The 110,647-nt window shown below is 69.8% G+C and carries 109 protein-coding genes, 1 tRNA gene and 9 pseudogenes (1 of these 119 cut by a window edge); 50 read left to right on the top strand and 69 right to left on the bottom strand.

Annotated elements, in window-relative coordinates:
• Positions 1-374, bottom strand: the 5' portion of a protein-coding gene (locus ACIP63_RS19460; RefSeq protein WP_401517133.1) for an SRPBCC family protein. Its footprint begins 172 nt before the window's first position; the window shows 374 of its 546 coding nt (coding positions 1-374); the start codon lies at positions 372-374; the stop codon falls past the left edge of the window.
• A 144-nt stretch (positions 375-518) separates the two neighbouring features.
• On the opposite strand from ACIP63_RS19460, the gene ACIP63_RS19455 reads away from it, so the two are divergent.
• Positions 519-1,868 carry a radical SAM protein gene (locus ACIP63_RS19455; protein ID WP_401517131.1) on the top strand — a complete coding sequence of 450 codons (1,350 nt, stop codon included), beginning with the start codon at positions 519-521 and terminating at the stop codon, positions 1,866-1,868.
• A gap of 67 nt (positions 1,869-1,935) precedes the next feature.
• Here ACIP63_RS19455 and ACIP63_RS19450 read toward each other — a convergent pair whose 3' ends face one another.
• Positions 1,936-2,595: an NADPH-dependent F420 reductase gene (locus tag ACIP63_RS19450; RefSeq protein WP_401517130.1), complete on the bottom strand. Its 660-nt coding sequence runs from the start codon at positions 2,593-2,595 to the stop codon at positions 1,936-1,938.
• A gap of 191 nt (positions 2,596-2,786) precedes the next feature.
• On the opposite strand from ACIP63_RS19450, the gene ACIP63_RS19445 reads away from it, so the two are divergent.
• The 3 genes from ACIP63_RS19445 (at position 2,787) to ACIP63_RS19435 (ending at position 5,631) form a co-directional block, all read left to right on the top strand.
• The gene (locus tag ACIP63_RS19445) at positions 2,787-3,338 is read left to right on the top strand and encodes a glycoside hydrolase family 25 protein (protein ID WP_401518248.1); all 552 of its coding nucleotides are present in this window, start codon (positions 2,787-2,789) and stop codon (positions 3,336-3,338) included.
• A 184-nt stretch (positions 3,339-3,522) separates the two neighbouring features.
• The gene (ctaD, locus tag ACIP63_RS19440) at positions 3,523-5,253 is read left to right on the top strand and encodes a cytochrome c oxidase subunit I (protein ID WP_401517128.1); all 1,731 of its coding nucleotides are present in this window, start codon (positions 3,523-3,525) and stop codon (positions 5,251-5,253) included.
• A gap of 36 nt (positions 5,254-5,289) precedes the next feature.
• The gene (locus ACIP63_RS19435) at positions 5,290-5,631 is read left to right on the top strand and encodes a hypothetical protein (RefSeq protein ID WP_401517127.1); all 342 of its coding nucleotides are present in this window, start codon (positions 5,290-5,292) and stop codon (positions 5,629-5,631) included.
• A 42-nt stretch (positions 5,632-5,673) separates the two neighbouring features.
• Here ACIP63_RS19435 and ACIP63_RS19430 read toward each other — a convergent pair whose 3' ends face one another.
• The 4 genes from ACIP63_RS19430 to ACIP63_RS19415 form a co-directional block, all read right to left on the bottom strand.
• Positions 5,674-6,051: a VOC family protein gene (locus tag ACIP63_RS19430; RefSeq protein ID WP_401517125.1), complete on the bottom strand. Its 378-nt coding sequence runs from the start codon at positions 6,049-6,051 to the stop codon at positions 5,674-5,676.
• 24 nt (positions 6,052-6,075) lie between these two features.
• A complete protein-coding gene (locus ACIP63_RS19425) occupies positions 6,076-7,908 on the bottom strand; it encodes an FUSC family protein (RefSeq protein ID WP_401517123.1) in 1,833 nt (610 codons plus the stop codon).
• Between the two features lie 138 nt (positions 7,909-8,046).
• Positions 8,047-9,633: a sigma-70 family RNA polymerase sigma factor gene (locus ACIP63_RS19420; protein WP_401517121.1), complete on the bottom strand. Its 1,587-nt coding sequence runs from the start codon at positions 9,631-9,633 to the stop codon at positions 8,047-8,049.
• A gap of 206 nt (positions 9,634-9,839) precedes the next feature.
• A complete protein-coding gene (locus tag ACIP63_RS19415; protein WP_401517119.1) occupies positions 9,840-10,034 on the bottom strand; it encodes an antitoxin in 195 nt (64 codons plus the stop codon).
• A 329-nt stretch (positions 10,035-10,363) separates the two neighbouring features.
• Between ACIP63_RS19415 and ACIP63_RS19410 the strand changes: the two genes are divergently transcribed.
• A complete protein-coding gene (locus ACIP63_RS19410) occupies positions 10,364-11,653 on the top strand; it encodes an FAD-binding protein (RefSeq protein ID WP_401517117.1) in 1,290 nt (429 codons plus the stop codon).
• 39 nt (positions 11,654-11,692) lie between these two features.
• Here ACIP63_RS19410 and ACIP63_RS19405 read toward each other — a convergent pair whose 3' ends face one another.
• From ACIP63_RS19405 to ACIP63_RS19395, 3 genes are all read right to left on the bottom strand, one after another.
• Positions 11,693-12,682 (bottom strand): MASE1 domain-containing protein, encoded by a 990-nt coding sequence (locus ACIP63_RS19405; RefSeq protein ID WP_401517116.1) that lies wholly within the window; start codon positions 12,680-12,682, stop codon positions 11,693-11,695.
• Positions 12,683-12,745: 63 nt separating this feature from the next.
• Positions 12,746-13,579 (bottom strand): PP2C family protein-serine/threonine phosphatase, encoded by an 834-nt coding sequence (locus ACIP63_RS19400; protein WP_401517114.1) that lies wholly within the window; start codon positions 13,577-13,579, stop codon positions 12,746-12,748.
• Between the two features lie 97 nt (positions 13,580-13,676).
• A complete protein-coding gene (locus ACIP63_RS19395; RefSeq protein ID WP_401517112.1) occupies positions 13,677-14,156 on the bottom strand; it encodes a MarR family winged helix-turn-helix transcriptional regulator in 480 nt (159 codons plus the stop codon).
• Positions 14,157-14,265: 109 nt separating this feature from the next.
• Here ACIP63_RS19395 and ACIP63_RS19390 point away from each other — a divergent pair, with 109 nt between their 5' ends.
• Positions 14,266-14,676: an organic hydroperoxide resistance protein gene (locus tag ACIP63_RS19390; protein ID WP_104782565.1), complete on the top strand. Its 411-nt coding sequence runs from the start codon at positions 14,266-14,268 to the stop codon at positions 14,674-14,676.
• A 46-nt stretch (positions 14,677-14,722) separates the two neighbouring features.
• Here the strand turns inward: ACIP63_RS19390 and ACIP63_RS19385 are convergent.
• Positions 14,723-14,795, bottom strand: a tRNA-Trp gene (locus tag ACIP63_RS19385).
• A gap of 161 nt (positions 14,796-14,956) precedes the next feature.
• Between ACIP63_RS19385 and ACIP63_RS19380 the strand changes: the two genes are divergently transcribed.
• A complete protein-coding gene (locus ACIP63_RS19380; RefSeq protein ID WP_383562831.1) occupies positions 14,957-15,118 on the top strand; it encodes a hypothetical protein in 162 nt (53 codons plus the stop codon).
• Between the two features lie 110 nt (positions 15,119-15,228).
• Positions 15,229-15,861, top strand: a complete 633-nt coding sequence (locus tag ACIP63_RS19375; protein ID WP_401517111.1) for a GDSL-type esterase/lipase family protein — start codon at positions 15,229-15,231, stop codon at positions 15,859-15,861.
• Between the two features lie 38 nt (positions 15,862-15,899).
• Here ACIP63_RS19375 and ACIP63_RS19370 read toward each other — a convergent pair.
• Positions 15,900-16,373 (bottom strand): annotated as a pseudogene (locus ACIP63_RS19370) (ATP-binding protein); the annotation flags it as partial.
• 201 nt (positions 16,374-16,574) lie between these two features.
• Between ACIP63_RS19370 and ACIP63_RS19365 the strand changes: the two are divergent.
• Together ACIP63_RS19365 and ACIP63_RS19360 are read left to right on the top strand one after the other, a co-directional pair.
• Positions 16,575-16,811: a DUF397 domain-containing protein gene (locus ACIP63_RS19365; RefSeq protein WP_401517110.1), complete on the top strand. Its 237-nt coding sequence runs from the start codon at positions 16,575-16,577 to the stop codon at positions 16,809-16,811.
• A gap of 108 nt (positions 16,812-16,919) precedes the next feature.
• Entirely contained in the window at positions 16,920-17,843 is a 924-nt protein-coding gene (locus ACIP63_RS19360) for a helix-turn-helix domain-containing protein (RefSeq protein WP_401517109.1), read from the top strand.
• A gap of 165 nt (positions 17,844-18,008) precedes the next feature.
• Here ACIP63_RS19360 and ACIP63_RS19355 read toward each other — a convergent pair whose 3' ends face one another.
• A complete protein-coding gene (locus ACIP63_RS19355) occupies positions 18,009-18,824 on the bottom strand; it encodes an SAM-dependent methyltransferase (protein WP_401517107.1) in 816 nt (271 codons plus the stop codon).
• Between the two features lie 397 nt (positions 18,825-19,221).
• Here ACIP63_RS19355 and hemC point away from each other — a divergent pair, with 397 nt between their 5' ends.
• Positions 19,222-20,157, top strand: a complete 936-nt coding sequence (gene hemC, locus ACIP63_RS19350; RefSeq protein ID WP_401517105.1) for a hydroxymethylbilane synthase — start codon at positions 19,222-19,224, stop codon at positions 20,155-20,157.
• Between the two features lie 133 nt (positions 20,158-20,290).
• On the top strand, positions 20,291-20,677 hold the full coding sequence (locus ACIP63_RS19345; protein ID WP_401517104.1) for a VOC family protein: 387 nt from the start codon (positions 20,291-20,293) through the stop codon (positions 20,675-20,677).
• A gap of 29 nt (positions 20,678-20,706) precedes the next feature.
• Here ACIP63_RS19345 and bla read toward each other — a convergent pair whose 3' ends face one another.
• Both bla and ACIP63_RS19335 read right to left on the bottom strand, forming a co-directional pair.
• Positions 20,707-21,636 carry a class A beta-lactamase gene (bla, locus tag ACIP63_RS19340; protein ID WP_401517102.1) on the bottom strand — a complete coding sequence of 310 codons (930 nt, stop codon included), beginning with the start codon at positions 21,634-21,636 and terminating at the stop codon, positions 20,707-20,709.
• 179 nt (positions 21,637-21,815) lie between these two features.
• A complete protein-coding gene (locus ACIP63_RS19335; RefSeq protein ID WP_401517100.1) occupies positions 21,816-22,742 on the bottom strand; it encodes a YncE family protein in 927 nt (308 codons plus the stop codon).
• Between the two features lie 62 nt (positions 22,743-22,804).
• Between ACIP63_RS19335 and ACIP63_RS19330 the strand changes: the two genes are divergently transcribed.
• Together ACIP63_RS19330 and ACIP63_RS19325 are read left to right on the top strand one after the other, a co-directional pair.
• Positions 22,805-23,572, top strand: coding sequence for a class I SAM-dependent methyltransferase (locus ACIP63_RS19330; protein ID WP_401517098.1), 768 nt, complete (start codon positions 22,805-22,807; stop codon positions 23,570-23,572).
• Positions 23,573-23,620: 48 nt separating this feature from the next.
• Complete coding sequence (locus ACIP63_RS19325) at positions 23,621-24,037, top strand: thiol-disulfide oxidoreductase DCC family protein (protein ID WP_401517096.1); 417 nt, start codon at positions 23,621-23,623, stop codon at positions 24,035-24,037.
• A gap of 122 nt (positions 24,038-24,159) precedes the next feature.
• Here ACIP63_RS19325 and ACIP63_RS19320 read toward each other — a convergent pair whose 3' ends face one another.
• Entirely contained in the window at positions 24,160-24,708 is a 549-nt protein-coding gene (locus tag ACIP63_RS19320; protein ID WP_401517095.1) for a tellurite resistance TerB family protein, read from the bottom strand.
• A gap of 124 nt (positions 24,709-24,832) precedes the next feature.
• On the opposite strand from ACIP63_RS19320, the pseudogene ACIP63_RS19315 reads away from it, so the two are divergent.
• From ACIP63_RS19315 to ACIP63_RS19305, 3 genes and pseudogenes are all read left to right on the top strand, one after another.
• A pseudogene (locus ACIP63_RS19315) lies at positions 24,833-25,030 on the top strand (hypothetical protein); the annotation flags it as partial.
• Positions 25,031-25,058: 28 nt separating this feature from the next.
• Complete coding sequence (locus tag ACIP63_RS19310) at positions 25,059-25,508, top strand: spore-associated protein (RefSeq protein WP_401517093.1); 450 nt, start codon at positions 25,059-25,061, stop codon at positions 25,506-25,508.
• Between the two features lie 489 nt (positions 25,509-25,997).
• Positions 25,998-26,774: a DUF427 domain-containing protein gene (locus tag ACIP63_RS19305; RefSeq protein ID WP_401517092.1), complete on the top strand. Its 777-nt coding sequence runs from the start codon at positions 25,998-26,000 to the stop codon at positions 26,772-26,774.
• 72 nt (positions 26,775-26,846) lie between these two features.
• Here ACIP63_RS19305 and ACIP63_RS19300 read toward each other — a convergent pair whose 3' ends face one another.
• The 4 genes from ACIP63_RS19300 to ACIP63_RS19285 all read right to left on the bottom strand — a co-directional run bounded on the left by ACIP63_RS19300 (position 26,847) and on the right by ACIP63_RS19285 (position 33,018).
• Positions 26,847-28,409, bottom strand: coding sequence for a mucoidy inhibitor MuiA family protein (locus ACIP63_RS19300; RefSeq protein WP_401517090.1), 1,563 nt, complete (start codon positions 28,407-28,409; stop codon positions 26,847-26,849).
• A gap of 8 nt (positions 28,410-28,417) precedes the next feature.
• Positions 28,418-30,460, bottom strand: a complete 2,043-nt coding sequence (locus ACIP63_RS19295; RefSeq protein WP_401517088.1) for a DUF4139 domain-containing protein — start codon at positions 30,458-30,460, stop codon at positions 28,418-28,420.
• Between the two features lie 576 nt (positions 30,461-31,036).
• A complete protein-coding gene (gene thpR / locus ACIP63_RS19290) occupies positions 31,037-31,633 on the bottom strand; it encodes an RNA 2',3'-cyclic phosphodiesterase (protein WP_401517087.1) in 597 nt (198 codons plus the stop codon).
• 164 nt (positions 31,634-31,797) lie between these two features.
• On the bottom strand, positions 31,798-33,018 hold the full coding sequence (locus ACIP63_RS19285; RefSeq protein WP_401517085.1) for an alginate lyase family protein: 1,221 nt from the start codon (positions 33,016-33,018) through the stop codon (positions 31,798-31,800).
• 272 nt (positions 33,019-33,290) lie between these two features.
• Between ACIP63_RS19285 and ACIP63_RS19280 the strand changes: the two genes are divergently transcribed.
• Entirely contained in the window at positions 33,291-33,935 is a 645-nt protein-coding gene (locus ACIP63_RS19280; RefSeq protein WP_401517084.1) for a secreted protein/lipoprotein, read from the top strand.
• Between the two features lie 144 nt (positions 33,936-34,079).
• Positions 34,080-34,268 carry a hypothetical protein gene (locus ACIP63_RS19275; protein ID WP_401517082.1) on the top strand — a complete coding sequence of 63 codons (189 nt, stop codon included), beginning with the start codon at positions 34,080-34,082 and terminating at the stop codon, positions 34,266-34,268.
• Positions 34,269-34,307: 39 nt separating this feature from the next.
• Here ACIP63_RS19275 and ACIP63_RS19270 read toward each other — a convergent pair whose 3' ends face one another.
• The gene (locus ACIP63_RS19270; RefSeq protein ID WP_401517080.1) at positions 34,308-36,569 is read right to left on the bottom strand and encodes an FUSC family protein; all 2,262 of its coding nucleotides are present in this window, start codon (positions 36,567-36,569) and stop codon (positions 34,308-34,310) included.
• Between the two features lie 260 nt (positions 36,570-36,829).
• Here ACIP63_RS19270 and ACIP63_RS19265 point away from each other — a divergent pair, with 260 nt between their 5' ends.
• The 3 genes and pseudogenes from ACIP63_RS19265 (at position 36,830) to ACIP63_RS19255 (ending at position 38,628) form a co-directional block, all read left to right on the top strand.
• Positions 36,830-37,426 carry a dihydrofolate reductase family protein gene (locus tag ACIP63_RS19265; RefSeq protein ID WP_401517078.1) on the top strand — a complete coding sequence of 199 codons (597 nt, stop codon included), beginning with the start codon at positions 36,830-36,832 and terminating at the stop codon, positions 37,424-37,426.
• A gap of 304 nt (positions 37,427-37,730) precedes the next feature.
• Positions 37,731-37,981: pseudogene (tpg, locus tag ACIP63_RS19260) on the top strand (telomere-protecting terminal protein Tpg); the annotation flags it as partial.
• Between the two features lie 98 nt (positions 37,982-38,079).
• Entirely contained in the window at positions 38,080-38,628 is a 549-nt protein-coding gene (locus ACIP63_RS19255; protein ID WP_401517076.1) for a GNAT family N-acetyltransferase, read from the top strand.
• A gap of 54 nt (positions 38,629-38,682) precedes the next feature.
• Here the strand turns inward: ACIP63_RS19255 and ACIP63_RS19250 are convergent, their stop codons facing one another.
• The 3 genes from ACIP63_RS19250 to eno form a co-directional block, all read right to left on the bottom strand.
• Complete coding sequence (locus ACIP63_RS19250) at positions 38,683-38,934, bottom strand: hypothetical protein (protein ID WP_401517074.1); 252 nt, start codon at positions 38,932-38,934, stop codon at positions 38,683-38,685.
• Positions 38,934-39,209: a hypothetical protein gene (locus ACIP63_RS19245; protein ID WP_401517072.1), complete on the bottom strand. Its 276-nt coding sequence runs from the start codon at positions 39,207-39,209 to the stop codon at positions 38,934-38,936. Before ACIP63_RS19245 ends, ACIP63_RS19250 begins: the two co-directional genes overlap by 1 nt.
• Before the next feature lie 179 nt (positions 39,210-39,388).
• Entirely contained in the window at positions 39,389-40,705 is a 1,317-nt protein-coding gene (gene eno, locus ACIP63_RS19240) for a phosphopyruvate hydratase (protein ID WP_401517071.1), read from the bottom strand.
• A gap of 162 nt (positions 40,706-40,867) precedes the next feature.
• On the opposite strand from eno, the gene ACIP63_RS19235 reads away from it, so the two are divergent.
• Positions 40,868-41,290, top strand: coding sequence for a MarR family transcriptional regulator (locus tag ACIP63_RS19235; protein WP_362934410.1), 423 nt, complete (start codon positions 40,868-40,870; stop codon positions 41,288-41,290).
• Between the two features lie 147 nt (positions 41,291-41,437).
• Here ACIP63_RS19235 and ACIP63_RS19230 read toward each other — a convergent pair whose 3' ends face one another.
• The 9 genes from ACIP63_RS19230 to ACIP63_RS19190 form a co-directional block, all read right to left on the bottom strand.
• The gene (locus tag ACIP63_RS19230; RefSeq protein WP_401517069.1) at positions 41,438-42,895 is read right to left on the bottom strand and encodes an amino acid permease; all 1,458 of its coding nucleotides are present in this window, start codon (positions 42,893-42,895) and stop codon (positions 41,438-41,440) included.
• Between the two features lie 258 nt (positions 42,896-43,153).
• Complete coding sequence (locus ACIP63_RS19225; protein WP_401517067.1) at positions 43,154-44,059, bottom strand: NAD-dependent protein deacetylase; 906 nt, start codon at positions 44,057-44,059, stop codon at positions 43,154-43,156.
• Between the two features lie 345 nt (positions 44,060-44,404).
• Positions 44,405-45,409 carry a M48 family metalloprotease gene (locus ACIP63_RS19220; protein ID WP_401517065.1) on the bottom strand — a complete coding sequence of 335 codons (1,005 nt, stop codon included), beginning with the start codon at positions 45,407-45,409 and terminating at the stop codon, positions 44,405-44,407.
• Between the two features lie 462 nt (positions 45,410-45,871).
• Positions 45,872-46,372 (bottom strand): metallophosphoesterase family protein, encoded by a 501-nt coding sequence (locus ACIP63_RS19215; RefSeq protein ID WP_401518245.1) that lies wholly within the window; start codon positions 46,370-46,372, stop codon positions 45,872-45,874.
• A gap of 74 nt (positions 46,373-46,446) precedes the next feature.
• The gene (locus tag ACIP63_RS19210) at positions 46,447-46,632 is read right to left on the bottom strand and encodes a hypothetical protein (protein ID WP_401517063.1); all 186 of its coding nucleotides are present in this window, start codon (positions 46,630-46,632) and stop codon (positions 46,447-46,449) included.
• Between the two features lie 138 nt (positions 46,633-46,770).
• On the bottom strand, positions 46,771-47,334 hold the full coding sequence (locus tag ACIP63_RS19205) for a hypothetical protein (RefSeq protein ID WP_401517061.1): 564 nt from the start codon (positions 47,332-47,334) through the stop codon (positions 46,771-46,773).
• Between the two features lie 79 nt (positions 47,335-47,413).
• Entirely contained in the window at positions 47,414-48,679 is a 1,266-nt protein-coding gene (locus ACIP63_RS19200) for a DUF6357 family protein (RefSeq protein ID WP_401517059.1), read from the bottom strand.
• Positions 48,680-48,855: 176 nt separating this feature from the next.
• A complete protein-coding gene (locus ACIP63_RS19195) occupies positions 48,856-50,079 on the bottom strand; it encodes a hypothetical protein (protein WP_401517057.1) in 1,224 nt (407 codons plus the stop codon).
• A gap of 90 nt (positions 50,080-50,169) precedes the next feature.
• Entirely contained in the window at positions 50,170-51,534 is a 1,365-nt protein-coding gene (locus tag ACIP63_RS19190; protein ID WP_401517055.1) for a hypothetical protein, read from the bottom strand.
• Positions 51,535-51,764: 230 nt separating this feature from the next.
• Between ACIP63_RS19190 and ACIP63_RS19185 the strand changes: the two genes are divergently transcribed.
• On the top strand, positions 51,765-52,565 hold the full coding sequence (locus tag ACIP63_RS19185) for a peptidoglycan DD-metalloendopeptidase family protein (RefSeq protein ID WP_401517054.1): 801 nt from the start codon (positions 51,765-51,767) through the stop codon (positions 52,563-52,565).
• Between the two features lie 360 nt (positions 52,566-52,925).
• Positions 52,926-53,744 carry an ArsR/SmtB family transcription factor gene (locus tag ACIP63_RS19180; RefSeq protein WP_401517052.1) on the top strand — a complete coding sequence of 273 codons (819 nt, stop codon included), beginning with the start codon at positions 52,926-52,928 and terminating at the stop codon, positions 53,742-53,744.
• Positions 53,745-53,828: 84 nt separating this feature from the next.
• On the opposite strand, the gene ACIP63_RS19175 is transcribed toward ACIP63_RS19180, so the two are convergent.
• The 6 genes from ACIP63_RS19175 to ACIP63_RS19150 all read right to left on the bottom strand — a co-directional run bounded on the left by ACIP63_RS19175 (position 53,829) and on the right by ACIP63_RS19150 (position 59,098).
• Positions 53,829-54,365 carry an NUDIX hydrolase family protein gene (locus tag ACIP63_RS19175; protein WP_401517051.1) on the bottom strand — a complete coding sequence of 179 codons (537 nt, stop codon included), beginning with the start codon at positions 54,363-54,365 and terminating at the stop codon, positions 53,829-53,831.
• A 147-nt stretch (positions 54,366-54,512) separates the two neighbouring features.
• Positions 54,513-55,157, bottom strand: a complete 645-nt coding sequence (locus tag ACIP63_RS19170; RefSeq protein WP_401517049.1) for a dihydrofolate reductase family protein — start codon at positions 55,155-55,157, stop codon at positions 54,513-54,515.
• A 180-nt stretch (positions 55,158-55,337) separates the two neighbouring features.
• Positions 55,338-55,826, bottom strand: coding sequence for a hypothetical protein (locus ACIP63_RS19165; RefSeq protein WP_401518243.1), 489 nt, complete (start codon positions 55,824-55,826; stop codon positions 55,338-55,340).
• A gap of 76 nt (positions 55,827-55,902) precedes the next feature.
• Positions 55,903-56,967 (bottom strand): hypothetical protein, encoded by a 1,065-nt coding sequence (locus tag ACIP63_RS19160; protein ID WP_401517047.1) that lies wholly within the window; start codon positions 56,965-56,967, stop codon positions 55,903-55,905.
• Between the two features lie 513 nt (positions 56,968-57,480).
• Positions 57,481-58,128, bottom strand: coding sequence for an NADPH-dependent F420 reductase (locus ACIP63_RS19155; protein WP_401517046.1), 648 nt, complete (start codon positions 58,126-58,128; stop codon positions 57,481-57,483).
• 223 nt (positions 58,129-58,351) lie between these two features.
• Positions 58,352-59,098, bottom strand: coding sequence for an SDR family oxidoreductase (locus ACIP63_RS19150; protein WP_401517045.1), 747 nt, complete (start codon positions 59,096-59,098; stop codon positions 58,352-58,354).
• Between the two features lie 92 nt (positions 59,099-59,190).
• On the opposite strand from ACIP63_RS19150, the gene ACIP63_RS19145 reads away from it, so the two are divergent.
• Complete coding sequence (locus ACIP63_RS19145; protein ID WP_401517044.1) at positions 59,191-59,799, top strand: TetR/AcrR family transcriptional regulator; 609 nt, start codon at positions 59,191-59,193, stop codon at positions 59,797-59,799.
• Between the two features lie 280 nt (positions 59,800-60,079).
• Here the strand turns inward: ACIP63_RS19145 and ACIP63_RS19140 are convergent, their stop codons facing one another.
• Complete coding sequence (locus ACIP63_RS19140) at positions 60,080-61,186, bottom strand: galactosyldiacylglycerol synthase (RefSeq protein ID WP_401517042.1); 1,107 nt, start codon at positions 61,184-61,186, stop codon at positions 60,080-60,082.
• A 181-nt stretch (positions 61,187-61,367) separates the two neighbouring features.
• Here ACIP63_RS19140 and ACIP63_RS19135 point away from each other — a divergent pair, with 181 nt between their 5' ends.
• Genes ACIP63_RS19135 through ACIP63_RS19125 form a run of 3 tightly spaced genes read left to right on the top strand, consistent with a single transcriptional unit; the run spans position 61,368 to position 63,893 of the window.
• Positions 61,368-62,201: an SDR family NAD(P)-dependent oxidoreductase gene (locus ACIP63_RS19135; protein WP_401517040.1), complete on the top strand. Its 834-nt coding sequence runs from the start codon at positions 61,368-61,370 to the stop codon at positions 62,199-62,201.
• A 40-nt stretch (positions 62,202-62,241) separates the two neighbouring features.
• A complete protein-coding gene (locus ACIP63_RS19130; protein ID WP_401517038.1) occupies positions 62,242-63,108 on the top strand; it encodes a DMT family transporter in 867 nt (288 codons plus the stop codon).
• Positions 63,102-63,893 carry a polysaccharide deacetylase family protein gene (locus tag ACIP63_RS19125; protein ID WP_401517036.1) on the top strand — a complete coding sequence of 264 codons (792 nt, stop codon included), beginning with the start codon at positions 63,102-63,104 and terminating at the stop codon, positions 63,891-63,893. Before ACIP63_RS19130 ends, ACIP63_RS19125 begins: the two co-directional genes overlap by 7 nt.
• A 313-nt stretch (positions 63,894-64,206) precedes the next feature.
• On the opposite strand, the gene ACIP63_RS19120 is transcribed toward ACIP63_RS19125, so the two are convergent.
• Positions 64,207-64,989: a sulfite exporter TauE/SafE family protein gene (locus ACIP63_RS19120; RefSeq protein WP_401517034.1), complete on the bottom strand. Its 783-nt coding sequence runs from the start codon at positions 64,987-64,989 to the stop codon at positions 64,207-64,209.
• Between the two features lie 541 nt (positions 64,990-65,530).
• Complete coding sequence (locus ACIP63_RS19115; protein ID WP_401517032.1) at positions 65,531-66,340, bottom strand: alpha/beta fold hydrolase; 810 nt, start codon at positions 66,338-66,340, stop codon at positions 65,531-65,533.
• 79 nt (positions 66,341-66,419) lie between these two features.
• Here ACIP63_RS19115 and ACIP63_RS19110 point away from each other — a divergent pair, with 79 nt between their 5' ends.
• A complete protein-coding gene (locus ACIP63_RS19110; RefSeq protein WP_401517030.1) occupies positions 66,420-66,770 on the top strand; it encodes a MerR family transcriptional regulator in 351 nt (116 codons plus the stop codon).
• 47 nt (positions 66,771-66,817) lie between these two features.
• Here the strand turns inward: ACIP63_RS19110 and ACIP63_RS19105 are convergent.
• Together ACIP63_RS19105 and ACIP63_RS19100 are read right to left on the bottom strand one after the other, a co-directional pair.
• Positions 66,818-66,975 (bottom strand): annotated as a pseudogene (locus ACIP63_RS19105) (IS5/IS1182 family transposase); the annotation flags it as partial.
• Between the two features lie 299 nt (positions 66,976-67,274).
• Entirely contained in the window at positions 67,275-68,702 is a 1,428-nt protein-coding gene (locus ACIP63_RS19100; RefSeq protein ID WP_401517028.1) for an MFS transporter, read from the bottom strand.
• Positions 68,703-68,923: 221 nt separating this feature from the next.
• Here ACIP63_RS19100 and ACIP63_RS19095 point away from each other — a divergent pair, with 221 nt between their 5' ends.
• Positions 68,924-69,265 carry a hypothetical protein gene (locus ACIP63_RS19095; RefSeq protein WP_401517026.1) on the top strand — a complete coding sequence of 114 codons (342 nt, stop codon included), beginning with the start codon at positions 68,924-68,926 and terminating at the stop codon, positions 69,263-69,265.
• A 252-nt stretch (positions 69,266-69,517) separates the two neighbouring features.
• Here the strand turns inward: ACIP63_RS19095 and ACIP63_RS19090 are convergent, their stop codons facing one another.
• The 4 genes from ACIP63_RS19090 to ACIP63_RS19075 all read right to left on the bottom strand — a co-directional run bounded on the left by ACIP63_RS19090 (position 69,518) and on the right by ACIP63_RS19075 (position 72,219).
• Positions 69,518-70,261 (bottom strand): DUF899 family protein, encoded by a 744-nt coding sequence (locus ACIP63_RS19090; RefSeq protein WP_401517024.1) that lies wholly within the window; start codon positions 70,259-70,261, stop codon positions 69,518-69,520.
• 561 nt (positions 70,262-70,822) lie between these two features.
• The gene (locus ACIP63_RS19085; protein WP_401517022.1) at positions 70,823-70,951 is read right to left on the bottom strand and encodes a hypothetical protein; all 129 of its coding nucleotides are present in this window, start codon (positions 70,949-70,951) and stop codon (positions 70,823-70,825) included.
• Between the two features lie 6 nt (positions 70,952-70,957).
• Positions 70,958-71,797: an NmrA family NAD(P)-binding protein gene (locus ACIP63_RS19080; protein ID WP_401517020.1), complete on the bottom strand. Its 840-nt coding sequence runs from the start codon at positions 71,795-71,797 to the stop codon at positions 70,958-70,960.
• Positions 71,794-72,219: a nuclear transport factor 2 family protein gene (locus ACIP63_RS19075; protein ID WP_401517018.1), complete on the bottom strand. Its 426-nt coding sequence runs from the start codon at positions 72,217-72,219 to the stop codon at positions 71,794-71,796. The genes ACIP63_RS19080 and ACIP63_RS19075 overlap by 4 nt, the downstream gene beginning before the upstream one ends.
• 86 nt (positions 72,220-72,305) lie before the next feature.
• On the opposite strand from ACIP63_RS19075, the gene ACIP63_RS19070 reads away from it, so the two are divergent.
• From ACIP63_RS19070 to ACIP63_RS19060, 3 genes are all read left to right on the top strand, one after another.
• Positions 72,306-72,914: a TetR/AcrR family transcriptional regulator gene (locus tag ACIP63_RS19070; RefSeq protein WP_401517016.1), complete on the top strand. Its 609-nt coding sequence runs from the start codon at positions 72,306-72,308 to the stop codon at positions 72,912-72,914.
• Between the two features lie 428 nt (positions 72,915-73,342).
• On the top strand, positions 73,343-73,540 hold the full coding sequence (locus tag ACIP63_RS19065) for a hypothetical protein (RefSeq protein WP_401517014.1): 198 nt from the start codon (positions 73,343-73,345) through the stop codon (positions 73,538-73,540).
• 295 nt (positions 73,541-73,835) lie between these two features.
• A complete protein-coding gene (locus ACIP63_RS19060; protein WP_401517012.1) occupies positions 73,836-74,306 on the top strand; it encodes a hypothetical protein in 471 nt (156 codons plus the stop codon).
• A gap of 451 nt (positions 74,307-74,757) precedes the next feature.
• On the opposite strand, the gene ACIP63_RS19055 is transcribed toward ACIP63_RS19060, so the two are convergent.
• Positions 74,758-75,225 (bottom strand): hypothetical protein, encoded by a 468-nt coding sequence (locus tag ACIP63_RS19055; RefSeq protein ID WP_401517011.1) that lies wholly within the window; start codon positions 75,223-75,225, stop codon positions 74,758-74,760.
• A 115-nt stretch (positions 75,226-75,340) separates the two neighbouring features.
• Complete coding sequence (locus ACIP63_RS19050; protein ID WP_401517010.1) at positions 75,341-75,667, bottom strand: DUF1524 domain-containing protein; 327 nt, start codon at positions 75,665-75,667, stop codon at positions 75,341-75,343.
• 28 nt (positions 75,668-75,695) lie between these two features.
• Here ACIP63_RS19050 and ACIP63_RS19045 point away from each other — a divergent pair, with 28 nt between their 5' ends.
• Positions 75,696-75,890, top strand: a complete 195-nt coding sequence (locus ACIP63_RS19045; protein WP_401517008.1) for a hypothetical protein — start codon at positions 75,696-75,698, stop codon at positions 75,888-75,890.
• A 260-nt stretch (positions 75,891-76,150) separates the two neighbouring features.
• On the opposite strand, the pseudogene ACIP63_RS19040 reads toward ACIP63_RS19045, so the two are convergent.
• The 11 genes and pseudogenes from ACIP63_RS19040 to ACIP63_RS18990 form a co-directional block, all read right to left on the bottom strand.
• Positions 76,151-76,252, bottom strand: a pseudogene (locus ACIP63_RS19040) (recombinase family protein); the annotation flags it as partial.
• Between the two features lie 170 nt (positions 76,253-76,422).
• On the bottom strand, positions 76,423-77,124 hold the full coding sequence (locus ACIP63_RS19035; protein ID WP_401517006.1) for a DUF6338 family protein: 702 nt from the start codon (positions 77,122-77,124) through the stop codon (positions 76,423-76,425).
• A complete protein-coding gene (locus ACIP63_RS19030) occupies positions 77,114-77,323 on the bottom strand; it encodes a hypothetical protein (protein WP_401517005.1) in 210 nt (69 codons plus the stop codon). The genes ACIP63_RS19035 and ACIP63_RS19030 overlap by 11 nt, the downstream gene beginning before the upstream one ends.
• Before the next feature lie 42 nt (positions 77,324-77,365).
• Positions 77,366-79,747: a CHAT domain-containing protein gene (locus ACIP63_RS19025; protein ID WP_401517004.1), complete on the bottom strand. Its 2,382-nt coding sequence runs from the start codon at positions 79,745-79,747 to the stop codon at positions 77,366-77,368.
• A gap of 1,095 nt (positions 79,748-80,842) precedes the next feature.
• The gene (locus tag ACIP63_RS19020; protein ID WP_401517002.1) at positions 80,843-81,097 is read right to left on the bottom strand and encodes a hypothetical protein; all 255 of its coding nucleotides are present in this window, start codon (positions 81,095-81,097) and stop codon (positions 80,843-80,845) included.
• Positions 81,098-81,379: 282 nt separating this feature from the next.
• Positions 81,380-81,616 (bottom strand): recombinase family protein, encoded by a 237-nt coding sequence (locus tag ACIP63_RS19015; RefSeq protein ID WP_401517000.1) that lies wholly within the window; start codon positions 81,614-81,616, stop codon positions 81,380-81,382.
• Between the two features lie 568 nt (positions 81,617-82,184).
• Positions 82,185-82,646: a GNAT family N-acetyltransferase gene (locus ACIP63_RS19010; RefSeq protein ID WP_401516998.1), complete on the bottom strand. Its 462-nt coding sequence runs from the start codon at positions 82,644-82,646 to the stop codon at positions 82,185-82,187.
• A gap of 186 nt (positions 82,647-82,832) precedes the next feature.
• A pseudogene (locus tag ACIP63_RS19005) lies at positions 82,833-83,672 on the bottom strand (IS5 family transposase).
• Between the two features lie 43 nt (positions 83,673-83,715).
• Positions 83,716-83,910, bottom strand: a complete 195-nt coding sequence (locus ACIP63_RS19000) for a hypothetical protein (RefSeq protein ID WP_401516996.1) — start codon at positions 83,908-83,910, stop codon at positions 83,716-83,718.
• Between the two features lie 94 nt (positions 83,911-84,004).
• A pseudogene (locus ACIP63_RS18995) lies at positions 84,005-84,487 on the bottom strand (transposase); the annotation flags it as partial.
• Between the two features lie 553 nt (positions 84,488-85,040).
• Positions 85,041-85,967: a DUF3048 domain-containing protein gene (locus ACIP63_RS18990; protein ID WP_401516995.1), complete on the bottom strand. Its 927-nt coding sequence runs from the start codon at positions 85,965-85,967 to the stop codon at positions 85,041-85,043.
• 314 nt (positions 85,968-86,281) lie between these two features.
• Between ACIP63_RS18990 and ACIP63_RS18985 the strand changes: the two are divergent.
• Positions 86,282-86,723 (top strand): annotated as a pseudogene (locus ACIP63_RS18985) (IS5 family transposase); the annotation flags it as partial.
• A gap of 9 nt (positions 86,724-86,732) precedes the next feature.
• On the opposite strand, the gene ACIP63_RS18980 reads toward ACIP63_RS18985, so the two are convergent.
• The 5 genes from ACIP63_RS18980 to ACIP63_RS18960 form a co-directional block, all read right to left on the bottom strand.
• Positions 86,733-87,713, bottom strand: coding sequence for a CehA/McbA family metallohydrolase (locus ACIP63_RS18980; protein WP_401518240.1), 981 nt, complete (start codon positions 87,711-87,713; stop codon positions 86,733-86,735).
• A gap of 126 nt (positions 87,714-87,839) precedes the next feature.
• Positions 87,840-88,442, bottom strand: a complete 603-nt coding sequence (locus ACIP63_RS18975) for an HD domain-containing protein (RefSeq protein ID WP_401516993.1) — start codon at positions 88,440-88,442, stop codon at positions 87,840-87,842.
• 5 nt (positions 88,443-88,447) lie between these two features.
• Positions 88,448-89,401, bottom strand: coding sequence for an NADP-dependent oxidoreductase (locus ACIP63_RS18970; RefSeq protein ID WP_401518237.1), 954 nt, complete (start codon positions 89,399-89,401; stop codon positions 88,448-88,450).
• A gap of 399 nt (positions 89,402-89,800) precedes the next feature.
• Positions 89,801-90,004 (bottom strand): hypothetical protein, encoded by a 204-nt coding sequence (locus ACIP63_RS18965; RefSeq protein WP_401516991.1) that lies wholly within the window; start codon positions 90,002-90,004, stop codon positions 89,801-89,803.
• Between the two features lie 82 nt (positions 90,005-90,086).
• On the bottom strand, positions 90,087-90,425 hold the full coding sequence (locus ACIP63_RS18960; RefSeq protein ID WP_401516989.1) for a thioredoxin family protein: 339 nt from the start codon (positions 90,423-90,425) through the stop codon (positions 90,087-90,089).
• A gap of 383 nt (positions 90,426-90,808) precedes the next feature.
• Between ACIP63_RS18960 and ACIP63_RS18955 the strand changes: the two genes are divergently transcribed.
• Both ACIP63_RS18955 and ACIP63_RS18950 read left to right on the top strand, forming a co-directional pair.
• Positions 90,809-91,048 carry a hypothetical protein gene (locus ACIP63_RS18955; RefSeq protein WP_401516987.1) on the top strand — a complete coding sequence of 80 codons (240 nt, stop codon included), beginning with the start codon at positions 90,809-90,811 and terminating at the stop codon, positions 91,046-91,048.
• A complete protein-coding gene (locus tag ACIP63_RS18950; protein ID WP_401516986.1) occupies positions 91,048-91,422 on the top strand; it encodes a toxin Doc in 375 nt (124 codons plus the stop codon). The genes ACIP63_RS18955 and ACIP63_RS18950 overlap by 1 nt, the downstream gene beginning before the upstream one ends.
• 508 nt (positions 91,423-91,930) lie before the next feature.
• Here the strand turns inward: ACIP63_RS18950 and ACIP63_RS18945 are convergent.
• Positions 91,931-92,650, bottom strand: coding sequence for a GntR family transcriptional regulator (locus tag ACIP63_RS18945; protein WP_401516984.1), 720 nt, complete (start codon positions 92,648-92,650; stop codon positions 91,931-91,933).
• 121 nt (positions 92,651-92,771) lie between these two features.
• Here ACIP63_RS18945 and ACIP63_RS18940 point away from each other — a divergent pair, with 121 nt between their 5' ends.
• From ACIP63_RS18940 to ACIP63_RS18890, 11 genes are all read left to right on the top strand, one after another.
• The gene (locus tag ACIP63_RS18940) at positions 92,772-95,051 is read left to right on the top strand and encodes an MMPL family transporter (RefSeq protein WP_401516983.1); all 2,280 of its coding nucleotides are present in this window, start codon (positions 92,772-92,774) and stop codon (positions 95,049-95,051) included.
• A gap of 102 nt (positions 95,052-95,153) precedes the next feature.
• Complete coding sequence (locus ACIP63_RS18935; RefSeq protein WP_401516982.1) at positions 95,154-95,879, top strand: response regulator transcription factor; 726 nt, start codon at positions 95,154-95,156, stop codon at positions 95,877-95,879.
• Positions 95,876-97,321, top strand: coding sequence for an ATP-binding protein (locus ACIP63_RS18930; RefSeq protein WP_401516981.1), 1,446 nt, complete (start codon positions 95,876-95,878; stop codon positions 97,319-97,321). The genes ACIP63_RS18935 and ACIP63_RS18930 overlap by 4 nt, the downstream gene beginning before the upstream one ends.
• Positions 97,322-97,434: 113 nt before the next feature.
• Complete coding sequence (locus tag ACIP63_RS18925; RefSeq protein ID WP_401516979.1) at positions 97,435-98,118, top strand: LuxR C-terminal-related transcriptional regulator; 684 nt, start codon at positions 97,435-97,437, stop codon at positions 98,116-98,118.
• 525 nt (positions 98,119-98,643) lie between these two features.
• Positions 98,644-99,762 carry an ABC transporter substrate-binding protein gene (locus ACIP63_RS18920; protein ID WP_401516978.1) on the top strand — a complete coding sequence of 373 codons (1,119 nt, stop codon included), beginning with the start codon at positions 98,644-98,646 and terminating at the stop codon, positions 99,760-99,762.
• Complete coding sequence (locus ACIP63_RS18915) at positions 99,759-101,501, top strand: ABC transporter permease (protein ID WP_401516976.1); 1,743 nt, start codon at positions 99,759-99,761, stop codon at positions 101,499-101,501. The genes ACIP63_RS18920 and ACIP63_RS18915 overlap by 4 nt, the downstream gene beginning before the upstream one ends.
• Positions 101,494-102,609, top strand: coding sequence for an ABC transporter ATP-binding protein (locus ACIP63_RS18910; RefSeq protein WP_401516974.1), 1,116 nt, complete (start codon positions 101,494-101,496; stop codon positions 102,607-102,609). Before ACIP63_RS18915 ends, ACIP63_RS18910 begins: the two co-directional genes overlap by 8 nt.
• A complete protein-coding gene (locus ACIP63_RS18905; RefSeq protein ID WP_401516973.1) occupies positions 102,593-103,984 on the top strand; it encodes an acyclic terpene utilization AtuA family protein in 1,392 nt (463 codons plus the stop codon). The genes ACIP63_RS18910 and ACIP63_RS18905 overlap by 17 nt, the downstream gene beginning before the upstream one ends.
• Positions 103,977-104,348, top strand: coding sequence for a DUF4387 domain-containing protein (locus ACIP63_RS18900; protein WP_401516971.1), 372 nt, complete (start codon positions 103,977-103,979; stop codon positions 104,346-104,348). The genes ACIP63_RS18905 and ACIP63_RS18900 overlap by 8 nt, the downstream gene beginning before the upstream one ends.
• 228 nt (positions 104,349-104,576) lie before the next feature.
• Positions 104,577-105,350 carry a class II aldolase/adducin family protein gene (locus ACIP63_RS18895; protein ID WP_401518234.1) on the top strand — a complete coding sequence of 258 codons (774 nt, stop codon included), beginning with the start codon at positions 104,577-104,579 and terminating at the stop codon, positions 105,348-105,350.
• Positions 105,351-106,003: 653 nt separating this feature from the next.
• Entirely contained in the window at positions 106,004-106,303 is a 300-nt protein-coding gene (locus tag ACIP63_RS18890) for a hypothetical protein (RefSeq protein WP_401516969.1), read from the top strand.
• A 14-nt stretch (positions 106,304-106,317) separates the two neighbouring features.
• On the opposite strand, the pseudogene ACIP63_RS18885 reads toward ACIP63_RS18890, so the two are convergent.
• The 3 genes and pseudogenes from ACIP63_RS18885 to ACIP63_RS18875 form a co-directional block, all read right to left on the bottom strand.
• Positions 106,318-107,263: pseudogene (locus ACIP63_RS18885) on the bottom strand (IS5 family transposase).
• Positions 107,264-107,316: 53 nt separating this feature from the next.
• Positions 107,317-108,267: a phosphoglycerate dehydrogenase gene (locus ACIP63_RS18880; RefSeq protein ID WP_401516967.1), complete on the bottom strand. Its 951-nt coding sequence runs from the start codon at positions 108,265-108,267 to the stop codon at positions 107,317-107,319.
• Positions 108,242-109,384: a tartrate dehydrogenase gene (locus ACIP63_RS18875; protein ID WP_401516965.1), complete on the bottom strand. Its 1,143-nt coding sequence runs from the start codon at positions 109,382-109,384 to the stop codon at positions 108,242-108,244. The genes ACIP63_RS18880 and ACIP63_RS18875 overlap by 26 nt, the downstream gene beginning before the upstream one ends.
• Positions 109,385-109,548: 164 nt before the next feature.
• On the opposite strand from ACIP63_RS18875, the gene ACIP63_RS18870 reads away from it, so the two are divergent.
• On the top strand, positions 109,549-110,460 hold the full coding sequence (locus ACIP63_RS18870; protein WP_401516963.1) for a LysR family transcriptional regulator: 912 nt from the start codon (positions 109,549-109,551) through the stop codon (positions 110,458-110,460).
• Positions 110,461-110,647 lie beyond the last annotated feature (187 nt).

Raw genomic sequence — 110,647 nt, 5'->3', positions numbered from 1 at the left:
GCCCGCCGGTTGTCGGTCCAGGTCTCCGTGACCCGGGTGGAGCCGTCGACCGCTTCGAAGCGGTACTCCCACAGCGCGATCGCACCCGGCAGCCGCGGACGCCGCACCCCGATCGCGTGCACGCGGAACGCGAACCGCTCGCCCGGGTCGGCGGCCGTCACCGTGCACCTGGTGGTCCAGCGGAAGGACCCGCGCTTGTTGCGGCCCTCGAAGACCATGCCGACGTGAGCCCCCCGGCGGCCCCCGAGCACCTGTGCGCCCCGGTTCTCCGGACTCCACCGCCCCATCGCCGTGGGATCGCTCAACTGTTCGTACACGGCCGACGGTGCCGCCCGGATCAGGATGCTGTCCGATACGGACATGGTGCGGGGCATGAGGGGTACTCCTAGTCCTCGGCCGGCCGGGTCGTCTCGCACCGGCCGGGCGGATCATCTGCGAACGCTTGAAGGCGCTGCTTCGTTGGACAGTGTGGCGTACACGCAACAGCGTCCAGGACACCGGACCCGAGGAGCCCGCACATGCCAAGCCCCAGCGAACCCGGCACCACCCGCACCGCCGTCACCGGCGACAGGACGCGTCTGGTGGAGCAGCTCATGGAGCGGTTCCCCCATGTGCCGAGAGAGGCCGTGCTCAAGGAGGATCTGCTGCGCGGCGGCATGGCGTTCGACGACTCCGCACTCAGCGACAACGAGCACGGGGACATCAAACCCAAGTCGTATTTCATCTTCTCCTTCGACCACAGCACCCTCCCAGAACTGGGAGCCGCCGCACTGCGCCGACCGCCGGAGGAGATCGTGCTCACCGGCGGCCCCTACGACCTCCGCCGCACGGTGGTGTCGGTGCGGGTCAACCCCGCCTCTCCGTACCGGGTGGCAGCCGGGTCCGACGGGGTCCTGGGGCTCTATCTCGACGGGGTCCGCATCTCCGACGTGGGCCTGCCCCCGATGCCGGACTACTACCGCCACACCCTGGCCAACGGGAAGTCCGTGATGGAGGTGGCGCCCACCATCCAGTGGGGTTATCTGATCTACCTCACGGTCTTCCGGGTCTGCCAGTACTTCGGCGCCAAGGAGGAGTGCCAGTACTGCGACATCAACCACAACTGGCGGCAGCACAAGGCGGCGGGCCGCCCCTACACCGGGGTGAAGGACGTCGAGGAGGTGCTGGAGGCCCTGGCGATCATCGACCGCCACGACACCGCGCGGACGACCACCGCCTACACGCTCACCGGTGGGGCCATCACCTCCCACATCCAGGGCCGCGACGAGGCCGACTTCTACGGGCAGTACGCCAAGGCCATCGAGGAGCGCTTCCCCGGCCGCTGGACCGGCAAGGTCGTGGCCCAGGCGCTGCCCAAGGCCGACGTCCAGCGCTTCCACGACTACGGCGTGCAGATCTACCACCCGAACTACGAGGTGTGGGACCGGCGGCTCTTCGAGCTGTACTGCCCGGGCAAGGAGCGCTACGTGGGCCGGGACGAGTGGCACCGGCGCATTCTCGACTCGGCCGATGTCTTCGGCGCACGCAACGTGATTCCGAACTTCGTCGCAGGCGTGGAGATGGCCGAGCCCTTCGGCTTCACGACCGTCGACGAGGCCATCGCCTCGACCACCGAGGGTCTTCGCTTCTTCATGGCGCACGGCATCACCCCGCGCTTCACCACCTGGTGCCCGGAGCCCACCACACCCCTGGGGAAGACCAACCCCGACGGTGCGCCGCTCGAGTACCACATCAGGCTGCTCGACGCCTACCGCTCGACCATGGAGGAGTACGGCCTGTCCTCACCGCCCGGATACGGTCCCGCCGGCGCCGGCCGGGCCGTGTTCTCGGTCAGCTCGTTCATGGACAGTCTCCCTCCTGAGAGTTGAGTCCGCCTTCGGTGTCCGCGCCGCGCCGCCGCCCCGGCAGGCGGGCGGCGCGGCCGCCTCGCGGCGGTCAGGCCCGCCACTCGGCGGTGCGTTCCGGGGAGGCGTCGGCCAGCGCCTTCTTGATGGCGTCGGCGTCGCCCTGATTCCCGTAGACGGGCGTTCCCGGCTGCTGGCGCCACGATTCGTCGATGCCGCCCGCGTCCACGGTGTCGAAGCCCAACTGGTCGATCAGGTCCCGGACCGCCTGCTTGGCCGCAGGGTCGTCGCCCGCCACGGGAAGGGCCTGCCGGCCAGGCGTGCCCTGGGGCCGCCCCTTGTCGAGGATGTCCTGGGCGTATGTGCCGTTGAACGCCTTGATCACCGGGTGGCCGATCTGCTTCTCGGTCCAACGGCTCTCCGTCAGCCCGTCCTCGATGGCCGCGATACGTCCGTCACGCTGCTGCGGGTAGTAGTTGCCCGTGTCGATAACGGCGACGTCGTCGGTCGCTCCGTCGAGGATGCCCGAGGGCAGGTCGGGTACCGACTTGAGCGGAACGGTCACCACGACGATCCGTGCTCCCCGCGCCGCCTCCGCCGCCGTGACAGCTGTTGCACCCGTCTCCTGGGCGAGGTCCTTGAGCGTCTCGGGCCCCCGGGAATTCGCGACGGACACGTCGTGTCCCAGCGCGGTGAGACGCCGGGTGAGGTTGCCGCCGATGTTGCCCGCCCCGATGATGCCGATCTTCATGAAAATCCGACCTTCCGATGCCGAGTGCCTGGAGTGAAAGGGTCTCGACGGATCACCAACCCGGGGGGTGCGGAGGCTATTCCGGGAGTGCCGAATCGGTTCAGCACCCGGGTGACGGATGGGAGGACCCCGGGTGGGCACGTATGGGGGAGAGAAACGGAACCGCAATGCCCCACTTGGAGGTGGCGCCCGTGCTGCACGGCGTAGATGTCAGCGCCTTTCAGACGGACTACGACACGGACGGCTCGGACTTCGTCTTCGTCAAGTCGACCGAAGGCCGCTCCTATGTGAATCCGAGACTGAAGAGCCAGGTGAAGCGCGCGAGGGACGCCGACTGCATCGTCGGCTTCTACCACTTCCTCTGGCCCGGAAACGCGAAGGAGCAGGCGGACTACTTCCTCGGCAAGACGCCGGAGAAGGAGGGCGACCTCCTCGCCGTCGACTGGGAACAGACGGGCGAGGGCACGCACGCGAGCAGCGCGGACAAGGACCGCTTCATCCGGGAGGTGAAGAGGCTGAGGCCCCACCACCGAGTGCTGCTGTACTGCAACCGCTCCTTCTGGCTCAACCACGACACGAGCTCGTACGCCGGCGACGGACTCTGGATCGCCGACTACGGCAAGGCCGCCGCACCACGGATCGAAGCGGAGTGGCGCATCCATCAGTACACAGACGACCCGCTCGACAAGAACGTGGCCGACTTCCCCACACGGAAGGCGATGCGGGACTGGGCCTCGGCTTGAGAGCGGACCGCGCTCCCGTGGACCCCGGCGCGATCGTCAACACACCGTTCCCGGCCATCGGCCAGTGGAGTGTCCTTTGCCAGCCACTGGTGCAGTGTGCGCGGAGATGACCTGCGGCGTCCCCGCGGGGAGTCCATCCTGGTCGCCGAGTCCGCAATCGGCCGTCGACCGAAGGAGTGCCGCAGTGACGACGAGGGGTCCCTCAGTATCGGCGGAAGCCGATGCCGCCTACCAGGACGAACTGTCTGTACGGCGTCGGCAGCCGGGGAAGGTGGTCATCAACTGGCTGACCACCACCGACCACAAGACGATCGGCACGCTGTACCTGATCACCTCGTTCGCCTTCTTCCTCGTCGGTGGTGTCCTGGCGCTCGTCATGCGCGCCGAGCTGGCCCGTCCGGGTACGCAGATCGTCTCGAACGAGCAGTTCAACCAGGCGTTCACGATGCACGGCACGATCATGCTGCTGATGTTCGCGACGCCGCTGTTCGCAGGGTTCGCGAACTGGATCATGCCGCTGCAGATCGGCGCGCCCGACGTGGCGTTCCCGCGGCTGAACATGCTGGCCTACTGGCTGTATCTTTTCGGCTCGCTGATCGCCGTGGCCGGCTTCCTCACCCCGCAGGGTGCGGCCGACTTCGGCTGGTTCGCCTACACGCCGCTCACGGACTCCGTCCGCTCCCCGGGCGTCGGCGCGGACCTCTGGATCATGGGTCTGGCCTTCTCCGGCTTCGGCACGATCGTCGGGTCGGTCAACTTCATCACCACGATCATCTGCATGCGCGCCCCCGGCATGACGATGTTCCGCATGCCGATCTTCACCTGGAACGTCCTGCTGACCGGTGTCCTGGTCCTGCTGGCCTTCCCGGTCCTGGCCGCCGCGCTGCTCGCGCTGGAGGCCGACCGTAAATTCGGCGCACATATCTTCGACGCGGCCAACGGTGGTGCGCTGCTCTGGCAGCACCTCTTCTGGTTCTTCGGCCATCCGGAGGTGTACATCATCGCGCTGCCGTTCTTCGGCATCGTCTCCGAGATCATTCCGGTCTTCAGCCGCAAGCCGATCTTCGGCTACGTAGGCCTGATCGCTGCGACGATCGCCATCGCCGGCCTCTCCGCGACGGTGTGGGCGCACCACATGTATGTGACGGGCGGTGTGCTCCTGCCGTTCTTCTCCTTCATGACATTCCTCATCGCGGTGCCGACCGGTGTGAAGTTCTTCAACTGGATCGGCACGATGTGGAAGGGGTCTTTGTCCTTCGAGACACCGATGCTCTGGTCGGTCGGCTTCCTGGTCACCTTCCTCTTCGGTGGTCTGACCGGCGTGATCCTGGCCTCGCCGCCGCTGGACTTCGAGGTCTCCGACTCGTACTTCGTCGTCGCGCACTTCCACTACGTCGTCTTCGGCACCGTGGTCTTCGCGATGTTCGCCGGGTTCCACTTCTGGTGGCCGAAGTTCACCGGCAAGATGCTCGACGAGCGGCTCGGGAAGATGACCTTCTGGACGCTGTTCATCGGCTTCCACGGCACCTTCCTGGTGCAGCACTGGCTCGGTGCCGAGGGCATGCCGCGTCGCTACGCGGACTACCTCGCCGCCGACGGCTTCACCGCCCTGAACACGGTCTCCTCGATCTCCTCGTTCCTGCTGGGACTGTCGATGCTTCCGTTCCTGTACAACGTCTGGAAGACCGCCAAGTACGGCAAGAGGATCGCGGTCGACGACCCCTGGGGCTACGGCCGTTCGCTCGAATGGGCGACGTCCTGCCCGCCCCCGCGGCACAACTTCCTGACGCTTCCACGGATCCGCTCCGAGTCGCCGGCGTTCGACCTGCACTACCCCTCGATCCGAGCGCTCGAGGACGCGGCGAACCGGCCGCACGAATCGGTCACCGTGGCTCCCGGGGACAAGCAGGCGTAGACCCCCGGAGTGACGGGCCGAGGAGAGGAGGACCGCGTGAAGCCGGACAAGGAGAGCACCCGGGGCCTGGCTCAGGTGGAGGGCTACCTGCTCTGGAACGCCGAGGTCGAGGAGGCCCGCCGACAGGCCCGCCGCTTCACCGACGCGCTGCCCTGGCTCACCACCGCCCAGCGTGAGGACGTCGAGCGCGTCTACGTGGCCGACAGGATCGAGGCCTGCCGGGACACGCTCACCAGGATCGCAGGCCGTGCCCACGAACTCCGGGGTGAGTACACCGCGCGCTACGACCGGCTCAGGGCCCGCTGCGTGGCGTTGTCCGTCCTGGCCGTCGGCACGGTGGGCGGCACCTGCGCCGCTCTGACGCTGATCGGCCGCTGACCCCGGCCTCGGGTGCCTGCCTCATGATCCAGGCACCCGAGGTCAGTGGCGCAGCAGACAGAACGGATGCCCCGCCGGATCCGCGAACACACGCCAGCCACGTGCGCCGTCCCCGCGGTCCAGCAGCGTCGCCCCGAGCGCGAGCACCTGCTCCTGGGCACGGTCCAGATCCGGGACACCGAAGTCCAGGTGGGACTGCTGAGGGTGAGCGGGGTCCGGCCACCTCGGCGGCAGATACCCCTCGACCCGCTGGAAGCAGAACACGAGCCCGGCCGGAGTGTGCACCGTCGCCCAGTCCTCACCCAGGGCCCACCGTTCGTCGGGACGGTCGGCCTCCCCTCCGGACAAGGCCGCGTAGAACCGGGCCAGGCGCGCCGGATCGGGACAGTCCAACACCACACACTGCAATTCAGCGATCATGCGCAGCATCCTAGGAACCCGCGCTCACCGGGCGGGGACCGCCCATGCCCGGTCCAGCTCGGAGAGGTGCGCGGCGAGCAGTTCGGAGTGGGGCGAGGGCAATTCGTCAGCCGGGTGCTCCAACTGCACCGCACACGCCGTCGTGGTGTCGATGAGCCTTTCCAGTACGCCGGCCACACTCTCCGAGCCGGCCGAGTGCCGGGCCACCGGAGGGAGTTCGGCCGCCGACAGCTCGATCGCCGCGCGGGCGGCCGCCAGCGACCGGTAGGCGTCCCGGCGCAGCGCCGCCCTTCCGGTGTGGTCCTCCCGGGCTTCCAGGACATGCCCGAGATAGCGGTGCGCCGCTCCCACCGCCGTATCGAGAGCGACCCGCACGGCGTTGCCCCGCCGGCCCGGCAGCGGGAGGTGCCCGACGAGCAGCACCGTCGCGCAGGCGAGGAGGGACTCCACCACCCGCCCCCACGAGGCGGGCGGTTCACCGCCCAGCACGACGAGGGACAGCACGAGGACGGTGACCACCGCCGTCTGCACGGCGAAGTGACGGGTGGCCACAGGAAGAAGCGCGCCGCAGAGCGCGATCGCCGCGACCAGAGGGTACGGGCCCGACGCCAGCAGGGCCGCGCCACCGAAGACCGCGGCGCCCACGACCGTACCTACGGCCCGGCACACCACGCGCGAGACAAGCGGTCCGAGATCGGGCTTGACGAGGAACACGGTGGTGGCGGGCAGCCAGTACCAGTGGTCATGGTGCAGCCACTGCGCCACGACCGTACTGGTCGCGCAGCACACCGCGACCCGAAGGCCGTACTCACGCCCCGCCGCACTCCACGCGCGGCGCAGGACGCACGCGTACGAGCGTGCTCCGCGCCTGCCCGGCGGCGCGGAGACGGGGCGGTCGAAGGCCGCCGCGGCCCGCAGAAGGGCGTCGTCCAGGGCCCGCAGCCCGGCATCCGTACGGGCCGGAGCCGCCAACGGCCCGCACGGGCCGCCGGTCCGCACCGCGGCCGCCAGGCTGCGGGGGCCCTCCACGATCCTGTCCGGCAGCGTGGCCCCGGCCCACGCCAGCGCGGTCGCCGCCTCGGCCAGCGGAAACGCCGCCGCGTACTGGGCGTGCAGCCGACGCTCCGCCGCGGAGCTCGCGTAACGCCGCAGCCGTGGCCCGGACAGAGCGTCCTGCGCCTGGTCGAGCGCGGCACTCAGCGCTGCGCGCCCCGCGCGCGCCCCCGGGCCGCCTGTGGTCCTCAGGAGCCCGGCCACCGCCTCGTACACCGCGGCGACCGCCTCCCGCTCCCCGTCGAGCCGGTACGGCCCGCTGCCGATGCTGCCCGGCGAGGGAAGGACCAGCCGCAGCAGGAGGAGCCATCCCGCACCGGCGAGGAACAGCAGCGCGCGCACCGGGCCGGGCTCGGGCAACGGCATGCCGGCCCCGATCACGACCGTGACCAGCACCTGTGTGCCGCACGCGGACGCGACGGGCCCCGTGGAACTGACCGCCCCCGCCACCAGACCCAGCAGCCCGAACAGGAGCGGCAGGACGACCAGGGACCGGCCACCGCCGACGGCCGCCGTGATCACCGTGCCGAGCAGCAGACCCGCCGCCCCCGCCAGTGCGGGGAACCCCAGGCGGGCAACGGAGGAGCGGCGGCTGCCGGGCCGGTCGTTGATGCCGGCCAGCATCGCGCCGAGGGCGGCGGGGACGCCGGCGGTCGGCCGCTCGGCGAGGACCGTCACGAACAACGGCAGGGTGGCCAGCGCCCCGCGCAGTACCGCGTTCCACGGCACCGGTCCGCGCTGGGCGCGCAGCACATGGGCGAGCCAAGGGGGAAGCCGGCCGGCAAGAAGAGAAGGCGTGGGCACCGTGCTCCTGTCCGCGTGGAAGGACGAGATCGCCTGCGGACACCTTCGGCCTGGGCTCCTGCCCAGCGTAGATCCCTTACGTGGAGGCTGTGCTACCTGCCCGTTTCCGTGACATGACGGTGTTCCGGACCGGGGATGTCAGAGAGCGGCGCCGAAGTTCTGGGTCCACACGGGGCCGCCGGACGAGTCCTCCCTGCCGATCCCGATCTCCTTGAAGGCGCAGTTGAGGATGTTCGCCCGGTGGCCGGAGCTGTTCATCCAGGAGTCCATCACCGCCGCGGCGGTCGGCTGGCCCTTCGCGATGTTCTCGCCGTACGTACTCCACCGGTACCCGGCGGCGGTGATGCGTGCCCCGGGGTCCGTGCCGTCCGGAGAGGTGTGGGAGAAGTAGTCCCGCGCGACCATGTCCGCCGAATGACGTGAAGCGGCCTTCGCCAGCAGGCTGTTGTCGCTCACCGGTGCGCACCCCTCCTTCGCCCGCTCGCTGTTGACCAGGGCGATGACCTCTTCGGCCGCCGACGGCGCCGACGAAGCCTTCGGGGCAGGGGCCGGAGCCGGCTCGGAGGAGGGCGTGCGCGGCCTCTGCGTCTTCACCGGAGTGGGGGTGGCGCTCCGGCTCCTGGACGCGGATGGAGACGTGGTCGCCGAAGGCGACGGGGACACCGAGGAGGGCGAGGGCGCGGGGGAGGAGGGCGACGACGGGGGCGTGGTCACGGGTGTGGAGGGGCCGGTGAGCGGAGCCACGGCGGTCGCCGGGTCCTCGCCCTCGTCGTCCGTGTAGAGGTGGACGGCGGCCCCGCCGCCTCCCAGTACCGCGACCGCGGCCAGGCCGGCGACGACCGTGGTGCGCCGGCGCCGTCTCACGCCGTCCCTCCGGCGCTCGGCGCGCCCGGGGCCGGACACGGCGGCCGCGGCGGGCAGGAACGCCGCCGGCAGGAGCTCCGCCGCCGGTCCGCCCACGGACGCCGCCACGGGGACCAGGGCCAGGCCCACCAGCAGACCCTCCGGCGGGACAAGCCCCGACCGGTGCCCGGCGCACACCGTGCACTCCCGCGCGTGGCGCGCCAGACGCTTACGCCAGAGAGCGGACGGGACCCCGTCCCAGTGGGCCGTCAGATCATCGAGCAGGACGCAGCGCGGGTCCGCCGCCAGAGCGCGTACCACCACGCGGGAGGCCTCCAGGCGCTCCTTCATCCGCTGGACACGCACCGCGGTGTGCTGGGGGGACAGGTCGAGGGCGCTCGCGACCTCCGCCCTGGACAGTTCTCCCGCCGTCTCCAGCCACCAGAGCGACACCAGCTCGCGGTCCTCTTCGTCGAGCCACCGCGTGGCCTCGGCGGCCTCCCGGCGCTGGCCCGTCAGACCGAGCCGGACGATCGTCAGCCCGACGAAGTCAGCGGCGGGATCGACGACGTCGTACGCGTCGTCCATCCGGTCCGCGGATATCTCCCCGCTCCTGCGCTCACGCCAGTGCCCGCGTATCTCGTTCATGGTGATGGCCACGAACCAGGACCGGAAGCTCTTCGGGGTACGCAGGGAGGGCAGGCCGCGGAGCATACGCAGCACGCTGTCCTGGACCACGTCGTCGACGTCCGCGTGCCCGTTGAGCGCCCGTCCGACGATGTTGTAGACCAGCGGCAGGTAGGACGCGACGAGCCGGTCCTGCGCCTCGGGTTCGCCCTTCTGCGCGGCCTTGATCAGCGCCGTCTCGCGTGTCTCGCCCATGCTGTGCTCACTCTTCCGGGATCCTGATCCGTCACTTCCCACACTCGGGAGACGCCGTGCGGCGGGGACGATAACAGGAATCCGGTCAGGTGCTCGATATCCGCTCCGGAATCCGTACACGCCACGTGCCCGGCCCGGTGACGGAGTGAACCGTCACCGGGCCGGGCACCGGGATGGGGTCGGACGACGAGCCCGACGCGCTGCCGTCAGGAGCGGGGCGGGTTGTCCTGGTCGCGGTCCGCGCCGAACTGCTGCTTCAGCTTGTCCTGGCCTGTGTCGACATGCTTGCCGTACTTGCCCTGCGTCCGGTCGTCGATCATGTCTCCGGCCCTGTCGACGCCCTTTCCGGCCTGGTCCTCGTGGCCCTTCAGCATCTTCTTGATCTTGTCCAGCGCGGACATGGCGGATCCTCCTCGTGTCGGCTTCCCCCACTCGTCAAGGGTCACCGCACATCGCCCGGTCCGCATCCGCGAGCGCCGCCGGACGGGCCTGAGGGCCGTCCGACGTGTGAAGGGCGGCTGGGTGGGCAGATACCGGGTTACCAGGAGGAGGTGGTGGCCGTGGGCCGCATCCAGATCGTCCGCCGTCCGCAGCCCCCCACGGGGCCGCCCCCGCTGGACCTGCGAACACCGTCCGGACGGCCCCTGCCGTACTGAGCCCGAGCCCCGCCGTCAGCGGGGTGGGACGCAAACCCTGAGCCAGAGGCGGACGGAGCGTAAGCTCCGGAGGCATGATCGATCATTCGGTGTACGCCCCGTCCGCCCGCCGGACGAACTGGGCGGGCAACATCACCTTCGGTGCGGAGCAGCTGCACACCCCCTCCTCCGTAGCCGAACTCCAGGACATCGTGTCCGCGGGGACGGCTGTCCGGGTGCTGGGCACCGGGCACTCCTTCAACGCCGTCGCCGACACGGACGGCGCCCTGATATCCGTCGCGGGCCTGCCTCGCTCCATCGAGATCGACCGGGAGGCGCGTACCGCGACGGTGAGCGCCGGTCTGCGTTTCGGGGAGCTGACCGGCACCCTGCACCGAGGCGGGTTCGCCCTGCACAACCTCGGCTCGCTGCCCCATATCTCCGTAGCGGGAGCGTGCGCCACGGGCACGCACGGTTCGGGCGTGGGAAACCGCTCCCTGCCCGGTGCCGTCAGGGCGCTGGAGCTCGTCACCGCCGACGGCGAGATCCTGTCGCTGGAGCGGGGCGACGCGGGCTTCGACGGCGCGGTGGTCTCCCTGGGCGCACTCGGGGTGGTGACGCGGCTGACCCTGGACCTCGTGCCCGCGTTCGAGATCCAGCAGTGGGTGTACGAGGGGCTCCCGCAGGAGCAGTTGCTCGGCCGGTTCGACGAGGTGATGTCCGAGGCCTACAGCGTGAGCCTCTTCACCGGCTGGCACGGCGGTCCGATCGACCAGGTGTGGCTCAAGCGGCGTGTCGGCGGCGACGGCCCCCGCACCGCTCCGCACCGGTGGCTCGGCGCGACGCTCGCGGAAGGCGCGAGGCACCCGGTCCCCGGGGTGGCGGCGGAACACTGCACACAGCAGCAAGGTGTCCCGGGCCCCTGGCACGCCAGGCTCCCTCACTTCCGCCTGGAGTTCACGCCGAGCAACGGGGAGGAACTCCAGTCGGAGTACTTCGTCGCCCGGCACGACGCGGTGGCGGCCTACGAGGCCCTCGACCGGATCCGGCAGCAGTTCGCGCCGCTCCTCCAGATAGGTGAGATCCGCACGGTGGCCGCCGACGACCTGTGGCTGAGCCCGGCACAGGGGAGGGACTCCGTGGCGTTCCATTTCACCTGGGTGCCCGACACGGCCGCTGTCACGCCGGTCCTCGGGGCCATCGAGGAGGCGCTCGCCCCTTTCGGGGCCAGGCCGCACTGGGGCAAGGTCTTCAGCACCCCGCCGGGTGCGCTCCGCGAGCTCTACGGGCACTACGCCGACTTCGAGCAGCTGACCGAGCGGCTCGACCCCGCCGGCACGTTCCGCAACGACTTCCTGGTGGACCACTTCCCCCGTAACGGCTGACGCCCGGGGCTCCCGTCCGGCCTGGTCCGGACGGGGGACCTACCTCCAGCCGGGCGGCGGTCCGCCGGGCCGGCGTCCCTGTGACGGTCCCGGCGCGAGCTCCTCCACGAGAGCGGCCAGCTCATCGCACGCGAGCTCCGTCTCACGGCGGATGTTGTTGTGCTCGGTCACGATCGCCGCGAGCAGCAGCGCCGTGAGCGCCACGCAGCCGTTGAGGATGGACAGGTTGAGCATGATCTCGAGCACGGAGTGGCCGGTGAACGGTCCGACCCCCTCGGTGCCGGCGATGATCGCCATGACGGATATCAGAAGAGCGCAGGGGGCGCTGCCGGCCAGCTGGAAGCGGAGCGCCGCCCAGACGAGCACCGGGAAGACGAGGTAGATCATGGACAGCGAGCTTCTCGTCGCGACAGTCGCCGCCACCACCGCGACCACGCCGAGCGCCACCGCCTCCGCCCACCGGTCGTCCGTCCTGGGCAGGCGCGCCTTGCGCAGGACGAGCAGCAGCGGCGTGACCATGAGCACGCCCATCGCGTCTCCCGCCCACCAGGCCGACCAGACCGGCCAGAACTGGGAGGCGGACAGCCCCCCGCTCAGCAGCTGGACCCCGCTGCCGGCGGTGGCGCTGATGATCATGCCGCCCAGAGCACCCAGAAAGACCAGGGCGAGTCCGTCGCGCAGACGGTCCAGCTCCGTCCGGAACCCCACCACGCGCAGAGCCAGGAAGGAACACAGCGGGGCCAGGGAGCTGCCAACCGCGACGGCGAGCCCCCAGAAGGTGAACCCGTCGCTCATGGAGATGACGGTGAGGAGCGCCCCGACGGCGATCGCCGGCCAGATCCGTGGTCCCAGGTACAGCAGGGCGGCGAGGGCGATTCCGGAGGGCGGCCACAGCGGGCTGACGATCGAGCCCTGTACCTCGACCTGTCTGAGGAGACCGAGCTGTCCGGACGCGTAATAGGCGGCGACGATGCCCAGCATCTGCAGAACGATCACGGCTCGGCGTCGGGTTTCCTCGCTGCGGATCACGCATCTCATAAGACACCGCCGGTGACGGCGAGCCGTTGTGACACGCGCGGGGGTGGGACCGGCTTACCCGGGGTCCTGGGACAGGCGATCGTGGCGCAGTACGAGCACGGCCGCGTCGTCCTCATGACCTGTGAACACCGCGGCCTGGAGCACCCGGTCCGCCAGCTCCTCGGCGTCGGCGCCGACGTGGGCGCTCACCAGGCGCCTGATCCGGTCCAGCCCGTCGTCGATGGAGAGCGAGGGCCCTTCGATGACCCCGTCGGTGAGAAGGACGAACGCACCGGCCACGTCCAGATCACGCCGGGTGACGGGGTAGTGCTGGCGCATCGAGATACCGAGGGGGAGCCCGCCGGCGTCGGCGGTGATGCCCGAGCGCCCGTCGGCCGTCGCCCATACGGACGCGACATGGCCCGCGCGGGCACTTCGGAGCTCCCGCGTCCTCGGGTCGAGCCGGAGGAACGAGCAGGTGGCGAAGAGCGTCGAATCCATCGAAAGGACCAGATCGTTCGTACGGCCCATCACCTCACCGGGATCGGCCGCCGAACTGGCGATGGCGCGCATGGCTATGCGGATCTGCCCCATGAAGGCGGCTGCTTCCACGTCGTGTCCCTGGACATCGCCGATGGCGAGGCCGAGCGCCCCGTCCGGCAGCACGAAGCCGTCGTACCAGTCGCCGCCGATGTCCAGGCCGTCCCGGGCGGGTGCGTAGCGAGCCGCCGTCTGCAGACCCGGGAAGACCGGCAGCGTCGCGGGCAGCATCTTGCGCTGCAGGGCCTGGGCCAGCTCGACGCGGGCCTGATGCAGCTCCACCTCTTCCCTGGCACGGGCGGTCAGATGCTGCAAGGTGCTGAGCAGGTCCTCGGCGCTCGCCGACCGGGGAGTTCGACGCCGGTTCATGGGCCGCTCCGCGTTGCGATAGTCCCTGCATCCTATTTCGGCTCCGGAACTCCGGCGAGCGCTGGCACGGCCCCCGGTAGCTGACGCCCGGGGCCCGTCAGCCGGCCCGGCCGAGCGAGGCGGTGAGCCGCCACAGGGTCTCCTGCAGGCCCAGAACCTCCTGTACGGACAGGCCCGTGGCCTTGAGGATCGAGCGGGGGACGGGCAGCGCGCGCTCGCGCAGGTCCGTCCCGGCACCGGTGAGGTGGACCGTGACCGACCGCTCGTCCTCCGGGCTGCGCTCACGCCTGACGAGGCCGGCCGATTCCAGCCTCTTCAGCAGGGGCGACAGCGTGCCGGAGTCCAGGTGCAGCCGCTCGCCGATGGTCTTGACCGGGAGCGGGCCGTGCTCCCAGAGAACCATCATGGCGAGGTACTGCGGGTAGGTGAGCCCGAGGTCCTTGAGCGCTTCCCGGTAGACGCCACCGAAGGCGCGGGAGGCCGCCTGCAGCGAGAAGCAGACCTGGTGGTCCAGCTTGAGCAGTTCCGTGTCCGGCAGATCGGTCAGCCCGGGTGCGGGGGTCGATGGTGGCCTCATGGGACCAGGGTAGCTTGTCGGCGCCATTGAGTTGTGCACAATTGAATTGTGTGTCACTCTTATGGGGTGGCCGGGCCGCGGTCACCGTCGTACGAGAGAAGGTCACCCCATGGACGCGCTGTACACCGCTGCCGCCACCGCCAACGGCCGTGAAGGCCGGGCGGTGAGCTCCGACGGACAGATCGACCTCGCGCTCGCCCTGCCGCCGGCTCTCGGGGGCAACGGGGCGGGCACCAACCCCGAGCAGCTCTTCGCCGCCGGATATGCCGCGTGCTTCGCCAGTGCGATGAGTTCGGTCGCCCGTGAGATGAAGGTCGACACCAAGGACGTCTCCGTGACGGCCGAGGTCTCGATCGGCAAGGACGATTCGGGTTTCGGCCTCGCGGTCGTCATGCGCGTCGAACTGCCTGAGGCGCTCGAAGGGGAGACCGGTCGGCGCCTGGTCGAGGCGACGCACGCGTACTGCCCCTACTCCAAGGCCACCCGGGGGAACATCGACGTCGAGCTCGTCATCGAATAGCGGACCAGGTCTCCCCGCCCGTCATCGGGCGGGGAGACCGGTCCGGCAGGGGAGGCAGGAGTCGAACCTGCGGCATCCGGTTTTGGAGACCGGCGCTCTGGCCTCTGAGCTACACCCCTTCGGTGTGATCAGCCTCGCAGCCGTACCCGTCGGCGACAACCGGTTTTACGGGGACCAGGTCCGTTCCCGGGGTCCGCCCCCCGAGGGCCGGAGGCGAACGCGTACACTCGGCTCCCGTTTCCGCTGATTGGCGGGCATAACCGATCGATAGGCAGTTCACGTGAGTTTCACAGAGGCATCCGACGCGCCGATCTACGCCGGTCTGGTGGAGGAACAGGGCGACGTTCCGGCCGAGGTCCGGCGGGTGGCCGAGGAGACGCTGCTCGAGGTGGAGAGCGCGCTCGACTTCAGCGCGGTGCGTGCCCCGGCCGCCGCCCGTTGAGTCCGGTCCGGACCACGCCGGATTCCCGCGGGCCCGGTCCGGATCAAGCTGGATCTCCTGGGGCAGGATCATCTCCGTCGACCCCTGGATCCTTACCCACCGGAGCCCGCGTGACCATCAGCCTGCACCGCTCGGCAACCGTCCTGTTCCAGGGCGACAGCATCACCGATGCGGGACGGCTGCTGGAACGGGACTGCCCCCTGGGCAACGGCTACGCCCGGATGGCCGCCGAACACGTGCGGTCCGCCCTTCCGGGCAGTGACATCACGTTCTTCAACCGGGGCGTCGCCGGCGACGGCGTCTCGGATCTGCGCGCTCGGTGGCGTGAGGACGCCCTGGACCTCGAGCCGAGCGTGGTGTCGGTCCTGATCGGCGTGAACGAGACCTATCACCGTTACTTCTACGGGACCGTCACCCCGGTGGGCGCGTACGAGAACGACTACCGCGCCATCCTCACCCAGGTCCGGGAGAAGTCGGACGCCCAGCTGATCCTCGTCGAGCCCTTCCTCGTGCCGGTACAGCACGAGCAGTGGGCCTGGCGCGAGGATCTCGACCCGAGGATTCAGACGGTCCGCAGGCTGGCCGAGGAGTTCGACGCCGCGCTGCTGGCGGCGGACGGGCTGCTCAACCAGGCGGCGCGCGCCGCCGGCGGTGCCGCGTACATCGCCGGTGACGGAGTCCACCCGACCCCGCTCGGGCATTCCGTCCTGGCGGAGGCCTGGACGGCTCTGGCGGGGCTGTAGCTCGCCGGGGGCCGGAGGACCGGAACCCTGGCCCAGACCGTCTTGCCCGCCCCGGTGGGCCGTGACCAGCCCCAGGAACTGCTCAGCGCGTCGATGATGCGCAGACCCCGGCCGCGCTCGAAGGACTCGTCCGCCGGGCGCAGTACGGGCACCTCGGGGCTGGGGTCGTTGACCGCGCAGACCAGCGCACCGTCCTGGCGCGCGAGGCCGAGCCGGGCCGTCGACCGCTCGGCGGGCAGCAGCCCATGGCAGACGGCGTTGCTCACCAACTCGCCCGCGACGAGAGCGACATCGTCCGCACAGGAGCCCAGGCCCCAGCGTTCGAGTGCGTCGCGGACGAACGCACGCGCCTGCCGCAGGCTCTCCGGATCCGCCCCCAGGCCCCGTGTGGTGAAGCCCGGGGCCTCGATACCGAGGTCCCGGGCCAGCTCCTCGTGCGGATCCGCGCCGCTCGCGGCAGGACCGGGCACGGGCGCTGCCGCTCCGTGACGTCGCGTGTTCTCCGCGTGCATGAGCGCTGACAACCCTCCGTCGAAGCCCGGCGCAATGGTGCCGTGGGGGCCGGATGACCACTAGTATCCTCGCCGTCCGCACCCGCGGTGCAATTGCATCCGGAATTGCACCCGGTGGTGTGAGCCAGGGACACCTGTTCACCCTGCGCGGGCCCTGGTGGCACACCAGGAAGTGTCAGCGCAACGAGAAGGACGGACCGCATGCAGCACATCGACAACGGCGTTCCCGCCAACACCCTGACCGGCGTGGAGTGGAAGAAGAGCCATCACAGCAATCCCAGCGGGAACTGCGTCGAGATGGCACTCCTGCCCGGTGGAGCGGTGGCCGTACGCAACTCCCGGCACCCAGAAGGGCCCGCCCTCGTGTACACGGGAGACGAAGTACGCGCGTTCCTCGCGGGCGTCAGGGACGGCGACTTCGACACCATGACGGGCTGAACTCGCGGCAGGGCGGGCTGAAAAGTCGCGGCACTCTCGCATCGGCCGGGCCATGGCGGGGCTCCTGATGGCACACTGGCATCACGACGCCCGTCCTCAGGAGTCCGCATGCCCGGCATCGAACAGCTTCAGCCGTCACGGAGGCCGACGCTCACCCCGGCCACGGGGGCGAGTCCCACGGCTCTGCGCCTGGTGCTGGGCGCGCAGTTGCGGCGGATGCGTGGTGAGGCGGGCATCCCCCCCGAGGTCGCCGCGGAACGGATCCGGTGCTCGACCGCGAAGATCAGCCGGATGGAGACCGGGCACTCTCCCTGCAAGGAACGCGACGCGGCAGACCTTCTCACGCTCTACGGAGTGACCGACCCCGCCAGGACGTCCGAGTTCATCGAACTGGTGCGACGGGCCGGACAGCGCGGATGGTGGCGCAACTACGCCGACGTACTGCCGGACTGGTTCGAGCCTCTGGTCGGTCTGGAGGAGGCCGCCGCGTCGATCCGTACGTACGAGGGGCACTACATTCCGGGGCTGCTGCAGACAGCCGACTACGCCTATGCCGTGGTGCGTTCCGGTCACGCTCTCGAATCGGAGGAGGTCACCCGCCGAAGGGTCGAACTGAGGCTCAGGCGGCAGCAGTTGCTGCAGCGGCGGGATGCGCCGAAGCTCTGGGTGCTGCTGGACGAGGCGGTGCTGATGCGCCCGACGGGTGGCGCCCGGGTGATGCGTGAGCAGCTCGCCCATCTGCTGGAGATGACGGAGCTGCCTCACGTCATCGTGCAGGTCGCCCCTTTCGACGTGACCGCCCACACGTCCCCCGGCAACGGCATCACCTATCTGCGGTTCGCGGTGGACGGGCTCCCCGACGTCGCGTACATCGAACACCTGACCAACGCCACGTCCGTGAACAAGCCGGAGAGCACGGACGAGTACCGCTGGATCCTGGACTCGCTCAGTGCCCAGTCGCCGAGCCCGGCCGAGAGCAGGGACCTGCTGAGGCTGGCGCTCGAGCGCTACAGCGACGGCGGGGCTCCCTGACAGCGGCCCCCCTGTGTGACCGCCCTCCCACGGGCGCTCAGCCGATCAGGGACTCGGTGATTCGTCTGCGCGGGTGACCCGCCGGACGGAGCGGGCCGGCCGCACGGCAGCGGGATCGCGCCGTGCGCCGGATCCGTCAGCGTCGCGGTGACGCCACGGCACCCCTCACCACTTGCGGGCGACGCCGCCGAACTCGATCCATTCCTGTGTCTCCTGCTTCGGGGCCAGATCCGAGTCGGGGCGCCACGTCGACACCTCCACCAGCCCGGGCTCCAGCACGTCCAGGCCCTCCAGGAACGTGTGCACATCGGCCTCCCGGCGCACTCGCCCCCACTGGTTGCCGGTGCTCTTCGCCATGAAGTCCGTGACGAAGTCGCGGATGGCCTCGTTTTCGCTCACGAGCTGACACACCACCAGGAAACTTCCCGGAGCCAGACGGTCCGCCACCCGGCGTACCAGGCCCGCGGGGTCGTCCTGGTCGGGAATGCAGTGCATCACCGACACGAACAGCGCGGCCACCGGCTCGTCGAAGTCGATGAGCCGGTTCACCTCCGGGTTGCCGAAGATCCCCTCGGTGTCCCGCATGTCCGCCTGGATGACCGCGGTCCGGTCGTTCTCCTCGAGTATGGCCTTGCCGTGCGCGAGGACGATGGGGTCGTTGTCGATGTAGACGATCCTGGCTTCGGGGTCCACGAGCTGGGCGACCTGATGGACGTTGTCCTGGGTCGGCAGGCCGGATCCATGGTCGATGAACTGGCGGATTCCGTACTCGGATGCCAGGTGGTGCACGACGCGCCGAAGGAACCTCCGGTTGTTCACCGCCAGGACCTTGGTGCTCGGAACATGCTCCAGCAGCTGTTCGGAGGCCACCCGGTCCGCAGGGTAGTTGTCCTTGCCGCCCAGGTAGTAGTCGTACATCCGCGCGACGCTCGGCACGTTCACGTCGATGTTCTTCGGAATGGAGGTGTCCCCGTTGCTCATCCAGCCCTCGCGGTTCTCAGGGAGTGAAGTCGGTGTCCGTGAGGGGTCATGCTATGGATCTCGCCGGAGGGCTGACAGTCCTCGGCGGGGTGAGGCAAGGCCGCAGGGTTTCGAATCAGCCACCTGAGGCCCGGGGGAGGGAAGCCCGTCACGGGGCCCGGACCCACGGGTGCGCCCTCTTCGGTGCGACGGTATGTCAAGTCTTGCTGCTGGAGGGTCTATTGTCGCTTCCGGGCGATGTATGGAACCCGTGCGCGAGTCGCGCGGAGGGCTTTTCCAATGCGGCCGGAAATCGACGGAGGCACGTCCACCGGCCTCCGTGAGGGCCGTCCGAAACAGTTGCCCGGGACCGCGTCGGAGGGCCGCCGCCCGCACCTGGCGGTCTATCGTGGGAGTCATGCCCGCCCCTGAGCTGATCCGCATCGTCTCCCGCGACTCCCCCATGGCCCTGGCCCAGGTCGAGCGCGTCAGGGCCGAACTCGCGGCCCGTAATCCCGGCATCGTCACCGAGGTGGTCCCCGTCAGGACGACGGGCGACAAGTGGATGGGCGATCTCTCGGTGGTCGAGGGCAAGGGAGCCTTCACCAAGGAGGTCGACGCCGCCCTGCTCGCCGGCGAGGCGGACCTGGCCGTCCACTGCGTCAAGGACATCCCGGCCGACCGCCCGCTGCCCGCCGGAACGACGTTCGCCGCGTTCCTCGAGCGCGACGACATCCGCGACGCCCTCGTGCACCCGGACGGGCTCACGCTCGACCAGCTGCCGGACGGCGCCCGCGTCGGCACCTCATCCGTCCGCCGGACCGCACAACTCGCGGCGTCCCACCCTCACTTGAACTGCGTTCCGTTCCGCGGCAACGCCAACCGGCGGCTGGCGAAGCTCGCCGCGGGGGAGGCCGACGCCCTGCTCCTGGCCGTCGCGGGCCTCCACCGCATCGGCCGCCCCGACGTGATCAGCGACGTCCTCTCTCCGGAGACGATGTGCCCGCCCATCGGCGCGGGCGTCCTCGCCCTGCAGTGCCGCGAGGACGACACGGCGGCCATCGACGCCGTGAGCCCGCTCAACCACCCGGGCACCTACCGGGAGATCACAGCCGAGCGCATGTTCCTCCATGTCCTCCAGGGCCACTGCAACTCGCCGATCGCGGGGTACGCCACGGCCCATCGCAACGGAGATCTCTCGCTGCGTGCCTGCGTGTTCACCCCCGACGGCAAGACGGTCCTCAACGCACACGAATGGGCAGGTCCGCTCGACCCCGCCACCCTCGGCACCTCCGTGGCCGTCGCGCTGCTGCGCCAGGGTGCACGCGAGCTGATCGACACCATCGCCCACTGAATCCCGCGTGTCCGAGGCACGGCCCTGGACGGCGGCGGGGCGCCGGTTCCGCACACCCCCGGGTGCGACGCGCCCGTCGTACCGGAGGAGACCTGAGGGCCGCTCCCCACATCGGCCGCGTAGGGTCGTGACCATGGTGCACGTATTGAGCAGCAGGGTATTGCTGAGGCCCCGTGACCCGGAGGCCTCCCGTGACTTCTACGGACGGACGCTCGGGCTGCCCGTCTACAGGGAGTTCGGCACCGGGGCGGACCGGGGAACGGTGTACTTCCTCGGAGGGGGCTTCCTCGAGGTGTCGGGCCGTTCGGAGACACCCCCGACCGAGTCGCTGCGGCTCTGGATGCAGGTCGAGGACTGTGCGGCGGCACATGAGGAGGTGGCGGCCCGCGGGGCGGTCGTCCTGCGCCCGCCTCTCCAGGAACCCTGGGGTCTGATCGAGATGTGGATCGCCGACCCCGACGGCCACCGCATCGTGCTGACCGAGGTACCCGCCGACCATCCCCTCCGCTACCGTCCCTGACCGCCGTGAGAGCGGGTGTCCTCAGGTACTTAGCCGAAGGCGGTGAGCGCGACACGGGCCGCCTGCGCGACGAGCGCGTCCTGAGGCTCGGCTTCGCGGGCGTCGCCACGGGTCAGCACGGCGAGGACGATCGGCGCGGACTCCGGCGGCCAGAGGACAGCGATGTCGTTACGGGTGCCGTAGCCGCCCGTGCCGGTCTTGTCACCCACCACCCAGCCGTCCGGGGCGCCGGCGCGGATGAGCGCGTCGCCGGTGGTGTTCCGCTTGAGCCAGTCCGTCAGCACGGCCCGCTTGTCCGCGCCCAGGGTGCCGCCGAGCACGTAGGCCCGCAGATCGGCGGCAAGGGCACGCGGTGTGCTGGTGTCACGGGGGTCGCCGGGCGCGGCTTCGCTGAGATCGGGTTCGTAGCGGTCGCACCGGGTGGTGCGGTCGCCGAGAGCGCCGAGGGCGTCCTGCAGCCCCCCGGGGCCACCTAGCTCGTGGAAGAGGAGATTGGCCGCGGCGTTGTCGCTGTAGCGGATGGCCGCGTCACACAGTTCGCGCAGGGTCAGCCCCGTGTCCACGTGCCGCTCGGTGACCGGGGAGTTGGCGACGAGATCATCAGGGCCGTACCGCACACGCCGTTCGAGCCCCTGGAGCGTGTACCTGTCCAGCAGTGCGCCCGCGAGCAGCGCCTTGCAGGTCGAGGCGTAGGCGAAACGCTCGTCCGGACGGTGCGTGACGGACAGGCCACTCCCGGTGTCGACCGCGTACACACCCACCCGAGCGTCGAACTTACGCTCCAGTTCCTGGAACGCGGGCTCCGTCCGGCGTGCCGCCCCTGCGGACCGTGAGGGCGTTGACCCGGACGGCGCCGGTCGGGCCGCGGCCGGCGGGGACGTGTCGCACCCGGCGAGCGGAAGGGCTACGAGGCCGGCCAGAGCGGAGAGTGCGGTACGTCGGGGGAGAGGGGTGGGCACGAGGACGGCGACTTCCTGACTCCGAGGGTGCTGCCCGGCAACCGTCCGTGAACCGCCCCGGATGGCACGGGCGTTCGGGGCTCAGGTCGCGGCCGACAGCGTTCTGACGTTCCAGGATAGGGCGGGCGCTTCCGTTCGCCACCGATATGCCGCCCGTGTCGTTGTTCGGGGCGGCGAGGTCAGCAGGCGGGGCGCGGCGCGTGCGAGCTTTGGGGGCTGAAGCGTATGCGCGTGAGCCCGCCCTCGCCGGAGGGGCCGGAGCCGGTCTTGTCAACGACATAGACGGTGCTGTCGTCGGACACCCTTACGTGATTGGGGTACGCATCGGTGGTCACGCTCTCCACGACCGTTCCTGCACGCGGGTCGACCACCGACAGGCTTCCGGCCAGTCGGTTGGCCACCAGGACGCGGCCCGTGCACGGGTCGACGGCCACCGACTTCGCGCCTTCGCCCGTCGCCGCCGACCTGGCGACGGTGCCCCTGTGCACGTCGACGACCGAGACGGCGCCCGCGGCCTGGTCGGCGGGGTAAGCGGTACGCCCGTCGGCGGAGAGCGCGATTGAGCGTGGTGCATCGCCGGCTGGGATGAGGCGTGGGGTCCCGGAGCCCGGAGGGATCTCGATGGTCCGGTCGTTCGTGAAGTCGGCGGCGTAGACCGCGCCGGTCCATTCGTTCAGCGTCAGCCCCGTCGGTCCGCTCCCCTCGACGGGGACATGCCTGATGTCCCTGAAGGTCCGGCTGTCGAAGGCCACGAGAGCGCCCTCACCGAAAGCGCCGGCCCACACGACGTCGCGCTTCTCGTCCAGGACTACCTCGCGCGAGTGGTGCACATATGGCCGGGTGGCGAGATGCCTGCCGGTCTTCTGGATGTACACGGACACCGAGTTGTTCCGGGTGTTGGTGACCCCCAGGGTGTTGCGCTCGTCGTCGACGTCGATGCCGTGGACGGCTTCGACCGTGCTGTTCGTGGGTGGCGTGTACGCGGCGTCCACGTCGAGGGTGCCGGGATCGATCCCCAGCAACCGGGAAGCCGTGACCGGCGCGGGTGGCTGCCCCACGGAGGCGGTGGCCCAGAGCACGTCGCCGGCCGGATCCCTCTGTCCCACGTAAAGTTAGGTGCTCCTAAGCCAGGTTTCGCGCAGAGGGCAACCGTGTCAGGATGCGACGCATGTCTGTTCGTGCACTGAGCTTCGGAGCGATGGCGGAAGCGTACGAACGGTTCCGGCCGGGGTACTCCGCGGAGCTGTTCGACAGGGTGGCGGCGTACGCGGGACAGCCGGTGCGGACCGCCCTCGAGATCGGTGCGGGGACGGGGAAAGCCACTCGTCTGTTCGCCCGACGCGGGGTCGCGGTCACCGCGACCGAGCCGGACGCAGCCATGCTCGCCGAGTTGCGCAAGCACGTCCCGGCGAGCGTCAGGACGGTGCGAGCCGCGTTCGAGGACCTGCGTCCGGGCGAGAGGTACGGGCTCGTCTATGCGGCGGCCGCGCTGCACTGGACGAATCCGGAGGGCCGGTGGCCACGTGTGGCGGCGCTGCTGGAGCCGGGTGCGGTGTTCGCCTCGTTCGGCGGGCCGATCCAGCCGGCCGATCCGGCTGTGGAGGAAGCAGTGCGAGCGGCACGGGCGCCGTTCCTGGAGAGTGACGGGGTGCCGTCACCGGACGGGACGCCTGCGGGTCATGCCATGCAGTGGCCGGGTACCGAGCTTCAACGGTCCGGATGGTTCACCGACGTACAACAGTCCGTGATTGAACGGCGCTTGACCATGAGCGCCGCCGACTATGTCGGCCAGCTCTCGACCGTCTCGGCCTATCTCGTACTGCCGGCCACGGAGCGGCAGCAGGTGTTCGACCGGATCATGCGGGTTCTGCCGGCGGTGGTCGAGGTCGCCGCTGACATCACCGTTCATCTCGCGCGCCGACGTCAGGAGCCGTGATACCCCCGTGGGCACTCTGCTGAGGATCATGTGGGGCATGATGAGGTCATGCGGACGCAACCTGTGCTCATCTACGACGGAGACTGCGCTTTCTGTACCTCCTCCGTGATCTTCGCTGAACGGCACGTCCGGCCCAGTTGTGAGGTCACTCCCTGGCAGTTCGCCGAGATGGAATCCCTCGGGTTCGCCCAAGAACGGGCAGAGTACGAACTGTTGTGGATCACACCCCAGGGAAAGATCTACGGTGGCGTGCAGGCCGTCGCCAAGATGCTGCTGAACGCGGGAGGCGGCTGGGCTGTGCTGGGGGCGATGCTGACCCTGCCTCCTCTCCGCTGGATCGCCCACGGTGTCTACCGGCTCGTCGCGAACAACCGGGAGCGGATGCCGGGCGGGACGCCGGCCTGCGCCCTCCCCGCGGACCGTCGGCCGCGCAACGGGACATCCACGTCGGACTCCTTGGGCTGAGCGCCGGACACGTCCTGCCGGAGCTCTTCCGTCCCGGCCCGTCCGTCCGGCGGCAGGTACCTGCCGCCGGACGGATCAGGACGCGGCGCTGTCCGCGCGGGCCGGTCCGCCGCTCGGCCGGTTCAGAGCTGGAATTCTGCCGGAGACAGTCCCAACGCCGCGCAGGCCTCTCGGAGGATCATGTGCTCGGCATGCGAGAAGTCGCCGTCGGAGCCGGCGATGACGATGCCCGTCTGGAGCACGGCCCTTGCCTCGGTCGGCTTCTTGGCGGTCTTCACGATCTCCTGCATGGCGTCGGTCTTGCCCTGCTGGAAGTTGAGCGTGAGCTGGTCCACATGCTTGTTGAAACGCTGGCGCAACTGCTCCGGCGGGAAGTTCTGCAGGACGTCGTTGCCGAGGATCATCGACTCCACGTGCTGACGCTCCGCAGGATCCACATGCCCGTCAGCGGCAGCGACGAGTGCACACATCGCCATACTCGCGTCGCGGTAGCCGCCGCTCTTGAGCTCCGTCTTGAGGGAGGCGAGCTGTGACTTCAGCGTGCTGACCAACTGGGCGCGCGAACCACCACCGGATCCCTGCCCGCCGCTTCGTCCGGGCGTGGACCCGCGCGCTCCTTGGGACTGCTGCAGATTCTTGGCCTGATTCTTGAGTTGGTCCCACACTGCCATCGAGGTCACCTCGGTCTTCGTCAGAGTTGTCGGTCGCGAGCCCGTGTGCTCACCCAGGTGAACGGCCGAGTGCGGGTAAAGGTTCCGCAAAATGGCAGATCGGTGATGCCCACCCCGAGACGGCATCCTCGCCTCCTCCGAGAAGATCGGCACCATTTCGCGGTTCCAGGTGCTGTCCTGGGGGAAGGTCGCCGGGCTGATCACTGACGTGGGCCCCCGCGACGCGGTCGGCCGACACCCCTTCCCTCCATCCGTTCGGTACCTCTCCGTGGATGCAGTGCAACCATCCGTGCCGTTCGAGGGTCACATCAAGTGGGAGTAAAACGCTCTCAGGGACATAAGGGGGAAATATGAGAATCGTTCGTAATGTCGCAGCTCTCGGGGCGGTCACCGCGCTGGCGGTGGGCAGCACGGTCGCGCTGAGCACGACGGCCTCCGCCGCGCCGAACGTCACGCCGCAGGGCGTCTGCGGCAAGGCCTACAAGACCGTGAACTCCGTGCCGGTCGGCTCGCTGGGCACCGTCTACCTGACGTACAACTCCACCAACGGCCAGAACTGTGTCGCGACCATCCGCGCCAACCCGGGAACGGCCAAGCCCATGTCGGCGTACATCTACGTGCCCGCGACCGACGAGTGGGCCGGGGACGACGGCAGCTTCACGTCGTACGCGGGACCGGGCTACGTGTACGGCAAGGGCTACTGCGTGAGCTGGGGCGGGAGCATCGCCAACGTGTACGTGTCGGTGGAGAACTCCAACTGTGCCGCACGCAAGGAGCAGCGGGTCACCGAGATCCGCTGACCCCGCCTCGGTGAAGACGGGGCGTCGGCCATCGGCAGGCGCCCCGAGCGGTGGGTTCCGGCAGAGGACCTTGAGGTCTAGGGATCGTCGCAACGCCCCGGTCCAGGGGACGTGATGGATTTCGAGATCCCGGACCGGTCCGTCGTCCAGGGGCGCCGTGCCTTGTCCGAGGAGCGGCGCCTCTAGCTTCAGCTCATGGCACTGGCGTAGCGGCCGTGCCCCGTCCGGCGGGCATATCGAGGCGCCACCGAGCAACGCGGTGGCGCCTCCGGGCGTCCATGATCTGCCGTGAGGTCCGCCGAAACCGGCGCCCGGGCGGCGGCCAGGCCAACTCCCGCGAGGCCTCGGTGGCGAGATCGCGGAACCGGTGACGTCATGGGGCGTGTGTTTGAGGTGCCGCTGCGCGTGTATTGAGTAGCATTTCGGAAGAAAAGGGCCGGTCTCGGGCAGCTGCCGGGGCGCAAGCGGAACGAGTGGACCGAGGTGGCCGTGGCGGACGAGAGTGTTCAGTACCCGAATTCGATCGTCCCGGTCGGGCATGTCGAGCCCGTGCCGCGGCGTATCCGGGGGACGATCGGCGGTCGCGTCGCTTTCGACACCCGGCGTGCACTGTACGTGTGGGAATGGTCCGCCTACCCCCAATTCAGCATCCCCGCAGTGGACTTGGTCGACGCCGTGCTCACCGACGACGACCACGTGGAGCAGTTGGGTGCCGGGCCCGCGCGGCGTCATACGTTGCAGGTCGGGCCCGAGGTCCGCGAGGGTGCGGCATGGGCATGGGACCATGGCGCCCCGGCACGTCTGCAGGGCACCGTCCGGTTCGAGTGGGAGGCGCTGGACTCCTGGTTCGAGGAGGACGAGCCGGTCTTCGTCCACCCGAGGAGCCCCTACTCCCGGGTGGATGCGCTGCGTTCTTCCAGCAGCGTCCGCGTGGAGCTGGACGGCGTCGTGCTGGCGGACGCCCCCCACTGCGTCAAGCTGTTCGAGACCGGCCTGCCGACCCGCTACTACCTCGACCGCGCGTACGTCGACCAGACGCGTTTGCGTCGCTCCGACACAGTGACCCGCTGCCCGTACAAGGGCACGACGAGCGGCTACTGGTCGTTCGTCGGTGACGCCGCCGCCCACTCGGACATCGCCTGGGTGTACGACTTCCCGACGATCCACGCCAATCGCATCGCGGGAATGGTCGCGTTCTACAACGAGCGTGTCGATCTGTCCGTCGACGGAACGCCGCTGCCCCGGCCCCCGGCCCCGGCCGGATAGAGCAACGCGCTGACAAGTGCCTGGCGCAGGCCCCCTCCGGGTGGCGCGGCGCCCCGGGAACCGGGGGAGAGGTCAGAGCCCGGTTACCTTGGCGCTCGCGGACAACTCGTAGGCCAGGGTGACCGTGCGCCGGCCGCCGGGTGGGAGAGTGACGTCCCAGCGGGCGATGCCTTCGGCGTCGACCGCGTCGGGCTCAGGGGAGCACGATTCCTTCCGCAGGCGTACCTCCACGGCCGAGACTTCGGAGACCGGGATCCGCTCCCGCAGGGTCACCACCCGGTCGTCCTCCTCGCCGGGGGCGGAGAAGCGGGACAGGTGAAGCCGGATCGTACGGGTGATGACGGTCCGCTGGGTGATTCCGGCGGTGTCCCGTGACTCCTCGGCATACCGGACCACCCCATGGTCGTCGCAACTGCCGAAGGCGAGCTCGACCGGAGCGCCGGGGGCCGCGAAGTCCAGCGTGCCGCGCCCGGCGAACCCGCTGCCGCGGACCAGATCAACGGGACCGGCGAGCAGCGCGTGACCGGCCAGGTTGTCGAACCGTACGACCCGGGTGACCAGGGGAGACAGCTCGGGTGAGCAGGCGTACTCACTGCGCGCATCCGTGGTGAAGGCGGACAGGGGCACACGGTGCGCGCGGCCGTCACCGGGCACGGAGACCTGGGCGGGGGACCGCAGCACCCGTGCCTCGCCGCCGTCGTCCACGCCCGGCAGTCCGACGACCGGAGCCGGGCCGAGGGTCCCGACCTCCTCCTCACGCAACTCGACACCGACCGTGCGGCGCTCCGCGGCGGAGCGGTCCGTGAGCGTCAGCCGGTCCTCGTCGAGGCGCGGCGGTTCGGTGGCGAGCGCCGACCGGGCCGTCGACAACGTCAGCCGTACGTCGGACCAGTCCTCTCCGGTGCGCTGCCAGACCATCGCGTCGGTCTCCAGCGTCAGGGAGTCACCGTCGAGCACCGCCCGGTAGGCGGGCCGCCACAGCGCACACGAGGTGAGGTGACTCAGCCGCAGCCCGACCGGTCCGGCGACCGCGGCATCCACGGTCAGTTCGATGTGGCCGACGAGTTCGGCGGGCTCCTCCTCGGCCGCGTGCATGGCTCGCTCGGTCTGCCCGAGCTCCTCGGCCAGGGCGGCCACCCGCGTCTCCACGGTGCGCAGTTCCTCGCCGCACGAGGCGCGTTCGCCGTCGACCCGGTCCAGTTCAGCCGCCCAGCGGGGCCCGTCCGTCTCCCCTGAGCCGGCCCCCTCGCCGATCTCCCGCAGCAGATCGGCGGCGAGACGGCCGAGCAGGTCCCGGCGAGCGTGCAGCCGGTCGCGCCGCTGTTCCAGGGTGAGGCGTTCGCCTTCGAGGGCGTGCAGCCGTCGGCGCAGGGCGGAGTCGTCGTCGCCGGGCGGAAGCGGCCCCCGCGGCATCCAACTACGCGTGATCCGGACGTCGAGTACGGTCGCCGGATGATCGGCGGACAGTTCGGCATGGAGCGTCCGGTCGACGGCCAGCGCACTGACCGGGCCGAGACGCAGCCGCTGGACCCCTGCCTCCAGGTCGAGCACGACGGCACGCTCGACGTGGGCGCGATCCTCCAGACAGGTCACAGCGGTGACGGGAAGGGCGATGGGCTTCGGAGTCGTCGTCATGGCGTGTGTCAGCTCCTGCGGTTGCCGCCGACGAGGGCCTTGCCGGCCGGCATGCGGATCTCGTAGCCGCCGTCGAGCACGGCGGTGCCACCGGCGGGCAGCTCCACCCGCCAGACGCGGGTGCCCGGGGCATGCGGATCGGGCCCCGGACCTTCCTGGGGCGCCGACCAGTCGGCCCGCTCCTCGATCCGGACGTCCGGATCGGAGGTGACCGGCACCCGCTCGCGGACCTCCAGGGTGGCGGGCCCGGGGAGGCGGTTGGCCAGCTCCACGTGGACGCGGTGATCGAGCACGGTGGTGCTGCCGCGCAGACCCGAGGTGGACTCGTGCAGGTTCGTACGGCGGGTGACCTGGATGCCCTCGGCCGGCCCGAGCCCGACCCTGCGTACGCCTCCTGGGGCGAGCGTGGGCAGGGCGGCGGTCAACAGGAAGTCGTCGTCGACCGTGACTTCCACCGGGCCGGCGAGGAGGGCCTGGTCCGAGGCGTTGGAGAGGACCAGGGTCGCGTACACCGTCTGTTCCACGGACGGTACACAGAGGTACTCCGTGTGCATGCCGACGGCGATCTCGCCGACCGTGACGGTGTGCCAGCTGCCGTCCGACGGAATGTCGGCTCGGGCGGCGGTGTCGAAGCGGTGGTCGAAGGAACCCGCCGACTCCCGGGGCCGCACCGCGTGACCGGGCAGCGGCAGTGTGGCCACGGACTCGGCCCGTCGCCTGTACTCGGCCGCCACCGGGTCGAAGGGAGAACCGGGGAACAGCTTCCCTCTGCGGCCTTCCTGGGCGTCGGGTCCGTACAGGACGAGCGCGGCGTAGTCGAGCTCGGCGCCGCTCGGCCGCGGAGGACCGGCCGCCGGGGGCGGAGGCGGCGGAGCTCCGCCAGGGGCAGCGGGTGCCTTGGCAGCGGCGGGCGCACCGGCGCTCCGTCCTCCGCCCGTACGCGGGCGGAGGCGCTGCGGTGGGGCGGGCGGAGCTCCGGCGAAGAGCTCGGGGGAGGCGCCGCCCACGCCGCTCGGCGCCGAGAACGCCGGAGGGGGCCCGCCGTAGCCCTGGGGCGCGGGCGGCGGTGGGAGAGGCCCGGACGGGACGGCCACGGGCGGGGCGGGCGGCGCCGGGCGAGGAAGTGCGGCGTCGTACCCGGCGAACAGATCGGTGAGACCCGCCGGGGGCTCGCGCCAGCCGGAAGGCGCGGAGGCGGGCTGACTACGTCCGATCCGGATCGAGCGGAGCCTCGGGAGATCGGTCCCGCGCCGCAGATCGGCCGTCGCCAGACCGACGGACACGCCGGTCCAGTCCTCGCCGGTGCGCTGGGCCACCGAGGCGCGCAGCACCAGGCGGCCGCTGCGCTCGCCCTGACGGTAGGTGAGCCGGTAGGCCGGGGCCCAGACCGCGCCCGGCACCCCGTACTCGAGCTCGAGCTCCACCTCCGCGCCGGGGTCGCCGGCGCCGGAGACGTCGACGAGCAGTACGGCGGACACCGTGGTCTCCACGTGCGCCGACGGCGCATCGGTGGAGGCGCGGGCGAGCCTGTCCACGGCGATGCCGAGCTCGTGCCCGGCCTGCCGCAGCGCCTCCTCCAACTCGACGAGGCGGGCGTGCAGGCCCGTCAGCCGCTCGTCCACGAAGCCGGCGAGCTCCAGCCACGCGTCGACCGGGGTGCGACGATGACCGTCCTCACGTCTGCGGGCCGGCGGGACCGGACGCAGAGCCCCGACCTCCTCGATGAGGCTCAACTGGTGATCCCGGCGGCCCTGCGCGGCCGCGTACTCCTGGCGAAGCCGCTCGACGCCGCTCCTCAGGTCTTCGGACGCGGGCGTGCCGAGCGGCTCGGCCTCGACCTCCACCCGGGCCTCGCTGACACGCGCCGCGCTCGCCCCCTGAAGGCGGGCGCGCAGTGAACCCGGATCGAGCGAGCGGGGCAGCCCCGTCACCCGCACCCTGCCGTCCGGCGGCACGACGCCCCGGGCCAGACGGCGGCAGACCGCCCCCTGCTCGTACACCACCACGGAGTCGAGGACCGACCCCCACCTCTGCACTGCCTCGGCCGTCATGTGTTCCGCCCCCCGTCGATGCCGAGCCGAGTGTACGCCGGGGCTGCCGCGCGCATCCGCGCCGGACGGCCGTTCCCTCGGGGCCACTTCGCCCGGGGCGGGGCAGCCGGCGGAGAGCTCAGCCGAGCCACCCCGCCCTGAACGTGGTCGTGTACGTGCGTTCCTCGCCGGGAGCCAGGAACGTCATGGAGCCGTTCCCCCGTGCAGCGGTCTCCCCCTCCACATGGTGGGTGGAAGGAGAGACCCACACCGGTACGGAACTCCAGCGTGCGGATCCCGAGGAACCGACGGTGTCCCGCCCGAGCCCGGCATCTGTGAGGCCGGCGCGGAGCAGATCAGGCTCAAGGAACTCATGGCCCGCCGTTCGCGCCGGGTGTACGTTCTCGCGGACGCGGCGAAGCTGGGTGCGGCCCCCACGCCTGGGCCTCCTGGCAGCCGGGCTGGGCCCTGGTGACCGACGCCTCGGCGGATCCGGACCACCTGGACGCCCTGCGCACCCGCGGCGTCGAAGTCCTGCTCGCTGGACCGGCGGTGAGCTGAAGGGCCTGCCCGGCGCGCCGCCTCCGGTCGCTCCGTTCAGGATCCGGATCGTTCTCCGCCTCCGAGGGCCCAGGCCTCGATGTCCCGGTAGTGGATCGGCCCACGGCTACGGCCGGCGTTGCTGCCGACCAGATGCAGACGCTCGGCAGTCCATGGGCTGCCGGTGAAGCCGGCGAACCCCTCGGCGATCTCCGCCGCAGAGGTCCGGTCTCCTCTGCGGGAACGAGCCAATGTCAGATGGGGGCGCAGAGGCCGGTCCTCGAAAGCGACACCCGTGCCTTTCACCGCCGTACGCACATCGGCGGCGAGCATCTGCAGCTCGTCGAGCCCTCCGTCGATTCCGCTCCACAGCACCCGGTCGTCGAAGGTGCCGCTGCCGCGCAGGGCCAGCCGGGGCGGTCGGCGGTCCACCGCCAGAAGGGCGAGCGGCCGGCGCAGGAGCGGAACGGACCCGACCGGAAGCTCCCCGAGGAAGGCCAGGGTGATGTGCCAGTCCTCGATGCGGTTCCATCGCATCTGAGGGTGCGTGCCGTACGCGGGGCGCAGCTCCCGGGCCAGCTCCTCCTTCGCGTGGTCGGGCGGAGCGAGGGCGATGAACACGCGTACGGTCGCGGGCTGGGTCTGTTCGTTCACACAGCTCTTCGTACAGCATCCGGCCGTCCGGGCTCCGTACCGGGGTCTGCGGTGGAGTCGTCACAGCTGCCCCGGGAGGCCGGACCCGGCGGCCGTGCCCGAAGGAGACGTGGGGCCGTTCCTCCGGGCACGGCAGGGCGCGTGAGCCTGCTGACCCGGCCGGATCAGCTGGGGTTGTCGCCGTGGGTGAGCGTCTCCCAGGCCACGAAGAGGTTGTTGCTGCCGGCCGGGCGGTTCCGCTCGGTCAGCCGCTGGGTGTTGGTCATGGCGGTGCCGAGGCGGTTGTGCAGCGCGTTGTAGCCGACCTCGGTGACGGGGCCGAGGCCCGTATGCAGCGATCCGCCGCACAGCCAGGCCGGTGCGGGCTCGCCCAGCTCGTACTTGGACTGGAAGCCGAGCGCCTGGCGCAGCCGTTCTCCGACGTCCGTGCCGTAGAGGTCCTGGCCCTGGATCCGGCTGGTCTCGGCGATGTGGGCGATGGCGGAGATGCCGTACCCCGTGTGCGTGAAGTCGCGGCACGTCTCCTGGGTGAGCCCGGTGACGAAGGTGGACTGACCCTGCCAGTACTTGACGATCTTCGCGGTGGTGTCGAGGTTCTGGCTGGGCACGGTCCTGGGCACGGCGCCGTCGGAGGCGAGGTAGACGTACGCGGCCGTACGCGTCCTGAATTTCGCCATGGCCTTGTCGTAGGACGTCTTGTCGTCGAGGAACACCGATATGCCGACCGCGGCCTCCATCATCGACAGCTCCCAGTTGCCGTTGGAGTTGGAGCCGTTGATGACCTGGGGCAGGTAGACGTCGCGCAGCATGGTCGCGAAGCGCCCCGAGTTCGACCACGTCCCGGTGTAGCTGTGCTTGATGATCTCGGCCGCCTTCGGCCAGGAGGAGCCGGCCCAGCCGGTCTGCAGCGGGGCGTTGCTGTTGGTGTGACTCTTGATCACCGCCGACCAGGCGTCCATCAGCTCGATCGACTTCTTCGCGTAACGCTCGTCACGCGTGATGTACCAGGCGAGGGCGTTGGTGTAGGCGGCTATCGCGTCCTCACGCTCGTCCGTGCAGCCGTAGTTGGGGTTCGAGTAGGAACCGCACTCGACGGTCGCCCGGGGCTTGGCGGTGCGGCTCGGGTCGGCGTACTTGCTCGCCATCATCTGGTCGAACGCGCCCTTCCAGGGCTGGGCCCCGGCGCCGACCTTGCCGCGGGCGAAGTCCAGCTGGCCTTCGGAGACGGTGACGCCGGGGTGCGTGAAGGCGGCGGGCGCGGCCTCGGCGGGCTGGGCGCCGGGCAGGGAGAGGAAGCCGGCGGTCAGAGCGGCGGTCGCGACGGCAGCGCTGAGCATGAGCGCCGGACGCCGAACGTAGCGGTGGAACGCGGAAATGTCAGGCATGTGGGGGCCACCCGTTCGTTTATGTGAACGATGCACTGGATGTTGAACACTCGCGCTGATCGGTGACCATAGGTACAGACCAGAGGCCCGTCAAGGTCCTACCGCGAAACAACTGCTCAACCGCCGTTCATGGATGAGAACTTGACCGGGCGGTGCACCCCGCCACCGTCCCGGGGTACGCCGTTCGGCGACGCGAGGCCCGGGGCGGTGACCCGGGGAGCCGTGCGTCGTTGAGCCGCTGATCGATATCGCACGGCGAACCGGGAGTACTGATGGTGACGGCTCGGCAGAAGTGCTCCCGGGCGGGCGTCGCCCTCCGGTGCGGCGCCGCGACGTTCCTTCTCGTCCTGACCGGCTGCGGCGGCGGCCAGGGGCACGGCGAAAGCGACGCGAAACCGCCCGCGGACACGACCACGAGGGCCCTGTCCGCCACACCGGTGCCCGAGGCCGCGCACTCGCTCACGCCGAGCGGCACGGCTGACGGGGCGACCGAGGCCGAGGTGCTGGAGGTGTACGGCCTGATGTGGGCGGAGCAGATCAAGGCGTACCGGGCTGCCTCGGCCGACGGGACGGACCTGAGGCGGTACACGGCGCCTGACGTGTGGGCCGCGTTCGAGGCGGATCTGGCCCGCATGAACAAGGAGCGCACGGTGATGCGTGGCGACCTCCGGCACGATCCGGAGGCCACCGTGCCCGCCGGCGCGCAGCCGCCCGCGGCGACGGTGAAAGACTGTGTGGACGGGTCGAACTGGCAGGCCCTCGACACGACGACCGGCTCGCGGATCCCGCCGCCGCCCGGTCGGCCCGCCAGGTACACGGTCACGGCGAAGTTGGAGCGCGCGAACGGGGGGCGGTGGACGGTGACCGAGTACACCCCGCACAGGACCCGCCCGTGCCAGGGCCTGTCCGGCACTTGATCATCGAGCCCGCGTGCCCCGAGGCGCGACGGCCTTGCCATTCCGCGACCGGCCGGTGACTCTGGGCCGGTGCCAGGTCGGAGGAAGAGGAAGCATCGGCAGGAGGCGGCGGGGCAGCGGTTCGCTGCTCGCACCGCCCCGGGCATGGGGCGGTGGGAGGTGCTCCTCGAGACCCAGGACGAGGCGGATTTCCGTGACCGCCTGCGCCGTCTCCGGGAGGCCCGGACCGACGAGTCGCTGATCCGGATCGACACGCTGTGCGGACGCCTGGTGCAGCCGACCACCTATCGACTGAGCCGGTTCGTGGCGGGGCCCGACGGCCGGATCGGCTGACCCGGGCGGCGTGGGAGCGGACAGAGCCCAGGGGAGCCCTCAGCCGCGTACGGCCTTCGACTCGGCGCGGTCGGCCACCGGCACGTCCAGGGGGCGGGCGAGACCCACCACACCCTCGTCCAGACGCTGCAGGTGACGCAGCACGCGGAAGGTCACCGTCCCCGACGGCTGGGTGCCGGACCCGTCGTCCCGCAGCGTCGAGGCGATGGTGGCACCGGACTCCACCTCACCCTCGGCCCCCTCGTCCCCGACGTAGGCGCCGAGGACCTCGATGTTGTGGGCGATCCGCTGCCCCGCCCGGTGGAGCCGGGGATCGGCCGCGACGGTCTTGCTGTGCGGCACGAGTTCCGCGGTCGCCGCCAGCGAACGGGCGTGATACGCGCACGTCTCCAGGAGCGCCACCAGGTAGCGGACGGTCTGGCGGCGACCGCGCAGGGGGGTGATCGGGTAGGTCAACGGGTTGGTGGAATCGCGCAGTTCGTCCAGCGCCGTGTCCAGACTGCGCGCCTTGCCGAGCAGGTCGGACGCAGGCCCACCGCTGAGCTGCTCCACCGCTGCGGACGCGACGTCACCCAGCCGTTCCAGGACCGTTCCCAGCAGTTCGTCCGTACGGCGGTCGGTGCGCACCGGCAGCACCAGGACAGCGGCGATGACGCCGCACGCCGCGCCGATCGCGGTCTCCTCGATGCGCAGCACCAACACGTCGAAGCTGTACGAGTTCAGCAAGGTGTACAGCAGGCCCAGCATGGCCGTGACGAAGAAGGACATGACCGCGTACGACAGCGGGGCTGTGAAGAACATCGCGAAGATGAAGACGAGGACCAGCGCGAACGAGACCCATGTGTGGTCACCGACCAGCCCCGCCAGCGCGACACCCGCCACCGCGCCCAGCAGGGTGCCCAGGAGCCGCCGGTAGCCCTTGACCAGGATCTCACCGGTGGACGCGGTGTTGAGGAAGACCACCCAGCACGTGAGAACGGCCCAGTACCAACGCTGGGAGGAGAGGAACTCACCGCCGACCATGGCCAGCACCGAGCCCACCGACACCTGGAAGGCCGCCCTCGTGGTGGGACGCTGCAACCCGGCCCGCTCCTCGTCCGCGGGCGTCTCGGAGGAGGCCAGCGCGATGTCCTCCGCGTCGAATTCCTCACGCGAACGGGTCGTGGCCGGGGAGTCGTCCGACTCGTCCTGGGGCCCGTCCAGCGCGAGCCGCAGCCCGAGGACGGACCGGGCGGCCTCGCCGATGCCCCGGAACGCGTCCTGGATGCCCGACGGCGCGGACGGAAGCCTCTCCTCGTCGCGGTAACCGAGCAGCCTGTTACGGATGTGGGCCACCGCCGTGCCGCCGTCGCGCGCCGCCGGACGGCTCACCAGGAGGTGCAGCGCCTTGAGGTCCCGGCGCAGGGCGATGGTCGCGTCGTCCTCGGCCGGCCTCCAGTCCCCGGTCAGCGGCACGGGCGCGTGCGGCAGATGCAGGGTGAGGGTGTCGGCACGCTCGACGCTGCGGGCGTTCAACAGCAGCATCCCCAGCCGTTCCGTGGCGATCTCGGCGTCCGCGACCCGGCGTTGGAGCAGCGCCGCCTTGTCCGCGTCCGAAGTCCCCTCCTCCAGGCGCCCCTGGATCATCAGAGCGGTTTCATGCAGCCGCGCGGTGTGCCGCCGCATGTCGTCGAGCACCTTCTCCAGCTGCTCGGGGCCGGCGTCGAGGAGCTCGATCTGCACCGAGACGAGCTGGGCCAGCCGCGTCCGGAACGCGTCACGCAGCCGTGCAAGGACGCGTTGGGGCGTTTCCGGAACGACGCCGAACCGCACGACCGCGCTGCAGCCGAATCCGACGGCCAGAGCCAGATACAGCTCCGGCAGGGAAGCCGTCGAGGCACCGACGAACAGCGAGAGGAAGTAGACCTGGAAGCCGATGAGGCCGAGTGCCGTGCCACGCTCACCGAACCGGCGGCAGTAGACGGCACCGAAGATGAGTGCGATGAAGAACAGGTCGCCCGCGACGACCTGCGAAGTCAACAGGGCGCCCAGCGACATAGCGACGAGCGAGACCGGCAGACCGAGGGCGAGCGTGACCGCCTGGTCGCGCACCACCTTGTCCTTGACGGCGAAGGTGGCGGTCATCGCCGTCATCGCCCCGGCGACCATGTGGTTGACGCCGGTGCCCAGCAGGGCCAGAACCACCAGCGTGAGGGCGATCGCCGAGACGGTCCGCAGTCCGGCCGTGAGCCTCAGCAGCCCCGGATCGGACGCCGCGAACCGATCCCACAACCTGGCCCCGCCCCGCCGCACTGCCCTCACCCTGCACTTTCTCCGCTACCCGCCGTGGTCCCACGTGCCCTTCAGCATTGCACGGCAGGGAACCCGAGTACGAACGGTCACCCCGGTCCTGAGACGCGGAGCACACCGCCGAAGTCCCACCGAGGCCGCGCTCACGGGCCGTCGGCACGACACGTCCGGTGACCTCGTCGGGTGACCGGTCCGGGGAATTCCGCGAGCCGCGAGAGCTCTGCGGCATCCGACGGCCGTAGTGTCGAACCCGTTACCGAGGAGGACTGCTGATGCGCAGCGTGACCTATTCGATGGGCGTCTCACTCGACGGCTACATCGTCGGCCCGGACGGCGAATTCGACTGGACGGATCCCGACGAGGAGGTCTTTCGCTTCTGGATCGACGACATCCGAGACGTGGGCGTCCACCTGATGGGGCGACGGCTGTACGAGACGATGCTGTACTGGGAGACCGCCGACGAGGACCCGTCGCTCGACGACTCGATGCTCGAATGGACCGCCCTCTGGAAGCCGCTCCCCAAAGTGGTGTTCTCCACCACGTTGTCGGCGGTGCAGGGCAATGCCCGCCTCGCCTCCGGCGGCCTTGCGGAGGAGATCGAACGGCTGCGGACCGAGCCGGGGGAGGGCGACATCGCGATCGGCGGTGCGACCCTGGCCGCCGAGGCGGTCGCGTCGGGTCTGGTCGACGAGTACCGGGCCATGGTCTACCCCGTGCTGGTCGGCGGTGGCATTCCGTTCTTTCCCCGGCGCGAGCAACGGGTGGACCTCGAACTCGTCGAGACCCGCACCTTCAGCTCGAAGGTCGTCTACCTCCGCTACCGCGCAGCGCGTCAGCCGGCTCGTCCGCAGAAGCCCGGGACACCCTAGGAAACACCATCACGCCCGCCCAAGTGCCTCGCCCGCCCATCCGCGCGGCCTGAATCCGACAGGGAGGGGAGGGCCGTTGCAGGAAGGGCCTCAGCTCCCGCCCCTGTCGGAGCGCGCCCGGCTCCGTGAGGGCTTGGGCATTACGCAGGACCGGCTCGCGCAGGCACTGAAGTCGACGCCCAGACGGTGAAGAACTGGGAGAACGGCCGGTCGGAGCGAATCCGCCCCGCCTGGAGGCCTATCAGCGGTTGCTGAACGGGTGGGTGGCGAACTTTCACACCCACGGCGCTCACGGCACCCACGCAGGGACCGCTTCGGCTACACAGCACCGGTCGGCACGAACGACGACGGCCGTTTCCGCCGCCTCACCGTCCGCCTCCCCGCCGAGTTCCCCCAGCGCCTGCTCGAGCTCGTGACGCAGGAGCCGGCGACCAGCAGATGCGCGACATCGTCGCCGAAGGATTCAAGGAGACCTGCTTCCAGGACGGCGGGAGCCGGGCCATGGCGAACTCGGACCTCGCCATCTACGACATCGAATACCTCGACCTCGACTACTGGTCAGGACATGCGACGGGCGCGGCACATGGCTCGCTCCGTCTGCCGCGGACACGGACTCGGACCACGGCCACGAGGCGTGCGATAGGTTGCCCGCCATGACCGGACTCGGACCCGTCGCCTGGCCACCCGCCCCCTTGAGGACCACACGGCTCGTGCTCCGCGAGTCCGAGGCCCGGGACCGCGCGGCGTTCATCGAGCTGTTCTCCTTGCCGGAGGTACGCACCTACCTCGGTGGCCCACGACCGCGCGAGGAACTCGAACGCGCGGTGCCCGAGGTGCCCGGGCGGCGCCCCGGCTTGTTCGTGGTCGACCTCGACGGCGCGATGATCGGGATGGTCGCGCTCGACAGGCGCGAGGCCGAACGCCCGGGGCACGTCCACCCGGACGCCGGGGAAGCCGAGCTCGGCTACACCTTCCTGCCGCAGGCGTGGGGCCGCGGGTACGCCGTCGAGGCGTGCGCAGCGGCACTCGACTGGCTCGCCGGCATACTCCCCGGCGAGCCGGTGGTGCTCTGCACCCAGACCGCCAACGACCGCTCGATGCGCCTCGCGGCCAAGCTGGGGTTCACCGAGGTGGAGCGCTTCGAGGAGTACGGCGCCGAACAGTGGTTCGGCGTACGGCCCTCGGGTAAACCGTCCGGTTGAGGTCCGGACCCAGCGGCCTCGGGCGGCAGCGGCAGCGGCAGCGGGTCGGCCGCGTCAGCACTCCGGCTCACGGGCGTCACGGAGCGGTGGGCCGAACCACCGCGTCAGCGCGACTCGCGGACCGCTGGCGTCGTCCGCCTGGTGGCCGGTCCACGCGATGTGGCAGTCGGGCCGCAGCGGCAGCCCGGTGGCGTGCGTCCCCTCCGTCGTGCCGCGCACGACATCCACCCGGTCGCGCCAGGGCCTCCATCGGCTCTTCCGTACCGCTTGCACGAACAGTTCGATCGCGACGCCGCTGGCCGCCATCACGCTCGCGGCTGCCAGGGAGAGCAGAGCTCAGATTCGGGATCGGTGCACGTACGGTCGGCGATCGCCGTGGCGAGCTCCTTCTTCGCGAACTCGCCCGCTCGCGGCATCTCGGCCGGCATCACCCGCAGGCCAGGCACCCGGTCGGCGGGCTCCTGCGGCGGCATCTGCCGTACTTCCGGTCCCGGCTCCAACTGCCGCGGCGCGGCACGGGTGATCGGCTCCCACAAGGGCTCACCGGACGGCCACTCGCGCAGATCAGCAGCGACCCGCAAGGAGCGCTCGGGGGTAGCGAAACGCGATCACCTCGGCTTCGCCGGAGAAGTAGTTGTTGAACCCTCTTTCGCTCCCGACGGCTACTCACCTCATCCATGGCAGCAAAAAGTGCGCGCCGCGCAATATCGCGCGGCGCGCACAGAACTGGGGATGGTGTGTCTTTACCTCTGTCTGCGGTTCACGCCCGACGCAGTGCGGAGCGGCCCGCGTAGCGCGCCGAGTCGCCCAGTTCCTCTTCGATCCGGATGAGCTGGTTGTACTTCGCGGTGCGGTCGGAGCGGGAGAGTGAGCCGGTCTTGATCTGACCGCATCCGGTCGCCACCGCCAGATCCGCGATGGTGGTGTCCTCCGTCTCACCCGAGCGATGCGAGATGACGGCTGTCCAGCCCGCCCGGTGGGCCGTGGTCACCGCGGCCAGCGCCTCTGTCAGCGTCCCGATCTGATTGACCTTGACCAGGACCGAGTTGCCGACCCCGGTGCGGATGCCCTCGCGCAGCAACGTCTCGTCGGTACAGAACACGTCGTCACCGACGAGCTGGCAACGGTCGCCCACGAGAGCGGTCAGCTCGCGCCAGCCGTCCAGATCGTTCTCCGCCATCGGGTCCTCGATGGAGACGACCGGGTAGGCGTCGATGAGCTTGGCCAGGTAGTCGGCATTCTCGGAGGAGGTGCGACGCACCCCCTCGCCGGCGTAGTCGTACACGCCGTCACGGAAGAACTCCGAGGACGCCGGGTCCATGAGCAGGCCGATGTCCGTGCCGGGGCGGTAGCCGGTGCGCTCGATCGCGGTCGTCACGAAATCGAGCGCCTCCTCGGCGGTGCGCAGCGCGGGCGCGAAACCACCCTCGTCGCCCACGCCCGTGGAGTGCCCGGCCGCCAGCAGATCGCGGCGCAGGGTGTGGAAGACCTCGCTGCCCATCCGGACGGCCTCGGCGAAGCTGTCCGCGCCCACGGGGGCGATCATGAACTCCTGGAAATCCAGCGGATTGTCGGCGTGGGCCCCGCCGTTGACGATATTCATCATCGGCAGAGGCAGGAGGCGGGCGTCGGCGCCGCCGAGGTAGCGGTAGAGGGGCAGGCGGTGGGCCGCCGCAGCGGCCTTCGCGGCGGCGAGGGAGACGCCGAGGATCGCGTTGGCGCCGAGCCGGGACTTCGTGGCGGTGCCGTCAAGAGCGACCAGTACGGCGTCGAGACCCGCCTGGTCCGCCCCGTCCCGGCCGCGCACCGCCGCCGCGATCTCCCCGTTGACGTGGGCCACCGCGCGGTCGACACCCTTGCCGTGCCAGCGAGAGGGGTCCCCGTCGCGCAGTTCCACGGCCTCCCGGGTGCCGGTGGAGGCGCCGGAGGGGACAGCCGCCCGCCCCAGGGAGCCGTCCGCCAGGGCGACGTCGACCTCGACCGTGGGGTTGCCCCGGCTGTCGATGATCCGGCGTGCGGTGACGGTCTCGATGGTGGCGTCGGCGTTTCCGGCGGATTCGACTGCTTTTGCGGACATGGGAGTTCCTTCCCTTTGTCATGTGCCGTGCCCCGGCTGCGACAACGCTGGCGCTGAGCCCGACGAGGCCAAACCCTACAGCAATGCTGCTCAGTTTTGCTGTACAGCATTGCTGTGCAGGTCAGGCGTACAGCAACGCTGACCAGCGGGGTAGAGTGCCCTATGCCCACCTCGGAAGCCGCCGCCATCGCCGCCGAACTGCGCACGGCGATGGGCAAGCTCACCCGACGCGTCAAACACGAGGACCGCATTCCGCTGGGCCAGGTCGCCGTCCTCGGAGTACTCGACCGCGACGGCGCCATGACCACCAGTGACCTCGCCGCCGACCAGCGCGTACGACCCCAGTCGATGGCGCGGGCGGTGGGGCTGCTCATGGAGCAGAAGCTGATCACGCGCCGGGCGCACCCCACGGACGGCCGCAAGTCGCTGGTCGAGCTGTCGGACGCGGGCCGGGCCGCACTCGAAGCGGAGCGCGGCCGCAGGGCCGGTTGGCTCGCACAGGCCATCGAGGCCGAGCTCACGGAAGAGGAGCGGGCGTTGCTGGCACGGAGCGCCGCGCTGCTGGAGCGGCTCGCCACGCGCTAGCGCGCCCTGACAGGCGACGGCCACGTACCCCCTTCGCCCACACCCGCCTCGGACGCCCGAACGTCGTGTGGCCCCCACCCGGAGGCAGGGGCCACACTCGCCGTTCAGCTGGGCGCAGGAACGGTCTCCGGCCGGCGCGAGAAGGGCTCAGGCGTCGTGCCCGGCCCGTGCCATCTCGCGCACCCGGCCGCGGACGATGAACCAGCCGCCGACCAGCGCCGCCGCGATCAGCGGCAGGAACATCACGGTCGTCCGGCCGACCCCGCCGCCCCACCACATGAGGAAGGCCACGCAGCAGAGGAAGAGCAGGGTGACGATCTGGGTGTACGGGGCCCACGGCAGGCGGTAGGCGGGCCTGGTGACCCGGCCGTCCTGCGAGCGGTGCCAGAACACCAGGGAACAGAGCATGATCATGCCCCACGTCCCGAGGATCCCGATGGACGCGAAGTTCAGCACGATCTCGAAGGCCTGGCCGGGCACCACGTAGTTCAGCCCGACGCCCAGCACCCCGAACCCCGCCGTCAGCAGAATGCCTCCGTAGGGAACCTGCCCCTTGTTCATCAGGCCGGTGAAGCGGGGGGCGGAACCTGACAGAGCCATGGAGCGCAGGATGCGGCCCGTGGAGTAGAGGCCGGAGTTCAGGCTGGACAGGGCGGCGGTCAGTACGACCAGGTTCATCACACCGGCCGCCCCCGGAACGCCGAGCTTGTCCATCACGGTGACGAACGGACTCTGGTCCCCGGAGTAGGCGGTGTAGGGCAGCAGCAGCGCGAGCAGCACCACCGAGCCGACGTAGAACAGGCCGACCCGCCACATGATGGAGTTGATCGCACGGGGCATGATCTTCTCGGGATTCTCGGTCTCACCGGCGGCGACACCGCACAGCTCGACGGACGCGTAGGCGAAGACGACGCCCTGGATCACGAGAAGCATCGGCAGCATGCCGACAGGGAATACGCCCGTGTCCGAGACGGTGGACAGGCCAGGGGTGTGGCCGTCCACCGGATGCTGGGTGACGACCAGGAAGATGCCGATCAGCATGAAGGCGACCAGGGCCGCCACCTTGATGATCGCGAACCAGAACTCCATCTCGCCGAAGTACTTCACCGAGATGAGATTGGCCGCGAGTACCACCGCGAGGGCGGTCAACGCGAGAAGCCATTGAGGGACGTCACTGAACATGCCCCAGAAGTGGGCGTACGTCGCCGCCGCGGTGATGTCCGCGATCGCGGTGGTGGACCAGTTGAGGAAGTACAGCCAGCCGGCCGCGAAGGCGCCCTTCTCGCCCATGAACTCACGGGCGTAGGAGACGAAGGCGCCGGACGACGGGCGGTAGAGAATCAGTTCACCCAGCGCGCGTACGACGAAGAACGCGAAGACACCGCAGACGGCGTAGGCGATGGCGAGCGAGGGGCCGGCATCGGCGAGACGTCCGCCCGCGCCCAGGAAGAGCCCGGTGCCGATCGCTCCGCCGATGGCGATCATGTTGATGTGGCGGGATTTGAGGTCCTTGCTGTAACCGGCGTCGCCGGCGTCCACGTGGGGGGAGCCCGCCGGTGTCTCGGCGGCGGGCTGACCGGCTGCTGCGATGCTGCCGTCACTCATGGGAGGGATTCGCCTTTGTGAGGGGAAAATGGCCGATCCCGGCCGGGCCCGTGGGGGAGGCACCCGGCGATGGCTCGAAGGCGCATGATCAGGAACCCTGTGATTCTGGCAGTGTGCAGCACCTGGCGAAAACAAATCTGAGGTATTTCAGAGGTTTCGGCACAGTAAAGTAAGCGAGATCTCACCCGCGGGGTGCGGGGTGCGGGGTGCGGGGTGCGGGGTGCGGGGCGCAGAAGCGCCATGCGGCCGGCCCCTGCCTCACACGGCCCCTGCCGACTCCTCGTCGACGGGGATGCCGAGCCGGGCGGCGACAGTGGTGAGGGCCGTTCCCAGCGGGAGCGCGATGCGGGTGACGGCGAGGGAGTCACCCCGGGTCACGTCCTGGTTGACGATCAGCACCGGTTTCCCGGTCTGAGCCGCCAGGCGGACGAAGCGAAGCCCGGACATCACTGTCAGTGAGGAGCCGAGGACCAGCAGCGAGGCCGCCTCCCGGACCATTGCGCGGCAGTGCTCCACCCGTGGAAGGGGCACGGGTTCGCCGAAGAACACCACGTCCGGCTTGAGGATGCCGCCGCAGACCGTGCAGGGCACCACACGGAAGTCCCCGACCTGCTCGTCGGTGAGGTCGGCGTCACCATCCGGGTTGATCGTGGAGGCCACCGGCCTGAACCCGGCATTGGCCGCCTCGAGCCGCTGGGCGAGTTCACGGCGCGGACTGAAGGTGCCGCAGGAGAGGCAGACCACCCGGTCCAGGCTTCCGTGCAGATCCACGACGCCCTCGCTGCCGGCGGCCTGGTGCAGACTGTCGACGTTCTGGGTGATCACACCCGAGAGCCGGCCGTGCCGCCCGAATGCGGCCACGGCCCGGTGCCCCGCGTTGGGACGGGCGCGGCCGAACGTCCGCCAGCCGAGGTGGCTGCGCGCCCAGTACCGGCGCCGGGCCTGGGCGTCCGCGGTGAAGTCCTGGTAGGTCATCGGGGTGTGTCGGCTCAGGCTCCCGCCCTCGCCGCGGTAGTCGGGGATGCCCGACTCCGTGGAGATGCCCGCCCCGCTGAGCACCAGCACGCCGCCACTGCTCAGCGCATCGGTGACCGGGTCCAGGTCCGTGGTGCCCGGCGGGAGGTCCTGAGCAGGGGTCCAGCTCAGAGTGGGGCGCATACGCATGCCCCCAGGGTACGGAACAGCGGGCGACCGCCCGCTGCCGAGCATGCCCGGACCGGGAGCCTCAGCAGAAACCTCGTGCAGGCCGTGGCCGGCAGATGCTGCCGGACCTGCCCCCCCTGTCGCCGGGGGAGGGGCGTCGCCAAGTCGGTCTGCCGGCGTCCGCGACCATACGGACGAGGGCGTCGACGAGCTCGTCGGCGGTGGTGCGCAACCTGTCGGTGTCCCCGCGCGGAGGGAGTTCTTGGAAGGGTTCCCGAAGGCTCCGGCCTCCTGGATGAAACGGTCTGACTTTCCTCACGAGTGGAGCGGGGGAAGCGGGAATGCGTGCCCTCGCCCGTCGTGACATCAACCGTCGAAGCCGTTCCGGATGAGTTCCTCAGCAAGGAGACGACGCACCACCGCAAGCTCGCCGGAGATCCGCCGCTCGTGATCGTCACTCATGACCACGGCCGCCGGGGCGGATGGACAGGCGAGCAAGCGTTCGCGACGAAGGTGGGTGGGCGGATGGCTCGAATCGACACGGTGTTCCCTCGCCGCGCCGACCCGCCTCCTGCGTTCGTACTCGCGTTCCGGGATCGATTCCACGTCGCCGGCGAGGATCTCCCACAGCCTCTCCGCCCCCTCTTCGGCCCGGCTGGGATCACGGCGCCCGCCACGGGGCTTGTTCGCCTCCCGCCGCAACGTCGTGGCTGCCGACTCCGCGATCAGGAGTCTGTCCATGAGTTCCACTGCCGCATCGGTCGAACCGGCACGGCTCGCGAACGAGTCGGCCGCGTACTCGCCGCGCCGGGCGACACGGGAGGTCAGCCGGTCGAGTACCAGCAGCACCCCCCGGATCAGTGCGCGCGGCACGAGGTGGACCAGGTTGACGGCCATCTCGGCCGGGGTCGGGTCGGCCGTGGGCGCCAGGAAGTACCGCCAGGTGAGCAGTGAACGGTACGCGGTCGCGACGATGAGGCCACGGCGAGTGTCGCCGTTGCTGTAATGACCGAGTTCGTGACCCAGCAAGGCGACCCGTTGCTGGGGCCTGAGCATCTCCCACAGGGGAAGGCCGAGCGTCAGGACGCGCTGACCGCGTAGCCCACAGGTCATCACGCTTGCGTTGAGGTCCGTGTCGACCACGATCACGTCCACCCCGCGCGTTCCAGCCACCTCGGCGACCTCGTCGATCAGGCTGTGCAGCGCGGGGGCGTCCTCACGGCGGAACGTATGCCCATCCTTGGGCAATCGGGCCAACCGGGGTCTGAGGGTCCACGCGAGAATCAGGAACACGACGCCCAGCAAGGCACCCAAGCCGCCCCAGCCACGGACGATGCACCAGACCGCAACCGCGATCAGGGCCAACGTCACGGTGTGTACGGCTCCTGCGATCACATAGGCGCAGAGCAGGGACAGGCTCCCCCCGCCGTACGCCGGCTCACTCGCACCCGCTCCAGCGAGAAGCCCTTCTGCGTCTCGGCGCGCCGTGGACCTCGGTACCTTGCCGGATCGTCCCGTGCTCTCCTCCGGCGCCTCCGGATCGACATTCCAGTCGCACTCCGTGCACCACGTGGTGAATCGAGGGTCGGCGTGAATCTCTGTCCCGCACTCCGGGCATAGCTGAGAGGTTTCTTCTGTGACGAGGCGCATCGGGGCGCTTCCCCCTTCCCCACGGCCCCTCCCCAGAGGCCGTCTGTACATGACATGGCGAAGCTGATCACGAAGGTGCGCTCGGGTAAAGGGCGAGATCGTGATCAGCAGGACCACAGCCGCGAGCACGACGCCGACCACTTCCGGGTCTCCGGGCCTGGGCCCGCCCAGCCCGGGGGAGGGTCAGAGCCTTGGCAGGCGGTGCAGGACGACCTCGTCGAGCACCCCGTCCACGACTGTGCATGTCATGAACGTGCAGTACGGCTGCCGTCTGCGGTCTGTCGGGGACCCGGGGTTCAGCAGGCGCAGCCCGCCCGGAGCTTCGGTGTCCCAGGGGATGTGACTGTGGCCGAAAACCAGGATGTCCAGGTCCGGGTACAGGGCGGCGCAACGCGCCTCCCGCCCGGGGGCGGCCCCTGTCTCGTGGACGACGCCGAACCGCAGGCCACCCAGTCCGACGCGGGCCACCTCCGGCAACCGGGCGCGCAGGTCCGGGCCGTCGTTGTTCCCGTACACCCCGATCAGGCGTCGCGCGCGCCCTTCCAGCAGGTCCAGGGTGGCCACGTCGACCCAGTCCCCGGCGTGGACGACGACGTCCGCCCGGTCCGTCTCGCGCAGCAGTTCATCAGGGAGCCGCTTGGCGCGCAGGGGCACATGGGTGTCCGAGACGAGCAGCAGCCGCACGGGAAGGTCTGCCGCTGCCCGGGTCGTGTCCTCGTCCATCCGTCTGTCTTCCTCCTTGGAGCCCAGGACCCCGGTCAGGCGTCCGGATGGGCCCGGGTGCGCAGCGACCAGGCCGTACCGGTGCAGCCGGAGGGGAGGGGCGGGAAGCGGTGACCTTGTACGTCCGTACTCCAGTGATGCCCGCCCCCGCAGTCACACTCGTAGATCCCGCTGGCCGGGACGATCTCGCCCGGATGCCACGTGGTTCTGTCCTCGCTCATGTTCCTTGTGTACGACGTTCGCTACCTCTCCGCGACCCGGGCCTGAGAGCGGAGACAGTTCTGGTCGCTTGCCTCCCCCCGGACTCGTCCTCCTCCCTGATGGCCCAGAAGTTCTTGCCGTCGGCGCTCCGGCCGGCGTCAGCGCCGGGATGCTCCGATCGTCTGGTCGGCCGTCGCGAAGCGGTGCTCCGTCGGCTTCAGCCCGTCGGAGAGGCAGGCGAAGTACTCCGTGTCCGCCGTTCCTGTGAGCACCGCCAGCAGGAAGGCCGAGCACCCCACGTCGTGCTGCTCCCACAGCGGCCCGCGCCCCTCGTTGTAGAGCACGGTCCACTCGTCGGGATGCTGACCGGGCCTCGCCAGCCAGTACAGGAACGCCCCCGTGCCCTCCTCGCATGCCCACGGCAGGACCCGCGCCCCGGCCTCCAGCAGACCGGCAGGCTTCGCCTCGAACTCCCACAGGTCGGCCAAGACCTCGTCACGTTCCGCCGTCTGCGCGTGCAAGTCGCAGTCTCCGTAGGCGGAACCGGGCACGAGCAGCCAGACAGTGTCGTCGAAGACGCCATCCCCGTACACCTCGACCAGTTGCTTGTAGTCGGCGGGCAGCGCCGCACCCAGGGCGCGCTCGGCTTGCGCCCAGTCCACCGCGGGCGGCGGTTCGGCGGGCGGCTTGCAGAGGCGGACGAGAGCATCGACGGCGATCATGGCACGGACGCTACTGGACCCGGTCGGTACCCGTGGGCGGGATGAGCGCGGCGAGAGTGCACCGCAGCTTCCGCTGGGGCTACTCGGGGCTGCGCCGCCGGCGCGCGCGCTCGAACTCAGCAGCATCCGATATCCAAGAGCCGTGCTGTTCGAGTGCGGCGCAGCCGCCGCGGACGAAGGCGCTCACCAGGTTCCGGTACCCGCCGATCCCGTCGACCAGGCTGTACTCGACCCGGTACTCCGGATCCGACCCGCCGCCTTCACCCTCGTGCACCGTCGTGATCCGGGCGATGGAATCCGCGTAGAAGTGGAGCTGGATCCCCTCGCCCATCTCCTCGTCCTCGATGGTGAACACTTCGTTGTCCGAGGCAGAGCGATCGCCGACGAACTCCCAGAACTCCGCGGTGGCAGTGCGGGGATCGTCAGCGCTCCACTTCTTCTCGACGCCCTTGTCGTCGGTGAACGACAGGACCGTCTTCCTCGGACTCCTGCCGGAGTCGGCGTGGTCGCCGACAGCTTCCTCGTCATCCTCCATGGGCGTGCTCCTGGAGCGGTCCGCGGCCTCCGAGCACATCAGGAAGCTCACGGTACGCACCGCGTCATCGACGAGCTCGGGGTGTGCACGGCGCACGGCCGCGTCGACCGTGGCCGCCATCTGATCCCAGTCGCGCTTGTCCGTGGCGCGCTTGCCGCGCCGCGGATCGCGGCTGATGCGCATCGCGGCACACGCCTGCTCCGCGGTGGCGATCACACGCATGACCTGAGGCAGCAGCGCGGGGTCGACGGCATCGGGCATCCGGCCCGGAATCGTCGCGCCGTGCAGGTACTGGCCCGTGTACATCAGAACCGCGGCGTCGAGTGGACCGAGTACCACTCCGCGCTCGGCGCGACGGCGGTCCGCGTGGTACTTCTGAGCTCGTTTCCCGTTGGACGTCTCCGTCGCCGCGCGCATCGCCGCGCAGACCTGACCGCGCTCGAGCAGATCGATGTCGGCTCCATGGGCGATGAGCCGGCCCCTGTCCCACCGGATGCGCTGGAAGAGCGCGTCGACGTCTGCGGGCGGGGAGAGGAGGATCGGGTCCAGGAGCGCGACGGCAGCGTTCTCATCGAGCGGGCCCCGCGTTCCGGCGGCGTCGCACAGCGGAAGGACCGCACTCCACAGCATCAGGTGTCTGGCCAGGTCCTCCCGGATCACCGCAAGATGGGCTTCCTCGATCGAGAACCTGAACGTGCGAGGCTCGTGGTTGGCGTCGGCCCCGGCACCGAGCATCAGCTTCAGCTCACCGTCCTCGCGGATCACTTTCGGGATCCAGCCGCTCGTGCGTGCGAAAACGATGTCTTTCATGGACTCAGTCTTCCTCATCGGACGAGTGAGTACGAGATCGATCCCGCAGCGCCGTGCCGGATCCAGTCCGGCGGGGTCGTGAACCGAGGTCACCTGGCGACGGCGATGATCCTGCCGCGCATGCGCCCTCACGGGCCCGCGCAGGTACGCGGGCCCGCAGGATCCGGCCGGGCGGATCAGCAGTTCGGAACGCCGGGCAGCCAGCTGTCGGCCACGTCGATGAATATGTTGGAGATGTATCCGCCGTAGTCCGGCAGGTAGGACCACGCGTCGTTGCTGTGACCGTCGGCCTCGACGAGCTGGCCGTGGACCTGGCACTGCACGCGCACGGTCGTGGGGCCCGGGAGCTGGGCGACGCGGGTGGAGGCGCTGGTGGGCTGCTGACGGACGTTGACGGCGGTGCCCCAGGTCGGGAACGACGTGGTCGGAGCGCCGGTGCCGGTCCACAGGTAGGTGACGGTGACCCAGCCGTTGTCGTTCAGGCCGACGTTGTAGAACGTACCGTCCGCCAGGTCTATGCCGGCCGGGTTGAGCACCCGGCGACCCGACCCGTCCAGCCCGCCGTTGTAGCCGTTCTGGTAGGCCGCCTGCGCCTCGGGCCTGCCCTGCGGCAGGTCCTTGAAGCTCTCGCGGACGGACGACGGATTCCAGTAGTCGTCGCGGGTGTTCCACGGGCCGACGTCCCACACCGGCGCGGTCTCGCAGCGCACCGGTCCGCAGACGCGCACCGAGTACTGCCCGCTGCCCTTCGGGGAGAGTCCCCGTCGGGAGGGAAGCGCCACGAAGTGGTCGTTCGGGACGATCACGTGCCCGTTCGCCGTGGTGCCGCCCACCAGGCCCTCCCGGGTCGCGTAGACGCTGGTCGTCAAGGCCTCCGCGGCCTCGGCCTTCCTGGGTGTGCCGCCGAGTTCGGCACTCAGGCGCAGGGCGTTGACGGTCGGAGCGGTGCCGGTCGGCGTGGAGATCAGGGTGATCCGGGTCTGCACGCGTGTGACGGCCCGGGGGAGCAGGGCCGGGGCGTCGTCGCGCGCCTCGCGCCATTCCGTCCACCGGCCCAGCCCGTCGCGCCCGCGCACATCGACGGCGACCCGGGCTCCGGCGGGGACGGTGGCCTCGAGATCGGGGGTGACCACGTCGACGGCGCGGTCCAGTACGCGAACGGGCAGCACGGCCGTGCCCTGGCCACGGGTGGAGCGCGAGGAGGCAGGGGCCAGACCGGGATCGCGCAGGCGCAGACGGCCGTCCGTGCGGCTGACGTTGCTCGCGTCCGTCGTCGGCGCGGACAGGTCCGCCCGCCAGCTGATGCCCCCGAGCGGGGCTTCGCCGTTCCCGGCGTCGCGGGCGGCGGCAGGACCGGCGGTGAGTGTCAGACCCACGACGGCCAGCAGGGAGACGGCCACAGCCGTTCCTCGGCGGAGACGGACGGTGGGGGAGTTCGGTCTCTGATCGCGGCGCATGGCGCGCCTCCTTCTGTGGGGGTGGACAGGCGATTACGAGCAACGAGGCGCGCCCGGGAGCGTGTTGCCGGAAGAGATGACGTAGATGTTGGTGATCCAGCCGCCGTACTGGGGCAGATACGCCCACCAGTCGTTGACGTAGGGCGGGACCGAGACCTGCCCGCCCTGACGCTGGCACCCGACGAGGACGTCCACCCCGGCCGGCAGAGTCGTGAGGGCGGCGGAGGAAGTGGTGGCGGAGGCGCGGACACGGACACCACTGCCCCACGTGGCGAAGCGGGTGCCGGAGGGGCGGACGGCTCCGGGGACGTCCAGGGAGCCGGTGAGGGCGGTGACCTTGCTGTACGCGGTGCCGTACGGAGTGCCGTCGGGGTGCAGGGTGAGGACGGCGACCACCGTCCGGTCGTCGGGCCCCACGGTGCCGGTGGTGTGCAGAGCGTCGGACGTCAGATCCACCGCGGTGGCGGAGGCGCCCCCGGAGGGAGACGCATCGCTGGTGGAACTCATTCGGGATCCGGGCCCCTCTACGCCGTCTGCCGGAATGGACGTGCGGGGACCTGCGCCCGCGACGCGGCCGGGCGTGGGAGCCGGAGACCCGGCGGAGGAGGCGCAGCCCCCGGAGGCGAATCCGGACCAGCCCTGCTTGACCGCCCGCGGTCCGTCGAACGCGGACGGCAACCCGAACCCCTGGTCGAAGCCGTCGGCGGCACACCTCTCGGACCGGTGCAGGGCCCCCATGACGAGGTCCCGGACCGGGGTCGGTGCCGCGTCGAGGAGATAGCGGTAGACGCGGACGGTGTCGGCGGCGGTGGTCGCCGTGTAACCCCAGTAGCCCGGATAGGCAGCCGGTGGCGGGGCCGTACCGGTGAGCCCCAGACGGGGCACCATCCTGGAGACCACGGCGCTGCCGCCACCCGCGGACCAGTAGTGATTCGCGGCGGCGTCGTCACTCCTGCTCAGCATCGCCTCCAGCCGGTCGCGGTCCGCCTGCGGCAGCTCGTAGTCGGGCCCCCGGTTCCACACGAAGTCCAGTGCGAGCAGCAACTTGACCACGGATGCGGCACGGAACGCGCGGTCCGCCTGGAAGGACTCGGTGAAGCGGCCGGTGAGCCGGTCGAACACCGCGACGCCCGCCGTGACGTCAGCGGGGATGTCCACGACGGTGCGGGCCTCCGTTCCCCGCCCCTTCCCCTCGGCCTCGGATTCCCCCGTCGCGGGACCAGCGGGCGGGAGCACCACCGATGCGGCGGGGGAAGGACTGTAGCGAGCGGCGTCGGCGGCGTCGGCCGGCTCGACGGGTACGGCCAAGGCGGATCCGGTCAGCGCGAACAGTAGCCCGGCAGTGGTGAGAGCGGCGCCGAGAAGACACGGGCGGCGGGCAGCACGGAGCGAGGTCATGGGAGTTGGGGGCTCCTTCGGGGCACGGACGCGCCGGGGCCGACGGCCTGGGGACGCTGTGGCACGTGGAGCCACGGTGGTGGGACCGCGCGGGAGGCGCAAGCAATTCGTCCCTGCTCGAAGGAGCGCGGCGCACGCTTGTCAGCGATACGGGCCCTCGCTACGTTCCCGACGTCTCCCCGCGCCTCGGCCCGGCTCCGTCCGGGCCGCCTTCCCCACCAGGAGTATTCGTGAGGTTCCTCAGACGCCTTCCCGCTCTGTTCGTCGCCGCCTTGACGGCCCTGGCCGGACTGTCGGTCGCCCCGGCACAGGCGGGGGAGGCCGGTACGACGGCCGCGCCCGCCTTCAAGGCGCCCTACCCCTGCGGCCAGCGCTGGACGTACAGCCACCACTCGGCCGAAGTACGCAGGGCGCTGGACTTCGTGCGCTCCGACGGCGGTGCGACGGCGGGCACCCCGGTGCTCGCTTCGGCAGCCGGCACGGCGACCCGTTACTCGCAGCCCAGCGGTGCCGGCAACTACGTGGCCATCGACCACGGTGGCGGCTGGAAGACGTACTACTTCCACCTCTCCGCCTACTCCGTCCCCAGCGGAGCGTCCGTCGCCCAGGGGCAGCAGATCGGCGTCACCGGCAGCACCGGCAACTCCTCCGGGGCACACATCCACTACGAGCAACTGCTCAACGGGGTGGGGCAGAACATCGTCATCAACGGCGCCGCCCTCTCCTACCCCGGCAGCTACAACCAGGCGTACCTGAACAGCGACAACGGCTGCGGCGGCAGCGGCCTCCCCTTCAACACGTGGGGCAGCGGCGTGAACGTCCGTTCCGACGCCCGCGTCAGCGCGCCCGTCGTCACCACCCTCGCCGGCCCCACGGCTGTGCGCGTGCTGTGCCAGAAGCAGGGTGACACCGTCAACGCCGAGGGGTACAGCAACAACTGGTGGAGCAAGCTGCGTGACCAGAACGGCTTCATCAGCAACATCTACATCGATCACCCGGACGCCAAGCTGCCCGGTGTCCCGCTCTGCTGAGTCACCGCCAAGGCTCGTAGGTGGTCCGGCCGGCGCGCAGTTCCGGTCGGACCGCCGCACATTCCGGCCGGACCGACGCCGGGACGCACCAGTATTCTGGCATGCATGCGTCATTTCTGTGATGCGCGTAGAGTTCCGCTGAGCGGGCGTCACCGGCGCCCGTGACCACCGGGGGTGCGCGTGCTACGGGTGGACTTCACGAGCCAGGAACTGGCCCGCTTACGCGTCGCGTCCGGCGTGGACCCGCTCTGGGAGACCGCGCTGAGTCTGCACCTCCTGCAGAACCGCCAAGCACCGCTCACATTCGGGACATGGCGCCGGGAAGTGGGCGCTGCCCTGCGGCGGTCCGGCCTTGTCCCCGTGACACGCGCACTGACGCGACTCTGCCCGGACGGCTCCTACTTCCCCGACTTCCTCACGCCCGGCCGCGGGGACACGGATCTGGAGACCGGGCTCGACCGGCTGCTCACCACACCTCGACACCGCCTCCGCACCGAGATCGCCCGGCTCCACGCCCACACCGCAGGCCCGGTCCCGGCCGGCCTGCGCACGCTGGCCGACGGGCGCCCCGAAGCGCTGCGCCGCCTCGTAACGGCCCTGCGCGCCTACCACCAGGTCGCCGTCGAGCCCTACCTCACCGCGATGCGCGCGCAGGCGGCGGCCGACCGGACCGTACGCGCCCAAGCCGTCCTCAGCCACGGCGCGGAGGGCCTGCTCACCGGGTACGACCAACTGCCCGGATGGCGCTACCGGGAGGGGAGGCTGCGCGCCCCGTACCCTGTCCAGCGTGAACTGCGCCTGCGGGGCAGGACGCTGACGCTCGTGCCGGCCTTCTTCTGCGTGCGCGCCCCGCTCGCCCTCGTCGACGAGGAACTGCCGCCGGTCCTCGTCCACCCCCTCTCGCCCGCGCCCGGCTGGCTCGAACGCAGCCGCTCCGGCGGGGACGCCCCGGTGGCGCAGCTCATAGGCGCCTCCCGCGCCGAACTCCTCCGGATGCTGGACCGACCGATGACCACGATGGACATCGCCGCGGCGCTGCGCCTCGCGCCGTCGACGGCCAGCCGGCACGCAACCGTGCTCCGTGAGGCGGGACTGCTGCTCTCCCAGCGTCAGGGCGTGCGGGTGCTCCACCATCGGACGGTGCTCGGCCGGGCGGTGCTGGAGGGCGTACTGAAGTGAGCCGTCGTGCAGGCGGTCCGGAATCCGGTGCGGGGGAGGGGGGACGGGCGGAGCCGGGTTGAGCACCCGTCACCCCGACGTCCTTCAGTAGGCGTGTCCCATGTGGGCCAGAGCCTGCTTGAGCAGCACTCCGTGACCGCCCGGCATCTCGCTCTGCACAGCAGGTGAGGCCGCCTCCTGCGGGCTGAACCAGACCAGGTCCAGTGCGTCCTGCCGCGGGCGGCAGTCTCCGGCCACCGGTACGACGTACGCGAGGGACACCGCGTGCTGCCGCGGATCGTGGAACGGGGTGACCCCCGTGGTGGGGAAGTATTCGGCGACGGTGAAGGGCTGCAACGAGGCCGGGACACGCGGCAGGGCCACCGAACCGAGATCCTTCTCCAGGTGGCGCAGCAAGGCGTCACGGACCCGCTCGTGGTGCAGGACGCGGCCGGACACGAGGGCGCGACTGATGGTTCCGTCGGAGCCGATCCGGAGGAGCAGCCCGATGCTGGTGACGTCGCCGCTCTCGTCCACCCGCACAGGGACGGCCTCGACGTACAGGACGGGCATCCGGGCCCTGGCCATGTCCAGTTCGTCCGTGGTGAGCCAGCCGGGCGTGGTTTCCGTCATGTCAGACATCGCTTGATCATACTTACCCGGCTGGGATTCTGGTCGCATGTCCCACGGCCCGCTCGTCTCTGGTGATGAGGCGTGCGGGGTCATCACGGCTGCCCCCGGGCCACCGCCAGCAGGACCACGCCCAGGCCCGGTCCTCCACAGGGGGGCTCAGCCGTCGTCTCCAACGCCTCGATCGGGTGCGCTCATGTCCCCCGTGGCAGGAGTGCCGTCGGCGAGCCCGTAGCGCAAGTAGACGGTTCCTGTCGGACTGGCTACCGGAGGTGCGAGGAGCGCGACGTTGGTGGGCACCGCACCGTCGTCGAACACCTTCTTCCCGACGCCGAGCACGATCGGATGCAGCCAGAGGTCGAGACGGTCGAAGAGCTTCTCGCGTAGGAGGCTCTGGACGAGGTTCAGGCTCCCGACGACCTTCACGTGCTCGTGCCGCTCACGGACCTCGCGCACCGACTCGGCGAGGTCCGGGCCGAGCTGCGTGGACCCGGCCCACGCGAGGTCGGGCCTGCCGCGAGACGCCACGTACTTCGGGACGCTGTTGAAGAGCGTGGCGATCTCGTTGTCCTCGCCGCCCTCCTGGTGAGGCCAGTAGGCGGCGAAGATGTCGTACGTCCGCCGGCCGAGCAGAAGCGCGTCCGTGCCCTCGTACGCGGCACCGACCTGCGCCCCGGCGACCTCGTCCAGCAGGGGCGCCTGCCAGCCGCCGAACGGGAACCCCACCGGGTCCTCGTCAGGGCCGCCGGGCGCCTGCCCGACGAGGTCGAGGGTCGCGAACAGCTCAATGTGGATGAGTCCCATGGCTTACTCCCGATGAATCGTTTGTCTCCCTACAGAGGTAGACCCGCGGATGCCCGCAGGCTCATCGCCACGACGGAAAACGGTTCACTCTCCCGCCGGCCCACAGCGCTCACTCGACAGGTCGGGCCGGCGGGGACGCCACGCCCCCGCCCGCATGATCCCTTCTGCAGGGCTGGGCTCTCAGTCGTCGGCTATCTGCAGGGCCAGGGTGAAGTGCTCACCGTCCGTCCCCGCGAGCAGACGGTCGAACAGCGGGGTGAGTCCATTCACCGCGCCACATTCGGTGTCGTGGTTGGTCCACCACCTGGCCCCCGGTCCGAGCAGGGACACCACCCGGTCAGCCGCGCGCCCGGCGGTCTCGACAGGCTGGTGCCGGTGGCTCGGCCAGACCAGGTCGACGGTCGCGACCTGGGTCAGGAACGAGGCGGCTCCGTGCGTCTCCACCGCTTCCAGAGAGGCGCAGATCTCCGGGACGGACGGCGGGGAGTATTCGGGCAGGAAGCGCCGCCAGGCATCATCCGCTGCGATCGCGGCGAGCAGTGTGCGGATCCTGGCTGCCAGCTCCGGCAGACCGGGTTCCGGCTCGGTGAACCGCCCGGCCGCTACGTACACCCGCATCGGCGTGGACAGATCTGCCATGCCGGCTTCCAGCTCGGCCAGGACCTCCATGGACGTCACAGCATGATTCTGCCGTACACCCCAGCCCCTCGTCGCTCCGTACCATGGACGAACGATGCGGGGGAAGTCACAGCAACGCAGCGATACCCTCCCGGTTTTCGGGCAGCCCAGCCGCACGGAACCACAACATGTTCCCGCCGATGCCGCCCGTCGCCTCGTCGGTGTCCACGAAGGCCCGTAGCAGGGCGCGTTGGGCGAAGGTGAGCGGGTGGGCCGGGTCGTAGCCACCGGCAAAGGCTCTGAGCAGGATCGGCCCGCGTTCGAAGTCGACGACCGACGTGCCGCAGGCGGCCACGATGCCGATCGCCACCGGTGCCACCTCCTCGAATGACGCGGCCAGGGCGAGCGCGGACCGCAGCACGGTGAACCGGAACCACCCGTCGAGCCCGGGCAGCGGCTCGGGAAACCATCCGTCCGTCGTTCGGGGGTCCCGCAGGGCGTCGAGAAGGACGGCGAGAGCGCGTGCTCGATCAACATGGACGGGACCGAGCGCGGCACAGACCCGCACGGCCGGGTCGGAGTCGGCGAGCAGGTCGGAGGTGTCCACCTCCCACAGGCTGAGCGCCCGCGCCACACTCGCTCGCTCGCGTCGACCCGCCGCGGCGCCCAGGTGGGCCCGCAGCAGCGCGGCGGCCGGCGGCACCCGGCCGGCGAGCCCTGGGGCGAGCAGAAGGGGCACTGCGGCGCCGCGCGCGGCCTCACGAACGTGGGGGTCGGGAGAGGAGAGGAACGGCTCGACGGCGTCGTACAGGGCGGGGCGTATCTCCCGGCACGCGTGCAGCGCGGCAAGCTCGTCCGGGTCGCGCTCGCGTCGTATCCCGTCGTGCCAGGGCGCCCACTGCCAGTCGGTTCGGTCGCGCACCAAGTCCTCCCCGTAGGCGGCCGACTCGGCCACCTGCCCCAGCCAGACGAGCAGGGCGGCCCGCAGGCTGCGGGGCGGCCCGTCGTCCCACGGGAAGTGCCCCTCGTGCTCCGCGAGGCCCATGGGGTGGTCGAGGATCGCGGCGACGAACAGCGCCGCCGGCGCCGTGACGGTGTACAGCGAGCCCTGGTGCAGCACGCCCATGTCCAACGCGGCCAACGCCACCGACCGCACCCCGGGATCCTCGTCCACGAGGGAGCACAGCGACACGGGTATATCCCCGGCGGGACCGTATGCGTGTCGGAGGGAACCCCAGTCCGTCACCGACAGCAATTCCCGGGCCACCGTGGGCAACCCGCTCAGAATTCGCTTCGCGCGCACACTTTCGCCGTCCGGCGATACGGAGTCGTCAGCCGTCACTGCTGGCTCCCCACACCGGAGCGGAGCACGAACGCCGCATTTCGCACATGGGCCAGAGCTATCTCCGTGTGCCGTTCGACGGCGAGGGGACGGCCGGTTGGCCCGAGTTCGAGGAGGGGGCGCTCGCCGACCGGGCGAGTGCGGGAGCACGAGCAGGTGAACCCTGGATCACTGGTCATGGTGCTGGAGCCTAGTGACGGCCTCTGACAGAACCTCAGGCTGGAGTCCCACCCACCGCCTTGGTGGGACCGCCAACCGGCGTGCTCAAGCGTCCACTCTCGGCATGGCCTGGTTCGGCGGCCGGCCCGCATGCCGACTGCCGCAAGTCCGTGGCAGAAGCCGCGTTCAGGTGAGGCGCCCGGCTCAGGCAGTCCGTCGTGCCGTGGTGAGGTTGGCGATGAGCTCGGCGCGGGTCTGGTGCTCGTGTGCGTTCCACGCGGGTTGGCCGGGACCGCTGCGCCATGACTCGCTGAGCGGGCTGTTGTCGACGGTGTCGAACCCGAACTGGTCGTACAGGCGTGTCGCGAGTTCCACCGCTTCCGGGAAGTTGCTGGAGGCCGACAGCGCGAGCCGGCCGGGTGTGCCCGCCGCTCTTCCCGCCGTGGTGATGCGGGGGGCTTGGATATGAGTGAAAGCCTTGACGACCTTGGATCGTGGCAGGTGCTCCTGACGGAGCTCGTGAACGGTCTTCTCGCCCGAGTCGATTGCCGGAATATGGCCGTCGCGCCAGATCATGTAGTTGTTCGTGTCCAGCACGATCTTTCCTGCCAGTTGCTGTACGGGCATATCGTTGATCAGTTTGAGAGGTACCGCCACGACGACGAACTCTCCGGCGGCGGCGGCTCCGGCAGCGGTTGCGGCGTGCGCCGACGGACCCAGCTCGTCGATGAGACCGTTCAAGGTCCCGGGGCCTCGTGAATTGGCGATGACGACGTCGTAGCCGTTCACGATCGCCGCGCGCGCGATCTGACTGCCGACTTCGCCTGCACCGATGATGCCGATCACAGTCATGGTCCCTCGTTCCTGTGTCTGGCGGGGCGGCTGTGGCCGGCAGGCAGCGCAGCGTCGCTCGCGGGTCGCGGACGGCCGGGCGAGGCTCCTCCCTACCCGGCCGTCCGGCCGCGGTCCGCCGGGCAGGACACCGTGCCACCCTGACCACGGCCGTGCCGATCCCCGGGACTGCTCCGGTGCGCTGACGTGCCACCCGGCCGGCCGGGCGCAGCCGTCTTCGTGCTCAGATCTGGTTCAGGCCGCCGTCGACGTACAGGCTCGAACCCGTGATGAAGCTGCTCTGCTCGGAGGCGAGGAAAGCCACGGCGGCGGCGATCTCCTCCGGGCGAGCCAGTCGACCGAGCGGGACTTGCGCCGCCAGCTGCTGCCGCAGACCGGCGGCCTGCTCCGGATCGGGAGCGAGTCCCGACAGGCCAGGGGTGTCGGTCGGGCCGGGCGTGACGGCGTTGACCCGGATCCTGCGGCCCTTGAGCTCATTGGCCCAGGTCCGGGCGAAAGACCGGGTGGCGGCCTTGGAAGCCGCGTACACCCCGAACGCCTCCGCACCGACGTCCACGTTGGTGGAACCGTTCAGGATCACCGAGGCGCCGTCGTTGAGCAGAGGCAGCGCCTTCTGGACGGTGAACAGTGTGCCCCTGACGTTGATCCCGAAGAGCGTGTCGAAGTGCTCCTCCGTGATCTGCTCCAACGGGACGAACGCGGCAACGGAGGCGTTCGCGAACAGGACGTCCAGACCCTGCCCCCGGTTCTGGACCGCCTCGTAGAGCCGGTCCAGATCGGCCAGGTCCGCGATGTCGCCGATCACACCCGTCGCCGAGCCGATCGTCTCGACGGCCGCGTCGAGTTCCGCCCTGCGCCGGCCGGTGATGAACACGTGCGCCCCCTCGGCAGCCAGCCGCACAGCGCTGGCCAGGCCGATACCAGTGCTGCCCCCGGTGACGAGAGCGGTCTTTCCTTCCAACAGTCCCACGGCAGTAACCTCCCTAGAGTTCCGCATCGATCGATGCGGAAGTCGAACCGTAGCACTTCTGCATCGTTCGATGCGGAAGGTAGTCTGTGGGGGTGGGCACCAAACAGAGCCGCTCCATCGGCCGACCGCGGGGATTCGACACCGAAGAAGCACTTGAGCGCGCCATGCTGGTCTTCTGGGAGCACGGCTACGAGGGCGCCAGTCTGGCCACCCTCACCGACGCGATGGGCATCTCCACCACCAGCATGTACGCGGCCTTCGGCAACAAGGAGGAGCTCTTCCGCAAGGCTCTGGAGCGCTACACCGAAGGCCCGAGCGCATACCTGGACCGCGCCCTCAGGGAACCGACCGCCCTCGGCTCCGTCACCGCGATCCTGACCGGCACCATCCTGACCACCACAAGCCCGGCCCACCCCCGCGGTTGCATGGGAGTCCAGAGCGCCCTGGCCGCCGGTGACTCCGGACGGACCGTCCGTGACCTGCTCGCCGCCTGGCGAAACAACGGCTGCTCCTCCCTGCGGCAGAGGTTCGAGCGAGCCGTGGACGACGGTGACCTGCCTCCGCAGGCAGACCCGGCGCTCCTGGCCCGCTACGTCACCACCCTGGCCTTCGGCATCGCCGTGCAAGCGGCGAGCGGCGTCAGCCGCGCAGAACTCCAGGCGATGGCGGACGCCGCGCTACGCAACTGGCCACTCTGCTGAGTGCCGTCAGGCATCGGACACGTAGCACCTCCACAGCCAACGTCTGCCGTGCGCTGGGCGATGCGGCCGATGGCGCACAGGTGCCGCAGGCAACTCGGGGAGCTGGAAGGAGTACCGGCCGAGCGGAGCGCGCATCGTCGCTCACCGGGGCGTACTCGCCCCGGAACGCCCCAGGATTTCACTCGAAGGTGTACGCAGTGGACGGGTGACCGACGCGCCCGTCGGATTCCCGTCCCAGGGGCTCAGCCGCAGCCGTGCTCCACGTGATCGGTGAAGGAGCTCAGCAGGCCACCAGCCTGGCCGCGTCCGCGGTGAAGACGGCCCGCCCGGCGGCGATCCGGCGGTCCCGGTCGGGGCCGGGGCGCACCAGCCGGTCCAGCGAGCTGAGCAGCGTGATGTCGTCGGCGACATGCTCGGTGATGCCCGCATCGGCCATCTCGCTCACGCCCTCCGCCCCATGGCCGGGTATCGGCCGGTATCCGACGACCGGCACCCCGGAGGCCAGGGCCTGCACGGCCGTCTGTCCCGCAGCGTTGTCGACCAGCGCGCTGGATACCGCCATCAGGTCGGGCAGGTCCTCGATCCAGCCCAGCGCGAGGACGCCGGGGAGCCCCGAGGCTCGGGCCCGCAGCTTTTCGTCCCTGCCGCACAGGAGCACCGGCAGGTGGCCTGCCCCGGCGAGCAGGAGCGCGGTGTCGGTCAGCCTCTGGCCCACACCCCAGGCCCCGGCCGACACCAGCACGGCAGGCCGGCCTGGGCCACGCCGAGCCAACTCCCGCGCCCAGCGGGTCGGCGGTCGGCCCGTGTCTGTGTGGCCGGCCTCGGCGAAGGCCGCGGGTACGACTGGTCCGCACACCTTTGCCGGGCGTCCGGTCGCGGCGCGCACTCGTGCCGCGGCGGCGCCCGTAAGACACAGGTACAGGTCGTTGCCCGGGTGGAGCCACTGCCGGTGCACGGCGAAATCGGTGACCACGACCGTGCTGGGTGGGCAGTCCCCATGGGCGGCCCGCAGCCGCCCTGTGACCTGAGCGGCCTGGTGGAAGGTGGAGACGAGCGCGTCCGGGCGCCAGCGGTCGACGACGTGGCGAAGGCGGGGCTCAAGGACGGCGGCCAGCGGGCCGGTGCCCGGCGCCCAGCCGTTCCGCCCGACGGGGGCCCCACGGTCGCGGAAGAACGCCGTGTAGACCGCTTGGTAGGCCCACGGGCACCGATGGAGCGCCGTACGGTAGGCGGCGCGCAGCCCGCGGCCGGCACCGGGGGGCAGCAGGTTCAGGAGGTCCACGCAGGCGGTCCGGTGGCCGTCCGCCCGCAGGCGTCCGGCCAGCTCGGCAGCGACGGCGTCGTGACCGGCACCCATGCTTGCGCTGACTATCAGAAACCTACCCATTCCTGAATGTTCTCGGAGGAAGGCCGGTGTGCCAAACCCGCACCGGGTACGCCGTTAGGCCAGTGAGGCCATGCGCGTTTGCCCGTGCGCCGGTTGCATGAAGGATGACTCAGTACGGTCCGGTGCAGGCTGGCTCGGAAAGGAGCTCAGCACGTCGGCGGCCACGAAGGACGGAAGGCCCATGCGCGCGAGCCCCCCACCCCGCGGTAACCCCGCAGTCGAAGCCGACGTGTCGCCGTCGGCCGCGGCCGGCCAGGCTGCCCGCAGCCGGCGGAAGGTCGTGCTGATCACCGGTGCCTCCTCCGGTATTGGCGCCGAAGTCGCTTCCCGGCTGTCGGCGACCGGCCGGTGGGAGCTGCTGCTCAGCGGACGGGACGAGGAGCGGCTCGGCGAGGTCGCCGCCCGCACCGCCGGTACCTCGCTGCCGATGGACCTGGCTTCCCAGGAGGGCTGCCGAAAGCTGGCCGAGGCGGCCCTGGCGCACAGCGGCAGGGTCGACGCACTCGTCGCTGCAGCGGGGCTCGGCTGGGCGGGCGCCTACACCGACATGACACCTGCTGCAGTGAATCGTCTGGTGAGCGTCAACGTCTGCGCCGTCCTCCACCTCGTCAGCATGGTGCTGCCGCAGATGGTGTCCCGCGGGTCGGGGCGGCTGGTGCTGATCGGCTCGGTGGCCGGGCGGTTCGGCGTGCGGGGCGAGGCGGCATACTCGGCGACGAAGGGCGCGCTGATCCCCTTCGCGGAGAGCCTGCGATACGAACTCCAGGGCACAGGCGTCCAACTCTGCCTGGTACTGCCGGGCCCCGTCGACACACCGTTCTTCGCCCACCGTGACGCCCCGTACACGCGCTCCTGGCCCCGGCCGGTACCAGTCGGGCGGGTAGCGGCAGCAGTGGAGCAAGCACTGGCCGGGGGCCGGGACGAGATCACCGTGCCGCGCTGGCTGGGCGTCCCCGGCCGAGTGCAGGGCATGGCCCCGCACCTCTTTCGCAGGCTGGCCATGCGCTTTGGCTGACCGGCTTCCGAACAGTGGAACGAATGCGGGGTCGTGACACGTGATCGTCCTTTCCGTGGCTCTGGCGCTTTTCGCCGCGCTCGGGAACGCGGCTGCCTCCGTACTGCAGCGACGCGCCGCAGTGGTCGACCTGCCCGACGCCTCCGGCGGCAGCCTCGTCGACCGGTTCGGCTTCGTCCGCCGTCCGGCCTGGCGCTGGGGGGCGGGACTGCTGGTCGTCTCCGGGGTCGCGCAGGCCCTCGCCCTGGCGACCGGTCCACTGTCAGTGGTTCAGCCGGTGATGGCGACGGAGCTGTTGTTCACGCTGGTGCTGGCTGCTGTCGCGTTCCGCTGGCCGCCCGGGACCCAGACCTGGGTGGCGTTCTTCGGTATGGCGCTGGGTCTGGCAGTGTTCCTTCTCCTGGCCGATCCGGCGGGCGGCGTGGAGACCGTTCCTCCGAAGAGGTGGCTCATCAGCGCCGTGCCCGCCGTTGCCGTCTCGATCGTGCTGGTCGTCGTGGGCACGAGGCTGCGGGGCTCGGCTCGGGCAGCGTTGCTGGGGTCGGTGACAGCCATCGGCTTCTCCTTCACTGCGGCCCTGATCAAGGACGTGCTCGGTCTGGTGCCGGGCGGTCTCGGGGACCTGTTCACCACGTGGCAGATCTACGCGGCCGCAGCCGTCGGCCTGGGCTCCTTCCTGATGCTGCAGGCCACGCTGCGGGCCGGCTCCCTGGCGGCGTCGCAGCCCGCGCTCACCCTCGGCGACTCGCTGCTGAGCGTCGTGTTGGGCGTGTCGTTGTTCGAGGAGCGGATCTCTCTTGGCTGGAGGGTGTTGCCGGAAGTGGCATCGCTCGGGCTCATCGCATTCGCCTGTGTGCGTCTGAGCACGTCACCTTTGGTCTCGGGCAAGGAGGCGCAGCGATGGTGAGACGACCTGCCTCGGAGAGTGCGGGCGTTGTGTCCGCAGCCGCGGCCGGTGCGCTGGCCGCGGCTGCCGTGTGGCACGTGGGCCCCGCCGCCACCTGGCTGCCACCTGTACGGAGGATCCTCTGCCCCGCGCTGGACGGCCGAGGCCGTCCCGACCACGTGGCGCTGACATTCGACGACGGGCCGGACCCGGCCAGTACTCCGTACTTCATGCGCGTGCTCGCCGAGCACGACGTGCGGGCCACGTTCTTCCTCGTCGGCGCTTCGCTGCAACGCTGTCCGGCCCTGGGCCGGGCGCTTGTGGCCGGTGGGCACGAGGTCGCCGTGCACGGCTGGCAGCACGACCGCCCCTGGCTGCCCGCGCCGTTGCGCGACGCGCGGGAAGTGGCGCGAGCCGCCGACTCGGTACGGCGGATCTGCGGGACGGCACCGCAGTGGTACCGGCCGCCCTACGGCATCCTCACCGGCGGTCGACTGGCTGCTGCCCGCCGCGCTGGGCTGCGACCCGTGTTGTGGTCGACGTGGGGCAGGGACTGGACGGAAAACGCTGATGCCCGCTCAGTGAAGGCATCGGTCCTCAGGGATCTGACCGGCGGTGGCACCGTGCTGCTGCACGACGCGGGCGGGTGGAGCGCCCCCGGCGCGTGGCGGGCCACGCTGGGCGCGCTGCCCGGCCTGCTCGCCGAGTGCCGTCGGCTCGGCCTGAGAGTAGGCCCGCTGGGCGAGCACGGCATCGGACACAAGGATGCGCTCCGGCGCCCCCCTTTGTTCCGGCCCCGGTTCTAGAGGGCCGTTCGTCCTGCTGCTCAGATACGCCGCGCCGTGCCGGGCAATTACGCGCACTGTGCTGGGCTCGGCCTGCATCGCTGGTTCCTCCGGCTCATAGCGTTGCAGGGCCTTCGGGTGCATCTCACGCCAGCTCAACTTGACCGTACGGTTGACCGTAGGTCGCGAGGTATGGCGCCAGGGAAAGGAGTGGCCCCTATGCCCCAAGGGATCGCTGTACTCGGCGCGGGTACGCGTCTTGGTGCCTCGGTGGGCCGCTTCGGGCGGAAGGCCTCTTTGTCGCAGCTATTCGTGATCGCTGCCCGTGCCGGGCTCAGGCCATGCTCTGGACGGCGTACAGGGCGCCGAGGGCGGCGGCGAGGGCGCCGAGCAGGAGCCGGAGTGCGGTCTCGGGCAGGCGGGGTTGGAGCCGCGCGCCGAGGTAGCCGCCGATGAGTCCGCCCGCGCCGCTGGCCAGGCCCAGCCACCAGTCGGGCGCGACGGGCCCGGGGCTCGCAAAGGCCAGCACGGTGTAGGTGGCGGCGCCGGCCAGCGACGTGGTGAAGGTCGCGGCGAGGGTGGCCGGTGCGATGCGGGCCAGGGGCATGCCGCGCGCGGCGAGGACGGGGCCGAGCAGGGAACCGCCGCCGATTCCGTAGATCCCGCCCACCAACCCCACGGTCAGGGCGAGGGCGGCGAGTGCGGGCGCCGACGGTACCGCAGCGTCGGGTCGCGTGCGTGCGGGGCGCAGGGTGCGCAGACACAGCCAGGTGCCGAGGGGCAGGAGGAAGGCGGCGACCAGGAGGCGGAAGACGTCGGGGCCGGGGAGGGCGAAGACGCGGATGGCGGCGCCGGCGATGACGCCGGGCAGCGTCCAGGCGACGAGGCGTCGGGCCAGGCTGCCGCGCAGGGCGCCGTTACGGCGGTAGCGCCACAGGGCGCCTGGCCCGGCGACCACGTTGAACAGCAGGTTCGTCGGTGTGACCGCAGGGCTGGGTACGCCGAGGAGGCTGAGCTGGACCGGGAGGAGGAAGACGGCTCCGGACACGCCGACCGGAGCGGTCACTGTCGAGATCAGCAGGCCGGCCGCGAAGCCGGCCCAGATCGTCCACTCCACTGCTGCCCCTGCCGTTCCTCGATCGCCCGGTCAGTATCGACGGAACGTGTGCAGGGAGCGCGAACCGGTAACGAGATGTTCACACAGCAGGTGCGGACCGGCTTGCAGCTGCTGCGTCCGGCTCCGCCGCGACGGCGCTGACGGGTGCCGGGGGAGCCCTGACCGGAGGAGGGGAATCCCTGCGGGCACTCGCACGCGCGGCTGACGACCGGCGTCAATTGGCCGACGACTTCACCCCGCCACGCGACAGCGACGAGAAGGACGGCAACGGTAAGCCAGCCCCCGGCCGCATCGACGAACCAGAAGCCGGGCTCGCCACGGTTACCACGGCGAGTGCCTGAAGCCGGATGCTCGTACCGAGCGGTGTGGAGGCGCTTGCGCGGCCGGTCGGCGGTCCAGTGGGTGAGCGGAGCTGCCGTCAGGCCGATGCAGAAGGCGTACACGGCGACCAGCAGCTCCACCCGTGATCACGCGACTCCCGGACCTTCGCTGATCGGTGTCGGCGGCGCGACCGGCAGCAGCTCTGCGAGGAGCGGTGCGCTCACGCCGAGGTGGCGGGGAGAGCGGCGAGGAACTCGCGGACGTGACGGAGCCAGGTCGCTCGGTCGGCCGCGTTCGGGACATGGGCGGCGCCGGGCAGTTCGATCAGCCGGGCGCCCGGTATGCCGGCCGCCAGGCGGTACGAGCTTTCGGGCAGCACCAGCCGGTCACCGGTCGGCACCACCACCAGGGTGGGAGCAGACACCTTCGCCAGGTCCGACCGTACGTCCACGCGGGACACCAGGTCGAAGTGATCCAACGTGCCCGGCGGCATCGCGGTCAGGGTCTGGGCGACTGATGCGTCGAGGTCGGCCGGTTCGAGGCCCGCCAGATCCACGGGGGACATGCAGGACAGGAGGGCGAGTCGTGCCAGGTCGTCCCACTGGCCTGCGGCCGCCAGGGACTTGATCAGCTGGGCGGTGAGCGCCAGTACGGGGTCAGCGGTAGGGAAGCCTGCGGTAAGGACGAGGGCCCGGACACGGTCGGGGTGCCGGGTGGCGATCCGGACGGCCACGGCGCTGCCGAGGGACTCTCCCAGAACGGCGAACGAGTCCTGACCCGTCACCACGGCGGCCGCGACCAGACGGTCGGCGAGGTCATCCAGATCCAGGGGTTCGACGGTCACGGCGGAGCCACCGGCCCCGGGGTAGTGCGGGCCGACGAGAGTGTGGTCCTGGGCGAGGTCGTCGAGGACGAAGCCGAAGTTCCCCTCGATGCCGCCGCCGGCGCCGTGCGCGAGCAGAAGAGCGGGGCCGCGCCCCCGCACGAGAACGTCGAGCTGAGAGGCGGGAAGCGTGTGATCAGTGGTCATGGCGCCGACGCTAAACTCCGACATCAGTGTCAGAGTCAAGTCGCGGCGCAGCAAGGGGAGCAGGAATGAGGCGAACGGCATGCGCATGAAGGAGATGGTGCGGCGTACCGGGGTCCATGAGCGGCTGCTCCGCTACTACGAACAGCAAGGACTCCTGACGCCGGACAGGATGCCCAGCGGCTACCGCGTCTACGGCGAGTCGGACGTCGAGACAGTGCGCCGCATTCGCTGTCTGCTGGCGGCAGGCCTGCCGACCGCTCTGATCGCCCAGGTCCTGCCGTGCATCCGGGCGGACGACGAGCACCTCGTGCCCACCTGCCCGGACCTGCTCGCCCAACTGCGCCACGAGGGCGAGCGCATCACCCGCGCCATCGAAGATCTCCAGGCGTCGCGCGCGCTCCTCGACACCATCATCACCGCCGCGCCCTGAAGGGCGCCGAGACACTGAGGCGGCCTCATCCGCCCCCCGGAGAGCTCTTCGCCGCTTCTGCGGCGGTGGGGCATCACCAGCCAACCGTGCGGGGGTAGCGGCCGTCGGCGATGGTCATCGCCTTGCCGACGGCGGCCTTCGCTCCGGATTCCGCCCCTGCTGTGCAGTCGTTGCGGTTGCCGGGCATGGGATCACCGACCACGACAGCGTCCAACCGCCTCCCTGCGCGGCTCGAACGCTGCCCGCTTTCTCCGCTGGAGCGGCAAGGGCGCCTCCAGTGCACGGGGGTGATCGCCGAGCGGCAGTCCTGCATGCGCCATGTCGGGCGAGTGACGTGGCCGGCAGCGTTCGCCCCGTTCGCGACACCCGGCACGCACACCCACCGCACCCGCCGAAGACCCAAGTGCGTTCAGCACGAGGGCCTCCGGCCGGCACGCCGACAGCACGCACCCGGACGCCGCTCCTTCACGGAAAGAAGTTGCCTGTTGCGGCACCAGGTCCGCGTCAGGCGGACGGAGTCTCGGTCCGGGCGGGCGCCGCCGGGACCTCGCCCTCGTCCAGGGCCACGTCCTTCGTCTCCTTGCCGATGAGGAGGGCGGTCAGGGTGAGGCCGGCCATCACGGAGAGGTAGACGCCGACCAGCCACGGGGAGCCGTCGCCGGCCTCCCAGAGGGCGACCGCGACGAACGGGGCGACGGCCGCGCCGAGGATGGAACTGACGTTATAGGCGATGCCGGAGCCGGTGTAGCGGACGCTGGTGGGGAAGAGTTCCGGGAGCATCGCGCCCATCGGGCCGAACGTCGTGCCCATCAGTGTGAAGCCGAGGACCAGCCACAGGACCACGCCGAGCGTGCCCAGGTTGATCAGCGGCACCCAGACCAGGCCGAAGACGATGATGCCGGCGGTGACCCAGGCGAGGGTCTTACGGCGGCCGTACTTGTCCGCGAGCGGGCCGGAGATCAGGGTGAACGCGGCGAAGAACAGCACTCCGAAGATCATCATCAGGACGAATGTGGTGTAGCTGTAGCCGAGGCCCGGGACGTCCGCGTCCTCGGCGGTGCGGCCGTAGCTCAGCGAGAACGTCGTCATCAGATAGAAGAGGACGTACGTCGCCAGCATCGCGAAGCTGCCGAGGACCAGCTGCTTCCAGTGGTGACGGAAGACGGTGGCCAACGGCAGCTTGCGGACCTTGCCGGTCTCCTGCGTCTTCGCGAAGACCTGCGACTCGACCAGGCGCATGCGCACCCACAGACCGATCGCGACCATGACGGCCGAGAACAGGAACGGGATCCGCCAGCCCCAGCTCTGGAAGGCGTCGGAGGGCTGCGAGGGGTCGGCGCCCGCCGCGGAGGGCAGTAGTGCGCCGATGATCAGGAAGAGGCCGTTGCCGATGATGAACCCGAGGGGTGCGCCCAGCTGCGGGAAGGTACCCCACAGCGCGCGCTTCCCGGCGGGTGCGTTCTCGGTGGCGACCAGGGCCGCGCCGCTCCACTCGCCGCCGAGCGCGAAGCCCTGGGCGAGCCGCATCAGCACCAGCAGCGCCGTGGCGACCCAGCCGGCTTGCGCGTATGTCGGCAGAACGCCGATCAGGAAGGTCGCGATGCCCATCGTCAGCAGCGAGGCCACCAGGGTGCCCTTGCGGCCGAGGCGGTCGCCGAGGTGGCCGAAGACGATCGCGCCGATCGGGCGGGCGACCATCGCCGCGCCGAAGACCGCGAAGGAGGAGAGCAGGGCCGTGGTCGGGTCGCTGCTCGGGAAGAAGAGTTTCGGGAAGACCAGTACCGCGGCGGTCGCGTAGACGTAGAAGTCGTAGAACTCGATCGTCGTGCCGATGAGGCTGGCGATCAGGACGCGCGACCGCGAGTTGGCGGGCGCGGCCTCGGCCGGGGACTGCGACGGGGCCTCGGCGGGCCCGGTAGCGGGAGCGTACATCTCTGGGACTTTCCCACGAGGGCGGAGTACGGCCGTCGACTTGGAGGGCCGACGGTCCCGCACGGCGGCGCAGGACCCCTCGTGGCAAGGCCGCGCGACCGGTGCGGGCGCCGAAACGATCTCATGCATCTCACAGACCGGTTAGGTAACGTCCAGAATGTGGGATTACGGAACCAGTCAGGGGCCGCACCAGCGCGTCCGGGCCGTCCCCTCCCGCGCCTGTGGCCTGGGAAACCGGCGCCCGCACACGTGGACGCTCACACCCCGGCCGCCCCCACGCGGACCGCGAGGTCGAGAAGGCCGCGATCGCTTCCGCGTGGACCCACCAGGCACAGGCCCACGGGGCGGTGCGGCTGTGGACGGGGATGCTGACGGCGCAGCGGCCCGTGAGGCCGGCGAGGCAGGTGAGCTGGGAGGTCTGGGCCCTGGCCTGCTCGATGACAGCCGCCGAGTGCGGCCTCCTCATGGGTGGGGGCCACCGAGGACGCGGACGGCAGGATGAGTACCCGGTCGCCGAGCAGATCGTCGACCAGGTGGCGCCCACCGTGATGCATTGCGCATAAACGCGCACCATCTCAAATCCACATTCACCGACAGCACCGCGGTGTCCGCGATCGCCGGGAACAGCAGCTTCTTCAGCCGCAGCATGCCCCTATTCACGGCCCGGGGTCAGCCCGGACGTAACACCCACGGCCTGTTGTGGACGACTTCGCATGCCGCCCGGGAAAGCTCAATCGTCATTCACCGTGGCTACCGCACGGAAGCTGAGCCAGAACCCGAGTTCCGACAGCACTGCGGTAGCTTCCGGAGCAGCATCAGGGCGTCAGCTCGTCGGAGCGGCCGGCTTGGATGCGGGACCATTGGGCGATGGGGCGTCCGTTCATACGCCAGACCTCGGGGTTCCTGGCGTCACCCCAGGGCTGAGGCCAGCCGTCGGGGGAGTCCTCCCACGCCTCCTGGCGTCCGTAGACGGTCATGTCCAGCAGCCCGTGGGTGGGGGCCATGATCTCGACGCCGCGGCCGCCGGTGTAGTACGTCTCGAACACCCGATCGCCATCGCGGACGTAGCAGACGAGGTGGTGACGCTGCCAGTCACGACCCTCCAGCAATAGCGCCGCCGTGTTCTCGACCGAGTACCACGGCATGTCCAAGCCCAGGAAGTTCCGATAACGGACGCTAGCCTCGTACGGGCCCTTGCAGAGCGTGGCGTATGTGACGTCGCGGGAATGGATGTAGGACAGCTCGCGGACCTGGCAGTTGAAGAACGTGCAGCCCTCGCACTGCTCCGCGGCGGGCCGACCGGGCCACCAGGCGTGGAAGTACGCGATCAGCTGCCTGCGGCCCTCGAAGACGTCGAGGATCGTGACCGGCCCCTCGGGACCGATCACCTCGATGGTGGCGTCGACCTCCACCATCGGCAGCCGTCGCCGCGCCGCCGCGATCGCGTCCCCTTCGCGGGTGTGCGCCTTCTCCCGTGCCATCAGTGCGTCCCGCGCCTCCTGCCAGGTCTTTCTGTCCACCACAGGCGGGAGGGCCGGGCTGGATTCATGGTCGTTCATGATCGCCTCCATGCGTTCGTCGCAGCTCTGCCCACCGCGCTGACCACCGTGTGCGGTGAGATGTGCATCGGGCGGGCCCTGCGGTTCTACAACGAACTGCCCCGCGGAATTCACACAGCTCACCTGGCGGCGGCTGATGAATCCCGTGGACCAGCCTCATGGGCTAGTGGCGGTAGTTGGCGGAGGCGTGCTCGGGTTCGTGCACCACCACGTTCATCTGACCGAGTCGTCAGCGAACGAGAAGTGGGCCCTTGCGGCTGAACCGGCCCCGCAGCCCATGCGCTGCCAGACGGTGCCTCGAGCTGGTCCTGGGAGGCCGTCGCCGGCGGCGGCCCGGGCGCTATGACCGGCTGCGCTCGTCGCGATCGTTCTTCAACCATCCCTCCCCGACCAGCCGGGGCATTCCCGTTCCCGCGCCGCACCGCCCGCCGGGAGATGTCCATCGTGGTCATCTCCTCGAGCTCCGCCGGCAACCCGGGCAAGACAACCCCGCCCGAGCTCGACATGGGTGTATTCGGTCAAGTTCCCTGGGACGCAGAAGCCGACGACCCGCCCGAGACTTCAGCCCACCGGGACGCGCTGCTTCTCGATTTGACTGTCGAACCGTCCGCCTGTGATCCGCTCGACGGCGGCGGGCAGCAGGTAGCGGTCGGTGCGGCAGGGCTGGCGGCGCGGGTCGGCGTCACGCATGCGAGCTTACCCCCTCTCTCGTTCGAGGAGAGCGTGGAACGAGCGCGCGGGTTGGCCCGTGAGGCGCTGGACGGTGTCGGAGATGCGGTCCTCCGCCCCCTCGGCGATGGCGCGGTCCATCCCGGCCAGCATCGAGGCGAACTCCATGGGCGCTTGGGCCGTGAGGCGTTCGCGCATCTGTTCATAGGACAGGCGGTGGTGGTTCACGGGTCGGCCGGTGACCTGGGTGATGGTGGTGGCGATGTCGTCGTAGCTGAGCGCCTCCGGGCCGGTGAGAACGAGATCGGTGTTGGGGGCATGTTCGTCGGTCAGAGCATGGACAGCGACGGCCGCGATGTCCTCGACGTCGACGAAGCCGACCCGGCCACTCCCGGCCGCGGTCCAGATGGTGCCTTCTTCGCGGATGCTCACGGCGTGCGCGTGTGCGCCGGTGAAGTTCTGCATGAACCACGAGGGCCGCAGCACCGCCCACTGTTCGAACAGATCGGGCAGCGCCTGGTGCACTGTTCCCACCGCCGGCCCGCCCTCGGGGATGGCTGAGGAGCTGAGGAGCACCGCACGGTGGACGCCGACGGCGTGGGCCTGCCGGAGGAATGGCAACATGACCGCCGCCGGGTCGGCGTCGCCTACGGGCGGTATCAGGTAGACCCGGTCGGCTCCGTCGAGGGCGGCAGCGTGGGTGGCGGGTTCGTACCAGTCGAATGCGACCGGCTCCGCGCCGGGGACGTCGACGGCGCGACGGCTGGCGGCTTTGACGCGGTGGCCGGAGGCTGACAGTTGCGCCGCGGTGCGGCTGCCGGTGGTGCCGGTGGCGCCGATGACCAAGGTGGTGCCGGTGGTTGTCATCGGTTGCTCCTGGTGAAATCGGTGCCGGGTTCGAGGACGGCGAGGGAATTCCAGTAGTCGCGGTACGAGGTGATGTGCCCGTCCCGGACCGTTACGACGGCGATGTAGGTCATGTCGAAGGGGCGGTCGGCCTCCACCAGGCGGCCGACGCCACGCATCTCGACCACGATGGTCTCAGGGTCGGTGGTCTGGTGGATCCGCAACTCGGGGAAGTCATGCAGGTCGATGTGATCCGGGTAATGGCGCATGTACGCGGCGACGGCCTCCCTGCTCTCCAGACGCTTGGGCCAGCCGTCAGGGGCGAAGGGGAACTCCAAGAAGCCGTCCTCGGCCCACAAGGCGACCCACGCGGGAATGTCCTTGTCCAGCAACAGCCGCAGGCTGTGGCGGTAGAGGTCCGCCGGAGAAGTCGGTGCAGACATGGGTATCCTCCATCTCATGGAATGTGGACCCTGGGTCCGCTTTGACAATACGGACCCATGGTCCGCTTTGCAAACGGAGGTGCAGCATGCCCGAGCGCAAACCCCGCAAGGATGCCGCCCGTAACCGGCAGGCCGTCCTGGCGGCTGCCGACGCTCTGTTCGCCCGCGGAGAGAGCCCGGAAGGCGTCACCCTGGCCGCCATCGCAGCGGCGGCCGGAGTCGGCAAAGGCACGCTCTTCCGGGCCTTCGGCGACCGCCCCGGACTGCTGCGCGCACTGTATGAAGCACGGCTGGAACCAGTCAGGGAGGCCGTTGAAGCCGGACCTCCGCCCTTGGGCCCCGCGACCCCGCCGCAGCAGCGCGTACCCGCCCTGCTCGACACCCTCCTGTGCTTCAAACTCGACAACCGCAGCCTCATGCTGGCCCTGGAGGAAAGCGGTAGCGGCAGCCCGTACCAAGCGGATCATTACGAGCATTGGCACGGCCTGCTGGACAGCATGCTGGGGCAGCTTCCCGGCCTGGCCGACAGCGACTTCACCGCTCACGCCCTGCTCGCAGCCACCCGAGCCGATCTTGTCGAGCATCTGGCCGGGCATGAGTGTGTGCCGCGCGAGGGGATGCGGGCGCAATTGGCGAACTTCACTGCCAGAGTCCTGGACTCCGGTGCTGTGCAGGGCTTGGCGAACAACGGCTGATTTGCGAGCCGTTCGCACGCCGCCAAGAGGTCCTGGAGGCCCTGTTCGCCGACCACCGGCTGGTACCGTCGTGGAAGCTGTGCCCGTCGGCCGCGGACCCCCACGGTCGCGGGGGAGTGGCTGTACCAGCGGGCCGCCGTCCCCGGCGTCGAAGGTGTCGTGGTCAAGCGTCTGACGGGCCGGTACCTGCCGGGCGTGCGCGGCTGGTCCAAGGCCCGGCGCAAGGACCCCACCGGAAGCGCTCATCGGCGGCGTCACGGGTTCGCTGCACCGCCCCCAGGTCCTGTCGCTGGGCCGTTACGGCATTACCGGCCGTCTACGCCTGTGGGGGAAGACGACCCGGCTGAAACCCGGCCCCGCCTGGGACACCGCCGGCCACCTCACCGCGGCCGGGCCCTGACCACCCGTGGACCGGCGTCCGCTTCACCGTGTCCTGGACCAGCCGCACCCCCTTGGAGCCGGTCCTCGTCGCCCCCGTTCTCGTCGCGGAGATCAGCGCCGCCGTGTCACAGGACCACGGCGTGTGGCGCCACCCGCTGCGCTACGAACGGCTCCGCCTGGATGCCGTCGAAGCCGATGTTCCGCCGTTCGGCGAGACGCAGTTCATGCCCGGGCCCCGGCCGTGACGGTCGCCTTCTCTCACCCGGCAGTACGGCCGGCCCGCTGATGAGGTTACGGGTGTGACTTCCCCGGGCGATGGCGGTGCTGGCGATGGGAGATCGGGCTGCGGTTGCCTGCCTGGCGGCGCTGATCGCCCGTCCCCCGGAGCCGAAGTGGCCGGCACCCTCAGTCTGCGGAAGCGTAGGTGCCCAAGACGCGCCGACTGGCGGACAAGTAGCGCGCTTCCGTCGAAATCCCCGCTCGGCGCAAGGATCGGCCCTACGATAAAGGTCTGCGCCGACGCTGGGAGTTCAGGTGGAAATGGCCGAGCACACCCCGGATTACCCGCCCAGGACCCCGCCCCCGCCGAAGCGTCCGATGTCCCCGCCGCGCCCGGAGACCAGCCTGCAGGGGACGGCCAGGGCCCGGATGCAGGTACGCAATCGGCGCAGCGCCAACTGGTCGCTGGAGGCCGCCCCGTGGTCGGCGAGGAAGGCGAGCGGGCACGTCCTGGACCGGCTCCATGAATGGGGCTACCGGGAAGCCGACCAGGCCGCCGCCGACCTGACCGAGCTCTTGGTGCGCACCGTTGTCGCCGACGGCGGACGCCGGGTTTCCGTCCACCTTGCCGACCAGGACCGCCAAGCGCTCATCGTCGCCCTGTCTCACCGGCCCGGCCTTGCCGTCACCGACGATGCCGTCCTTCCGGAGCTCACCGCCCGTGGCGCGGTGGCGTGCGGCACCGACACCGCCGACGACGGGCGCCGGCTCTGGGCGATCCTTCCTCTGTAGCCTCCCGCAGGAGCCCCAGCACCGCTCTCGCGTTCCAGCAACATCACGCCCAACTTGGTTCCCGAATCGTCCGCAGCGGGCCCGGACCACCGTGGGCCGACGTCAGGCTCACCTCGTCCTGGGCCAGTTGCCCCCTTGGAGCCGGTAGTGGTCGCCCCGTCCTCGTCGCGGAGATCGGCGCCGACGTGTCACAGGACCACGGCGTGTGGCGCCACCCGCTGCGCTATGAAGGGCTTCAGCTGGACGCCGCCGAAGCTGATGTCCCTCTGTCACCGTTGTCGGCGGCATTCTGCTGCTGCACCGGATAACTTCCCCGCCCACAGCGAGAATCGACGGTCGTTCGTTGGAGTGGGGTCTGCACAGCCGTGAGCCCTCGCAGACGATTGGTTCTGCGAGGGCTCCGCGCTGGGAGCTGGCGTAACCTCCGGCGTCAGCCGGGCGGCCTGTGTGTTCAGACCTGGCGGAGGAAGAGCCTCTCGCCGTAGAGGTCGTGGAGCCAGATCCGGCGGGCGTCGTTCCTGTGGGCCAGGGTGCGGTTGTCGAAGTGGTGCCTGTCGCCGGTGCTGGTGTGGACGGTGATCTGTACGCGCTCGATGCACCAGGGCGGGTTGTCGCCGCTCTTCACGAAGCGGATGTAGGCGGGGTAGTCGAGGTCCTCGGTGTCGAGCTGGGGCTTGCGGGGGTCGTTCCACTCGGCGTCGTTGACCGTGACGTCGGTGAAGCTGCTGTCGGGGTCGCTGTGGGTGTTCTGTTCGCCGAGGACGAAGCAGGTCTTCGCGCCCTGGACGAAGTCGCTGCCGCTGCCGGAGTCCAGGAGGAACTCCCGTCCGGCGAGGCCGAGGTAGACCCAGGCGCTGGTGCCGGCACCGTCCACGTCGGCTGTTTCGATCTTGGCTCGGATCTGGGTGATGTCGCTCATGGCTGCTCTCGCCTTTCCTGTTGGGCTGGTGGCCCGTGATCGGCCAGGCACGGATGTGCGCGGCGTGGTGGGGGCCCTGGGTGCGGGCCAGTGTGGGTGGCTTGTGGGCCGGGGGTCAGCCGGCGGGGCTGATACGGACCGGCTTGTTGGGGCAGCCGGCCGTCAGGTCGTTCAGCTCGGCGGTGAGGTCCCAGCGGCGATCCACCGCGGTCCAGTCGGCGATGTACCGGCAGACGACGTCCTGGTTCGGGAACCACTCGGCGACGTCCTGGTCGGACTTCTGACAGTTCGACCGGTCGGTGACCGTGAGGAGAGCGCGGGGATCGCCGAGCTCGTTGGCGTAGCGCTTGCGCCGGGTGTCGTCCCAGGCCGGGGCCCCGGAGTCCCAGCTCTCAGCCAGGGGCGCAAGGTGGTCGATGTCCAGCCGCCTGGGCCCGGTCACCTCGACGTCGTCGTACCAGGAGTGTCAGGTGCCGGTTGCCGTCGGTCAGGCGGCACCGGCCGGTGACCTCGGGAGCCCTCACGGCTTCCTCGAGGAGGATCTTGCGGCGGGTGTCGAAGCCGTCACCGTCGGCTTCAATCCAGCGGTTGAACGGGTCCCGGTCGTAACCAGTGCGGTCCTCGTCGGCCACGGCACCGCGTCCACGGCGGAGCGCAGCGTGTAGTCCTCGGCGTGGACGGCCGGCGCGGTGACGGCCAGTGATGTGGCGGCCGGACACGCGGCGAGCGTCGTACGGAGAGCGGCTATCTTCATGCACATGTTCTCGCCCCGCATCGCTCCTTGTAATCGAATGATTACAGAGCGTGAAGAACTGTGTTATGGGTGACGTCGTACGCGCGGCGCGTGTCGTCAGAGCCGCACGCTCAGACAAACAGCGGGGCAACACCGTCATTTACTACGAGCAAGGCCCCGAAGCGGGCGAGACCGAGACTCCTGGTCCATCGCGGAGAACGCGCCGTCGTGGATGCGCAGGGCGAGAGGGTCGCCGTGCAGGACGTCGAGCACGTCGAGGATGTGCACGACCACACCCGCCCGTAGAACACGGGGGCATCGAGGGTGTGCTGCCTCGGTTTGTCGCACTGCCTGCGCCGCTCGCAGACGCCGGGTCCTGGCGGAGAAGATCTCTGCCAGGACCCGGCGGGGATGCAATGGGGACCACTTGATGGCCAAGTGCTCGAGTTGTTGGAGGACCAGGTTCAAGGAGCGGCCGACGCCGCCTGCGACGGGAGCACCGGTGTGGCGTCCGGCGCCTGGGCAGGCGGGTAGATGATGTGCACCACACGGACGAGCGCCCCCGGCACGAAGACACACACGGTCGGTGACTCGGTGCGCGGTACGTCGCCCGGGCCCGTCCACGCGATCGGCCACTGGAGCACGATGTCCCGACGGGCCGGGTCCGGATCGGTCGACACGTAGCGCACGTAACCCTCCACCAATCTGCCGTCGGACAGCTCGACGGAGACGAACGGCTTGCGCTGCCCGCCCGCTCCCGCGCGGTCGGTGAGGGCGTGTACAGCCACCCTCCCTTCCCGGACCCCAGCCCCCGTGCGTCTCGGCGACCTTCGGCCTGCGTACACGCCGGCCAGCGTGCTGAGCGCCATGCTCAGTGCCATGGCCAGCACCACGGCACCGACCCACGACCAGGGGTGGCCCCGGAAGTGGGCCGGTGCCTTCGTCACCTCACGGAGCGTGACGAGGAAGGGTGCCAGTTCACCGATGAGCAGGGTCAGCAGCAGCCCGGCGGCGGTCGCCAGCGCCCCCACGCTGAACAGTTCGACGACTTCGGTGGTCGAGGACCGGGTGTCCTTGGGGCGATAGCGATTCATGGCCCGGTGGAAGGCGTAACCCGGAGTCATCGCGGCCAGCAGCAGCACCGCGGCGATGACACTACTGGGCACGTGGCTCCCCCGGCGGCTCGGCAGCGGGCGCCGGGGCGGGAGGGGCGCCGGTCACGGCGGGAGGCAGCGGCTCGGGCCGGTCGGTGAGATCCTCGACGACGAACTGGCGGTCCTCGAAACCGAACTCGTCCTCCCAGTCCGCTCCCTCGCCCCCGTTGTTCTCAGGGTCCGGTGATGGCTCACTGTTTCGGGTCGTCATGACGCACGCGTCCTTTCTCTGCAGGTTCCAGATATGAGTGGGTCAGGTGTTGGGTGGGTCATCGAACGACGCCGTGATACTGACAAGTCCCGCCCACAGCAGCGGCGGGACCGGGCCGACCTCTGCCCGGAACTGGCGCTGGGCGGTGCGCAGCGCCGTGGCCGGCGCGACGCCCTCGGCCAGGAGCTTGTAGAGGGCGGCCAGGATGCGGGCCGTCGGGTGGCTGTACAGGGGGTTGTTGCCCTTCCCGTCCGGCAGCGGGAAGATCCCCCCGATGACCGTCTCGGCGCCTCGGCACAGCGCGACCGTCGGGATGCCGAGCGGATCGGTGCCGCGGCGTTCGTCGAGTTCGGCGGAGAGACAGGCATTGAAGAGCAGCGTGCGCGGGAATCGCAGGGTAAGCATGCGGGCGGCGGACAGCGTGGTGTGCCGGTCGAGGTGCAGGGCGTGCGCGAGTCCCGGGCTGTCGTCGCCGTGCACGGAGGCGGCACCGACCACGAACTCCACACCGTCGGGGTCCAGCAGCGACAGCAACTGCCCGGGGGTCCGGGCGTGGACGACACCGGCGCCGTACGCGGCGTCCAAGGCGGCCCGTTCAAGGTCCAGCCCTTCAGCGTTCACACCGGAGAGAAACGTGAATGCCCGCCCAGGCGGCCCGCCCTCCATGCCCGAGGCAGGCCGGGGAGTCTGCTGCTGGCCCTCCATGAGGGACAGGCTCGGCGACATGGCGAGGACCGCTCGGTCCACTACGTACCCCTCCGGGTCATCCGGCGCGACGCTCAGAGCGGTCCACGGCACCCGCCACAGGCTTGAGTCCGGGACGACCAGCAGCTTGGGCACTGTGCCGCTGGGGTCAGCGTCGTCCAAGAGCTCCAGGAGACCGGGCGGCAGCAGAAGACGGGCCAAGGTCGCCCAGGGCAAGGCGTCTCGGGAGGCCAGATGGCGACGGCGTGGCGTCCTTCGCCAGCCCGGTGCCTCGGCGCGCACACCCTCTGTCCCCCCGGTGGTGTCCGGCTCGGGTGGAGTCAACGGCTTCCGCCCGCTCCGCAGGGACTCGATGCCGGCCACGTCGCCGAGCAGCGCCGCCGCGGCTCCTTGGACCGGGTGCAGGAAGGGGTGCCTTGTGCCGTCGGGGGTCGTCCACAGCCCCACCACACAGGTCTCCTGGCCGTTGGACACGAGCCGTGCGTGCAGCACATGGCTGTTCCAGCGATCCGCGTACGTACGCGGATCGGCGACCGGGGCGTCGCCGTCCGCTTCGATGGCCCAGCGGAACCTCAGTGACACCAGCGTCTCCAAACGCTCATACGCCCGCGCCACCTGGCCGCTCGTTTCTTCGGGGCGGGCGGGGGCCGGCTGGACCTCGGCGATCAGCGCACCCTCCGGACCGCTGTTCGTGGCCTCGGCTCCAGCCAGCGTCGTCAGCAGGCCGACGATCTCCTCCATGCCGTCCTGCTCGATGTCGTCCGGTGTACGCGAGACGAGCTCACCGCGCAGCATGCGCCGCAGGGCGGTCCGGCTGCCGAGGTCGAGGAGTGACGCGAAGGCGTCCAGGGCTTGTTGGTCGCCGCTCTGGTACAGGGCGTGAGCCGTGGTGTACGCGGTGAACTCGTGCTCGCTGTAGAGGTCGACGTAATACGCCTGGGCATCGCGCCAACCCCAGCTGGTGCGCAGCTCGGCGACGCCCCGCATCATCTCCAGGTATGCGGCGAGGGCGCCCGTCTCGTCACCCTGCCCGTGGGAGACGAGGGCGGTGGCGATCAGGTGACGTACGTGGTGAGGCAATGCATTGCCGTCGTGGGAGAGCGCACGACCGGCCTCGGCGGTCCACGCGGCCGCGTCCGCGACGCGGTTCTCAGCGAGCGCCACGACGGCGAGCATGTCACACGCACCGGCGTGCTGCGGGTAACAGTGCCACTTGGCGGCCAGCGTGCGGGCAGTCATGGCGTGTTCGGCGGCCTGCGGGATGTCATCCTGATCGAAGGCGAGGTTGGCGAGGTACAGCTCCGCACGGACCCGGCTGATCCGGAACATGTGGCCCCCGCCGACGGCCACAGCCTGAGTGACGGTGGCGTACGCCTCGTCGTTCCGGCCCTGGAGCAACTGGATCTTGCCAAGCTTCTCCAGGGCCTCGGAATGGGCGGAGCGGTTACGGCCCTGCTCGTGGTGGCGCACCGCAGCGACCGCCTCCGACTCGGCGGTCGCCAGGTCGCCCTGCCCCACCGCGAAGTCGCTGCGCTTCATGGCGACGTGCGCCGCCAGCAGCGGGATTCTCCGGGTGGCCGGATCCGCAGCCACGGAATCGACCAGCTCGACGGCCGCGGCGACCTCTCCGGCCAGACTCAGCTGGTCCGCCCTCGTCAGACGCTTCATCAGCGGATCCACGACGGTGGCCTCACGCATGAGCCGGCCCATGCCGACCATGCTTGTCTCCCGTACGTGCCGCACGGTGAGTACGACGACACCCAGGACGAGGAGAACCAGGGGCGGATACCAGGAGCCGCCCCTGAGAGCCCGCGATATGAGGTACGAGAAGGCCGCTACCGCGGCAAGAAATTTCCAGGAGACTTGACGTCGTGTGCCATCGCTCTTCGGCTCCTGGCCATGCCCGGCTTTGCCCATTTGCCCCCCACTGCTCAGCCTTGGGCGCTCAGCATAGGGATACGAGCCTACGGCGACCGTCGAAAACGGAAAATCAGACGAAACCGGCTCGCACTACTGTCTACCGGCCTCGGGACTGGTAGGCCCGCATGTTGAGGTGTCGCGTATCCTCCGGCGGTTTCCAGTTTGGTCACCCTGAGTGGTCGGTGGTGGGCGCGTAGGGCGGGACCGTCCAGCGCATCGTTGTCTGGCCCCTGGGGCAGGCTGAAGAGTCACTGGATAGATCTGTCCGAAGGTACGTTCGCCGCGATGTCTCATCGCGTGTTCGCCGCTGTTCCGGTTGATCCCCAGGACGGGGCAGTCAGCGACCTCGATGGCGCCGATCCGAAGGCGGGCGAGAGTGTCGGCGAGGGGGCAGCGTTCGCACATACGCTCGCCGAGTAGGAGCCGTTCGAGACCGCAACGATCACAGAAGAAGCCGCTGATGCCCGCGCAGTCACGACAGATCGGATTGCCAGAAGGGTCCAGACCGGGTAGTAGCCGGTCGGCTCGGCAGTTGGGGCAGGAGCCGCGGACGCGCATTGCGCGGTCGTGGCAGGTCCGGCAGATCGGACCGTCCGACCACTCCGCTGACTTCGCCGCCCGACGGCCGCAGCGTGCGCAGTTCCGGACATGCCACCGCTCGTACTCTTCCGGCGTCATCGCTCAGCCCTCGGGACTCAGCCGGACCCGCGTGGGTCGACGGGCAGCGAGGTTGATCGGCGCCTCTTCGCCAGCGACGCGAGGGGCCGGGAGGTTCTGGGCCGACGTGGCGATCAGGTCGGTGGGTGTGCAGTCAGTCGAGGATGTCGCAGAGGGTGGCCGGCACGGGCAAGGAGAGCCGTTCCGGGGTGCGGTTGGCGCTGAGAACGATCATGGTCAGGGCGTGAGTGTGCTGACGCGGTTCTCGTATTCGCGGCGGGCCTTGCGTCGGGCCGGGACCGCAGGGGTGCCATGGTCGCCGCCGAGCGGCTGGCAACGGTCGAGGAACTGGCGGTGCACGGCAGGGACGGCGGTGGCGCGCAGGGTGTAGCCCTGGCCGCGCCGTACGGTCACGCCTTGGTCGAGCGCGGCCCGCCGGCTCGCGTCGTCCAGGCCGGCGGCGCGGAGGAAGTCTGCGACCTTGCCCGGCATGTCGAGGGTGACCGGCAGCTCCGGCGCCGGGGAGTCCTCCTCGAGGGCGGCATGCTCGGGCAGGAGGTCGGCGACGGCCGTACGGGTCGTCCCGCAGCTGCCGCCGTGGTCGCGGGCGAGGGCGGCGACCGAGCGGCCCTCCAGTTACGCGGTGCGGATGTCGCCGGTCTCCGCGGCCGCCTTTGCTGCCCTGAGCCTCGGCGACGCGCAGTCCGTCGTAGGTCAGCTTGCGCTGGAGGTCGCGTTGGAGTTCGCCGGCGGCGAAGGTCTGCACCATGAACTTCACCGTGGACAGCCGCTCGCCGGTGCGCGGGTAACGGCGGAGAGGTCCATCACGGAGAACGCGCCGTCGTGGATACGCAGGGCGAGGCGGTCGCGGTGCAGGACGTCGAGCACGTCGAGGATATGCCCGGTGCCGCGCAGGAGGCGGAACATTGCGGAGATGTGCAGGTGGTCGCCCGGCCGCGCGTGCGTGAGCAGCTCGCGGAAGTTCGGCCGCTGGAACGGGTGGAAGCACAAGCCCCGACTCCGCCTACCCCAGGGGCGTACCCAGATCAGGTTCCACCACGCCCTGATACTCCTGGCCGACGAGGTCCCCGTCGCTACGGTCGCCCACCGATGGAGCGGGCCCTCGCCAGCACCTTCGTCGACGTCTCCTGACGCCCCTTCGGCCCCACCCCCCGGCGCCCGCCCCGCCAGCTGATGCAGGACCCGGTCGGGAGGCGGGCCTAGGTGTATTGATCACGAGCGGTGTTGACACGGGGGCCCGCGCACCCGGCCCCGGCAGGTGCGCGCCGACAAGGCCGCCTCCCGCAGGGAACCGCGCCTATCTGCGGCGGCGCGGGCTCCGCTGCAACATCCCGGCCAAGGCCGACCAGGCCCGCAACCGCAAGAAATGCGGTTCTCGCGCGGCGGCCGTCCGCCGAAACTCGACCGGCAGGACTACAGGGCCCGGCACGCGGTCGAGTGCGGCAGCAATCGCCTCAAAAGACACCGCGCTGCAGCCACGCGGTACGACAAATTCGCGGTCCGCCACGAGGCGATCGTCCTCGTCGCAGCCATCAACGAGTGGCTATGACTGACCACGTCACGATGGCGCTGCGTAACAGCGGATGGCCACCGTCTGGTGCGGACTCCACTGCTGCTCGGCTGTGGCCATCAGCTCCCAGCCCAGCCGCTCATACAAGGCTGCCGCCGCAGTATCAGATGCGACGACGTCGAGCACCGGATGCAGGCCACGACGCCGCGCTTCCTCCACTGCTTGGCCGATCAGCATTGCACCGATTCGATGGCCCCTCGCCTGTGGGGCAACGAACAGCCTGCTGACAACGGCGGTCATACCCCGTGTCGCCCCGTTCCGCTCGCTCCACAAGATCGGGGCCAGATTGCCTTCGCCGCCTGGCGACAAACTGACATGTCCAACCAGGCCGCCTTCGAGTTCGGCAACCCAGGAGCCCAGCAAGGGACCGCGTGACAGCCACTCGCCGGGCTGATCCGGCCAGTTCACCGGGTAGCCGTCGCGCGCGTGGACCTCAGCGAGGACCCTCACGCACTCCTCGACATCGCCATCAGCCCTCTGTCGGACCCAGCGGCTCGGCCTCTCATCAGGCACCTCGGAACTCTCAGTTTTCACTCGGGCATAGAAACACAGGCCACAGCGTCACAACTAGCCACTTTCGATACAGGCCTAAGGGCTGTCCCGGAAATGATCTACGGCTAGGCAGTTTCGTTTGGATCACCGCGCTGACCAGAGGAAGATGCCCGCGACGTGGAGCCCAGCCAGGTAGATGGTCGCGGTCTTCTCGTAGCGAGTGGCGATGCCTCGCCACTGTTTCAAGCGGTTGATGCAGCGTTCGACGGTGTTGCGCTGCTTGTATGCCTCGCGAATGCGGGTGGCCTGCCGCCCCGGCTGCCGCGCCGCAGCCGGTGGCCGCGCTGATCGGCCGGAACGGGGATGACCGCCCGGATACCGCGCTTGCGCTGGTGTTCGCGGATCGCGCGGGAGGAGTACGCCTTATCGGCCAGGACCAGGTCCGGCCTTGTGCGGGGCCTCCTCTCCGTCGAGGAACGCGAAGGCGGGCCATGACGTGAGCAAAGGCGGGTGCGTCACCAGCCTGTCCGGCGGTGAGCACGAAGGCCAGCGGCCGGCAGTGAGCATCAGAAGCCAGGTGGATCTTGGTGCTCAGTCCGCCCCGGGACCGGCCGATGGCGTGGTCTGCCGGTTCGTCTGCTGGAGCCCTTTTTTGCGGGCCCCCGCCGCATGCTGGTGTGCGCGCACGATGGTGGAGTCCACCGAGACAGACCAGCTGAGGTCGTCGTCGGCGTCTGCCTGCGCGACCAGCGCGGTGAACACCCGTTCCCAGGTGCCGTCGACGGCCCACATCCTCAGCCGGTTGTAGACGCCTCGCCAGTTGCCGTACTTCTCTGGGAGGTGGATCCACTGCGATCCCGTCTGGAACTTCCAGGCGATCGCGTCGATCACTTCTCGGTGGTCCCGCCACCGGCCACCCCGCCGCGGTGTCCGATCTGGGAGTAACGGCTCGATTCGCGCCCACTGCGCGTCAGTCAACGGCACACACGGACAACGACTGGCGGTGCTGGTCGGAACGGCGCCCCTGTCAGGCGTTCGGCCCGGTGCGGAGCCGCCGCACGTCCCGCACGAGCGTGTACGAAGCGCTGAGGAAGATCACGGCTCCAGCCACGAGCCAGAGGATCGAGGCCCCAGAGCGGTACTCACGAACGCCCGCAACTACCAGCACCACGCTGGCAAGGACGCCGAAGGCCGAGATCAGAGCGCTGATGCGGTTAGTCACACGGACATCATCAACGACAACCTCGGCCAGCGGAAGTGATCCAAACGAACCGGCCTAGGTGTGGACGTGGTTGGTGGCCAGTCCGGCGGCCCGCCTATCCGGCGAGGTTGAGGTTGTGGAGGCGGGCGATGCCGAGCATGGCGTGGTGGACGCCGGCGCTTTTGAGGCGGCAGACGCGGAGGATGTTCCAGGTCTTCTGCGGGAGAAGACATGCTCGGGCGCGGACCAGTTTGTGGGACTTGTTGTGGGCACGTTTCCAGTCAGGCAGTTCTTCGCCTGTGCGGCGGCGGTGGGGCATCACGAGCCCGGTGCCCGGATAGCCGCCGTCGGCGATGGTCATGGTCGTGCCGACGGCGGCCTTCGCGCCGGACTCCTCCCATGCCTTGCAGTGGTTGCGGTTGCCTGGCAAGGGACGGCCGACCACCACGACGAGCCGGGTATCGGCGTCGATGACGACCTGGTGGTTGGTGGAGTATCGATAGTTCTTGGACTGCTCGGCGATGGTGTGGTCGCGTGTGGGAACAAGAGTGCCGTTCACGATGAGCACGTTGTCCTTGGCCAACCGCTTGCGGGGCTGCGGCGTAACGTGACGGCTGGATGCGGCGGTCGGAGCGGGCTGCCTCGAGGCGCTCGTTGCGGGTGCGGTTGTCAGCGGTGAGCTGGCGGGAACCCTGCTTGAGGGTGGTGTTCTCGCCTGCGATTCGGCGAATGGCTTCTTCGTTCCCCTGGGCTGCGAAGTTGCCTATTCGGCCGCTGAGGTGCGCTGGGTGAAGATCTTGCCGTGGGCGGTCTTGAGGCGTCCTCGGCGTTGAGTGTTCGTTCGCGCCAGGTCGTCTCGTACTCGTCGTCCTGGTCGCTGCCCGTGTCCGCGAGGTCGGTGGTGCGGAAGGCGGTGGACCAGATGCGGTGGAAGTGGTCCTGATGGTTTGCCCAGGTCCAGAGTGAGGGCGTCGCGAGGAGGCCGAGGCCGGCCAGGGCCTTTTCCAGGCCGTTGACCGCGCGGGCTTGGGCACGTACGCGAGGCGATGACCTGACCGCCACTCCACGCAGCCTGCCGAGCAGTCTTGTTCTTGATGGCGAGCTCGCCATCCTCGACCACTACCGGCAGCTCAGCTTCGTGGCCGCCCGCATCAATTCGGTACGAGCACGATCCAGACCTGGCCGGTCGCGAACGTCATCGGCTCGCCGTCCTTGGTAGCGAAGCCGGTCGCTGACTCGGCGGTGTTCCGTTCCCATGCCACGTCGTACGACTTGCCGTCACGCAGGACCACCGCCGAACCGGATCCCACGGTCGCGCTGAACGGTGAGGTGTTTCCGCCTCGGTCCCGGAAGCGTGAAGCCTGCACGTCCACATTCTGCAGGACCACTGTGGCGGCTCCGAGCTGGTCCCCAGAGGCCGTACGGGCCGGGGTTTTGTCCATGCTCACCAGCCACTGGCCCCGGTCCACGGCCCAGGTAAAGGTGAATCGTGCCGACGGGTACGACACTGTGCGCTCGTTGACCGGGGTGCCGCCCGGGGGCGGCGCAGCGAAACGGAGCCCGATGTCCTCGGCCGCGTTCACCCCAGTGGAGGTGTGCGGGATCTTTCCCGGGCGCAGATATAGATTGTGCGGTGCTGAGCGGTCCCCGCTGCGGAAATAGGCGTCCGGTGCCTTGGACGGCGGCTGCGCGTCGATGGGGGCGGCTTCGATCGACGGCCGGAGGGCGGACTGGGCGCCCGAGTACGCGAGCGTGGGCTCGTCGAACTGCCGGAGCAGCTCAAGATCCGTTTCGCGAGCGCTGCGTACGGGGCCGATGACGGACGGCAGGTCGGAGGAGTAGGCGGCGAGTATGCGGCTGAGGCCTGCCTCTACCTGCTCCACGTAGACGATGTCGGCCTTCTCGAGCCCGGTCGGCGGCCGGGCCGCGGCCACGTTGTCGATCTTCACGGCGAGAACCTCGGCGCGTGGTGCGGATGTCGTCTTCCCTCCGCCCGAGCTGCCGCAGGCCGCAGTGATGACGAGCGTGAGTGCGGCGAGCGCTGCGGCATTCGATCTCTTCGTTCTGGAGGTAGGCATGGCTGCCGCCCTTTCGAGCCGATTCTTCGGCATCGGCTCATGTCTGCTGAGGGGATGACTCCCTCCTCAATCATCCCGCAGAAGACCGGCCGAAGTGCTTCAAAGGCTCGAATGTCGGCGATGGGGGCTGCTGGTGGCTAGAGTCCTGGACCCGGGTCGCCACCGCGGTTCAGGCATTCCCTCGCCCTCGCGGCGTCGAGCCCGTCACCGGCTGGTTCGATGGCTTGCTCGCGCTCAATGCAGGAGTCGGTCTTCCGTCAGCGGGACGGGCGGCGTCGTCAGCGATGCTGCGGGCAAGCTGGTAGGGATCGGATGACCGCGCCCGGCCCGGTTCCAAGCACCACCTGATAGTCGATCGACCGGCATGGAACCCCGCGCGTCGTCACGCTCACCGGCGGCAACCGCCACGACGTCACCCAGCTGCTGCCGCTGCTCGACGCGGTCCCGCCGATCCGGGGGCTGCGAGGACGGCCTCGCCGCAAGCCGCGGCACCTGTATGCCGACCAGGGCTACGGCTTCGACAAATACCGCCGCCTGCTGTGGAAGCACGGCATCAGGCCGATGATCGCCCGACGTGGCGTCGTCCACGGCTCAGGGCTCGGCAAAGTCCGTTGGGTGGTGGAACGGGCCTTCGCCTGGCTGCACCAGTTCATACGACTCCGGATTCGCTACGAACGAGGGGCCGACGTTCATCAGGGCCTGCTCGAACTGGCATGCAGCCTCATGTGCCTCCGCCGCCTGCGGACCGCACGATGAAACGAGCGGTCAGTTGAGGATGATCGGATTGGTGAGTGCGGCGACGTGCCCGCTGCGATGGCGGACCTCGATGCGGACGAACGCTGATTGTTCCGCTGTCGTGTCCCACTGCACCGCACCCGTCCCGTCATCGGGGAGGGGGGCTCGGTGGACCTTTCCTCGATCGGTGTGGAAGCTGACGGTCCCCGCCGGCACACCTCGTATTGCCGCATGCACTTCCACCTGCCCACTCTGAGTCGCGAGCCGCTCGCCCACCCCGGCAACGCGGCCGGCCGCATGAGATGTGAACGACACGTCCACATCCGCCGACTCGGCGATCCAGCTGCGGCCGGCGCAGATCCCGGTCAGCACTGCTTCTGTGCTCAGTTCCTCAGCGAAGACCACGGTGTGAGGGATCCCGATCTGCCCGCCCAAGTGGGTATCGCTGTTGCCCATCGCCGGCCGCCACGAGCCCGTGCGAAGGTCCGCCGCGAGGCTCCGCCCCCATTCGGCCAGGGCCGCCTCATTGTCGGCATTCCAGGGCCGGTCCGAAGTCCACAGTCCGTTCCATACCTCCACCACGTCGAAGCCAAGAAAGGGAAACATGAAGTCGCCCGAGGGGTAGGGCGCATGCGGGTGTGCGGCCACGCACAGGCCCCCTGCTCGGTGGACCTGGTCCAAACACTTGTCCACCAGTCCGTCCCTGACCGGGTGCTTCCAGTCGACGACCTCGCCGGGATCGAGGCCGAGCGCGAGCCAGTGCCCGGTCTTCGTGGTCACCTCTTCGCCGAGAAGGATCAAGAAGTCATCGGCGGCCAGATGCCCCCATACCCCCGGGGCCGCGGCTGAGTTGTGCTCCGTGGTCGCAATGAAGTCGAGCCTGGCCGCCCGCGCCCGGGCGGCCAACTCTTCGGGGGCGAGTTCCCCATCAGAGTGGAGGGAGTGGACGTGGCAGTCCCCGCGGTACCAGGCCGGCCCGCGTCCGACCGCCCGCGCCGACGGGAAGCTCAAACTCGACAAGGTTCTCCTCCCAGAGTCTGTCGAGCCAACGTGCCAACCGGGGCAACCCGTTCCATCGCCTGCTGAGCGCGATCTCGGTCGAGACGTCAGACCAAGATCGCATTCTGAAACGATCAGTTAGGCGGAGGAGTCGAGCGGGTTGGATGCCATTCTGTCGGCGAGTCCCGATCGCACCGCGCCGGCCGCGGAACTGTTCGGTTTGCGAGCGGCCTGGGCCTGGAAGCACGTCAAAAACTGCTCGGGGAGGTCCAGCCTGGGGTAGCGTTCCAGCACCTCGGCCCGAAAGCCGGCCGAGTATTGCTCCGCGTCCTTGCCGATGACTTCGTTCGCGGTGGCGCGGGCCAGCAGGTGGCCCTCGGGATCAGTGGAGACCTCTACCCGTGGCCACATATGGCGGACGATCACCTCCGAGAGGCGCGCGCTGCGCTTGGCCGGCCATCCGGCGCCCGCTGCGAAGACCTGGGCGACGTGGCCACCTGCCTCCTCGAACGCAACGGTGTGGCTGTCGAAAGCCGGCACCGATCCGATGTCGTGGAACAGCGCAGCAATGTAGAGGAGTTCCGCGTCGAAGGAGATGCCGTCTGCCACGCCGCACGCGGCCGCCCACACGTAGGCACGAAGCGAATGATTGAGCAGGGCTGGGGAATGGTAAGCGGTCGCCACCTCCAGGGCGGCTGCCGATGTCATGCTGCTGGGCACGGGGAGGGCGTCGAGCGACATACGGGTCACCGTCGGCCTGCCTCTGCCGCGCTGTCCGACACGATGCGGATGATCGTCCTGCCGGGCCTGCCGGGCCTGCCGCGGCCGGGCGCGAAAACCGCCGGCGTTTCAGCGAGCGAACATACCTCCCCGACGATCGGCTTGAGCCTCCCGTCCCTCACTCGTTGCACGATGTCGGCGAGCCTGGCCCGGTCAGGCTCGACAACGAAGAAGACGGCCCGCCCGTCCCCGGGCTTGACCCTGGGGGGTTCGGCAATGGTGACGAGAGTGCCCCCGGCACGCACCAGTGCGGCCGAGCGGTCGAGGATCTCGCCACCGATGACGTCGAACACGAGGTCGACGTCACCGGTTTCCTCCAACCGGTCCGCTTGGAGGTCCACAAATGCGTCGGCGCCCAAGCCGAGGGCGGTGTCCCGATCGGCGGACCGGCCGGTGGCGATTACTCGCGCCCCCACGTCGCGTGCGAGTTGGACCGCGACGGACCCGACGCTGCCTGCGGCGCCGTGGATCAGGACCGTCTGCCCCGCTGTGAGCCGTCCGTGGTCGAACAGCCCCTGCGACGCGGTCAGGCCCGCGATGGACAGCGCGGCGGCCACCGTGTGGTCGACGTCCGACGGAAGCGGGGCGAGGTTGCGGGCCTCCACTGCGGTGTACTCGGCCAGCGATCCGTCACGGGTCCAGTCGGCCAGGCCAAATACCCGCTGGCCGACGGTGAGGCCGGTTGTGCCGTACCCCAGCTCGGCGACCACCCCCGACAGCTCGTGCCCAGGCACGCTCGGCGTCCGGTCACGGCCCGCTCGGTCCGTCCACGTCCCGGGCCAGGTGAGTTCCCCGCGAGTGAAGCCAGCAGCATGCACGCGCACAATGACGTCATTCTCAGCAGCGTGCGGATAGGGCAGTTCCGTCAGAGCGAGTCCGCCGGCACCGGCATCACGGTTACGGACGGTGATGGCTTGCATATAGATCATCCTCTGAGGAGCCAAAGTAGCGGCGAACAAGAAGACAATGCCCGCTTAAGTTGATACAGAGCGCGATGCATCGTGATCTCGACCGTATGCGCTATCCACTTTCGCCAAGTGGGCCACTTTCAAGGCAATGGGATGAGCCACTTTCGCGTCGGATGTGGGGTAGCACCGCATACCTCCGTGACCGCCTGTCGCGACCCAGGCCACCGGGCTGAGGCGGATGCTGACGGGGCGGGCCAGGTCTGCCGTCGGACTTCCTCGGTCGCCTCGGGCTCCTCGTCTGAGTCGATCCGGCGGCCGGCAGCGGCGAGGTTCCGTCGAGAGGCCCGGGCTCGGGCCAGCCTGCGGGCACGTCGAATCGTGCCGCGTCGTCGAGGTAGTCGGTGCAGCCCATCACGATGAGCCGTCCGGAGGGCGTGTGAAGGCTTGCCTCGACGACGTGGTCGAAGTCGTCGTTGTCGCCGTGCGGCGGCTTATCTGTGAGGTCATGGTCACGATTGTCACGGTGTCGTTAACGGCGATGCCGATGGCCAGGGCATATTCAGTCAGGACGTGGATCTGGAAGTAGTCCGCGAAGAGCTCAAGACCGGTCGCCACGGGCGTATCTTCTCTCCCGCCCGTCCAGCGGCCCGCCGGTCAACTCGCGATCTGTATGGCCGGGCTGCGGCCAAGCGGCCGCTCAGAGGTGGCCGTCCAGGAACTTCCGTACCTCGGCGGTGGTCATAGGTCCCGTGCTGTGCGCCACCGCCTCTCCCTCCTTCAGCAGGACGCAGGACGGGGCTCCGGTGATCCCGTATCGCTCGGTTGTGGCCGGACATCGTTTGATGTCGGCGCGGACGGCCGTCAGGCGGCCTGTGTAGTCGTCGGCGATGCCACCCACGACGAGGTCCATCACCCGGCAGGGCTCGATTGCCTTGGGCCATGCCCCGGCGAAGTATGCGAGGACCGGAACTCTGCTCATCCCGAGGATGAAATCGAACTCCGCGTCCTCACGAGGGCGGTGAACCCGCGTCGTCATGGAAGCTCCTGACCTCATGTCCGTTATTGCGTCCCCATCATCCCTCGCGCGGTACGTCAGGTCGGCCCGTCGGTTGTCCGGTTGACCTTTCGAAGGGAGGCACGGGGCCGTTGCAGAACCACAACGGCCCCCGGCGCGAGCGGCCCGGCCCCGCCCCTGGTGACTCAGCCTGGCCGCCCCGCCGGTCGCCCAGCCGCAGCCCGCGGCGCGCCCGTGGGTCAGCTTGTGCCAGCACAGCGCCCTCCACTCCTTGAAGCGCAGTGGAGAGGCACGCACCCGGCCCGCGAAGGTATCCGACGCTTGCTCCGAGTGTTCGCCGATGTCCACGGGGCCGGCCAGTTCATCCCCTGGCTGGGTTGGTACCTATCAGGTACCGTCAGGGTATGCCGTCCTTGAATGTCACCTTCACCGACGAGGAACTGCAGGAGGTCCGCGCCGCTGCGGCCGCCGAAGGCAAGTCTCTCAAGCAGTACGTCCACGACCTGCCCCTGCGCGAGCGCCAGCGCCGCCAATTTCTCCGGTACGCCGTCTCCTGGGGCGAAGCGCGCCAGGCGGAGTTCGACGATGCCTTCCCCGAAGAACTGCCGCCCGCTAGTCGTGAGCGTGGGATGGACGCCGCCTGATGATCCTCCACGTCGACGTCCCCTGGCTGCTGGACGTCCAGGAGCAGGCCGTCCCTGAGGACGTAAGTGTCGCTGACTACTCCGCCCTCGTCGCCGCCGTCGCCCGCCACAAGACCCGCATCCCACGCCCCACGATCTCCGACCCCGACCCGGCCTGGCGCGCCGCTGCTCTCCTGCACACCTTGGTCCAGCTGCAGCCGCTGCCGTATCGCAACAGCCTGTTCGCCTGCCAGGTGGCGGCTGCCTACATGCACACCTCCGGAGAGGGCATCGATCCCCCTTACGGAGCCATGGTCGATCTCGTCCGCGGTATCCAATCCGGTAAAGCCGACGTCTACCAGGCGGCCGACCGCATCCGCGCCTGGCGTATCTAACCCGTCCTGGGCCGAGGTTTACCTGGTCACGGACAACGGACACCTACCACTTCAAGACGACCTTCGGTCTCCCGTGTCCCCAGGGCAGTGGAGGCCATCGCCTGTGCCGAACCGGACGTCGCTGTCGCCGATGCGGCCGCAGGAGATCCGGTGACGGTGACGCGATCGCCCGTAACCGCTCGCCCGATGCTGCCGCCGGCAGCCACGGATCGTGCTCCCGCTGCTGTCACGGCTGCCCCATGGCCGTCGGCCACGGACGGCCGTACAAGTGCGTAGCAACTCACTGCCACTCCAACCAGGCTTGCGACCGATCCCGCTACGCTTGCGACCGACCGGCCGTGTCAAGATCGGCAACGGCTGCGACGACGCCCAGCCCCACCGCTGCCAGGCCGCACACCGACCGTACCGGCCCCACCCGAAGATGGACGACGGGGAGGTCTTCGGCAGAATCGTGCTGACGCCGTAGACTCCGCCACGCCACCGCACCCATGCTCGTGGCGCGACCGCGTCAGCTCGAGAAACGCGTCGCGATCCGGGAGATGTTCGAGGTGTGGCTGTGGGCCCTCATCAGCTCCTCGGCCCGCTCGCCGTTGCCGGCGGCGATGGCCTCGTAGATGACCCGGTGCTGCCGGTAACGCTCGTCGACGACCTTCGCGTGTTCACCGCGGACCTCGGACAGGATGCTGTCCCGCCGCTCCTGCGAACCGAAGGCGTCGACGGTTCGCAGCATCTGGACCAGGGTGGCGTTCCCGCTGGCCTGGTCCACGAGCGTGTGGAAGTGCCGCATGAGGTCCTGGATCTGCAGCACGAGGTCCCGCTCCGCATCGGTGCCCGGACCGGTCTCGCGCAACCGCCCGCGCAGTGAGTCGGCTTCGTCCAGGCAGTCGGACATCTCGCGCCGCTGTGATGCCGTCGCCTTCTCGGCGGCCAGCCGGGCGGCGAGGGCCCGCAGTACGTCCTCCATCATGGTGAACTCGCGCAGCTCGTCCTTGCCGAACTGGGCGATACGGACCGACCTGGGGCCCGTCCGCTCCACCAACCGGTCCTGCTCCAGGCGCCGCAGCGCCTCACGGACGGGAGTTGCGCTGATGCTGAGGGACTCCGCGAGGCCCCGCTCCGTGACCTTCTCCCCGCGCTTCAGGGCGCCCGTGACGATCGCCTCGCGGATGGCGGCGTACGCCTGATCGCCGAGAGTGACCGGGGTCGGGAGCTGGGGAAGCAGGGGCATACCGCTTATGGTATTTGCTACAGCATTCTTGTCAAGAAACCCTCAAGTTCTGCGTGGGGCCACCGTCAAGTCCACCGAGCAGGATCGGGATCTCTACCACCTAGCGATGAGGGATGCAGACATGGCTACGCTCTTGTACCGGCTGGGCGCTTTCGGCGCCCGACGATGGCGAACGATGTTGGTCGGATGGCTCGTGGCGCTCGGCGCGGTGATCGGCCTCGGCTTCTCGTTCGCCGGTTCCTTCGAGGACAGCAGCTCCATCCCCGGGTCACCGGCGCAGACGGCGCTGACCAAGATGGACCGCCACTTCCCGTCCCCGGACGTACAGTCGGCGGACGTCGTGTTCCAGGCCCCGTCCGGCCACCGGGTGACCGACGCGGACCTGAAGAAACCGCTGGCAGCCGCGCTTGCGGCCATGGGTGACGTACGCGGAGTGACAACGGTCGGTGATCCCGTCGAGGAAGGCACCGTCTCGAAGGACGGACGCACCGCCGTCGCACAGGTCGACTTCACCACGAAGAAGGACGACGACGTGCCCGCCGGCACGCTGGACGCGGTGAAGGCCGCGGGAAGCACGGCCGAGCAGGCAGGGCTCAGGACCGTCTACGGCGGGGACGCCTACGCCCCCTCCACCTCGCCGTTCGGGCCGACCGAGATGGCCGGACTCGGCGTGGCACTGGTCATTCTCGTGATCACCTTCGGTTCGCTGCTCGCAGCCGGGCTGCCGCTGCTCACCGCGGTCCTCGGCGTCGGCGGCACCATGGCGGCCATGATGGGCCTGGCCACGGTGCTCGGTGTGAGCGACAGCGCGCCCACCCTGGCGATCATGCTGGGGCTCGCCGTAGGCATCGACTACGCCCTGTTCGTCGTCTCGAGGCACCGTGCCCAGCTCGCCACCGGAATGCCCGTCCGGGAGTCCGTCGCCAGGGCCAACGCGACCGCGGGCAGCGCCGTGGTCTTCGCCGGGGCCACCGTGGTCATCGCCCTCGCGGGACTGTCGGTGGCGGGGGTCCCGATGCTGACCTCCATGGGGCTCGCGTCGGCAGGAGCGGTCGCCACCGCGGTCGTCCTGGCGCTGGGCCTGCTCCCCGCGCTCCTGGGCATGGCGGGGAGCAGGCTCACGCCAAGGTCCGCCACCCGCTCGGGCCGCCGATCCGGACACGGCGGCCGGGCTTCCGAGCGTGCGCGGTGGTTCGAAGCGGTGCTGCGTTCGCGGCCGAGGCGTACGGCGGGACGTGCCGACGGGACACCCATGGGGGTCCGCTGGACCGAGGCCGTACTGCGCAGGCCCGTGCGGACGTTGGTCATCGCGACCGTCGTCCTCGTCGCCCTCGCGCTGCCGGCACTGCAGCTCAAGCTCGCCGTGACCGACGAAGGCAACAGCCCCACCACCACGTCGAGCCGCCAGGCGTACGACATGGTCGGTGACGCCTTCGGCCCCGGCGCGAACGGCCCGCTCGTGATCCTCATCGAGGACGACGACCCGGCCGCGGTCCGGACGACGGCGACCGCAGTCGAGGACAAGTTGCGCGAGGTCAAGGGCATCGCCGATGTCAGCGGCATCGACGTGGCCGACGACAGGGCGGCCGCGCGCATCCAGATCATCCCCGACACCGGACCGCGTACCCAAGCGACCAGCGACCTGGTCTCCGACCTGCGCACCGAGATGCGGCCCCTCGCCGAGTCCGGCGGCAGCTACGTCGCCGTCACCGGCCTGACCGCCGTCAGCATCGACGTCTCCGACAAACTCAGCGGTGCCCTCGCCCCCTTCGCGATCGTCGTGGTCGGCCTCTCCATCCTCCTGCTGATGATCGCGTTCCGGTCCGTCGCCATCCCCGTCAAGGCCACCATCGGATTCCTGCTGTCCGTCGGCGCCGCCTTCGGGGCCACCGTCGCGGTCTTCCAGTGGGGATGGCTCGCCGGCCTGCTGGGGGTGGCGAGCACCGGCCCGGTGGCGAGCTTCATGCCCATCATCGTCATGGCCGTGCTCTTCGGACTCGCCATGGACTATGAGGTGTTCCTCGTGTCCGCCATGCGGGAGGACTACGTCCGCCACCGCAACGCCCGCGTCGCCATCGTCACCGGAGCCCGGAACGCGGCCCGCGTGGTCACCTCCGCCGCCCTCATCATGATCTCGGTCTTCATCAGCTTCCTGTTCTCGCACGACGCCGACATCATGCCGATCGCCTTCGCCCTGGCCTTCGGTGTCATGGTGGACGCCTTCCTGGTCCGGATGACGCTCGTGCCGGCGGTGATGGCCCTCCTCGGCAACCGTGCCTGGTGGCTGCCCCGGCGTCTCGACCGCTTCCTGCCTCACCTCGACGTCGAGGGCGAGTCCGTCCTCGTACCCGGCGAAACCCCGCGGACCCCAGCCGAGCAGTCCGCGCCAGTGGCCCTGTGATGCAATGAACCACCAAGCCGATACCGGGATATACCTCGCACTCGCCGTGACGGTGGAGGCGCCGGCCGTCGGGCAGTCGACCCGCCCGTACAAGGAGCACGCATGAACGCCGTCGACGCACCGGCCCCCACCGAGAGGGTGCTCGTCATCGACGACGATCCCGGTATCAGGCGCCTGTTGATCTCGGCCCTCGACTTCGCCGGGTTCGAGGTCGACGTGGCGGGCGACCTGACCGAAGCCCTCGAACAGGTCGCCCGCCGGCCCCCGGACGTCATCGTCCTGGACGTCATGCTCCCCGGGGCCGACGGCTTCGAGATCCTCCAGCTGCTGCGCGCCCGCGCCATCGACGTACCGGTCCTCTTCCTCACCGCACGCGACGCGATCGAGGACCGCGTACGAGGGCTGCGGCTGGGCGGGGACGACTACGTCACCAAGCCGTTCAGCGTCGTCGAGGTCGGCGCCCGGCTGCAGGCACTGCTCCGGCGAGCCCGCAGCGGAAACCGGTCCGCGGCCGAGGAGACGCCGTTGCGCATCGCGGACCTGGAGATGGACGACCCCCGCCACGAGGTGCGCCGCGCGGGCCGGCTCCTCGAACTCTCACCCACCGAGTACCGCCTGCTGCACTACCTCCTGAGCCACCAGGGCCAGGTCCTCTCCCGTGCCCAGATCCTCGAAGCCGTCTGGCAGTACGACTTCGGCGGGGACACCGTCGTCGTCGAGCGCTTCATATCCAACCTCCGGCGCAAGGTCGACCACGGCCGCCCGCCGCTGCTGCACACCGTCCGCGGCATCGGCTACACGCTCCGGGAAGAACAGGCCCGCACGTGAAGCTTCCCGTCCGTCGTACCTGGTCCTTCTCCAGCGTCCGCCTGCGTCTGCTCGCCGGTCTGGCCGTCCTGCTCGTGGCCGGCCTCACCGCCAGCGCCGTCATCACCGCCTTCCTCCTGGAGGACTACCTGGACAAGCGTTACGAACAGAACCTCCGGACGAGCGCACACCGGCTCACCGAGGTCATCGCACGAGGGCCGCAGACCGTCGACGCCGACCAGTTCGCCACACTCCTGGGACCTCCGCTGGGTCTCGTGGCCGTGGACGCCGACAACAGGATGCTCACCAGCACCGGTTCGGCGGCCTCGGCGGCCCGTCAGGTGACGGAACTCAGCACGACCGTGCCGACCGGGACCATCGCCACCTACGACGGGCACGAGCAGCAGCACGGTCTCGCTGTGATCCGTGTCCCCAGCCCCGGACTCACCATCGACGTCGGCTCCGCCTCCCGTGCCGTCACACCCGCCGCGCTCGTCCTCACCATCGACACCTCCGTCGACGACTCCACCGCCGGCGCACTCGTCGAGCGTCAACTCGTCCTGATCGGCGTGGCGTTGCTGATCCTGCTGGGACTGGCCGTCATCGTCCTGCGGCTCGGTCTGCGCCCCCTGGCGCGGATGGCCCGTACCGCAGACGCCATCGCAGAGGGCCATCTCACAGAACGCCTGCCGACCACCCGCAACGGCAGCGAGGCCGGCCGGCTCGCCGAAGCGGTCAACCGCGCGTTCGACGCGCAGGCGCGCGCGGAGGCGACCGTACGCTCCCTCGCCGCCGACACCTCCCACGAGCTGCGCACTCCGCTCTCCACCATCTCGGGCTGGCTCGACCTGCACCGGCAGGGCGGCGTGTCGGGACCCGGACTGGAAACGGCGTTCGAGCACATCGAGAACGAGGTGGGACGCATGCGGTTGCTGGTCGAGGACCTCGCCCTGCTCGCCCGCCTGGACGCCGGCCGTCCCGTCGAGCAGCACGACGTGGACCTCACCGCACTGGCCGCCGACGTCGTCGAGGACGCCCAGATCATTTATCCCCGACGCGCCATCACCATGGCACCCGCACCTCCTGCCCCCGTCGTCGGCGACGCCGGCCGCCTGCAACAGGTCCTGCGCAACCTCGTGGGCAACGCCGTCCAGCACACTCCGGCGCAGACCTCCGTATGGGTCGAACTCACCCGGACCCGTGAGGACGTACGGCTGCGCGTCATCGACAACGGTCCCGGCATCGCGCCGCAGGACCTGCCACGCGTCTTCGAGCGGTTCTGGCGGGCGGAGGCGAGCCGCAGCCGGGCGTACGGCGGTTCGGGTCTTGGTCTGGCCATCGTGGAAGCCATCGTCCACGCCCACAAGGGCCGGGTGCAGGTGCAGTCGGACGTGGGAGTCGGTACCACCGTCACCATCCGACTTCCCCATGGCCCCACCGCGTCCCGAACCCACGCGTCCTGAACACGCTTCCCTGACCCACGTGTCCTGATACACGCGCGCGTGACGCGGCTCGTCCGGCACCGGCCCCGTACCCGCGCGTCCGCCCCCGACTCGTCGACGAAGAGAGGCCATTCATGCACACGGTAGTTCTCGCCGGCGGCCCTGTCCTCACCCGTGCGGCCATGAAGGCGGTCATCGAGAGCGGCCGTGCCATATCCGTCGTCGGACAGGCCGCCGACGGCGTCCGGTTCTGTGAGCTGCTGGGGGCCGGTACGGAACCGGATGTGATCCTGCTCGACCGAACCCTCCAGGGCCGGGACATCTCCGCGTTCACCGACGTCGTCGGCGCGGCCTCCGCCGTCGCCCCGACCATCGTCTTCGGGGTCCCGAACGCGCAGGAGTCCGATGCCTGTCTGAGAGCGGGCGCCACCGGAGTGCTCGCCGCCGACATCACGGCCACGCAGCTCGTCGCGGCCCTGGAGACGGTGCTCCGCGGCGGTCTCGTCGTCGTCCTGGGAACAGCCCCCGTCGTCCTGGCGCACCACCGGCGCACGGCGGGCCCGGAGACAGCGCCGGAGCTGTCCAGGCGGGAGCGGGAGATCCTCACCATGGTGGCGGGCGGCCAGGAGAACTCCTCCATCGCACAGGCCCTCGGCATCAGTCCCCTCACCGTGAAGACACACATAGCGAACATGTTCGCCAAGACGGGCGTCCGGCAACGCGGTCACCTCATCGCCTTCGCGTACGAGAGCGGGGTCGTGGTGCCGGGCGGGACCCCCGTGAGCCTGCTCGCCGACCGACTTTCCGTAGCGTCCTGAGGAACCGGCACCGATGCCACCGCTGACGAAGGCATGGAAGATGAACATCGGAGACGCTGTGGATCCGTAGGTACGGGCCCGCTCCGGCGAGTCCCGTGCATCGTGGGCCGCCAGGGGCTGAGCGGCGTGGCGGACATCGCGGAACGGCGGCGGGGGCCGAGCGGACGCGCGCGTTCGTACGGGCTGGACCCCTTCGCCGGGCGCGCGTTCGTACGGGCTGGTCCCCTTCGCCGGGCGCTCGCCACACGGACCGTGCGCCTGCTCCCGCTCACCGCGACTCGGTCCGACGTAACCGGTTGACAATCCTGCTGTAGCAAATACCATCTCGCCTATGGGGTGATTGCCATACGTACTCGCCGCCCGGAACGCCCCGGGTGGGGCCCCAGGGTTGCCCTCCGTCGGTCATCCCCGCCTGTCACCCGGCGTGGCGGACTGCCGCCGACGAACCATCTCTCCAAGTCTCTCTGTGAACATGCCCCGTTTCTCTACGGCACTAGTGCTATAGCAAATAGTGGAGGATCAATGATGATCTCGCTTCCCAGAGCCTGCGCCCTGACAGCCGCCTGCGCGCTCGTCCTGACCGCGTGCGGAGGCTCCACGGGTACGAGCGGATCGGCGACACCGACGTCCACGGTCGATGTCGGCAAGGCCGCGCCCGTCACCCCGCTCGACGCCGCGACCGTTGCCCGAGCCGAGAAGCAGGGATCGGTCCTCCTCTACACCAACGCGGACGCCGATCAGATGGCGCCTCTCACCAAGGCATTCGAGGCGAAGTACCCCGGCATCAAGGTGCGCGTGCTGAACATGACCGACCCGCAGACCTTCCAGCGCTACGCCACCGAGAGCGCCACCGGTGTGCGCACCGCGGACGTCGTCATGGCCTCGGACGCGGTCGAGATGCTGAACTTCGTCGACAAGGGCGGTGTTCTCGACTACGACGACCCCAACCTCGAACACCTTCCCGCTTACGCCAGGCTCGCCCCCGGAGTGGTGTCCATGTCCGAGGACCCGCTCGTCGCCGTGTACAACACCGCGCTCATTCCCAAGGAGAAGCAGCCAAGGGACCTGGCCTCCCTCGCCGAACTGGCCAAGTCCCTCAAGGGGAAGATCGGGACCACGGACATCGGCAACTCCCAGTCCTTCGGCGCCGTCAGCAACTACATCGCCGAACACGGCGAGGCGGGCTGGAAGAACATCGCGGTACTGGGACCCAACACGGGCGTCGAGTCGGGCAACGGCAACCTGATGCAGAAGCTGGCCCAGGGCCAGTACCAGGCCGCGTACTTCGTGGCCGGCTCGGTCCGCGCGCTGATCGAGGGTGAGGAGGCAGGGAAGATCCTCAACTACACCTACCTGACGGACGGCACACCGCTGCTGCCGAGGGCCGTCGCGGTCACCGAGCGGGCGGCATCACCCGACGCGGGAAAGCTCTTCGTGAACTTCACGCTGTCGGTCGAAGGCCAGCAGGCCGCGTGTAAAGGCGGGTTCACCCCGTACCGCGACGGAGTCGAGTGCGCCTACGGACTGCCCGCCGTCGAGGCGGTCGTCGGCAAGGACAACATGATGCTCGGCGGCTACCCGAAGGACATCGTCGAGAACAAGCCGGCGATCGTGGACCGCTGGAAGAAGGCCTACAACCGATGAGCGCCACGCAACTCCGGCCGCCTCCGGTCCGTACCTCCCCGCCACCGGCACGATCCCGGCGACGGTGGCTGTCGACCAACGCGAGTCACTACATCCTGTGGGCGCTCGCCCTCCTCGTCATCGTCGGGTCGGTCGTCCCGGTCGTGGCCGCCTCGGTGTGGTCCACCCCGCTGTACGAGTCGGGCGGACACCTCACCTGGGACAACTTCCACGCCCTGCTCACCGACCGCAGCTGGTGGACCGCGGTCGCCAACTCGATCCTGTTCGCCGCACTCAACACCGTCGGCTCGATCGTGGTCGGTGTGGCCGGCGCGGTCTTCCTGACCCGTACCGACATCCCCGGCCGCCGTGTCCTGACGGCGTTCCTCCTCGTCCCCATCGCCCTGCCGGGCCTGGTGCTCATCATCGGCTGGGCCGCCATGTGGACCCCGGCGGGATTCGCCAGTGCATGGCTGGAGACCCATACCTTCCTGCACATGCCCGTCGACCTCTACAGCATCCCCGGCATGGCCCTGGTCGCGATGAGTGTCGCCTCTCCCACCGTCTTCCTGCTGTGCCGCGGAACCCTGCTGTCGATCGACCCCTCACTGGAGGACGCCGCCCGTACGTCCGGAGCGAGCCCCCTGCGCAGTCTGCTCTCCGTCAGCCTGCCACTGATGCGTCCCGCCATCACGAACGCGGCACTGCTGGTCTTCGCCCTGTCGATGGAGGTCCTCGGCCTGCCCCTCATCCTCGGGTTCTCCAACAAGATCGGTCTGATATCCACCTACCTCTACGACCACTGGGTGAACGACGCGCAGCAGGGCCTGGTGTCCGCCGGTGCGGTCTTCCTGCTGATCGCCGTCTCCGGACTGCTCGTGCTGCGCAACCGGTTGGTGGGCGATGTGGGCCGGTACACCACCACGACCGGAAAACCCACCGGGGTGCGGATCCTGAAGCTCGGGCGGGTCCGGTGGGTGGTGTCGGCCTGCCTGGCCGCCTTCCTGCTGACGTGTGTGATCGTTCCGCTGGCCGGAGTCGTCATGGCGGCCTTCACCTCCATCCTGTCGCCCTTCATCTCGCCCTGGAGCGTGCTGACCCTCGACAACTTCTCCGCCGTCTTCGGGAATTCGCTCTACACCAGCTCGATCGTCAACAGCCTTCTCGTCGCGGGTGTCGGCGGCGCACTGAGCACGCTCGCCATCGCGGTGCTGTCGGTGATCGCGCACCGCTCCCGGTTCCGCTTCCGAGGGTCCCTGCAACAAGGCATGTTGTGGCCGCGCATGATGCCGGCCCTTGTCACCGGCATGGCGTTCTTCTGGAGCTTCGCCCTTCTCGACAGGTCCGGAGCGATCCGCGCCAGCCTGTGGGGCATCGGCATCGCGTTCGCCGTACGGAGCCTCGCCCTCGGCTACAGCGCCTTCTACCCGGCGCTCGCCGGCATCGGCGCCGACCTCGACAACGCCGCCCGTACGTCCGGCGCCACCTGGTGGGGGGCCATGCGCACCATCGTCTTCCGCCTCGTCGCACCGGCCATGGGCGCTTCGTTCGTGCTGCTGTTCGTAGCCATGCTCAACGACGCCGAACCGGCGGTCTTCCTCGTCACCGACGAGACGCCCGTACTCGGCCTCACCATGCTGCAACTCGCAGCGACAAGTATCGGCGGGACCGTCGCCGCGTTGGGAGTAATCCAAATGGTCATCACCTTGGTCGTCCTGGGCGCCGGTCGCGCCCTGCTGGGGGTGCGCCCCCGTGCCTAGCCTCCACCTGAACGGAATCACCAAGCGCTTCACCCAGCACACAGCACTGCACGACCTGTCCCTGACCGTCCAGGACGGTGAGATCTTCACCCTGCTGGGCCCCAGCGGCTGCGGAAAGTCCACCACCCTGTGGTCGATCGCCGGTCTGCACCAGCCCGACGCGGGCAGCATCACGCTCGGAGACCGCGTCGTCTTCGACCACGGACGCGTGAACCTCGAACCCGAGCACCGCAACTGCGGCGTCGTGTTCCAGTCCTACGCCATCTGGCCGCACATGTCGGTCGCGGAGAACGTCGGCTACCCCCTCAAGCTCCGCAAGACCCCCAAAGCCCAGCGTGACCGCCGCGTACAGGAAGTACTCGAACTCGTCGAGCTGGGCCGTCACGCCGGCCGCTACCCCCACGAACTCTCCGGCGGCCAGCAGCAACGCGTCGCGCTGGCACGCGCCCTCGCCCACCCGCCCGACATGCTGCTCCTGGACGAACCGTTCTCGAACCTGGACGCCAAGCTCCGTGACCGGTCCCGGCAATGGCTCAAGACACTGCAGACCCAGGTCGCAGTCACCACCGTCTTTGTGACGCACGACCAGGACGAGGCCCTGTCCGTCAGCGACCGCATCGCCGTCATGGACCGGGGCCGGGTCCGCCAGGTCGGCACCCCCACCGAGATCTACGACCACCCCGCCGACCTGTTCGTCGCCGACTTCGTCGGCACCGCCAACATCCTCCCCGGCGAGGTCGTACAGGCGGACGGCACCCACGCCCTGGTCAGAGTCGAAGGCCTGGGCGAACCGCTGAAGGTACCGCACAGCGACAAGCGCCTGGGACCGGTACGGATCAGCATCCGGCCCGAGAGCATCGCCATCCACCGCGCCGGCCGTGACCTGAGCGCGAACCCCGGCACGCTGACGGCCAAGGTCGACAACCAGGCCTACCTCGGTGACCACTACCGCTACACCGTCCGCATCGGCGGCACCCCGGTCATCGTGACCACCACACGCCCGGCCGCCACCGGCGAACTCACCGTCAGCCTTCCGCCGGAGGACATCCGCGTCTTCCACGAGGAAGCCCACCCCACCGAGGAGAACCACCATGCCTCCGTCCACTGAAGCCGCCGCACGGGTCGGAATCCTGACCCCGTCCGGGATGCTCGGCGCCGGCTTCGCCCCGGAGACCATCGAGCGCGGCCTGTCCCTGAACCCGGACGTCATCGCCGTCGACGGCGGCTCCACCGACTCCGGACCGCACTACCTCGGCGCCGGCGTCGCCAAGACCACCGCCGCCGCGGTCGGCCGTGACCTGCGCCTCCTGCTCAAGGCGGCCGCCACCGCGAACATCCCCCTGATCGTGGGCTCCTGCGGCACCAGCGGCACCGACTCCGGCGTCGACTGGGTCGCCGGCATCGCGGAACAGGTCATGGCCGAGGAAGGCCTCGACCTGAGGATCGCCCGCATCTACAGCGAACAGGAAGCCACCTTCCTCAAGGAAGAACTCGACGCGGGACGCATCCACCCCCTGGCCCCGCACGGCCCCCTCGATCCGGAGACCCTCGAGAGCTGCACCCACATCGTCGGCATGATGGGCCACGAACCCTTCGCCGAGGCCATCCGGGCCGGCGCACAGGTCGTGCTGGCGGGACGCGCCACCGACACCGCCCTCGCGGCCGCGGTACCCCTGATGCTCGGGATGCCGGCCGGTCCCAGCTGGCACGCCGCCAAGATCGTCGAATGCGGAGGGCAGTGCACCACGAACCCACGCACCGGCGGCGTCTTCGCCACCATCGACCACGACGGCTTCGTCATCGAACCCCTCGACCCGGCCAACGCCTGTACGCCCATCTCCGTCGCGGCACACATGCTGTACGAGACGGCCAACCCCTACCGGATGCGTGAACCCGCCGGCACGCTGGACGTCTCGGACGCCACCTACACGGCACTCGACGAGCGCCGCGTACGCGTCGAAGGGTCCCGCTTCGAACCGGCCGAGCAGCACACCATCAAGCTCGAGGGCGCCAAGGCCACCGGCTACGAGACCGTCTCGTTCAGCGGCATCCGCGACCCGTACATCGTCGCCGGCATCGACCGCTGGGCCGCGCTGCTGCGCACCATCGTCACCGAGCGCGTCAGCCAGACCCTCGGGCTGACCGAGGACGACTACGGCCTGGACATCCGCCTGTACGGCCACAACGCCATCCTGGAGGACATCGACCCCGACTCCACCCCGCCCCGCGAAGTCGGCGTCATGCTCCTGGTCAACGCACCCTCCCAGGCCACCGCCACCGCGATCGCCAAGGTCGCCAACCCCCTCATGCTCCATCTCCCGCTGCCCGAGATGGAGTACCTGCCCAGCTTTGCCTTCGCCACCTCACCGGCGGAGACCGAACGCGGGGCCGCCTACGAATTCGTCCTGAACCACGTGGTCGACGTCGACTCGGCCACCGCCATGTTCCGCACCCACCACTCCCGCGAGGTCTCCCGTGCCTGAGCACTCCACTCCCGCGCCCCTGCTCGGCGACTACGCGACCGAGATCCGCTCCAAGAACGCGGGGCCCTTCTGGGTCACCATGGAGACGTTCATGAAGGACTGCGCCGGATACGCCATCGCAGCCGACGAGTCGTTCCTCAACGAGCAGGTGATCGCCGACCTCTACCGCGTGGATGCCGCACAGGTCCAGATCTTCCGCATCCCCGCGCTGAACGTCGTCAAGATCTCCTTCCCGCGCCCCGTCGCGCAGGCCGGTATCCGGGACCGCGACATACACGCGGGCCAGCACCACGTCCCGCTCGCCGCCCTGCGGGTGCCCGACCGGCACCTCGCCGACGGGCCGCCGCCGGTGCCACGGGCCTGAGCCCGACGCCTCCCTGACAGCCGGATCCCCGCAGCGGCAGGATGAGAGGGCGTTGCGGCCGGTACGTACACCGACGCAAGAGCGTCGATCCAGACAGGATCAGTTTCCAGGGGCCGCGGCCGTCCGACGCGTACGGCCGCGGCCCCTCCCCGCAAGGAGAAGGCTGTGACGCAAGAAGCGACCCGCCCCGGGAATCCCATCGCAGAGCCACTGAGCCGCCAGGACCTGGTGCCGATTCCGGAAGAGAAACTGCTCTTCCGGCTCCCCACGCCGTTCACCGATCCCGCCATCGAGCGACGCCACCGCAAGGAGCGGCTCGCCGGCGCACTGCGCCTCTTCGGCCGGTTCGGGTTCGAGGAAGGCGCCGCGGGACACATCACCGCACGCGATCCGGAATTCCCCGATCACTTCTGGGTCAACCCGTTCGGCATGTCCTTCAAACACGTGAAGGTCAGCGATCTGCTCCTCGTCAACCACGACGGCGAGGTCGTCCAGGGACGACACCGAGTGAACCGCGCGGCCTTCGCCATCCACTCGGCCGTGCACGCGGCGCGGCCCGACGCGGTCGGCGCCGCCCACAGCCACTCGGTGTACGGCAAGGCCCTGTCGGCGACGGGCCGGCGGCTGGAACCGCTCACCCAGGACGCCTGCGCCTTCTACGAGGACCACGGCTGCTACGAGAACTACTCGGGCGTGGCCAACGACCCGGAGGAGGGCCGCCGCATCGCCGCGGCGCTCGGCGCGCACAAGGCAGTCATCCTGCGCAACCACGGGCTGCTCACGGCGGCCGGGTCGGTCGACGCCGCCGCGTACTGGTTCATCACCATGGAGCGGTCGGCGCAGGCTCAACTTGTCGCCGAGGCCGCGGGACCCACGGTCCGGATCCCGCACGAGGAGGCGCAACTCACCTACGGGCAGGTGGGCTTCGACTTGGCAGGCTGGTTCCAGTTCCAGCCCCTCTTCGACCAGATATCACGCACGGACCCGGACCTGTTCGACTGACACACGGCCGGAGCAGGGTCCTCGGGACAGAGCTGATCGTGATGACGCGCTCCTGGTTTCCCGGAGCGCGTCGTCCGTCAGCGATTGTCGCGGGACAGAACACCGGTGGTGCGAACGCCTCTGACAGGGGCCTGCGTTGCCGGGCACCGGACGGGTCGCGTGCGGACCGGGCCCGAGTCGGACAAGGCAGGGGGTTTTCGCTCACGCCGTCGGCCCCGGAAGCGCTGAGTTCCGAGCCCTGCCGCCGCGCCACATACCGTGGTGGGACGAGTGCGGCCTAGGGCCCGGCCGACGGCACGGGACGACCTTCCCGTGCTCATCCGGCCTTCGCGACCGACATGATCCTGGGCCCTCGCGTCGTGGCCGCGCTTGTCCGCGACCGGCCCAGGCGCTCCAGCCTGCAGGAAGAGCGAGCCGGGGCAAGCCCGGCGGCCTCGCCTCGAACGTCCACTACAACCACCGCCGGCCTCACGCCGCCGCCCGCAATCGCCCTCCATCCTCACGCCTTAGCACGGGCGTCACCGATGTCATGGCCGACCACGGCTAGGAGCTGTCCAGCCGATCATTGATGGTGTCTGGCTGCTGCTTGAGACGCCTGTGGCGACGGTCCGAAGTCGATTGCCGGGCGCCTGATGCTGGGCGATCATCGTCGGATGAGTGCGGACGAGAGGCGGAAGGTGACGCGGGTTGTGCAGACGTGTTCCGCATACCCGTCACAGTGGGATGCCTGGACGGTGGACGGCCAGTACCTGTATTTCCGATACCGGCATGGCGAGGGCTGCGTCGAATGGCACCCTGGCCCTGACTTTGATGACAGTCCGGAGACTTGGAACGACGGCCGCTCGGGGCTCCTGATCGAATGGGACGACGGCACCGACAGCGGTGTCATCAGCCTTGAGGATTTCCTTGCGGCAGCGGGCTTGGTGTTGACGCCGGGCACCTCGGTGGGTTGAGGTCTGGCACGCGGTCAGGTGCGCAGCCAGATGGCGAGGGCGGCCGCGGTGACGGTGCGGAGGAAGACGTAGCCGCGCTCGTCGTAACGGGTCGCGACAGCGCGGGAGTTCTTCAGCCTGCTGTATGGCCCTCTCGACGGTGTCGCGCTTCCTGTACCGCTCCTCGTCGAACGCCGGCGGCCGCCCGCCTCGTGCTCCCTTGCGCAGGCGAGCGGCCTGGCTGTCGGCTTTCTCCGGGATCGTGTGACGGATGGCGCGCCGCCGCAGGTACTGGCGGCAAGGTCCATTGCTGCAGGCCTTGTCGGCCGCGACGCTGCCGGGCTTCTTGCGGGACCTGCCCGCACCGAGCCGGGGGCACCCGGATCTTCTCCACCACCGGCACGAACTGGGTGCAGCCGGCCCGCTGCCCCGGCGTGTCGAGCAGGGACAGCGGGTGGCAGCGGCCGTCCGCGCTCAAGTGGATCTTGCTGGTGAAGCCGCCGCGCGAACGACCCAGGCCCTCGCCCCCCGCACCACCTCCACCAGCCTGCCGACGAGGCTCTGCCACGGAATTTCGTCCCGGTGTTCCCGCGACTTGCCCCCACTTGAGCTGGCAATAGCCGGTGGTGAATCGATGCGGGCGCCGGCCGCGGGCTGGTGCGCACGCACGATGGTGGAGTCCACTGAGACATCCCGGTCGATCTGCCCTGCCCAGTCGGCCGCGGCCTGGACCTGCTGCAGCAGCCGTTCCCAGGTTCCGTCGGCCGGCCAAAGCCGATGGCGCTCGTAAACCGTCTTCCACGGCCCGAACCGCTCCGGCAGATCACGCCACTGCACTCCGGTCCTGACCCGGTGCAGAATGCCGTCGAGCACCTGCCGGTGATCACGCCACCGCCCACACCGACCGTCGCTCACCGGCAGGAACGGCCGCAGCCGCTCCCACTCCGCGTCCGACAGATCACCGCGTTCTCCCCGCCCCATACACGGGACAACGATCCGACCAGGCGACAGTCACATGATCGGCCGGACGGTTCCTAGTTGACGGTGAACCGGGCCTGCCCCCGCAGCGCGGCCACGAGCTCGGCGGCGCCCGCGAGGCCCCCTGCACGGCGGGCCTCCGCCGTCTGACCTGCGAGGTGGGAGTAGACGGTGATGCCCCCGACGCCTCGCAGCGGGCTGTGGGACGGGAGCGGTTCCTCTGTCACCACGTCGAGCGCCGCACCCCCGATCCCGCCCGTGCGCACGGCGTCCGCCAGCGCCTGTTCGTCGACGATCGCACCGCGCGCTGTGTTGACGAGCACGGCCGTCGTCTTCATCCGCGCGAAGGCGGAGGCGTCGAACATGCCCTGGGTCCTGTCGGTCAGCGCGGTGTGGATCGACACGTAGTCGGAGGTGGCCAGCAGCTCGGGGAAGGGGACGAAGCGGACCGAGCCGTTGCCGTCCTCGCGTTGGTGGGCGGGCACACCGGTCGTGCACACCACGTGCATCCCGAAGGCGTGGGCGAGAGGAACGACCGCGCGGGCCGCCGCGCCATAGCCGACCAGGCCGAGTGTGGCTCCGCGCAGTTCGTGACCGTCCTCGCGCGGCCACCCTCCGGCGCGCACCCCCGTGGCGCTGTCGACGAGACGACGCGCCTGGGCGAGGAGCAGACCCAGCGTGTACTCGGCCACGGCGTTCGCGTTGATCCCGGGCAGATTGCTCACGCTGATCCCGAGTCGGGTGGCGGCCTCGACATCGACCGAGTCGTAGCCCACCCCGGTACGCACCACCACACGCAACCGCGGGGCACGGGTGAGTACGTCGGCGGTCAGGGGCTCGTTCGCGACGAGCGCCGCGTCGATCCCGGCGAGCGCGGCCACGAGCTCCTCCGGGTCGCGGCGTCCGGACATCGGCGCGTGCCGAGTCTCGAGACCGGCCGACCGGACGTACTCGTCCACCTCGTCGCCGGGGCGCAGGTAGTCAGTGGTGATCAGGACGCGTGCCACGCTCTTCCTCTTCTTCCGTCTTCTCCGTCGAAGGGCGGACGGACCGGCCGATCTGCTGTGCGACAGCCGCTCCCAGCGCCGTCGTCGTCCCGGTCCCGCCGAGGTCGGGCGTCAGTACGTCCGGCTGCTGCTCCAGGACCGACTCGATGGCGGCCACGACGTCCACGGCGGCAGCCGTCTCACCCAGGTGCTCCAGCATCATCGCGCCGCTCCAGATCTGCCCGACCGGGTTGGCGATGCCGAGCCCCGCGATGTCCGGGGCCGACCCGTGCACAGGCTCGAACAGGCTCGGATGGTCCCGTTCGGGGTTGATGTTCGCACTCGGCGCTATCCCGATCGTGCCCGTGCAGGCCGGGCCCAGGTCGGAGAGAATGTCGCCGAACAGGTTGCTCGCCACGACGACGTCGTACAGGTCGGGCCGGAGCACGAACTTGGCCGCCAGGATGTCGATGTGATCCTTGTCGGCGGTCACCCGGGGGTAGCGCAGCGCCATCTCGTTTGCCCGTTCGTCCCAGTAGGGCATGGAGATCGAGATCCCGTTGCTCTTGGTCGCCCAGGTCAGGTGCCTGCGCGGCCGGGCGTCGGCGAGTTCGAATGCGTACCGCAGGACGCGGTCGACACCTGTGCGGGTCATCACGGTCTCCTGGAGCACGGTCTCGCGCTCAGTGCCCTCGAAGATGCGCCCGCCGATGCTGGAGTACTCGCCCTCGGTGTTCTCGCGCACCACGTAGAAGTCGATGTCTCCCGGACCATGGTCGCGCAAGGGGCCGCGTACACCGCGCAGGAGGCGGACCGGCCGCAGATTGACGTACTGGTCGAATCCGCGTCGCAGCTGCAGGAGGCTTCCCCACAAGGAGACGTGGTCGGGTACGACCTCGGGCCACCCGACCGCCCCGAAGTAGATCGCGTCGAAGCCACCCAGCACGGTGCGCCAGTCCTTCGGCATCATCTCCCCGTGGCGCACCCAGTAGTCGGCGCTCGCGAAGTCGAACTCCTCCACATCGAGGACGAAGCCGTACGCGTCGGCCGCCGCGCGCAGGCACCGCAGTCCCTCCGGCACGACTTCCCTGCCTATGCCGTCCCCCGGCACTGCGGCGACGCGATAACGCTGTGGCACGACTGCTCTCCTTGCTCGACCTGCCCCGACCTGCTCGTACGGCCCCCCACTGTGGTCTCCGCCGAGGCCGACCACAACAGCATCCACGGCAACCTAGGCTTTCCCTGACAGAAAACCGTGTGAGGCCGCGCAGGGCCGCCCGGACGGACGGGGACCGTATGAAGATGTCCATCGACGACCTGAGGTTCTTCCAGGTCGTGGCGGCCAGCGAGACGCTGACGGCGGCCTCGCGCCGGCTCGGCTGGTCGCTTCCCGTCGTCAGCAAGCGGCTGAGCGCGCTGGAGGGCCGGCTGGACGTCCGCCTGGTCCAGCGCGGCGCCCGCAAGTTGGTCCTGACCTCGGAGGGCGCCCTGTACGCGAGCGGACTCGACTCGATCCTCGACCGGCTGCGCGAACTGGAGGACCAGGTGACCGACCGCTCGGGGGTGCTGCGCGGCTCCCTGGTCGTCCAGGCCACCCTCGGCCTCGGCCGGGCCCATGTGGCTCCGCTGCTCGCAGAGTTCGCCGCGTCGCACCCCCAGGTGCAGGTGCAGTTGCAGACGTCGGCGCTGCCTCTGCGGTCCCATCGGCGGAGCTTCGACGTGGCCGTCCACGTGGGGAGCCCCCCGGACTCCTCGCTCCGGATGCGCCGCCTCGCGGAGAACCGGCGGGTGCCGTGCGCCGCGCCGTCGTACCTGGACCGGTGCGGCGCGCCCACGCGCGTCGAGGATCTCTCGCAGCACGACTGCATCGTGCTGCGAGAGAACGAGGGGGACTACGCGCTCTGGCGGTTCGGTGACGTGAGTGATCCCCGCCACGTTCGGGTGAGCGGCCCCTTGTCGAGCAACGACGGGGGCATCGTGACCGGCTGGGCGCTGGAGGGCCGTGGGATCATCATGCGTTCGGAGTGGCATGTCCGCCCGCACATCGAGCGGGGCGAACTGGTCCGCGTACTTCCGCACATCCCTACGCCCGCGGCCAACATCTATGCCTTGATCGAAGACGACGGACACGTTCCCCGGCGCGTGACCGAGCTGATCGAGCACCTCGCCGCCAGGCTGCCGGGACGACTGGGGCGGCCCGGGTGGTCGGCCTGACAGCTATTTTCCGTTGGGGAAAGGTTGAGTTGCTCACGGGCGGCGCGTGGCCGGTGCACTGGTGCGTACGGTCAGATCGTCGCGGCGCAGGATGCTGTGCGTGGAGGCGTGTCCGAGGGGCGGGTGTCGAGCGGCGCTCTCCGGGAGAACAGGCCTGGTACCGGTACGGGCAGGGCCCGGCGGACAC

Source organism: Streptomyces sp. NPDC088746 (assembly GCF_044751065.1).
Taxonomy (GTDB): domain Bacteria; phylum Actinomycetota; class Actinomycetes; order Streptomycetales; family Streptomycetaceae; genus Streptomyces.
The sequence above is the reverse complement of the archived record's forward strand: the minus strand, read 5'-3'. Positions and strand labels throughout refer to the sequence as shown.

What these genes read in the sequence shown, in the direction of transcription:
- ACIP63_RS19455 (WP_401517131.1), top strand. Translation starts at nt 519, where the DNA reads ATGCCAAGCCCCAGCGAACCCGGCACCACCCGCACCGCCGTCACCGGC.
- ACIP63_RS19450 (WP_401517130.1), bottom strand. Translation starts at nt 2,595, where the DNA reads ATGAAGATCGGCATCATCGGGGCGGGCAACATCGGCGGCAACCTCACC.
- ACIP63_RS19430 (WP_401517125.1), bottom strand. Translation starts at nt 6,051, where the DNA reads ATGATCGCTGAATTGCAGTGTGTGGTGTTGGACTGTCCCGATCCGGCG.
- ACIP63_RS19420 (WP_401517121.1), bottom strand. Translation starts at nt 9,633, where the DNA reads ATGGGCGAGACACGCGAGACGGCGCTGATCAAGGCCGCGCAGAAGGGC.
- ACIP63_RS19415 (WP_401517119.1), bottom strand. Translation starts at nt 10,034, where the DNA reads ATGTCCGCGCTGGACAAGATCAAGAAGATGCTGAAGGGCCACGAGGAC.
- ACIP63_RS19410 (WP_401517117.1), top strand. Translation starts at nt 10,364, where the DNA reads ATGATCGATCATTCGGTGTACGCCCCGTCCGCCCGCCGGACGAACTGG.
- ACIP63_RS19400 (WP_401517114.1), bottom strand. Translation starts at nt 13,579, where the DNA reads ATGAACCGGCGTCGAACTCCCCGGTCGGCGAGCGCCGAGGACCTGCTC.
- ACIP63_RS19395 (WP_401517112.1), bottom strand. Translation starts at nt 14,156, where the DNA reads ATGAGGCCACCATCGACCCCCGCACCCGGGCTGACCGATCTGCCGGAC.
- ACIP63_RS19390 (WP_104782565.1), top strand. Translation starts at nt 14,266, where the DNA reads ATGGACGCGCTGTACACCGCTGCCGCCACCGCCAACGGCCGTGAAGGC.
- ACIP63_RS19365 (WP_401517110.1), top strand. Translation starts at nt 16,575, where the DNA reads ATGCAGCACATCGACAACGGCGTTCCCGCCAACACCCTGACCGGCGTG.
- ACIP63_RS19360 (WP_401517109.1), top strand. Translation starts at nt 16,920, where the DNA reads ATGCCCGGCATCGAACAGCTTCAGCCGTCACGGAGGCCGACGCTCACC.
- ACIP63_RS19355 (WP_401517107.1), bottom strand. Translation starts at nt 18,824, where the DNA reads ATGAGCAACGGGGACACCTCCATTCCGAAGAACATCGACGTGAACGTG.
- hemC (WP_401517105.1), top strand. Translation starts at nt 19,222, where the DNA reads ATGCCCGCCCCTGAGCTGATCCGCATCGTCTCCCGCGACTCCCCCATG.
- ACIP63_RS19345 (WP_401517104.1), top strand. Translation starts at nt 20,291, where the DNA reads ATGGTGCACGTATTGAGCAGCAGGGTATTGCTGAGGCCCCGTGACCCG.
- ACIP63_RS19330 (WP_401517098.1), top strand. Translation starts at nt 22,805, where the DNA reads ATGTCTGTTCGTGCACTGAGCTTCGGAGCGATGGCGGAAGCGTACGAA.
- ACIP63_RS19325 (WP_401517096.1), top strand. Translation starts at nt 23,621, where the DNA reads ATGCGGACGCAACCTGTGCTCATCTACGACGGAGACTGCGCTTTCTGT.
- ACIP63_RS19320 (WP_401517095.1), bottom strand. Translation starts at nt 24,708, where the DNA reads ATGGCAGTGTGGGACCAACTCAAGAATCAGGCCAAGAATCTGCAGCAG.
- ACIP63_RS19310 (WP_401517093.1), top strand. Translation starts at nt 25,059, where the DNA reads ATGAGAATCGTTCGTAATGTCGCAGCTCTCGGGGCGGTCACCGCGCTG.
- ACIP63_RS19300 (WP_401517090.1), bottom strand. Translation starts at nt 28,409, where the DNA reads ATGACGACGACTCCGAAGCCCATCGCCCTTCCCGTCACCGCTGTGACC.
- ACIP63_RS19295 (WP_401517088.1), bottom strand. Translation starts at nt 30,460, where the DNA reads ATGACGGCCGAGGCAGTGCAGAGGTGGGGGTCGGTCCTCGACTCCGTG.
- ACIP63_RS19285 (WP_401517085.1), bottom strand. Translation starts at nt 33,018, where the DNA reads ATGCCTGACATTTCCGCGTTCCACCGCTACGTTCGGCGTCCGGCGCTC.
- ACIP63_RS19280 (WP_401517084.1), top strand. Translation starts at nt 33,291, where the DNA reads ATGGTGACGGCTCGGCAGAAGTGCTCCCGGGCGGGCGTCGCCCTCCGG.
- ACIP63_RS19275 (WP_401517082.1), top strand. Translation starts at nt 34,080, where the DNA reads ATGGGGCGGTGGGAGGTGCTCCTCGAGACCCAGGACGAGGCGGATTTC.
- ACIP63_RS19265 (WP_401517078.1), top strand. Translation starts at nt 36,830, where the DNA reads ATGCGCAGCGTGACCTATTCGATGGGCGTCTCACTCGACGGCTACATC.
- ACIP63_RS19255 (WP_401517076.1), top strand. Translation starts at nt 38,080, where the DNA reads ATGACCGGACTCGGACCCGTCGCCTGGCCACCCGCCCCCTTGAGGACC.
- ACIP63_RS19250 (WP_401517074.1), bottom strand. Translation starts at nt 38,934, where the DNA reads ATGGCGGCCAGCGGCGTCGCGATCGAACTGTTCGTGCAAGCGGTACGG.
- eno (WP_401517071.1), bottom strand. Translation starts at nt 40,705, where the DNA reads ATGTCCGCAAAAGCAGTCGAATCCGCCGGAAACGCCGACGCCACCATC.
- ACIP63_RS19235 (WP_362934410.1), top strand. Translation starts at nt 40,868, where the DNA reads ATGCCCACCTCGGAAGCCGCCGCCATCGCCGCCGAACTGCGCACGGCG.
- ACIP63_RS19230 (WP_401517069.1), bottom strand. Translation starts at nt 42,895, where the DNA reads ATGAGTGACGGCAGCATCGCAGCAGCCGGTCAGCCCGCCGCCGAGACA.
- ACIP63_RS19225 (WP_401517067.1), bottom strand. Translation starts at nt 44,059, where the DNA reads ATGCGTATGCGCCCCACTCTGAGCTGGACCCCTGCTCAGGACCTCCCG.
- ACIP63_RS19210 (WP_401517063.1), bottom strand. Translation starts at nt 46,632, where the DNA reads ATGAGCGAGGACAGAACCACGTGGCATCCGGGCGAGATCGTCCCGGCC.
- ACIP63_RS19205 (WP_401517061.1), bottom strand. Translation starts at nt 47,334, where the DNA reads ATGATCGCCGTCGATGCTCTCGTCCGCCTCTGCAAGCCGCCCGCCGAA.
- ACIP63_RS19200 (WP_401517059.1), bottom strand. Translation starts at nt 48,679, where the DNA reads ATGAAAGACATCGTTTTCGCACGCACGAGCGGCTGGATCCCGAAAGTG.
- ACIP63_RS19190 (WP_401517055.1), bottom strand. Translation starts at nt 51,534, where the DNA reads ATGACCTCGCTCCGTGCTGCCCGCCGCCCGTGTCTTCTCGGCGCCGCT.
- ACIP63_RS19175 (WP_401517051.1), bottom strand. Translation starts at nt 54,365, where the DNA reads ATGTCTGACATGACGGAAACCACGCCCGGCTGGCTCACCACGGACGAA.
- ACIP63_RS19170 (WP_401517049.1), bottom strand. Translation starts at nt 55,157, where the DNA reads ATGGGACTCATCCACATTGAGCTGTTCGCGACCCTCGACCTCGTCGGG.
- ACIP63_RS19165 (WP_401518243.1), bottom strand. Translation starts at nt 55,826, where the DNA reads ATGGAGGTCCTGGCCGAGCTGGAAGCCGGCATGGCAGATCTGTCCACG.
- ACIP63_RS19155 (WP_401517046.1), bottom strand. Translation starts at nt 58,128, where the DNA reads ATGACTGTGATCGGCATCATCGGTGCAGGCGAAGTCGGCAGTCAGATC.
- ACIP63_RS19140 (WP_401517042.1), bottom strand. Translation starts at nt 61,186, where the DNA reads ATGGGTAGGTTTCTGATAGTCAGCGCAAGCATGGGTGCCGGTCACGAC.
- ACIP63_RS19135 (WP_401517040.1), top strand. Translation starts at nt 61,368, where the DNA reads ATGCGCGCGAGCCCCCCACCCCGCGGTAACCCCGCAGTCGAAGCCGAC.
- ACIP63_RS19125 (WP_401517036.1), top strand. Translation starts at nt 63,102, where the DNA reads ATGGTGAGACGACCTGCCTCGGAGAGTGCGGGCGTTGTGTCCGCAGCC.
- ACIP63_RS19115 (WP_401517032.1), bottom strand. Translation starts at nt 66,340, where the DNA reads ATGACCACTGATCACACGCTTCCCGCCTCTCAGCTCGACGTTCTCGTG.
- ACIP63_RS19110 (WP_401517030.1), top strand. Translation starts at nt 66,420, where the DNA reads ATGCGCATGAAGGAGATGGTGCGGCGTACCGGGGTCCATGAGCGGCTG.
- ACIP63_RS19100 (WP_401517028.1), bottom strand. Translation starts at nt 68,702, where the DNA reads ATGTACGCTCCCGCTACCGGGCCCGCCGAGGCCCCGTCGCAGTCCCCG.
- ACIP63_RS19090 (WP_401517024.1), bottom strand. Translation starts at nt 70,261, where the DNA reads ATGAACGACCATGAATCCAGCCCGGCCCTCCCGCCTGTGGTGGACAGA.
- ACIP63_RS19085 (WP_401517022.1), bottom strand. Translation starts at nt 70,951, where the DNA reads ATGCGTGACGCCGACCCGCGCCGCCAGCCCTGCCGCACCGACCGCTAC.
- ACIP63_RS19080 (WP_401517020.1), bottom strand. Translation starts at nt 71,797, where the DNA reads ATGACAACCACCGGCACCACCTTGGTCATCGGCGCCACCGGCACCACC.
- ACIP63_RS19075 (WP_401517018.1), bottom strand. Translation starts at nt 72,219, where the DNA reads ATGTCTGCACCGACTTCTCCGGCGGACCTCTACCGCCACAGCCTGCGG.
- ACIP63_RS19070 (WP_401517016.1), top strand. Translation starts at nt 72,306, where the DNA reads ATGCCCGAGCGCAAACCCCGCAAGGATGCCGCCCGTAACCGGCAGGCC.
- ACIP63_RS19060 (WP_401517012.1), top strand. Translation starts at nt 73,836, where the DNA reads ATGGCCGAGCACACCCCGGATTACCCGCCCAGGACCCCGCCCCCGCCG.
- ACIP63_RS19055 (WP_401517011.1), bottom strand. Translation starts at nt 75,225, where the DNA reads ATGAGCGACATCACCCAGATCCGAGCCAAGATCGAAACAGCCGACGTG.
- ACIP63_RS19030 (WP_401517005.1), bottom strand. Translation starts at nt 77,323, where the DNA reads ATGACGACCCGAAACAGTGAGCCATCACCGGACCCTGAGAACAACGGG.
- ACIP63_RS19025 (WP_401517004.1), bottom strand. Translation starts at nt 79,747, where the DNA reads ATGGTCGGCATGGGCCGGCTCATGCGTGAGGCCACCGTCGTGGATCCG.
- ACIP63_RS19020 (WP_401517002.1), bottom strand. Translation starts at nt 81,097, where the DNA reads ATGCCGGGCAAGGTCGCAGACTTCCTCCGCGCCGCCGGCCTGGACGAC.
- ACIP63_RS18990 (WP_401516995.1), bottom strand. Translation starts at nt 85,967, where the DNA reads ATGCCTACCTCCAGAACGAAGAGATCGAATGCCGCAGCGCTCGCCGCA.
- ACIP63_RS18975 (WP_401516993.1), bottom strand. Translation starts at nt 88,442, where the DNA reads ATGTCGCTCGACGCCCTCCCCGTGCCCAGCAGCATGACATCGGCAGCC.
- ACIP63_RS18970 (WP_401518237.1), bottom strand. Translation starts at nt 89,401, where the DNA reads ATGCAAGCCATCACCGTCCGTAACCGTGATGCCGGTGCCGGCGGACTC.
- ACIP63_RS18960 (WP_401516989.1), bottom strand. Translation starts at nt 90,425, where the DNA reads ATGACGACGCGGGTTCACCGCCCTCGTGAGGACGCGGAGTTCGATTTC.
- ACIP63_RS18955 (WP_401516987.1), top strand. Translation starts at nt 90,809, where the DNA reads ATGCCGTCCTTGAATGTCACCTTCACCGACGAGGAACTGCAGGAGGTC.
- ACIP63_RS18950 (WP_401516986.1), top strand. Translation starts at nt 91,048, where the DNA reads ATGATCCTCCACGTCGACGTCCCCTGGCTGCTGGACGTCCAGGAGCAG.
- ACIP63_RS18945 (WP_401516984.1), bottom strand. Translation starts at nt 92,650, where the DNA reads ATGCCCCTGCTTCCCCAGCTCCCGACCCCGGTCACTCTCGGCGATCAG.
- ACIP63_RS18940 (WP_401516983.1), top strand. Translation starts at nt 92,772, where the DNA reads ATGGCTACGCTCTTGTACCGGCTGGGCGCTTTCGGCGCCCGACGATGG.
- ACIP63_RS18935 (WP_401516982.1), top strand. Translation starts at nt 95,154, where the DNA reads ATGAACGCCGTCGACGCACCGGCCCCCACCGAGAGGGTGCTCGTCATC.
- ACIP63_RS18925 (WP_401516979.1), top strand. Translation starts at nt 97,435, where the DNA reads ATGCACACGGTAGTTCTCGCCGGCGGCCCTGTCCTCACCCGTGCGGCC.
- ACIP63_RS18920 (WP_401516978.1), top strand. Translation starts at nt 98,644, where the DNA reads ATGATCTCGCTTCCCAGAGCCTGCGCCCTGACAGCCGCCTGCGCGCTC.
- ACIP63_RS18915 (WP_401516976.1), top strand. Translation starts at nt 99,759, where the DNA reads ATGAGCGCCACGCAACTCCGGCCGCCTCCGGTCCGTACCTCCCCGCCA.
- ACIP63_RS18905 (WP_401516973.1), top strand. Translation starts at nt 102,593, where the DNA reads ATGCCTCCGTCCACTGAAGCCGCCGCACGGGTCGGAATCCTGACCCCG.
- ACIP63_RS18890 (WP_401516969.1), top strand. Translation starts at nt 106,004, where the DNA reads ATGAGTGCGGACGAGAGGCGGAAGGTGACGCGGGTTGTGCAGACGTGT.
- ACIP63_RS18870 (WP_401516963.1), top strand. Translation starts at nt 109,549, where the DNA reads ATGTCCATCGACGACCTGAGGTTCTTCCAGGTCGTGGCGGCCAGCGAG.